The sequence below is a fragment of the Amycolatopsis sp. NPDC004079 genome, from assembly GCF_040610415.1.
Lineage (GTDB): Bacteria > Actinomycetota > Actinomycetes > Mycobacteriales > Pseudonocardiaceae > Amycolatopsis > Amycolatopsis halotolerans.
Genome location: NZ_JBEXMH010000001.1, coordinates 113428 through 219433, shown reverse-complemented (window position 1 = coordinate 219433; position 106006 = coordinate 113428). Strand labels below are relative to the sequence as shown.

124 protein-coding genes, 1 tRNA gene and 1 riboswitch (2 of these 126 running past the window's edge) are annotated in these 106006 nt (G+C 70.3%); of the genes, 78 read left to right on the top strand and 47 right to left on the bottom strand.

Going from position 1 to position 106006, the window contains the following annotated elements; translation table 11 throughout:
• Together ABZX37_RS01120 and ABZX37_RS01115 are read left to right on the top strand one after the other, a co-directional pair.
• Positions 1–190 carry the 3' end of a nitroreductase family protein gene (locus tag ABZX37_RS01120; RefSeq protein WP_354734933.1) on the top strand. 806 nt of this gene lie to the left of the window's left edge, so the window shows 190 of its 996 coding nt (coding positions 807–996); its start codon lies off the left edge, out of view; its stop codon occupies positions 188–190.
• Positions 191–290: 100 nt separating this feature from the next.
• Entirely contained in the window at positions 291–1277 is a 987-nt protein-coding gene (locus tag ABZX37_RS01115; RefSeq protein ID WP_354734932.1) for a hypothetical protein, read from the top strand.
• Positions 1278–1470: 193 nt separating this feature from the next.
• Here ABZX37_RS01115 and ABZX37_RS01110 read toward each other — a convergent pair whose 3' ends face one another.
• Complete coding sequence (locus ABZX37_RS01110) at positions 1471–1878, bottom strand: CBS domain-containing protein (protein WP_354734931.1); 408 nt, start codon at positions 1876–1878, stop codon at positions 1471–1473.
• A gap of 198 nt (positions 1879–2076) precedes the next feature.
• Here ABZX37_RS01110 and ABZX37_RS01105 point away from each other — a divergent pair, with 198 nt between their 5' ends.
• Positions 2077–2676 carry a hypothetical protein gene (locus ABZX37_RS01105; RefSeq protein ID WP_354734930.1) on the top strand — a complete coding sequence of 200 codons (600 nt, stop codon included), beginning with the start codon at positions 2077–2079 and terminating at the stop codon, positions 2674–2676.
• A 9-nt stretch (positions 2677–2685) separates the two neighbouring features.
• Here ABZX37_RS01105 and hypE read toward each other — a convergent pair whose 3' ends face one another.
• From hypE to hypF, 4 genes are read right to left on the bottom strand one after another with little or no spacing between them, the layout of a single operon-like run.
• Positions 2686–3732, bottom strand: coding sequence for a hydrogenase expression/formation protein HypE (hypE, locus tag ABZX37_RS01100; RefSeq protein ID WP_354734929.1), 1047 nt, complete (start codon positions 3730–3732; stop codon positions 2686–2688).
• Entirely contained in the window at positions 3729–4838 is a 1110-nt protein-coding gene (gene hypD, locus ABZX37_RS01095) for a hydrogenase formation protein HypD (protein WP_354734928.1), read from the bottom strand. Before hypD ends, hypE begins: the two co-directional genes overlap by 4 nt.
• Positions 4835–5095 carry a HypC/HybG/HupF family hydrogenase formation chaperone gene (locus tag ABZX37_RS01090; RefSeq protein ID WP_354734927.1) on the bottom strand — a complete coding sequence of 87 codons (261 nt, stop codon included), beginning with the start codon at positions 5093–5095 and terminating at the stop codon, positions 4835–4837. The genes hypD and ABZX37_RS01090 overlap by 4 nt, the downstream gene beginning before the upstream one ends.
• Before the next feature lie 5 nt (positions 5096–5100).
• On the bottom strand, positions 5101–7383 hold the full coding sequence (hypF, locus tag ABZX37_RS01085) for a carbamoyltransferase HypF (RefSeq protein WP_354734926.1): 2283 nt from the start codon (positions 7381–7383) through the stop codon (positions 5101–5103).
• Positions 7384–7546: 163 nt separating this feature from the next.
• On the opposite strand from hypF, the gene ABZX37_RS01080 reads away from it, so the two are divergent.
• The 5 genes from ABZX37_RS01080 to ABZX37_RS01060 are packed head-to-tail and all read left to right on the top strand — an operon-like array spanning position 7547 to position 11982.
• The gene (locus tag ABZX37_RS01080; protein ID WP_354734925.1) at positions 7547–8671 is read left to right on the top strand and encodes a 4Fe-4S dicluster domain-containing protein; all 1125 of its coding nucleotides are present in this window, start codon (positions 7547–7549) and stop codon (positions 8669–8671) included.
• Positions 8668–9480 (top strand): FAD/NAD(P)-binding protein, encoded by an 813-nt coding sequence (locus tag ABZX37_RS01075; RefSeq protein ID WP_354734924.1) that lies wholly within the window; start codon positions 8668–8670, stop codon positions 9478–9480. Before ABZX37_RS01080 ends, ABZX37_RS01075 begins: the two co-directional genes overlap by 4 nt.
• Positions 9480–10238, top strand: a complete 759-nt coding sequence (locus tag ABZX37_RS01070) for an oxidoreductase (protein ID WP_354734923.1) — start codon at positions 9480–9482, stop codon at positions 10236–10238. The genes ABZX37_RS01075 and ABZX37_RS01070 overlap by 1 nt, the downstream gene beginning before the upstream one ends.
• Positions 10235–11527, top strand: coding sequence for a Ni/Fe hydrogenase subunit alpha (locus ABZX37_RS01065; RefSeq protein ID WP_354734922.1), 1293 nt, complete (start codon positions 10235–10237; stop codon positions 11525–11527). Before ABZX37_RS01070 ends, ABZX37_RS01065 begins: the two co-directional genes overlap by 4 nt.
• Entirely contained in the window at positions 11524–11982 is a 459-nt protein-coding gene (locus ABZX37_RS01060; RefSeq protein WP_354734921.1) for a hydrogenase maturation protease, read from the top strand. Before ABZX37_RS01065 ends, ABZX37_RS01060 begins: the two co-directional genes overlap by 4 nt.
• An 11-nt stretch (positions 11983–11993) precedes the next feature.
• Here the strand turns inward: ABZX37_RS01060 and ABZX37_RS01055 are convergent, their stop codons facing one another.
• The 7 genes from ABZX37_RS01055 to ABZX37_RS01025 form a co-directional block, all read right to left on the bottom strand.
• Positions 11994–12473 (bottom strand): universal stress protein, encoded by a 480-nt coding sequence (locus ABZX37_RS01055; protein ID WP_354734920.1) that lies wholly within the window; start codon positions 12471–12473, stop codon positions 11994–11996.
• A gap of 28 nt (positions 12474–12501) precedes the next feature.
• Positions 12502–13746, bottom strand: a complete 1245-nt coding sequence (locus ABZX37_RS01050) for a galactose-1-phosphate uridylyltransferase (protein WP_354734919.1) — start codon at positions 13744–13746, stop codon at positions 12502–12504.
• 174 nt (positions 13747–13920) lie between these two features.
• Positions 13921–14154: an SHOCT domain-containing protein gene (locus ABZX37_RS01045; protein WP_354734918.1), complete on the bottom strand. Its 234-nt coding sequence runs from the start codon at positions 14152–14154 to the stop codon at positions 13921–13923.
• Positions 14151–15167, bottom strand: coding sequence for an NAD(P)H nitroreductase (locus tag ABZX37_RS01040; protein WP_354734917.1), 1017 nt, complete (start codon positions 15165–15167; stop codon positions 14151–14153). The genes ABZX37_RS01045 and ABZX37_RS01040 overlap by 4 nt, the downstream gene beginning before the upstream one ends.
• Positions 15168–15282: 115 nt before the next feature.
• Positions 15283–15642: a CPBP family glutamic-type intramembrane protease gene (locus ABZX37_RS01035; RefSeq protein WP_354734916.1), complete on the bottom strand. Its 360-nt coding sequence runs from the start codon at positions 15640–15642 to the stop codon at positions 15283–15285.
• A gap of 1387 nt (positions 15643–17029) precedes the next feature.
• Entirely contained in the window at positions 17030–18166 is a 1137-nt protein-coding gene (locus ABZX37_RS01030) for a serine hydrolase domain-containing protein (RefSeq protein WP_354735136.1), read from the bottom strand.
• A gap of 45 nt (positions 18167–18211) precedes the next feature.
• A complete protein-coding gene (locus ABZX37_RS01025) occupies positions 18212–18457 on the bottom strand; it encodes a hypothetical protein (RefSeq protein ID WP_354734915.1) in 246 nt (81 codons plus the stop codon).
• A gap of 531 nt (positions 18458–18988) precedes the next feature.
• On the opposite strand from ABZX37_RS01025, the gene ABZX37_RS01020 reads away from it, so the two are divergent.
• A complete protein-coding gene (locus ABZX37_RS01020; RefSeq protein WP_354734914.1) occupies positions 18989–19540 on the top strand; it encodes a hypothetical protein in 552 nt (183 codons plus the stop codon).
• A gap of 434 nt (positions 19541–19974) precedes the next feature.
• Complete coding sequence (locus tag ABZX37_RS01015; RefSeq protein ID WP_101440366.1) at positions 19975–20295, top strand: hypothetical protein; 321 nt, start codon at positions 19975–19977, stop codon at positions 20293–20295.
• Between the two features lie 93 nt (positions 20296–20388).
• On the opposite strand, the gene ABZX37_RS01010 is transcribed toward ABZX37_RS01015, so the two are convergent.
• Together ABZX37_RS01010 and ABZX37_RS01005 are read right to left on the bottom strand one after the other, a co-directional pair.
• Positions 20389–21210: a glycosyltransferase gene (locus ABZX37_RS01010; protein WP_354735135.1), complete on the bottom strand. Its 822-nt coding sequence runs from the start codon at positions 21208–21210 to the stop codon at positions 20389–20391.
• 53 nt (positions 21211–21263) lie between these two features.
• Complete coding sequence (locus tag ABZX37_RS01005; protein WP_101440367.1) at positions 21264–22130, bottom strand: GntR family transcriptional regulator; 867 nt, start codon at positions 22128–22130, stop codon at positions 21264–21266.
• 122 nt (positions 22131–22252) lie between these two features.
• On the opposite strand from ABZX37_RS01005, the gene ABZX37_RS01000 reads away from it, so the two are divergent.
• From ABZX37_RS01000 to ABZX37_RS00910, 19 genes are all read left to right on the top strand, one after another.
• On the top strand, positions 22253–22636 hold the full coding sequence (locus ABZX37_RS01000) for a hypothetical protein (protein WP_101440368.1): 384 nt from the start codon (positions 22253–22255) through the stop codon (positions 22634–22636).
• Positions 22637–22798: 162 nt separating this feature from the next.
• Positions 22799–22978 carry a hypothetical protein gene (locus ABZX37_RS00995; RefSeq protein WP_143271490.1) on the top strand — a complete coding sequence of 60 codons (180 nt, stop codon included), beginning with the start codon at positions 22799–22801 and terminating at the stop codon, positions 22976–22978.
• The gene (locus ABZX37_RS00990; RefSeq protein WP_158242584.1) at positions 22978–23148 is read left to right on the top strand and encodes a hypothetical protein; all 171 of its coding nucleotides are present in this window, start codon (positions 22978–22980) and stop codon (positions 23146–23148) included. The genes ABZX37_RS00995 and ABZX37_RS00990 overlap by 1 nt, the downstream gene beginning before the upstream one ends.
• Before the next feature lie 109 nt (positions 23149–23257).
• On the top strand, positions 23258–23389 hold the full coding sequence (locus tag ABZX37_RS00985; RefSeq protein ID WP_255442901.1) for a hypothetical protein: 132 nt from the start codon (positions 23258–23260) through the stop codon (positions 23387–23389).
• Positions 23386–23550: a hypothetical protein gene (locus ABZX37_RS00980; RefSeq protein WP_354734913.1), complete on the top strand. Its 165-nt coding sequence runs from the start codon at positions 23386–23388 to the stop codon at positions 23548–23550. The genes ABZX37_RS00985 and ABZX37_RS00980 overlap by 4 nt, the downstream gene beginning before the upstream one ends.
• A gap of 1 nt (position 23551) precedes the next feature.
• Positions 23552–23719, top strand: coding sequence for a hypothetical protein (locus ABZX37_RS00975; protein ID WP_158242587.1), 168 nt, complete (start codon positions 23552–23554; stop codon positions 23717–23719).
• 9 nt (positions 23720–23728) lie between these two features.
• Positions 23729–23992, top strand: coding sequence for a hypothetical protein (locus tag ABZX37_RS00970; protein ID WP_101437485.1), 264 nt, complete (start codon positions 23729–23731; stop codon positions 23990–23992).
• Positions 23993–23995: 3 nt separating this feature from the next.
• Positions 23996–24178 (top strand): hypothetical protein, encoded by a 183-nt coding sequence (locus ABZX37_RS00965; RefSeq protein ID WP_354734912.1) that lies wholly within the window; start codon positions 23996–23998, stop codon positions 24176–24178.
• A gap of 99 nt (positions 24179–24277) precedes the next feature.
• Complete coding sequence (locus ABZX37_RS00960; protein ID WP_354734911.1) at positions 24278–25651, top strand: FtsK/SpoIIIE domain-containing protein; 1374 nt, start codon at positions 24278–24280, stop codon at positions 25649–25651.
• Positions 25648–25869, top strand: coding sequence for a hypothetical protein (locus ABZX37_RS00955; protein WP_101440371.1), 222 nt, complete (start codon positions 25648–25650; stop codon positions 25867–25869). The genes ABZX37_RS00960 and ABZX37_RS00955 overlap by 4 nt, the downstream gene beginning before the upstream one ends.
• Before the next feature lie 26 nt (positions 25870–25895).
• The gene (locus ABZX37_RS00950) at positions 25896–26273 is read left to right on the top strand and encodes a hypothetical protein (RefSeq protein WP_354734910.1); all 378 of its coding nucleotides are present in this window, start codon (positions 25896–25898) and stop codon (positions 26271–26273) included.
• A gap of 4 nt (positions 26274–26277) precedes the next feature.
• On the top strand, positions 26278–26499 hold the full coding sequence (locus ABZX37_RS00945; RefSeq protein WP_354734909.1) for a hypothetical protein: 222 nt from the start codon (positions 26278–26280) through the stop codon (positions 26497–26499).
• Positions 26496–26927: a hypothetical protein gene (locus ABZX37_RS00940; RefSeq protein WP_037820870.1), complete on the top strand. Its 432-nt coding sequence runs from the start codon at positions 26496–26498 to the stop codon at positions 26925–26927. Before ABZX37_RS00945 ends, ABZX37_RS00940 begins: the two co-directional genes overlap by 4 nt.
• Positions 26924–27154, top strand: coding sequence for a hypothetical protein (locus ABZX37_RS00935; RefSeq protein WP_134661663.1), 231 nt, complete (start codon positions 26924–26926; stop codon positions 27152–27154). The genes ABZX37_RS00940 and ABZX37_RS00935 overlap by 4 nt, the downstream gene beginning before the upstream one ends.
• 26 nt (positions 27155–27180) lie before the next feature.
• Complete coding sequence (locus ABZX37_RS00930; RefSeq protein WP_354734908.1) at positions 27181–27408, top strand: hypothetical protein; 228 nt, start codon at positions 27181–27183, stop codon at positions 27406–27408.
• 15 nt (positions 27409–27423) lie between these two features.
• Positions 27424–28110: a DUF2637 domain-containing protein gene (locus ABZX37_RS00925; protein WP_354734907.1), complete on the top strand. Its 687-nt coding sequence runs from the start codon at positions 27424–27426 to the stop codon at positions 28108–28110.
• A gap of 93 nt (positions 28111–28203) precedes the next feature.
• On the top strand, positions 28204–29565 hold the full coding sequence (locus ABZX37_RS00920) for a replication initiator (RefSeq protein ID WP_354734906.1): 1362 nt from the start codon (positions 28204–28206) through the stop codon (positions 29563–29565).
• A complete protein-coding gene (locus ABZX37_RS00915) occupies positions 29546–29722 on the top strand; it encodes a helix-turn-helix domain-containing protein (RefSeq protein ID WP_101440377.1) in 177 nt (58 codons plus the stop codon). The genes ABZX37_RS00920 and ABZX37_RS00915 overlap by 20 nt, the downstream gene beginning before the upstream one ends.
• Complete coding sequence (locus tag ABZX37_RS00910; RefSeq protein WP_101440378.1) at positions 29722–30927, top strand: site-specific integrase; 1206 nt, start codon at positions 29722–29724, stop codon at positions 30925–30927. The genes ABZX37_RS00915 and ABZX37_RS00910 overlap by 1 nt, the downstream gene beginning before the upstream one ends.
• 120 nt (positions 30928–31047) lie before the next feature.
• Here ABZX37_RS00910 and ABZX37_RS00905 read toward each other — a convergent pair.
• The 3 genes from ABZX37_RS00905 to ABZX37_RS00895 form a co-directional block, all read right to left on the bottom strand.
• Positions 31048–31121, bottom strand: a tRNA-Pro gene (locus ABZX37_RS00905).
• Positions 31122–31366: 245 nt separating this feature from the next.
• Positions 31367–32137 (bottom strand): enoyl-CoA hydratase/isomerase family protein, encoded by a 771-nt coding sequence (locus ABZX37_RS00900; RefSeq protein ID WP_354734905.1) that lies wholly within the window; start codon positions 32135–32137, stop codon positions 31367–31369.
• Positions 32134–33024: a PaaX family transcriptional regulator C-terminal domain-containing protein gene (locus ABZX37_RS00895; protein WP_354734904.1), complete on the bottom strand. Its 891-nt coding sequence runs from the start codon at positions 33022–33024 to the stop codon at positions 32134–32136. The genes ABZX37_RS00900 and ABZX37_RS00895 overlap by 4 nt, the downstream gene beginning before the upstream one ends.
• Positions 33025–33145: 121 nt before the next feature.
• Here ABZX37_RS00895 and ABZX37_RS00890 point away from each other — a divergent pair, with 121 nt between their 5' ends.
• Entirely contained in the window at positions 33146–34783 is a 1638-nt protein-coding gene (locus ABZX37_RS00890) for an ABC-F family ATP-binding cassette domain-containing protein (RefSeq protein WP_354734903.1), read from the top strand.
• 52 nt (positions 34784–34835) lie between these two features.
• Here the strand turns inward: ABZX37_RS00890 and ABZX37_RS00885 are convergent, their stop codons facing one another.
• Positions 34836–35783, bottom strand: coding sequence for a methionyl-tRNA formyltransferase (locus ABZX37_RS00885; RefSeq protein WP_354734902.1), 948 nt, complete (start codon positions 35781–35783; stop codon positions 34836–34838).
• A gap of 137 nt (positions 35784–35920) precedes the next feature.
• On the opposite strand from ABZX37_RS00885, the gene ABZX37_RS00880 reads away from it, so the two are divergent.
• Both ABZX37_RS00880 and ABZX37_RS00875 read left to right on the top strand, forming a co-directional pair.
• Complete coding sequence (locus tag ABZX37_RS00880; protein WP_354734901.1) at positions 35921–37258, top strand: lysine N(6)-hydroxylase/L-ornithine N(5)-oxygenase family protein; 1338 nt, start codon at positions 35921–35923, stop codon at positions 37256–37258.
• A gap of 23 nt (positions 37259–37281) precedes the next feature.
• Positions 37282–37491, top strand: a complete 210-nt coding sequence (locus ABZX37_RS00875) for an MbtH family protein (RefSeq protein WP_354734900.1) — start codon at positions 37282–37284, stop codon at positions 37489–37491.
• 98 nt (positions 37492–37589) lie between these two features.
• Here ABZX37_RS00875 and ABZX37_RS00870 read toward each other — a convergent pair whose 3' ends face one another.
• Positions 37590–38186 (bottom strand): TetR/AcrR family transcriptional regulator, encoded by a 597-nt coding sequence (locus ABZX37_RS00870; RefSeq protein ID WP_354734899.1) that lies wholly within the window; start codon positions 38184–38186, stop codon positions 37590–37592.
• Positions 38187–38292: 106 nt separating this feature from the next.
• Here ABZX37_RS00870 and ABZX37_RS00865 point away from each other — a divergent pair, with 106 nt between their 5' ends.
• Entirely contained in the window at positions 38293–39039 is a 747-nt protein-coding gene (locus ABZX37_RS00865) for an SDR family oxidoreductase (RefSeq protein ID WP_354734898.1), read from the top strand.
• A gap of 15 nt (positions 39040–39054) precedes the next feature.
• Here the strand turns inward: ABZX37_RS00865 and ABZX37_RS00860 are convergent, their stop codons facing one another.
• The 3 genes from ABZX37_RS00860 to ABZX37_RS00850 form a co-directional block, all read right to left on the bottom strand.
• A complete protein-coding gene (locus ABZX37_RS00860; RefSeq protein ID WP_354734897.1) occupies positions 39055–40815 on the bottom strand; it encodes an ABC transporter ATP-binding protein in 1761 nt (586 codons plus the stop codon).
• Positions 40812–42503, bottom strand: a complete 1692-nt coding sequence (locus tag ABZX37_RS00855) for an ABC transporter ATP-binding protein (protein ID WP_354734896.1) — start codon at positions 42501–42503, stop codon at positions 40812–40814. The genes ABZX37_RS00860 and ABZX37_RS00855 overlap by 4 nt, the downstream gene beginning before the upstream one ends.
• 122 nt (positions 42504–42625) lie before the next feature.
• Complete coding sequence (locus ABZX37_RS00850; RefSeq protein ID WP_354734895.1) at positions 42626–43516, bottom strand: DMT family transporter; 891 nt, start codon at positions 43514–43516, stop codon at positions 42626–42628.
• 43 nt (positions 43517–43559) lie between these two features.
• Between ABZX37_RS00850 and ABZX37_RS00845 the strand changes: the two genes are divergently transcribed.
• The 6 genes from ABZX37_RS00845 to ABZX37_RS00820 all read left to right on the top strand — a co-directional run bounded on the left by ABZX37_RS00845 (position 43560) and on the right by ABZX37_RS00820 (position 49128).
• Entirely contained in the window at positions 43560–44060 is a 501-nt protein-coding gene (locus tag ABZX37_RS00845; protein ID WP_354734894.1) for a DinB family protein, read from the top strand.
• Positions 44061–44084: 24 nt separating this feature from the next.
• The gene (locus tag ABZX37_RS00840) at positions 44085–44795 is read left to right on the top strand and encodes an MBL fold metallo-hydrolase (RefSeq protein WP_354734893.1); all 711 of its coding nucleotides are present in this window, start codon (positions 44085–44087) and stop codon (positions 44793–44795) included.
• A 680-nt stretch (positions 44796–45475) separates the two neighbouring features.
• Positions 45476–46291 (top strand): ABC transporter permease, encoded by an 816-nt coding sequence (locus tag ABZX37_RS00835; protein ID WP_354734892.1) that lies wholly within the window; start codon positions 45476–45478, stop codon positions 46289–46291.
• Positions 46276–46980, top strand: a complete 705-nt coding sequence (locus tag ABZX37_RS00830) for an ABC transporter ATP-binding protein (protein WP_354734891.1) — start codon at positions 46276–46278, stop codon at positions 46978–46980. The genes ABZX37_RS00835 and ABZX37_RS00830 overlap by 16 nt, the downstream gene beginning before the upstream one ends.
• Complete coding sequence (locus ABZX37_RS00825; protein WP_354734890.1) at positions 46967–47977, top strand: ABC transporter substrate-binding protein; 1011 nt, start codon at positions 46967–46969, stop codon at positions 47975–47977. The genes ABZX37_RS00830 and ABZX37_RS00825 overlap by 14 nt, the downstream gene beginning before the upstream one ends.
• Positions 47974–49128, top strand: a complete 1155-nt coding sequence (locus ABZX37_RS00820; RefSeq protein ID WP_354734889.1) for an LLM class flavin-dependent oxidoreductase — start codon at positions 47974–47976, stop codon at positions 49126–49128. The genes ABZX37_RS00825 and ABZX37_RS00820 overlap by 4 nt, the downstream gene beginning before the upstream one ends.
• A gap of 6 nt (positions 49129–49134) precedes the next feature.
• Here ABZX37_RS00820 and ABZX37_RS00815 read toward each other — a convergent pair whose 3' ends face one another.
• The 3 genes from ABZX37_RS00815 to ABZX37_RS00805 all read right to left on the bottom strand — a co-directional run bounded on the left by ABZX37_RS00815 (position 49135) and on the right by ABZX37_RS00805 (position 52215).
• Positions 49135–49800, bottom strand: coding sequence for a GntR family transcriptional regulator (locus ABZX37_RS00815; protein ID WP_354734888.1), 666 nt, complete (start codon positions 49798–49800; stop codon positions 49135–49137).
• Between the two features lie 60 nt (positions 49801–49860).
• On the bottom strand, positions 49861–51123 hold the full coding sequence (locus ABZX37_RS00810; protein ID WP_354734887.1) for an alpha-hydroxy acid oxidase: 1263 nt from the start codon (positions 51121–51123) through the stop codon (positions 49861–49863).
• Between the two features lie 141 nt (positions 51124–51264).
• Positions 51265–52215, bottom strand: a complete 951-nt coding sequence (locus ABZX37_RS00805; protein WP_354734886.1) for a helix-turn-helix transcriptional regulator — start codon at positions 52213–52215, stop codon at positions 51265–51267.
• A 153-nt stretch (positions 52216–52368) separates the two neighbouring features.
• Between ABZX37_RS00805 and ABZX37_RS00800 the strand changes: the two genes are divergently transcribed.
• On the top strand, positions 52369–53799 hold the full coding sequence (locus tag ABZX37_RS00800; protein WP_354734885.1) for an amidase family protein: 1431 nt from the start codon (positions 52369–52371) through the stop codon (positions 53797–53799).
• Position 53800: 1 nt separating this feature from the next.
• On the opposite strand, the gene ABZX37_RS00795 is transcribed toward ABZX37_RS00800, so the two are convergent.
• Together ABZX37_RS00795 and ABZX37_RS00790 are read right to left on the bottom strand one after the other, a co-directional pair.
• Complete coding sequence (locus ABZX37_RS00795) at positions 53801–54655, bottom strand: alpha/beta hydrolase-fold protein (protein WP_354734884.1); 855 nt, start codon at positions 54653–54655, stop codon at positions 53801–53803.
• The gene (locus ABZX37_RS00790) at positions 54652–55869 is read right to left on the bottom strand and encodes an amidohydrolase family protein (RefSeq protein ID WP_354734883.1); all 1218 of its coding nucleotides are present in this window, start codon (positions 55867–55869) and stop codon (positions 54652–54654) included. The genes ABZX37_RS00795 and ABZX37_RS00790 overlap by 4 nt, the downstream gene beginning before the upstream one ends.
• 53 nt (positions 55870–55922) lie before the next feature.
• Between ABZX37_RS00790 and ABZX37_RS00785 the strand changes: the two genes are divergently transcribed.
• Positions 55923–56495, top strand: coding sequence for a TetR/AcrR family transcriptional regulator (locus ABZX37_RS00785; protein ID WP_354734882.1), 573 nt, complete (start codon positions 55923–55925; stop codon positions 56493–56495).
• Here ABZX37_RS00785 and ABZX37_RS00780 read toward each other — a convergent pair whose 3' ends face one another.
• Positions 56496–57251 (bottom strand): IclR family transcriptional regulator, encoded by a 756-nt coding sequence (locus ABZX37_RS00780; protein ID WP_354734881.1) that lies wholly within the window; start codon positions 57249–57251, stop codon positions 56496–56498.
• 39 nt (positions 57252–57290) lie between these two features.
• Between ABZX37_RS00780 and ABZX37_RS00775 the strand changes: the two genes are divergently transcribed.
• Together ABZX37_RS00775 and dmpG are read left to right on the top strand one after the other, a co-directional pair.
• A complete protein-coding gene (locus ABZX37_RS00775) occupies positions 57291–58193 on the top strand; it encodes an acetaldehyde dehydrogenase (acetylating) (protein WP_354734880.1) in 903 nt (300 codons plus the stop codon).
• Complete coding sequence (gene dmpG / locus ABZX37_RS00770; RefSeq protein ID WP_354734879.1) at positions 58190–59215, top strand: 4-hydroxy-2-oxovalerate aldolase; 1026 nt, start codon at positions 58190–58192, stop codon at positions 59213–59215. Before ABZX37_RS00775 ends, dmpG begins: the two co-directional genes overlap by 4 nt.
• Here the strand turns inward: dmpG and ABZX37_RS00765 are convergent.
• Positions 59209–59814, bottom strand: coding sequence for a TetR family transcriptional regulator (locus tag ABZX37_RS00765; RefSeq protein WP_354734878.1), 606 nt, complete (start codon positions 59812–59814; stop codon positions 59209–59211). The two genes, dmpG and ABZX37_RS00765, sit on opposite strands and share 7 nt — an antisense overlap.
• Positions 59815–59905: 91 nt before the next feature.
• Between ABZX37_RS00765 and ABZX37_RS00760 the strand changes: the two genes are divergently transcribed.
• The 6 genes from ABZX37_RS00760 to ABZX37_RS00735 all read left to right on the top strand — a co-directional run bounded on the left by ABZX37_RS00760 (position 59906) and on the right by ABZX37_RS00735 (position 65813).
• Positions 59906–60835, top strand: coding sequence for an oxygenase MpaB family protein (locus ABZX37_RS00760; RefSeq protein WP_354734877.1), 930 nt, complete (start codon positions 59906–59908; stop codon positions 60833–60835).
• Between the two features lie 68 nt (positions 60836–60903).
• A complete protein-coding gene (locus tag ABZX37_RS00755; RefSeq protein WP_354734876.1) occupies positions 60904–61932 on the top strand; it encodes an LLM class F420-dependent oxidoreductase in 1029 nt (342 codons plus the stop codon).
• 90 nt (positions 61933–62022) lie between these two features.
• A complete protein-coding gene (locus tag ABZX37_RS00750; RefSeq protein WP_354734875.1) occupies positions 62023–62313 on the top strand; it encodes a hypothetical protein in 291 nt (96 codons plus the stop codon).
• A 143-nt stretch (positions 62314–62456) separates the two neighbouring features.
• The gene (locus ABZX37_RS00745; RefSeq protein ID WP_354734874.1) at positions 62457–63764 is read left to right on the top strand and encodes an MFS transporter; all 1308 of its coding nucleotides are present in this window, start codon (positions 62457–62459) and stop codon (positions 63762–63764) included.
• The gene (locus ABZX37_RS00740; protein ID WP_354734873.1) at positions 63761–65176 is read left to right on the top strand and encodes an aspartate aminotransferase family protein; all 1416 of its coding nucleotides are present in this window, start codon (positions 63761–63763) and stop codon (positions 65174–65176) included. The genes ABZX37_RS00745 and ABZX37_RS00740 overlap by 4 nt, the downstream gene beginning before the upstream one ends.
• A 34-nt stretch (positions 65177–65210) precedes the next feature.
• Positions 65211–65813, top strand: coding sequence for a hypothetical protein (locus tag ABZX37_RS00735; RefSeq protein WP_354734872.1), 603 nt, complete (start codon positions 65211–65213; stop codon positions 65811–65813).
• Between the two features lie 39 nt (positions 65814–65852).
• On the opposite strand, the gene ABZX37_RS00730 is transcribed toward ABZX37_RS00735, so the two are convergent.
• Positions 65853–66578: a dienelactone hydrolase family protein gene (locus ABZX37_RS00730; protein ID WP_354734871.1), complete on the bottom strand. Its 726-nt coding sequence runs from the start codon at positions 66576–66578 to the stop codon at positions 65853–65855.
• Between the two features lie 237 nt (positions 66579–66815).
• Between ABZX37_RS00730 and ABZX37_RS00725 the strand changes: the two genes are divergently transcribed.
• A complete protein-coding gene (locus tag ABZX37_RS00725; protein WP_354734870.1) occupies positions 66816–67718 on the top strand; it encodes an NADP-dependent oxidoreductase in 903 nt (300 codons plus the stop codon).
• On the opposite strand, the gene ABZX37_RS00720 is transcribed toward ABZX37_RS00725, so the two are convergent.
• The 5 genes from ABZX37_RS00720 to ABZX37_RS00700 form a co-directional block, all read right to left on the bottom strand.
• The gene (locus tag ABZX37_RS00720; protein WP_354734869.1) at positions 67705–69408 is read right to left on the bottom strand and encodes an MFS transporter; all 1704 of its coding nucleotides are present in this window, start codon (positions 69406–69408) and stop codon (positions 67705–67707) included. The genes ABZX37_RS00725 and ABZX37_RS00720 overlap by 14 nt on opposite strands.
• A 118-nt stretch (positions 69409–69526) precedes the next feature.
• Positions 69527–70621, bottom strand: coding sequence for a GTP-binding protein (locus tag ABZX37_RS00715; RefSeq protein WP_354734868.1), 1095 nt, complete (start codon positions 70619–70621; stop codon positions 69527–69529).
• A complete protein-coding gene (gene rpmF / locus ABZX37_RS00710) occupies positions 70618–70776 on the bottom strand; it encodes a 50S ribosomal protein L32 (protein WP_354734867.1) in 159 nt (52 codons plus the stop codon). Before rpmF ends, ABZX37_RS00715 begins: the two co-directional genes overlap by 4 nt.
• Positions 70776–71039: a type B 50S ribosomal protein L31 gene (locus ABZX37_RS00705; protein ID WP_354734866.1), complete on the bottom strand. Its 264-nt coding sequence runs from the start codon at positions 71037–71039 to the stop codon at positions 70776–70778. Before ABZX37_RS00705 ends, rpmF begins: the two co-directional genes overlap by 1 nt.
• Positions 71036–72283, bottom strand: a complete 1248-nt coding sequence (locus ABZX37_RS00700) for a GTP-binding protein (RefSeq protein ID WP_354734865.1) — start codon at positions 72281–72283, stop codon at positions 71036–71038. Before ABZX37_RS00700 ends, ABZX37_RS00705 begins: the two co-directional genes overlap by 4 nt.
• Before the next feature lie 77 nt (positions 72284–72360).
• Between ABZX37_RS00700 and rpmB the strand changes: the two genes are divergently transcribed.
• The 8 genes from rpmB (at position 72361) to ABZX37_RS00660 (ending at position 78173) form a co-directional block, all read left to right on the top strand.
• Positions 72361–72597 carry a 50S ribosomal protein L28 gene (gene rpmB, locus ABZX37_RS00695; protein WP_354734864.1) on the top strand — a complete coding sequence of 79 codons (237 nt, stop codon included), beginning with the start codon at positions 72361–72363 and terminating at the stop codon, positions 72595–72597.
• Positions 72598–72765 carry a 50S ribosomal protein L33 gene (rpmG, locus tag ABZX37_RS00690; RefSeq protein WP_037805699.1) on the top strand — a complete coding sequence of 56 codons (168 nt, stop codon included), beginning with the start codon at positions 72598–72600 and terminating at the stop codon, positions 72763–72765. It begins immediately after the preceding gene.
• Positions 72765–73070 carry a 30S ribosomal protein S14 gene (gene rpsN / locus ABZX37_RS00685; protein WP_354734863.1) on the top strand — a complete coding sequence of 102 codons (306 nt, stop codon included), beginning with the start codon at positions 72765–72767 and terminating at the stop codon, positions 73068–73070. Before rpmG ends, rpsN begins: the two co-directional genes overlap by 1 nt.
• Complete coding sequence (rpsR, locus tag ABZX37_RS00680) at positions 73067–73312, top strand: 30S ribosomal protein S18 (protein WP_354734862.1); 246 nt, start codon at positions 73067–73069, stop codon at positions 73310–73312. Before rpsN ends, rpsR begins: the two co-directional genes overlap by 4 nt.
• A gap of 94 nt (positions 73313–73406) precedes the next feature.
• The gene (locus tag ABZX37_RS00675) at positions 73407–74468 is read left to right on the top strand and encodes a MoxR family ATPase (RefSeq protein ID WP_354734861.1); all 1062 of its coding nucleotides are present in this window, start codon (positions 73407–73409) and stop codon (positions 74466–74468) included.
• Positions 74465–76357, top strand: coding sequence for a hypothetical protein (locus ABZX37_RS00670; protein WP_354734860.1), 1893 nt, complete (start codon positions 74465–74467; stop codon positions 76355–76357). The genes ABZX37_RS00675 and ABZX37_RS00670 overlap by 4 nt, the downstream gene beginning before the upstream one ends.
• A gap of 183 nt (positions 76358–76540) precedes the next feature.
• Entirely contained in the window at positions 76541–77551 is a 1011-nt protein-coding gene (locus ABZX37_RS00665) for an FG-GAP-like repeat-containing protein (RefSeq protein ID WP_354734859.1), read from the top strand.
• Between the two features lie 40 nt (positions 77552–77591).
• Positions 77592–78173 (top strand): hypothetical protein, encoded by a 582-nt coding sequence (locus ABZX37_RS00660; protein WP_354734858.1) that lies wholly within the window; start codon positions 77592–77594, stop codon positions 78171–78173.
• Positions 78174–78235: 62 nt separating this feature from the next.
• Here ABZX37_RS00660 and ABZX37_RS00655 read toward each other — a convergent pair whose 3' ends face one another.
• Positions 78236–79378, bottom strand: coding sequence for an HAF repeat-containing protein (locus ABZX37_RS00655; protein WP_354734857.1), 1143 nt, complete (start codon positions 79376–79378; stop codon positions 78236–78238).
• Between the two features lie 228 nt (positions 79379–79606).
• Between ABZX37_RS00655 and cobA the strand changes: the two genes are divergently transcribed.
• Positions 79607–80833 carry a uroporphyrinogen-III C-methyltransferase gene (gene cobA, locus ABZX37_RS00650; RefSeq protein ID WP_354734856.1) on the top strand — a complete coding sequence of 409 codons (1227 nt, stop codon included), beginning with the start codon at positions 79607–79609 and terminating at the stop codon, positions 80831–80833.
• Positions 80834–80863: 30 nt separating this feature from the next.
• Complete coding sequence (locus ABZX37_RS00645; RefSeq protein ID WP_354734855.1) at positions 80864–81631, top strand: PIG-L deacetylase family protein; 768 nt, start codon at positions 80864–80866, stop codon at positions 81629–81631.
• A 79-nt stretch (positions 81632–81710) separates the two neighbouring features.
• Here ABZX37_RS00645 and ABZX37_RS00640 read toward each other — a convergent pair whose 3' ends face one another.
• The gene (locus ABZX37_RS00640; protein WP_354734854.1) at positions 81711–82586 is read right to left on the bottom strand and encodes an alpha/beta fold hydrolase; all 876 of its coding nucleotides are present in this window, start codon (positions 82584–82586) and stop codon (positions 81711–81713) included.
• A gap of 109 nt (positions 82587–82695) precedes the next feature.
• Here ABZX37_RS00640 and ABZX37_RS00635 point away from each other — a divergent pair, with 109 nt between their 5' ends.
• A complete protein-coding gene (locus ABZX37_RS00635) occupies positions 82696–83538 on the top strand; it encodes a crotonase/enoyl-CoA hydratase family protein (protein WP_354734853.1) in 843 nt (280 codons plus the stop codon).
• Positions 83539–83573: 35 nt separating this feature from the next.
• Positions 83574–85280 carry an AMP-binding protein gene (locus ABZX37_RS00630; protein WP_354734852.1) on the top strand — a complete coding sequence of 569 codons (1707 nt, stop codon included), beginning with the start codon at positions 83574–83576 and terminating at the stop codon, positions 85278–85280.
• A 21-nt stretch (positions 85281–85301) separates the two neighbouring features.
• Here ABZX37_RS00630 and ABZX37_RS00625 read toward each other — a convergent pair whose 3' ends face one another.
• Positions 85302–85532: a hypothetical protein gene (locus ABZX37_RS00625; protein WP_037714276.1), complete on the bottom strand. Its 231-nt coding sequence runs from the start codon at positions 85530–85532 to the stop codon at positions 85302–85304.
• Between ABZX37_RS00625 and ABZX37_RS00620 the strand changes: the two genes are divergently transcribed.
• The 7 genes from ABZX37_RS00620 to ABZX37_RS00590 all read left to right on the top strand — a co-directional run bounded on the left by ABZX37_RS00620 (position 85510) and on the right by ABZX37_RS00590 (position 89735).
• Positions 85510–85740, top strand: coding sequence for a hypothetical protein (locus tag ABZX37_RS00620; RefSeq protein ID WP_354734851.1), 231 nt, complete (start codon positions 85510–85512; stop codon positions 85738–85740). The two genes, ABZX37_RS00625 and ABZX37_RS00620, sit on opposite strands and share 23 nt — an antisense overlap.
• A gap of 350 nt (positions 85741–86090) precedes the next feature.
• Entirely contained in the window at positions 86091–86324 is a 234-nt protein-coding gene (locus ABZX37_RS00615) for a hypothetical protein (RefSeq protein ID WP_354734850.1), read from the top strand.
• 326 nt (positions 86325–86650) lie between these two features.
• Positions 86651–87247: a CDP-alcohol phosphatidyltransferase family protein gene (locus ABZX37_RS00610; protein WP_354734849.1), complete on the top strand. Its 597-nt coding sequence runs from the start codon at positions 86651–86653 to the stop codon at positions 87245–87247.
• Positions 87248–87302: 55 nt separating this feature from the next.
• Positions 87303–87686, top strand: coding sequence for a glycine cleavage system protein GcvH (gene gcvH / locus ABZX37_RS00605; RefSeq protein WP_354734848.1), 384 nt, complete (start codon positions 87303–87305; stop codon positions 87684–87686).
• Between the two features lie 124 nt (positions 87687–87810).
• Positions 87811–88281, top strand: coding sequence for a glycogen accumulation regulator GarA (gene garA / locus ABZX37_RS00600; protein WP_009078859.1), 471 nt, complete (start codon positions 87811–87813; stop codon positions 88279–88281).
• Positions 88278–89048, top strand: coding sequence for a MerR family transcriptional regulator (locus ABZX37_RS00595; RefSeq protein ID WP_354734847.1), 771 nt, complete (start codon positions 88278–88280; stop codon positions 89046–89048). The genes garA and ABZX37_RS00595 overlap by 4 nt, the downstream gene beginning before the upstream one ends.
• 213 nt (positions 89049–89261) lie before the next feature.
• Positions 89262–89735 (top strand): bifunctional nuclease family protein, encoded by a 474-nt coding sequence (locus ABZX37_RS00590; protein ID WP_009078856.1) that lies wholly within the window; start codon positions 89262–89264, stop codon positions 89733–89735.
• Between the two features lie 37 nt (positions 89736–89772).
• Here the strand turns inward: ABZX37_RS00590 and ABZX37_RS00585 are convergent, their stop codons facing one another.
• Complete coding sequence (locus ABZX37_RS00585; RefSeq protein ID WP_354734846.1) at positions 89773–90402, bottom strand: TetR/AcrR family transcriptional regulator; 630 nt, start codon at positions 90400–90402, stop codon at positions 89773–89775.
• Between the two features lie 259 nt (positions 90403–90661).
• Here ABZX37_RS00585 and ABZX37_RS00580 point away from each other — a divergent pair, with 259 nt between their 5' ends.
• Positions 90662–91243 carry a MerR family transcriptional regulator gene (locus ABZX37_RS00580; protein WP_009078853.1) on the top strand — a complete coding sequence of 194 codons (582 nt, stop codon included), beginning with the start codon at positions 90662–90664 and terminating at the stop codon, positions 91241–91243.
• A 33-nt stretch (positions 91244–91276) separates the two neighbouring features.
• Positions 91277–91376, top strand: a riboswitch (glycine riboswitch).
• Positions 91377–91591: 215 nt separating this feature from the next.
• On the opposite strand, the gene ABZX37_RS00575 is transcribed toward ABZX37_RS00580, so the two are convergent.
• Positions 91592–91966, bottom strand: coding sequence for a nuclear transport factor 2 family protein (locus ABZX37_RS00575; RefSeq protein WP_354734845.1), 375 nt, complete (start codon positions 91964–91966; stop codon positions 91592–91594).
• Positions 91967–92076: 110 nt separating this feature from the next.
• Here ABZX37_RS00575 and ABZX37_RS00570 point away from each other — a divergent pair, with 110 nt between their 5' ends.
• The 3 genes from ABZX37_RS00570 to ABZX37_RS00560 all read left to right on the top strand — a co-directional run bounded on the left by ABZX37_RS00570 (position 92077) and on the right by ABZX37_RS00560 (position 94132).
• The gene (locus tag ABZX37_RS00570) at positions 92077–92676 is read left to right on the top strand and encodes a nucleotidyltransferase family protein (protein WP_354734844.1); all 600 of its coding nucleotides are present in this window, start codon (positions 92077–92079) and stop codon (positions 92674–92676) included.
• A 131-nt stretch (positions 92677–92807) separates the two neighbouring features.
• Positions 92808–93317 (top strand): TetR/AcrR family transcriptional regulator, encoded by a 510-nt coding sequence (locus tag ABZX37_RS00565; protein WP_354734843.1) that lies wholly within the window; start codon positions 92808–92810, stop codon positions 93315–93317.
• Positions 93314–94132: an NmrA family NAD(P)-binding protein gene (locus tag ABZX37_RS00560; RefSeq protein WP_354734842.1), complete on the top strand. Its 819-nt coding sequence runs from the start codon at positions 93314–93316 to the stop codon at positions 94130–94132. Before ABZX37_RS00565 ends, ABZX37_RS00560 begins: the two co-directional genes overlap by 4 nt.
• Here the strand turns inward: ABZX37_RS00560 and ABZX37_RS00555 are convergent.
• A complete protein-coding gene (locus tag ABZX37_RS00555; protein ID WP_354734841.1) occupies positions 94122–95024 on the bottom strand; it encodes a LysR family transcriptional regulator in 903 nt (300 codons plus the stop codon). The two genes, ABZX37_RS00560 and ABZX37_RS00555, sit on opposite strands and share 11 nt — an antisense overlap.
• Before the next feature lie 70 nt (positions 95025–95094).
• On the opposite strand from ABZX37_RS00555, the gene ABZX37_RS00550 reads away from it, so the two are divergent.
• Genes ABZX37_RS00550 through ABZX37_RS00535 form a run of 4 tightly spaced genes read left to right on the top strand, consistent with a single transcriptional unit; the run spans position 95095 to position 98159 of the window.
• Positions 95095–95784: a nitroreductase family protein gene (locus ABZX37_RS00550; RefSeq protein ID WP_354734840.1), complete on the top strand. Its 690-nt coding sequence runs from the start codon at positions 95095–95097 to the stop codon at positions 95782–95784.
• 36 nt (positions 95785–95820) lie between these two features.
• Positions 95821–96618 carry a helix-turn-helix transcriptional regulator gene (locus ABZX37_RS00545; protein ID WP_354734839.1) on the top strand — a complete coding sequence of 266 codons (798 nt, stop codon included), beginning with the start codon at positions 95821–95823 and terminating at the stop codon, positions 96616–96618.
• A gap of 19 nt (positions 96619–96637) precedes the next feature.
• The gene (locus ABZX37_RS00540) at positions 96638–97624 is read left to right on the top strand and encodes an alcohol dehydrogenase catalytic domain-containing protein (protein WP_354734838.1); all 987 of its coding nucleotides are present in this window, start codon (positions 96638–96640) and stop codon (positions 97622–97624) included.
• 40 nt (positions 97625–97664) lie between these two features.
• Positions 97665–98159 (top strand): GNAT family N-acetyltransferase, encoded by a 495-nt coding sequence (locus ABZX37_RS00535; protein ID WP_354734837.1) that lies wholly within the window; start codon positions 97665–97667, stop codon positions 98157–98159.
• Between the two features lie 16 nt (positions 98160–98175).
• Here the strand turns inward: ABZX37_RS00535 and ABZX37_RS00530 are convergent, their stop codons facing one another.
• Complete coding sequence (locus tag ABZX37_RS00530; protein WP_354734836.1) at positions 98176–99048, bottom strand: alpha/beta hydrolase; 873 nt, start codon at positions 99046–99048, stop codon at positions 98176–98178.
• A gap of 168 nt (positions 99049–99216) precedes the next feature.
• Positions 99217–99657: an SRPBCC family protein gene (locus tag ABZX37_RS00525; RefSeq protein WP_354734835.1), complete on the bottom strand. Its 441-nt coding sequence runs from the start codon at positions 99655–99657 to the stop codon at positions 99217–99219.
• 312 nt (positions 99658–99969) lie between these two features.
• On the opposite strand from ABZX37_RS00525, the gene ABZX37_RS00520 reads away from it, so the two are divergent.
• Positions 99970–102135 (top strand): ANTAR domain-containing protein, encoded by a 2166-nt coding sequence (locus tag ABZX37_RS00520; protein ID WP_354734834.1) that lies wholly within the window; start codon positions 99970–99972, stop codon positions 102133–102135.
• Between the two features lie 30 nt (positions 102136–102165).
• On the opposite strand, the gene ABZX37_RS00515 is transcribed toward ABZX37_RS00520, so the two are convergent.
• The 4 genes from ABZX37_RS00515 to ABZX37_RS00500 all read right to left on the bottom strand — a co-directional run.
• Positions 102166–102528 carry an STAS domain-containing protein gene (locus ABZX37_RS00515; protein ID WP_354734833.1) on the bottom strand — a complete coding sequence of 121 codons (363 nt, stop codon included), beginning with the start codon at positions 102526–102528 and terminating at the stop codon, positions 102166–102168.
• Positions 102525–103601 carry a cobalamin-dependent protein gene (locus ABZX37_RS00510; RefSeq protein ID WP_354734832.1) on the bottom strand — a complete coding sequence of 359 codons (1077 nt, stop codon included), beginning with the start codon at positions 103599–103601 and terminating at the stop codon, positions 102525–102527. Before ABZX37_RS00510 ends, ABZX37_RS00515 begins: the two co-directional genes overlap by 4 nt.
• Positions 103598–105157, bottom strand: a complete 1560-nt coding sequence (locus ABZX37_RS00505) for a GAF domain-containing SpoIIE family protein phosphatase (protein WP_354734831.1) — start codon at positions 105155–105157, stop codon at positions 103598–103600. Before ABZX37_RS00505 ends, ABZX37_RS00510 begins: the two co-directional genes overlap by 4 nt.
• 312 nt (positions 105158–105469) lie before the next feature.
• On the bottom strand, positions 105470–106006 hold the 3' portion of the coding sequence (locus tag ABZX37_RS00500; protein ID WP_354734830.1) for a GAF and ANTAR domain-containing protein. The gene runs 285 nt beyond the window's last position; 537 of the gene's 822 nt are visible here — the last part of the coding sequence; the start codon falls outside the window, past its right edge — the gene reads right to left on this strand; its stop codon occupies positions 105470–105472.

The following is a 106006-nucleotide window of genomic DNA, read 5'->3' as shown; positions in this document are numbered from 1 at the left end:
GGCCGGATCCGTCCTCACCCAGCCGCTGCACCTGACCGGCTTCCGGGAACACCTCGCGGAGCGGCTCGGCCTTCCCGGGCTGCCGCAGGCGGTCTTTCGGTGCGGGCGCCCGGTTTCGGCGGCCCCGGCGTCGCCTCGGCTGCCGCTGGGCGACCTGCTCTTTCCCGACGGTTCCAGCCGCCCCGAATGAACGCCTGCGATTGGTCCCTCGAATTCGGGACAGGCTCCGGTACTTCGCGGGGCCCCCGGAAGCGACGCTCGGTTCAGTGCCCACTCACGCGGAGACTGCCATGAACGTTCCCCTGCCCCTTGCCGTCGACCAAGCGCTCGCCGCCGCGGTGCGCGCTCCGTCCCCGCAGAACACCCAGCCGTGGCGGTTCGTCGTCGACGGGCCTCGGATCGAGGTGTGGCTGGACCGCGACCGCGTCCTGCCGGTCGCCGACCCGGCCGGGCGCGAGGCTCGGCTGTCCTGCGGCGCGGCGGTGTGCAACCTGGTGCTCACCTTGCGGGTCAACGGCGTGCGCAGCCGCGTGCGGATCGCCCCGGAGGCGGCTGACCGCGATCTGCTGGCGGCGGTTTCGATCGAGGGGAACACCCGTCCGTCCACTGTGGACCTTCGGCTCGCCGGAGCGATCTTCCGGCGGCACACCAACCGGCGTCCGCTGTCCGACCGGCCAGTGCCGGTGTCCGCGCGGTCGCTGCTGCGCTCGGCCGCACTGGGCGAGGGCGGCCAGCTCGAGTTCCTGGACGCTTCGGGCCGCTACGCGCAGGTATCCGCGCTCATCCGGCGGGCGGAAACCGAACAGGCCACAGACGCGGAATTCCGGGCAGAGGCCGCGAAGTGGACGGGCCGCGAACTGGACTGCCCGGACGGCGTGCCCACCGCCGCGTTCGGGCCGCCCGCCGACCTGCCGGGAGCGGTGTCGCTCCGCGCGTCGCACGCGAATCAGTCGATTCCGCCGCGGCCGTTCGAGCAGGATCCGGTGCTGGCCGCGGTGCTGACCCGGGACCAGGGCATGGCCGCCGACGTCCGCGGCGGGATGATCATGGAACGCGTCCTGCTGACCGCGACCGCCGAGGGGCTGGCGACGTCGTTCCTGTCCCAGCCGTTCGAGGCACGGTCGACGCGGGCGCAGCTGCTGGAGGCGTTCCGCGGGCTCGGGCAGGTGCACACACTGCTGCGCGTCGGGTACGGCCTGCCGACGCGGATGACCGCGCGACGTCCCGCCGCGGAAGTGACGACGGTGCGGAGCGCGCCGGAAGTCCCAGTGCTGTGACCAACCCGCTCAGGATCGGCCCCGCAAGGAAGCAGAAGCCCGCTAGTCGTCCGTGAGGGGAACCCTGAGGTACTCAGAGTCCCTCAGGGTTCCCCTCACGGACGTTCGCAGCGCCGGACCGCACCGGAAGCCTGGCGCCGCAACCGATCCGCTGAGGGCGCCCGGCGCCGGAATCCAGCCGTGGCCGCTCCGCTCAGGACGCCCCAGCCGCAGGAAGCACCCGGAGCACGTCCTGGAACGTGACCATGCCGACGAGCACGCCGTCGTCCAGCACCGGGAGCGAGCGGATCCCGGCTTCGGTCATGCGGCGGGCCAGTTCGCCGCACTCCAGATCGGCCGCCGCGCCCAGGCCCGGGGTGCGCATGACCGCCCCGGCGGTGCGGCGCCCGACGATCATCGCGCCGGCGTCCGGGTCCACGTCGCCGGGAATCGCCGCCCGGATCACGTCCTCCTCGGTCAGCAGCCCCAGCAGCCGCCCCCGGGTGTCGACGACCGGCAGGGCGGTGAATCCGTGCCGGGCCATCAGCCTGCCCGCCTCGGGCAGGGGCGCCGAGGAGGTCACCGCGATCACCGGCGTGGTCATGATGTCGCGCGCGTGCATGGGAGTCTCCGTTCGTCTCGGCCCGGTTCGACGCTCCACCCCGGGACCCCCGTGCGCCAAGGGGCTTAGGTCCCCGCCGCAGTGCCCTCCGAAGCAGGCCCGGCGGCCCGCGCTTCCGGGCGGAATTCCTCTTCGGACGGGGTGGGATTCCGGCGATTCTGGTGGCAGAACGGCGAAGCCTCACGGAAGGTGCGGGAGATGATGAAGTCGGCTGACCGCGTCGTGCGGTGGTGGCACATGCTCGTTCCCGGGCGCGGTTCGGTGGCCCGGCCCTCGGACCGGTTCCAGTCCGGTCTTCTCCTCGCGGCGGTTCTCGTCGCGCTGGCCGCTGTCCCGTTCTCGGCGGCCGTCGGATCCGAGCTTTACGGGACGCAGAAACCCGTTTCGGCCGAGCAGGTGGCGCAGCGCAGCCCGGCTACCGCGGTCCTGCTGGCCGACGGCCCGCCGACCACGGTGAGCGGACGCAGTGGCGTCGTCGCGAACTCGGCCCCGACCGAAGCGGTCTGGCAGGCTCCGGACGGCTCGCGCCGCGTCGGCAAGATCGCCGCGGACGAGGGCGCACGGCGCGGCGACCAGCTCTCGATCTGGGTGGACCGAGCGGGAAATCCGGTGCCGCCGCCGCTGACCGCCGCGGCCGTGCTGGTCGACGCGGTGTGCGCGGCAGTGGGGCTGTGGGTGTCGGTGTGCTTGCTGCTGGCCGCGGTGTGCGGCGGCACGGCGTTCGCGCTGAATCGGCACCGGCTGGCCGAATGGCAGCGCGAATGGGATGCCGAGCAGGAGAAGCGCACCCATCCGTGAGGCGGCCGGTCAGCAGATCCGCGGGAGCTGTTCGCCGATGAGCAGGTCGACGACGCGGGTCGAGCCGACGAGGGTGCGGGCGACGACGGGAGCGGGTCCTCCGCCGGGACGGAGGACGCCGATCGCCCGTGCGTCGCGTCCGGCCGGGTGGCCGTGCATCGCGGCGAGCACCGCGTCAGCGGCGTGCGGGGCGACGAAGGCCACGAGACAGCCTTCGTTCGCGACGTGCAAGGGATCGAGCCCGAGCAGTTCGCACGCCGAAGCGACCGGGACGGGCACGGGGACGTCCGCTTCGGAGATCTCGACGGTGACCTCGGAGGCTTCGGCGAGTTCGTTGAGCGCGGAGGCGAGACCGCCCCGGGTCGGGTCGCGCAGCGCGTGCACGTCCGGTCCGCCCGCGGCGATCATGGCGGCGACGAGCCGGTGCAGCGGCCGGCTGTCAGAGCGGATGTCCGAGTCGAACTGGAGTCCCTCGCGGACGCTGAGGATCGCGGTGCCGTGCGCACCGATCGGCCCGGACAGCAGCACGACGTCACCCGGCTTCCCGCCGGACGCGGTGGGCGCGGCGCCGGGAAGCAGTTCGCCGATTCCCGTGGTCGTGAGGTAACAGCCGTCGGCGCTGCCATGGCTGACCACCTTGGTGTCGCCGGTGACCACGCGGATTCCGCAGCCGCTCGCGGCCGCTGCGACCGAAGCGGTGATCGCGCGCAGTTCGGCCAGCGGCAGGCCCTCTTCGAGGATGTACGCGAGAGTGAGCGCGATCGGGCGGGCACCGCGCATCGCGAGGTCGTTGACCGTGCCGTGCACGGCGAGCGAGCCGATGTCGCCGCCCGGGAAAAACCGGGGCGTGACCACGAAACCGTCCGTGCTGACCACGAGATTCGAGCCGACCAGCGCGGCGTCTTCGAGCGGTCCGGGTTCGCCGAGTTCGCAGGTGATCGCGGCGGCCAGCAGGTCGGCTGACATCCGTCCGCCGGAGCCGTGGCCGAGCAGGACGCGTTCGGTCTCGGCGGCGGGCGCGGGGCACGAAAGCCGTTCCGGGTCGATAGTCGTCATCGCGGACCCTCCACAGTGGACCGGCGCCGTCCGGCGTGGTGGAACGCCGCGCACGTGCCCTCCGCGGAGACCATCGGCGCGCCGAGCGGGGCGAGCGGGGTGCAGCGGGTGCCGTAGGCGGAGCAGTCGGTGGGCACGGCGGTGCCGCGAAGGATCTGGCCGGCGATGCAGTCGGGGTGTGCGACGGCGTGGGTTTCGCCACCGGGAAAGCGTTCCTCGGCGTCGTAGGCGGCGTAAGCGGGGGCGAGTGCCAGCCCGCTCGCCGGAATCGGGCCGATCCCGCGCCAGGTTCGTTCGGTCACCCGGAAAACCCGCCGGACGGCGTCCTGGGCGGCGGTGTTGCCGTCGCGGCGGACCGCGCGCGAGTATTGGTTTTCGACGGTCGCACGGCCGGTTTCGAGCTGCCGCACCGCGAGCACGATGCCTTCGAGCAGATCGAGCGGCTCGAATCCGGTCACCACGACCGGCACGCCGTACTTCGCGGCGATCGGTTCGTATTCCGTCCAGCCCATGACCGCGCACACGTGTCCGGCGGCGAGGAAAGCCTGCACCTGGTTGTCCGGCGCGTCGAGGACCGCGGTGATCGCGGGCGGCACCAGGACGTGGCTGACCAGCACGGAAAAATTGGCCACGCCGGTGGCGGCGGCGTGCAGGACGGCCATCGCGTTGGCCGGTGCGGTGGTCTCGAATCCGACGGCGAAGAACACCACCTCCCGGCCCGGGTTCTCCCGTGCGATCGCCACGGCGTCGAGCGGGGTGTACACCACCCGCACGTCGCCGCCCCTGGCCTTGACGCCGAGCAGATCCCCGGCCGTGCCGGGCACCCGCAGCATGTCGCCGTAGCTGGTGAAGATCACGTCCGGGAGCCCGGCGAGAGCGACGGCTTTGTCGACGGTCGCCAGCGGGGTCACGCAGACCGGGCAGCCGGGTCCGTGGATCATCCGCATCCCGGCCGGCAGCAGTTCGTCGATGCCCTGGCGGACGAGGGTGTGCGTCTGCCCGCCGCACACCTCCATGATCGCCCACGGCTTGGTGGCGGTCGCCCGCAGTTCGGCCAGCAGGCGGCGGGCCAGCACCGGGTCGCGGTATTCGTCGAGGTATTTCACCGGGCGGCCTCCGGGCCGAGTTCGCTTTCCAGCGCGTCGGGGATGGCGCGCAGCACCGCGAGGGTCTTGGCGGCCTCCGCCTCGTCGACGCGGCTGATCGCGAACCCGACGTGCACGATCACGTAGTCGCCGACACCGGCGTCCGGGGCGTAGGCCAGGCACACCGGCCGGCGCACGCCGTCGAAGTCGACCGTGCCCATGCGCAGCGCCGGGCCGTCGGCCACCTCGACGATCCGGCCGGGAATCCCGAGGCACATCGGACTCACCTCTCGTTCATCCGGGCGCAGGCGACCGCCGCCTGGCCGTAGCTGATGCCGCCGTCGTTCATCGGGACGCGCTCGCCGGCGAGCGCTCGCAGCCCCGCCCGGGCGAGGCCGTCGAGGACCCGAGCGGTCAGCAGGCTGTTCTGGAACACCCCGCCGCCGAGACAGACGATGTCGGTGCCCCATGCGGCTGCGGCCTTCGAGGCCATGGCGACGACGACCTCTGCCACCGTGCGATGGAACCGGGCGGCAACCTCGCCGACCGGTGAGTCCGATGTGGACCGCAAGGCGTCGCACAAGGTCGGCACGGGGTCGTAGACCCAGAGGCCGTCCTGCTCGTGCAGCTCCCAATCCAGCGCGGCACGGGCGTCGTGGCCGGCCGCGGCCGCTTCGAGCCGGACGGCGGCTTCGCCTTCGTAGCTGGTGTCGTCGCAGAGACCGAGGAACGCGCTCATCGCGTCGAAAAGCCGGCCGGCGCTGGAAGCGCGAGGGCAGTTGAAGGTGCGCGCCACCGCGGTCCGGACGACCGACCGCTCCTGATCGTCCACTCGGGACAGAAGGCCGGCGGCGAGGTGTTCCGGGATCGGCGAACCGAACGATTCGGCTCCGTAGAGGTAGCCCAAGGCCATCCGGGCCGGGCGGCGCACGGCGGCGGCCCCGCCGGGCATCGGCGCGGTCGCGAACCGGCCGAACCGGCTGAAGTCCCGGTGCCGGGCAAGGAGGATTTCGCCGCCCCAGAACGTGCCGTCGGTGCCGAGCCCGAGCCCGTCCAGCGCGACCCCGACGAACGGCTCGGTCACGCCGTGCTCGGCGGCGGTCGCGGCGACGTGCGCGTGGTGGTGCTGCACCGGGATCCTGCGGGTTTCGGGCCAGCGGCGGGCGTATTGCGTGGACAGGTAGCCCGGGTGCAGGTCGTGCGCGCACCAGTCCGGTGCGGTTTGGTGCCAGCGGAGCAGATCCCCGGCGGTGCGCTTGAACGCGGTGAACGTCTCGGCGTTCTCCAGATCGCCGGTGTGCGGCCCGAGATGGGCCAGCTCGTCGCGGGCCAGCGTGCAGGTGTGCTTCAGCTGGGCGCCGAGCGCGAGCACCGGTTCCGGCGCGGGGAACGGGAGGGGCAGTGCGGCCGGGGCATAACCGCGCGCCCGGCGGACGAGGCTGATGCGGCCGTGCCTGGTGCGTGCGACGGAATCGTCGTAGCGGGACCAGATCGGCCGGTCATGGCCGAGGATGCCGTCGCAGATCGGGCCGAGCGTCGTGAGCGCGTCGGCGTCGTCCACGACGATCGGGCCGCCGGAGCAGTTGCCGCTTGTCACCACGAGCGGTCGGGAAAGCGCGGCCAGCAAGAGGTGGTGCAGCGGCGTCGTCGCGAGGAACACGCCGATCTCGGCGAGCCCAGGCGCGATCCCTTCGGCGAGCGAAGCGCCGGGGCGGCGGGGGAGCAGCACGATGGGGGCTTCGGCTGACGTCAGCAATTCCGCCGCCGCGGCGTCCACAAAAGACAGAAGGCGGGCTCCGGCGAGGCCTTCGGCGAGGACTGCGAGCGGCTTGGCCGGGCGTGCTTTGCCCTGGCGCAGCCGCTGGATCGCGGATTCGTCGTCCGCGTCGCACACCAGCTGGTAGCCGCCAAGTCCTTTCACCGCGACGATTCCGCCGTCGGCGAGTACCGCGCACGCCGCGGCGAGGGCGTTCTCGCCGCGGGTCGCCGACCACGACAGCCGAGGCCCGCAGTCCGGGCAGGCGATCGGTTCGGCGTGGAAGCGCCGGTCGGCCGGGTCCCGGTACTCGGCCGCGCAAGCCGGGCACAGCGGGAACGAGCGCATCGAGGTGCTGACCCGGTCGTAGGGCAGCCGCCGGAGGATGGTCGCCCGCGGGCCGCACGCGGTGCAGGACAGGAACGGGTAGCGGTGCCTGCGGTCGGCCGGGTCGAACAGTTCGCGGACGCAGTCCGGGCAGGTCGCCAGGTCCGGCGGCACCTCGCCGCCGCGGCCCGCGGTGCTCGGCGCGATGCGGAACCCGGGGGCGAGCCGGTCGCGGGCGGGAAGTCCGGTCACGTCGACCCCGGTGACGCTGGCGTTCGGCGGCGCGCTGGCCGTCAGCCTCGGGAGGAAGTCGCCGATCCGCTTGCCGGCCAAGCGGATCACGACGCAGCCGCCCGCGTTGCGCACGTCGCCGTCGAGTCCCAGTTCGGTGGCCAGCCGGTGGACGAACGGGCGGAATCCGACGCCCTGCACGGTGCCTCGCACGTCGATCCGCACCCGGCCGCCGATCCTGTTGTCCGTCATGCCGCCCCTCCCGCCGCGTGCTCCGGGCGTCACGGTCTCGCGGGGGCCGCCGCGGCGGACAGGGGCAGGAAGCATCCGGCGAAGTGCCTTTGGTCCCTTGACCGGGTTCACCGGTGACCTTCGGCTCTAGGCCGCCTTCGCGCCGTCCCGGTTCAGTGGCGGGGTGGAGGCTGAGCAGGCAACGGCAGGCGGCGCGGCGACGATCGACCTCGCCGGGCTGGACGCGCTCGTGGGCGCTTTGATCGCGGACGGGTACCGGGTGATCGGCCCGACCGTGCGCGACGACGCGATCGTGCTGGCGGAACTGGACTGCGCCGCGCAACTTCCCGCGGGCTGGGGAGTCACGACCGGACCTGGGCAGTATCGGTTGCACCGCCGCGACGACGCTGCCGTATTCGCCCATTCGGCCGGTCCGCAGGCGTGGAAACGCTACCTGCATCCGCCGCACCGCAAGCTTTTCGAAGCCGCGCCGGACGGCCGGTTCACCGCGGACGAGCCCGAGCACGTCCGCTACGCGTTCCTCGGGGTGCGCGGCTGCGATCTGGCCGCGATCGCGATCCTCGACCGCGTGCTCGGCTCGGGAGCGCATCCGGACGGCGCGTACCGGCGGCGCAGGAGCGAACTGTTCCTGATCGCGGTGAATTGCACCGAACCGGGCGGAGTGTGCTTCTGCGCCTCGATGGGCACCGGGCCCGCCGCGGGACCCGGCTACGACCTCGCGCTCACCGAACGTGCGGGCGAGCGCGAGCACCGCTTCGTGATCGAATCCGGCAGCCCGGCGGGCGAGCGGCTGCTGGACCGGATCCGCACGCGTCCGGCGTCGCCGTCCGAAGCCGGCGAGGCCCGGGCGGAGGTGGCCGCGGCGGCGGGCCGGATGGGCCGGGCGATGCCGGACGCCGACCTGCCCACGGCGATCCGGGAAGCCCGGGAATCGCCGCTGTGGGAGGAAGTCGCCGGCCGCTGTCTCACCTGCGCGAACTGCACCATGGTGTGCCCCACGTGCTTCTGCACCACCACCGAGGACCACACCGACCTCTCCGGCGGGCTCGCCGGGCGCAGCCAGCGCTGGGCGTCCTGTTTCGAACTCGACTTCTCCTACGTGCACGGCGGAAGCGTCCGGACCTCCGGGGCGAGCCGGTACCGGCAGTGGTTCAGCCACAAGCTCGGCACCTGGCACGAACAGTTCGGGTCCTCCGGCTGTGTCGGCTGCGGCCGGTGCATCGCCTGGTGCCCGGCCGGGATCGACATCACCGAGGAAGCCGCGAAGCTGACCGGAGCGGGCGGATGACGGCGGAGCCGATGCTTCCGGTGCCGTACCGGGTTTCCGGACGAGTGGTCGAGACCGCGGACTCGGTCACGCTCCGGCTGGAGCCGGTGCACGAGCCAGTCGGCGAGGCGAAGCTCGGCCAGTTCATGATGCTGTACGCCCACGGAGTCGGCGAGGTCGCGATCTCGGTCAGCGGGCCGGGCCCGACGCATACGATCCGCGCGGTCGGCGCGGTCAGCCGGGCGTTGCACGACCTGACGACCGGCTGCGTCGTCGGCGTGCGCGGGCCGTACGGCACCAGCTGGGACGTCGAGGACGCGGCGGGGTGCGACGTCGTGATCGTCGCGGGCGGTGCGGGGCTGTGCCCGTTGCGGCCGGTGCTCGCGGCGGTGCTGGAGGACCGCGACCGCTACCGGCGGCTCGTCGTGGTGGCGGGCGCGCGTGCCCCGGAGGAGTTCCTGTTCCCGCACGAGCTGGATTCCTGGACGCGGCGGCACGACGTCGAGGTGCTGCGCACGGTCGACCGTCCGGCCGCGGGCTGGTCCGGCCCGGTCGGCTTCGTGACCGGGCCGCTCGCGGCGCTGGCCCTCGATCCCTTGGCGACCCGCGCGTTCCTGTGCGGTCCCGAGCCGATGATGCGCGCGTGCGCGGAAGTGCTGAGGAAGAAACGGGTGCCCGCGTCCGCGATCCGGGTCTCGCTCGAACGGGCCATGAAATGCGGGATCGGACTCTGCGGGCACTGCCAGCTCGGGCCGCTGCTGGTCTGCCGGGACGGCCCGGTCGTCGACTACACGGTCGCGGGCCCGCTGCTCGCGGTGAAGGAGCTGTGATGCCCGCCCCGACGCTCGCGGTCTGGAAGTTCGCCTCCTGCGACGGCTGCCAGCTGACCTTGCTCGACTGCGAGGACGAACTTCTCGAACTGGCCGGGCAGGTGCGGATCGCGCATTTCCTCGAAGCCTCCAGCGCCGTGCTGCCCGGTCCGTACGACGTGTCGCTGGTCGAAGGATCCGTGACCACGCCTGGAGATCTGGAGCGGATCCGGCAGGTCCGGGACATCTCGAAGGTCCTCGTGACGGTCGGGGCCTGTGCCACCGCCGGCGGCGTCCAGGCGCTGCGGAACTTCGCCGACGTCGGGGAGTTCGCGTCCGTTGTGTACGCACACCCGCGGTACGTCGAAACCCTGGCGACCTCGACGCCGATCTCGGCGCACGTGCCGGTGGACTACGAGCTGCACGGCTGCCCGATCGACCGCGGGCAACTGCTCGCCACGATCACCGCGCTGCTGGCCGGACGGGAACCGGACTTGCCGGATACCAGCGTCTGCACCGAATGCAAACGCCGCGGGCTCACCTGCCTGCTCGTCGCGGGCGGGACGCCGTGCCTCGGCCCGGTCACCCGGGCCGGCTGCGGCGCGCTGTGCCCGGGCGTCCGGCGCGGCTGCTTCGGCTGTTTCGGTCCGATGGCGAAGCCGAACACGCCGGTGCTCATTCCGCTGCTGCGTTCGCGGGGGATGAGCGAGGACGACGTGGACCGCGTGTTCAGCACCTTCACCGTCGCGGAGACGCGACGCGAACCGGGGGAGAAATGAGTCATCGCAGCAGACAGCTTCACGTCAGCTCGCTCGCCCGCGTCGAGGGCGAGGGCGCGCTGCGGGTGCGGATCGCCGACGGCCGGGTGGAGCGCGCGGAGCTGAACATCTACGAGCCGCCGCGGTTTTTCGAGGCGTTCCTGCGCGGTCGCGCGCACACCGAACCGCCGGACATCACCGCCCGGATCTGCGGCATCTGCCCGGTGGCGTACCAGACCAGCGCGTGCAACGCGATCGAGGACGCCTGCGGGGTCACGCTCGACCAGCCGCTCGCCGAAATGCGCAGGCTGCTCTACTGCGGCGAGTGGATCTCCAGCCACACCCTGCACATCTACCTCCTGCACGCCCCGGATTTCCTCGGGCTGCCGGACGCGATCGCCCTCGCGGACGCCGACCGGGGCGTCGTCGAGCGGGGCCTGGCGCTGAAGAAGGCCGGGAACACGCTGATGGAGACCGTCGGCGGGCGGGCGATCCATCCGGTGAACGTCCGGGTCGGCGGGTTCTACTCGCTGCCGACGCGAGCCGAATCGCGGCCGCTGGCCGAAAGGCTGCGGCGGGCGCTCGACGACGCGATCGCCACCGTGCGGTGGGCGGCCGGCTTCGAGTTCCCCGACGTCGAACTCGACCACGATCTGCTCGCCGCGGCGGAGCCGGGAAGGTACGCGATCGCCGGCGGGGAGCTGCGGACCGCGTCCGGGCTGGCGTTCCCTCCGGCCGAATTCTCCGCGCACGTAGTGGAAAAGCAGGTCCCGCACTCCACCGCGCTGCACGCGGAACTCGACGGGCATTGCTACCTGACCGGCCCGCTCGCCCGCTACACGCTGAACTCGGACCGGCTTTCCGAGACCGCCCGGCAGGTCGCCGCCGAAGCCGGGCTGGGCCCGGTGTGCCGAAACCCGTTCCGCAGCATTCTCGTACGCGGGGTGGAGGTCGTGTACGCGATCGAGGAAGCGCTGCGGATCCTGGACAGCTACGAACGACCGCCACGCGCGCACGTCGAAGTGCCGCCGCGCGCAGGCATCGGCCACGGCATCAGCGAAGCGCCAAGAGGCACGCTGTACCACCGTTACGAACTCGACGCGGCGGGCCTTGTCCAGACGGCGGACATCGTCCCGCCGACCTCGCAGAACCAGGCCGCGATCGAAGCCGACCTGCGGCACGTGCTCGGCGAACGCCTCGACTCCGACGACGCCGCCCTGACCGCACTGGCCGAACGCACGATCCGGAACTACGACCCGTGCATCTCCTGCTCGGCGCACTTCCTCGAGTTCTCCAGGGAGGAACGGTGAACCGGGCGGTCGTGATCGGAGTCGGCAACGAGTACCGGCGCGACGACGGGGTGGCGCTGGCGGTGCTCGCCGCGCTCGAGGAGGACCCGATTCCGGGCGTCCCGCTCATGCTGTGCGACGGGGAGCCCACCGGCTTGCTCGCCGCCTGGTCCGAGGCCGACACCGCGGTCGTGGTCGACGCGGTGCTCTGCGAACCCAGCACGCCCGGCCGGATCTGGAATTCCACTGTGGACCGATGGCCGCACACCGTGACCGCGGGCGGTTCGCACGCGCTCGGCATCCCGGACGCGGTGCGGCTCGGCGCGGCGCTCGGCCGGATGCCCGGGCGGCTGGTCGTCTACGCGGTCGAGGCGGCGGACCTGGGGCTGGGCACCGGGCTGACGGCCGCGGTCCGCGCCGCCGTTCCCGTGGTGGTGCGGACCGTGCGGCGCCTGCTGAGCGAACCGCGGAACTGACTCGCCGCGGTTCAGCTCCCGGCGATCTCCGCGACTTTCCGGCCGAGCCGGCTTTCCGGGGTCAGGGCATGCGGCGGAACGACGGCGACCGGACACGACGCGCGCCGCAAGCAGGCGGTGCTCACCGACCCGGTGAGAGCTTGCCGGACCAGACCTTTGCCGTGGCTGCCGACGACGAGCAAAGCCGCGTTGCGGGCACAGTCGATCAGCATGCTCGCGGCGTCGCCCTCCGGCGCCGAACACCGCACTGTCTCCGGCGGCGTCTTGACGGTTTCGGCTACGAACGCCTCCAGTTCAGCCCGATGCGCCTTGCCGGCCTCGTCGACGTTCCGGCCGATCGAAAGGTCGTCAAGCAGCGGGTCGTGCAGCCACGCCGCCACGACGCGCAGTTCGGCCCCGCTGGCCGCGGCGGCCTCCGCGGCCCAGAGCAACGCTCCGACGCTCGCGCTGGAGCCGTCCACTCCGACGACGACGAACTGGTGTGCCTTCATGGTCGTTTCTCCTTCGGGCCGTACTGGTTCAAGACACCAGGCTGGGCGCGATCCGCGCGCGGAGCCGGGCCGCGGCCGTTTCCGGGGCCACGGTGACGACCGGGATCCCGGTGGCGAGTTCGAGGCCCGCGGCGATTTCGAGCCGGGGCGCCAGCCGCACCGACCACGCGGCGAACGGGGCGTCCTCGTAACCGGTGGGGGCGGTGTGGACCACGAGGTTGTAGGCGGGGTCGGAGAGTTCGCCGCGCAGTGCGGCCAGCACAGTCCGCAGGGCCCGGGCGAGCGCGTCGACGGTCGAGCGCGGCGCGGCGGCGAAATCCGCGGCCGGCGTCCGCGGCACGAACCACACCTCGTAGTTCGCGGTGCCGGAGAACGGGCTGAAGGCGACGATCTCCTCGTCGGCGGAGACGATCCGGCTCCCGGTGCTCAACTCGACGGCCAGCAGGTCCTCGGCGAGCCTGCGCCCGGTTCTGGCGTGGTGCTCGCGGGTGACCTCGAGGTTCCGGCGCGCCGATTCGGAGAGCACCGGCAGGCCGGCGATCTGCGAGTGCGGATGGGCGAGGGAGATCCCGGCCGCGGGGCCGTGGTTGCGGAAGACCGCGATCTGCGCGGCTCCCGCGCGGAGTTCACGGTGCCGGGTTTGCCACGCGGACAGCACGGCAGCCGCCTCGGCGACAGTCGCGGTCGAAAGATCCCAGTCGTGGCGCGGTGATTCGATGACGATTTCGTGCCGGTCGGACAGCGCGTACCGGTTCGGCACGGTGCGGACGAGCCAGCCGTCGCCGTCCGGCAGCCGCCACGTCTCCGGCGGGGTGTCCTCCCCGGGGCCCGGGCAGAACGGGCAGCCCGCGCGGCCGCTCACGTGCGGCCGGTCCTGCCTGCCGGGCGCCAGGATCGACCAGGCCTGCGATTCGGTGTTCCAGCGGAGCTGGCCGCCGTGCCATCGACGGGTGGTCATGATGGTCCTTTCCTTGCCGTCCCGAGGAAATCGTCTCGGCAGCCGGCGGTCCGGTCGTCCAGCACCGTCGACGAACTTCGCCACGTAGTCCCACGTTTCCGGCTGCGGCTGTGAGGTGTCTAGGTACCACCGCCACACCCGCTTCGCGTTCGCCTTGTCCGCAAAGGACAAAATGGCGGCGGGCTGCGGGTCGTGCACGAAGACGAAGTCCCCGTCGCGGAAGCTCTCCTCGCCCGCGTTGCGCCGCGCGGTCTCTTCGTAGGCGACTGTGCGGTAGGCCGACACCGCCAGTTCGCCGACGTCCACGGTCTGCATGTCACGAGCCTCTCGGTCGGATCCCGCCAACCAACGCGATCCGGGGGCGGGGAAGGGGACAACGACCCCGCGCCGTGGGACCGAGGACGACCGGTGCGCGTTGCAGCTCGCCAGGTTCTTCGGGAGCCAGTGCCCGCCGCGACGCGAGGATGCCTGTCCGGCGAATCGGTCCGGTCAGTGCCGGAGCGCTTCGCGACGCCGGTCGTACTCGTCCTGGTCGATCTCGCCGCGGGCGAACCGCTGGCGCAGAATGGCCGTGGCGGCGTCGTGTTCCGGCCCGGATGCGGCGGTGCGCCGGACGAGAAGCGCGGTGACCACAGTGATCGCCGCGAGCAGCGCGACAGCCACGATGCTCATCACGACCGGGCCGACCCATTCGGCGGCGGTTCCGTAGTGCCAGTACATCATCGTGTTCTCCCGGATTCACGGTTGCCGGCGGCTTCGAGCGGCTGCAGCACTTCGTCGATCCCACGCCGCGGAGTGGCCGGCAACGGGTCCGCGTTGGCCGGAGCCCAGCCCACGCGCAGCACCATCTGCGGGAACGCGCCCGAGGTGACCTTCTCTTCGACGGTGCGGCGGACGTCGGGCAGTTCGAGCGGCTCGGTCAGTGGGCAGCTGGCGAGGCCGAATCGGGTCGCGGTGAGCAGCGCGGCGCTCGTGGCCTCGCCCGCGCGCAGCCGGGACATGCGGTCGTCGGACGCGGTGCTCAGCACTAGCAGCATTGTTTCGTCGTCCTCGCCGGCCGCGCCTTCGGCTTCGGACAACTCCGGGTCCGAGAACTGACGGCCGGGCAACGCACCAGGAGTCTGGTCCGGCACGGGAGCGTTGCGGGAAGGGACTCCGTCCGGGGAGGCGTGCCGCCCGCTCCACGCGGCGAGTTCGATCTGGTAGGCGGGATCGCGGCGATGCCGCAGCGAAGCTTCCTCGATCGCCGTGGCCAAGTAGTACCGCTCGGCGTCCTCGGCGAGGCGCACCACGACGCCTTCGTCGGCCACGGTTTCGGCGATGGCCTCAAGATGCCCGCGCGGAACGCGCCAGGAACTGTGGCGGCGGCGATCGGTGCGGCGACGGGGAATCGCGGCGGCGAGCGCGACCTCGTCGAGGGTCGGTTCGTGCCGGTGGAGCTCAATGGAAGCGAGATGCTCCGGCTCCGCCGGGTTGGGCAGCCGATGCACCTCCGCGCGCCAGCCGAGCGCGGCGAAGGCGATCCGCGCGTGGTGCAGCGCGGCCCCGCAGCTGATCAGCAGATCGCGGCCGTTCGAGTCGGTCTGGGCGAGCTGCCGCGACGGATCGGCATAGAGGTGCAGGGACCGGTGCCCGACCGCGAACCGCCACGGCTGGGAGTTGTGCACCGACGGCGCACGGACGGCCATCCCGACCGCGGTCGTGACGGTGTAGTCGTCGGGAAGTCCGCGTTCCATGACCGACCTGCCTTGTCGTCTCGTCCGATGATGCGTTCGACAGTGGCAGGCGCGGCGGGACCCCGGGCAGGGCCGGAGTTCCCCGGGCACGGGGACTTTCGCCGATCGTGGTCGCTCAGCGGGGGACGAGCGCCCAGCCCAGCACCGATCCGCCCGAATTGGCGCCCCGGCATCGGGGCGAGCAGCCCGCGCTCGGTGTAGCGCCACCAGCACAGGAATACGCCGGTCCCGCCGCAGCGACCGTCGCCAGCACCGAGGCCGTCGCGAGCGGCAGACCGCAGGCCGTCTGGTTCACGGCGGCGTTCTGGGCGAGCGCGAGCGACGGCAACAGATGCCGCAGTCCGAACAGGACGGACGCGCTGAGCACCGGCCGCCACCGCTCGCTGGCTCCGAGCAGCGCCGGGAGCACGCCGCGGAACGCGATCTCTTCGATCAGGACGGTGCCGAGCTGGATCCTTGCCAGCGCGAGCCACATGAGCTGCCCACTCCGTGGGAGCTGATCCGTCCGTCATGGAACGGCATTCGCAGGGGCGGATCGCGCCGGTGAGCCCGAAACCGACCGCCACGGCCCGTCATCCGTTCGTCTTGGGCAACCTGTGCTCACACCCGCGTCCTGGGTCGTCAGCGGAACCCCGGCTTGGAGCCGAATATGTGCTCGCTGGCAGCGCCAGGCCGTGCAGTGTGCGGCGCGACTGGATGCGGCCAAAGATCGGGCTCAGCAAGGGAGACCCCGGTCGTCCGGAGAGCCGCCCAAGTAGCCGTGAGCTGCCGTCTCGACGGCGGGTGGAAGCTACGGTCCTCTGGCGGAAGAGGGCCGCAGCTTTTTTTGCGGGAAGTTCTGATCAGACGCGTTCGGCAGCTTTGTACTGCTCGACTTTGAGGAAATTATTACGTGGGACCATGGCCCGGACGCCCGTTGTCGTCCCAGACGGTTTCGATTAGCCTGAAACGTATCGATGCCGACAATGGGCCGCAAGAGTGAGAGCAAGAAGGGAACTGCGATCACCGCGTGGCGCGGAAAACTCGCCGGCCGAGCGGCGGCCGACTCTGTCCGCCTATTTTTCTCCTGGCGGGAAGTGGCGAAGTTGCCTGCCGTTGATTACGGTCGATGTGAGCGGAATGCCGAAAGCTGGCCACTCCGCGGTGAAATCGAAAGTTTCCGCAGGAGGCGCGGGCCACAACCATAGATTCTCTTCGGCGCGGATGTTCATGCCGTCGATGTGGTATCCGGGTCCGCCCAGCGTCAGAAGGACGGGCGGTTCCGGTTCGCTTGTCGGAGTGAGGCGGAAAAGCCGGGTGCGCGTGCACGCCCGCGGCCGCGACATCGCTCCCACGCCGACACCCCCGACGAGCACTACCTGATCTCCGTGTGGCTGGCACCGGAAACACCGCCGACTGTCCACAAACAGACCAACAGGTACGGGCACGAAGTCCGAGCCCGGAAGGCGGAGCAGTGACCTCTCGCCACGCATGCTGAACCAACGAGGCACCGCAGCGGGTGACAATCAGCGCCTGTTTTTCGTGACAGGTACAAGCTGCGCCCGTTGTCAGGCAGCTCGTTGCACCACCTGTGCCTCTGCCGTCACGATCGCGGGCCCGTCCGGTTCAGCTCATTCTTCTGCTTGTGTTTCGAGGAGTTTGGTCGCCCGAGCGGTTTTCACCTGGTGGTGTGCGGGCCAACGGCTGTGCGGCGGCCGGATCGCGGATTCCATTGGCCGCTGGGTGCTTCGGCAGCGTGGGGTGTCGGCGGACTTGGCACGATGGCGGCCTGGACCTGATCCAGGGTGCGGTCGGTCGGCCGTTGTGCGTCCGGCCGCAGGCGCGGGACCACCATGTGCTCGCCGTGGGTCCTGTGTGGATTGTCAGTTCAGGAATGCTGTCATGAGCAGTCGAATGGTCACCGGGGGAGGGGAACCGGAACGGTCTTGGTTGCTTGTGGCCACCACGACGGACCGGGAGAAGTCTCGGGTGGCGAAGACGGCGCCGGTGTAGCCGAGGTTGCTGCCGCTCTTGCCCCATATTGTGGGGCCGCCGGGCAGGTCCGCACGCATCAGACCAGCTGAAAAGCAGGCCCTGCCGGGGCGCGCCACCATAATGCAGTTGCGTTTGTCGCGGTAGGGAACGTCCGGGGTGGCGAACAGTTCGGCCTGTTGCGCGGGGGCGAGTAGCTGGCTGCGGAACAATGCGGCGAAGAAGCGCTGGACGTCGCTGGGGGTGGAGGTGATGAAGTTCGGTTCTCCGCGTTGGGCGCTCACATCGACCAGGTCGCCGCGGCTGTCGCGCGCGTAGCCCACCAGATGCGGCTGCGGCATCCGCGGATCGCGCTCAGGCAGGAAGGTGTGGTCCAGACGCAGCGGACGCAGTATCCGGGATCGGACTTCTCGGGCGAAGGAATGTCCTGAGACTCGCTCGATGAGGTCTCCGAGTACGCGGTAGTTGAGCGTGTTGTACTCCTGCTGGGTGCCTGTCGGGAACACCTCGCCCGGCCACGGCCGGTCCCGCGGGCGCAGGGTGTCGTCGACGATGCGGGTGAAATCCCGGTAGGCGAAGCGTTCGCGGATGATTTCGTCCGGCGTGGCGGGCGGTGATCCCGCGTCGATGTCCGGCAGTCCGCTGGTCATGGTCAGCAGTTGGCGAATGGTGACGGGACCGAACCCGGAGCTGCCGTCGGCGGATCGGGGCGGCAGTGCGCCCGGCAGGTAGTCCTGCACGGGACGGTCCAGGTCGATGCGGTGCTCGCCGGCCAGTTGGAGGGCCACCACGGCTGTGAAGGTCTTGTCGACGCTGCCGGTCCGGTAGGCGGAATCCGGCCGGATCGGCCTGCCGCTGTGCCGGTCGCCGTCACTGCCCCACCAGTCCAGTCCCGGTCCGGCCACATGGGCGATCACCCCGGCCTGCGGTTCGTCCGGCCGGAGCCTGACCGCCTCGGCTAACGCCTTCTCGCCCGGCTCGGCGGCCTGGGCCTGCGCGATACCTGTCGTGCCTGTCAATGCGGCCATGCCCAATACCATCGCCGCAGTCCATTTCCGCATGCTGGCCCCCGTTCACTCGGCTGCTGCCGATCTTCTTGGGGGAGAGGGCTGGCCGCATCGGGGAGAACCCGGAACTCGCCCCGGGTTCTCGGCGACGTTGTCGTGGTGCGGCTCCTGGGTGACGGCGAGTTCGTAGTTGTAGCGGGTGGTGTGGGGTTTGTTGTCGGCGCGGAGGCTGCGGCCCCACTCCCCGACGTAGGAGCGCCACACGTCGTTGGCAGGGCGGGGCAGACCCTGTTTAGCCAAAATGGTCGGCATGCGGAGAGCCGCCAGTCAAGGTGTCACCGAGCGCTGTGCTAGACCGGAAGGACACCTGCGACCACATGAAAAACGGGCTCCCGCTGCTCTGAGCTGCGGAAACCCGTCGTCCGGTCGGGCTGACAGGATTTGAACCTGCGACCCCTTGACCTCGTTCGCTGCGATGGCGACCTGGCGCACTGGACCGAGGGGTGCTTCTGATCTGCGGGAACTTGGCGGTCATTGATCGACGTTGGCTGACGTCGACTGGTGCCGTGTTGGACGAATGTTGTACGCACGGTCCTGGGCGAACCTGCGATACCGGCTTTTGTGGATCATGTTGGGCGACGTTGGCTGTTGATGATCCATATCAGCCAGTGCCAGCACTGTTCGCAAACGCAATCGAGCGTCGTCGGGCACCCTTGACGGTAATCGGCTGTCGTTTGGCGAGGGTAAAACGTGGGCAGGTGCCGGACCAGCGCGCGAGCTTGCTTCCGGCGGGAACAAGCCTGCCACCTGGATCGGACGCGCAAACCTCCATAGGCTTACTCTGTGAACGATACTCCGTGGTGGTTCGCCGTGATCACGGCAGTCGTGGCTGGCAGCGCAGCCATAGCGGCTCAGTGGATCTCAGCCTGGCGCACAGGCAGGCACGCGAACGAACGGCTCCGGCAGGAGCACGAGGTTGCGCGCCAATCCCGTCTTTATAATCGGAGAGTTGAAGTCTACGACGACCTAGTTCGACTGGCGTTCGAGTTTACGCCCGCAATCGCCGCCAGACGTGAAGCCAAAGGCGATGCTCTCCGCGAAACACAGCGCCTTCTCACCGAGAAGTGGGAGCTGCTGTATACCATGCGCGCACGGCTATTCATGATCGCATCCGCCGAGGTAATCGCCGAGTTCCACAGATTTGCTTATTCTCTCCACAAGATTGCGGGTGACCTGCGAAAGAGTGAGCAGGAAACAAGCACGTCTTCGATGGAAGATATCCGATTAGGCATGTTGCGGGCGATGCGAAGGGACCTAGGAGCTATAGAGCCGCTCCCATCGCCCTTGCTGGACAGTGGACAGTTTGACTACATAGCACCGCTCTTTGCCGAGTAACTACAAGTGGGTGGCCTCTCCGCCATCTCGTCGACCTGGCGCAGCCCGATCACGTCGGGTCAAGGGGGCACCTTTCCGCGGTCCGCAGCGTGCCGGCCGAACTGCCCCCTTGACGCGGCGTGATAGCCCTTGGGGAGGTCGTCGGGATGGCGGCAGGTCACTCACGGACGCAACGTGCGCGCGGTCCCGGCCATCTCGGAGACCTGCCCGTCCGGCGAGGACATTCTTTCTTCTTGAGACGTGGCCCTAGGTGCAGCCGCCGGGCCGGGTGCGTGGGTGCCGGAGGCGGGCCCCGCGTGCCCGGCCCGATAGCGGCGCGGCCCCGCAGGGGCCGCCTTGAACAAGAAAAGAAACTCTGAACACAGGCATCGCACCGGACCATGCAGGAGGGACTCGGTAGCATGGTCACCGGACGGTCGCGGAGAGGAGCAGCGGTGGCAGACCTGGAGGAGCTGGAGGGCCGGGTTGCTCGCCTGGAGCGTGCGGTCGCGGAGGTTCAGCAGGACGCTGCAGCGGCTCGTGTGCTGGCGGGTGCGGCTGATCGTGATGTCTCGGGTTTCCGGGAGGAGCTTCGGGCGCACACGAGGACGTTGAATGCTCTGCGCGAGACTCAGATTGAGCAGGGTCGCCAGCTCTCCGATCAGGGCAGGCAGCTTGACGAGCTTCAGCAGCAGGTCCAGGAGGGTTTCAGCACGCTGAATACCGGTATGGCGCAGATTGTGGCGCTCCTTCGTCCCGAGCAGGATGGGGATTAGGGGGTACCGCAGACATAGGAACGCCCCGGCAGTGAGGTTGCACCAATGGCCGCCGGGGCGTTCGATTGTGGGGCTAAGATCTGCTCGCGGTGATCACTCGCGGAAGTCCCGTAGTACTCGTCGCTGAAGCTCGCGGTGTGCCGTCTCGAAGAGGTTGCGTTCGTAGCCCATCGGGTCTGGGTGTGCCTCGTCGTAGCTGTTGATGAGGGCATTGATGTGCTGAAACCAGGACTCCAATTCCGGGGTCGCCGCAGCGGAAATTCGGCCACGACTGACCGCGTGGTCGACGAGGAGCCGGAAGTCCTGCTGAAGAAGCTCAGGCTTAGGCCGGATGGGATTGAACCAGTCGTCGGTGAGGACGGGGCGCAACTGGGTGGCGTGCTGATTCCAGTGGAGCGTGATAGCGAGGTCTGAGGTGAAGCCAGACGGGAGCGTGTCCGGCCAGAGACTCCGACGTGCGGCGCGTTGACCGGACCATGGTGTGGAACCAACCTTCGGCAGGATTTCGGGAAGCAACAGACCGGCGAGCGGGGCAAAGAACCCATTGAGCCACTGGTCGGGGTACATGGGTCGCCAGTAGAGGTTCGAGATCGTTGCGTCGGCGATCCCTTGGATCAGGGGCTCGACGAGTAACGCGACAAGTGGGGTTTCGCCGTAGTAATCGAGGTCAGCATCCATCAGGCAGACGATCTCTCCCCGCGCGGACTTCACACCCGAGAGGATCGCTTCACCTTTCCCTTTAGGAGCAACGACGACCTTCGCACCTGCATCCTCTGCGAACTTGGCGGTCTTGTCGGTGCACCCGCTCGCGCTGACGATCACTTCGCCGTCGACTGACAGTTCAGAGAGTCCTGCCCTCGCGGCGGTAACCGCGGCTTCGATGGTCGATTCCTCGTTGTGCGCTGGCAGGACTATGGATACGTACCCGGCGTCCGTGGTCAAAGTACGATTGCGCGGTTTGCTCAGTGTCACTTTCCGTGCTCCTGTTCGTGGTTGTACTTCGGGTAACCGGCGGGCCACGGCGTTAGTTGCTCGCTGACCTCGATCTTGGTGCGATCGGCCGGGTAGACGGCGTCCGAAAGCTCAACGACACGATCTTGGACATCGATGGAGCGTGAGCGCACTTTCAGTAGCGGGGTCCCGACGTCCATGCCCCACTTCTCGCGATCGATCGAGCTGGGCTCCGCGGCAGTGACAGTCCGTTCGATTCGCCCTAGCTCAATCCCGACGGTGTAGAGCTGGTGCTGGTGCCCTCCTGGCCACGGCTCGTTTGCGTCGTCGAGTAGTTCGGGGTTGCTGCTGATGAGATCGAGAGGGATGTACGACACACTGAAGGCGATCCGATGGCCCGACTTGGGGTCCTTCATCTCGTAGGTTCGCTGCTGGAGTACATCCGTGTCCTGAATGCTGAATTCTGCGGCAAGCTCGGCCCCTGCGGGGATGTCCTTGTACACGTGCGTAGAGATGATCTCGTCGATCGGGATACCGGCGATCATCTCTATGGCTCCGCGCTTGGCCCGCTCGTCACGAGGGCGTAAGACCAGAGCCTTCTGCTCGTTGGTCCAGCGTGCGGACAGGTGGATGGGGTGTTTCTGAACCTGCGGGCGGACCACGGGCGGTTTCCCTCGACCGCTTGCGGTGATGAGACCTTCCTGGCGCAGCTCGGTGAGCGCAGAGCGGACAGTGATGCTTGCGCAGTTCCACTGGCCCTGAAGCTCGCGGACAGGCGGGAGTGGCTCTCCGGCCTGTAGCGCTCCTGAGTTGATGCGTTCGCGAAGGTCGTCGGCGATCTGAAGGTGCATCGGGACGACGCCGCTGGTGCGTTCTGCCTGCATGCGGGCATCTTCGCACACGCTCGAAAAGTTAGCTAGCGAACCCCTTGCGTCTTGGTCAACGTCGGTGATAGCCTACGGTCAGTTCGCTAGCGAACTAGCAAACTGAACTTAAGGAGGCAGGCATGCAGGACATCCCGTTCTACAGCGGCGGTTACAAGTTCATGGTCACCGAAGCGCCCGTGATGAAGATGCGGGAGGTCAAGGGCGAGATGGTCCCTGCGGTGGACAAGCAGAGCGGCGAGGCGTCGTTCGTGGTGATGCTGTTCGCGAAGCCGCGCCAGCCGGGGAAGAACGGCCGGATCGGCAAGGGCGAGGAAATCAAGGTGACGCTGGCGACGGACCCGGGCGAGGGGTTCGACGAGGGCACCTACGTGGAGCTGATCGACCCGGTGCTGAACACGTGGCAGACGACGAACGACGAGGGGCGGATCACCGGGTCGGGCCTGTGGTTCAAGGCAGAAGGTCTCAAGCCTGCCGGTGCTGGCGCGGTCCGCGACGCTGCCTAGCCCGGTTTCCTGACCGGCGGGTGCCCGGTCCCTCGGCGGCTTCCTCCCCGGCCGTGCGCGGATAACACCACCCTGGAGCCCTTCCCAAGTCGGTTGGCTGCCCGTTTTCGAGTCGGGCGAGGGCGCTTTCCGTTGATTGACAAATACAGAGTGGGCCGATCCATGCCTAAAACGCGCCTGTTTGTGGTGGCGCGCCTCGATTCCCGGGTGCTTTTCGTCCGGGAGTCCTGGGGTTTCACCACGGATTCGCATTGCGGAAGGGAGAACGGCATGCACACGGTTTTCACGGGGCGGGACGGGCTGTCGACGTTCGACCCGTACGGCCCGAAGCGGGGCTTGTGATGTCTGAGGACATGGTGCACATCGAGGCGGAGCACCAGTGGTTGAAGGGTGTTCGCACGAGTTTGTGCGGGCTGGTGTTCGGGCCGGGGCAGCACGAGCGGGTGTGGTTCTTCGCGTGGGGCGTGCCCCGCTGCAAGGACTGCGAACGGATCGACGAGCGGGGCTTCTGATGGCCGCGCACGCGTGCACGGCGAATTTTTTCTTGTCGGCGACGGGAATCGCGACCTGTCAGGTCTGTTCCCGGCAGTGGCATTACTTCGGAGACTAGGAGGTTTGGCGATGGTGGCGAATTTCAGTCCGTTTCTGTTCTGGCTGGTGCTGGTGGTCTGTCTGGGTTTCGCGTCGCCGCTGATGGCGGGGATGGCGATGTTCGCGGGCATCGTGGTGATGGTGCGGGAGGCCCGGCGATGAGCCGCCCGGTGCGCGTCGGCGCGGTGATCCGGATGCTCGCGGCACGGCTGGAAGCGCAGCGGTTGCAGGCGCTGGCCGAACCGGCCGAGGACATGGCGTGGCAGGCGGGCTACTGCGAGGGCCTGCGGGACGCGCAGCACGTGATCCGGAAGGACTCCTGACATGCCGGAGATCGTCGCCATCATCGAGGCCGCGCAGACCGCTTACCGGCGGTTCGTCGCGGCGAACCCCGACCGGGACATCCGGGTCGCGGTCGGCAACGCGGTCGGGTTCCTGACCGCTGATCTCAGGACGGCGGCCGAACTGACCGCCGCGACACGGGAAGGGTGACGGGCAGCCATGCAGGTGGGTTACCTGAATCGCCGGGCGCAGGAGCGCTACGGCACGTTCACCGCGGCGCTGGACCTCGTGGCCGAGGTGCTGGCGGAGGTGGACAAGCTGATCGATTCCTACGACGACGGGCACGCCTCGGAGTCGTGGACGATCTCGACCCGGGACGAGCTGAAAGCGTTCCGGACGAAGGCGTTCGACGAGCTGGACCGGTTGCGGACGCTGGGCAAGAAGCACGAGGCCGAACTCGTTTCGCGGGATTGGAGGCTCTGAGCCATGGCGCATCAGGTTGACCGGGTCGTGGACGACCTGCACTCGGCGATGAACACGCTCAAGGACGCGATGCGCGGGATGCCGGTGCACCGCAACGGTTTCAAGGCCGCGCACGACAAGGCGGCCCGCGCGATGGGCACGCTGTCCACGGAACTGCTGGACGCGCGCCCCGCGCTGGAGCACTAGACCGAACACGCAATATCGCACGCGACCGGCCCCGCCCTCCGTCCTTGCCGGACGAGGTGTGCGGGGCCGCTTTCGTGCTGCCGGAAGGGAGTTTCTGCGATGAAGAACCGCGTTCCGAAGTCGGACCGCCGGGCGGGGATGGAGTTCCGGGGTCTCAAGTGGACCGCGCGGCACCCGGGCTCGGTGCTGATGCCGGCCGGACTGGCCGCCTCGGGGCTGGAGCTGGGCTGGAGTGCGACCGGCGGGATCGTCGGCGGCACGGCGCTGGGGCTGTGCACCTGGTACCGGGCGCACCCGGACACGTTCGACCACTACGCCGCTCCGCGGATCCGGGCGTGGCGTCGCCGCTGGTCGAAGTACTGCGGGCCGAAGCTGAACAAGGCGTTGCAGGCGTGCGACCTGTACGTCACCAACCGCCGCACCGGCAAGGCCGAGTTCCCGCGCGTGGTGCGGGTGCAGTCGTTCTCGCCGTCGGTGGACACGGTGACGCTGCTGCTGCCCCCGGGCATGGGACGGCGGGCGTTCAACGACAAGCTCGAAGACCTCGCCGACACGCTGCGGGTGGAGCGGATCGCGCTGGAGCGGGTCAAGCCCGGACAGGTGTCGCTGGTCATCGAACGCCGGGAGCCGTTCACCGAGACCATCCCGGCCCCGGACATGCCCGAGGAATCCGGCGCGGTCGACCCGGGCGACATCTACGTCGGCGACACCGAGTACGGCACCGACTGGCGGCTCTCGGTCCTGGGCAAGCACACCTTCATCGCCGGGGCGACGGGGGCGGGCAAGAACTCGATCCCGCTGTCGCTGCTGCGCGGCCTGGCACCGCTGATCCGGGACGGGCTGGTGCGGCTGTGGATCTGCGACCCGAAGCAGATGGAGTTCCGCAAACTGCAAGGGGTCGCGCACCGCTACGAGCACGACGAGGCCGCCTGTGCGGAGCTGGTGCGGGAGTTCATCGAGGACCTGCGCCGGGTGCAGCGTGACTTCGCCGCGACCGGCAAGCGCAAGATCACGATGTCGCGGGAGACGCCGCTGAACCTGCTGATCGTGGACGAGATCGGCGCTCTGCTGGCCTACGGCGACGGCACGATCGCCCGCACGCTGCGCAAGGATCTGGCGATCGCGGTGTCCCAGGGCCGGGCGACCGGGCATTCCACGATGGCGCTCGTGCAGGAACCGACCAAGGACACCGTCCCGGTGCGCGACCTGTTCCCGGTCCGGGTCTGCCTGCGGGTGACCTCGCAATCGCATGTGGACATGGTGCTCGGCGACGGGGCCCGGCTGCGCGGCGCGCTCGCCGACGAGATCCCCGAAAGCGAGGACACCGCCGGGATCGGGTTCGTCATCCGGCCGCGTTCGCGGGTCCCGCAACGGGTCCGTGCCGCGTACGTGTCGGATCGGGAGCTGGACGAGCTGGTCGCGTTCATCCTCCGCGGCTACCACGCCGGTCCGGCCCTGTCGGTGGTCGCATGAGCTACCGCGAAGACCGGCACCAGGACTTCCTGTCCTGCCTGTCGGTCGCCTCGGACCGCGCCGGGACCTGGTGCGACGCCGTGCGCCAGGAACGCGAACGCCACCTCGGGGCCATCGACACCGACACGCTCGTCGACGACCCGGAGTACTCCGCCGCGCTGGACGTGTTCGGCGCGCTCGCCGACGTGCTGGCCCTCGCCCGCCGGGTCGGCGCATGACTGTCCCCATCGGACAAGGAGAAGCGATGCAGCAGATCGTCTACTACCCGTGCCTGGTGCGCGAAACGTATTGGGTGGTCGGCTACGAACGCTTCGGTGGCTCCGGCCCCGTGCGGCGCAGCGTCACGCAGATCGCGGCGTGCACCACGGACGACGGCAAAGCGCTGGCCGCATGGCGGAAGCTGGCCGACGAGGGGCACGCCCCGGGCCTGCGCCGCTACGACGAGGTGTTCTTCCCGCGCTGCGGGGTGTGCGGCGAGCGTCCCTACGGGGCCTCGGCGACGCGGCCGGAACTCTCCTGGGACGCGGTCCTCCAGGTGATCTATTTCGAGCCCGCCTGGCTGGCCACGTCCGAACAGTTCGTGTTCTGCCCGTACCACCGACCCGAAGACGCAGAGGAGTAAACCCATGTGGCGCATCGGTTTTTACGTGTGGCGGGCGTGGCTGTGGCTCAAGCTCGGCGCACCCGCGCTGCTCGTCCTGATCCTGATCTACATGGCGCAAGGCCCGTCGGCGCTGTTCTGGAGCGCGACGGTGGTGTTCGGGTGCATCGGGCTCGGCGTGGGGATCGCGGTCGCGGACTTCCGCAACCGGGAGTTCGGGCCGGTCGGCCGGGAGCGTGTCCGGTGACCCGCCGCGACCCGGCGCAGCTCGGGCTCTTCGGCACCGTCCCCGCGGCTTCGGCTCCGCAGTCCGGCCGACAGTGCCCGCCCGCCCGGGTCTCCCGCCGCAAGGACACCGGGCAGGGCGCGAATCCGCTGGTGGCCAAGGACGTGCTGGCCGAGGTCCGCGACGGGAGGTTCGCGCTGCTGGACGACACGGACCGGGTGCTGGTGTTCGAGGACACCGACCGCGTCCGGACCGCGCTGGACGAGGACGTCGTGCATCACCTGATCTCCGTCGGCTACGTCGCCCCGGGCGGCAGCCGGGACACGGTGTCGGCGATGCACGGCGCGATCCGGCGGCCGGTCACGCCGCTGAAGCTCACCGCGCGCGGCCGCACGATGCTCCAGCGCTGGAGCAACCTTTCCGACTACCCGGGCGGTGCGCGGCCGTGAACGAGGACGTGAGCGGCATCGTCTGGCCGCTGGTCGCGCTGGTCGACGAATACGAGGACGCCGTCGCCCGCGGCCTGGAACACCGGTCCGGCGACGCTTCGTCGACCGTGCTGGAGCTGATCGACCTGGACGTGCGGATCGTCCGCGAGTGCGAACGCCTCATCGACGTCTTCCGCACCGACCTCGCAGAGAACGAGGACGCCCTGCACCTGCCGGGCTCGTCCTGACCACCCTCACGGAAGGAACCCCACCGATGGAACACCACTTCGGCGAGAACTTCGCCGACGCGTTCCGCCAGGCACTGCCGGTCGTCGACGAGTTCCAGGAGCTCTACACGCTCGAACTCGGCGTGCACGACGGCGAACCGTGGTTCGTCCAGCCCCGCCTGGCGGAGCTGTCCGACGACCTCGCCCGCTGGCTGGACACCTACGCCGGGGTGTTCCGCCGCTGCGCGCAACGCTTCCGCACCGGCCACGAATAAAAGGGAGGAAACCTCATGTCCACTGCGGACAGTGCGAACGCGACTCGTCGGCTGGTGGACATCGTCCGTCTGCTGGTCGCCTCGACGCTCGGCCTGATCGGCGCGGCGGCCGGGTTCACCCACACCCACGACTGGGCCGTCCACCACGGACAGACCGGCTGGATCGCCTGGGCCGACGCCGTCGTCATCGAAGGGATCGTGATCGTGGCCGGGTTCGAGGTCCAGCGCGACCACCGCACCGGCCGACACCGCCGGTTCAGCTTCCCCCTCGGGGTGCTGGTGGCCGGGTTCGGTGTGCAGATGACCGCACAAGTCGCGCTCGCCGAACCCACCCCGGCCGGATGGCTCGTCGCCGCGATGCCCGCCCTCGGGTTCCTCGTGGTCGTCAAGCTCCTCATGCGCCGCGCCTCCGCCGAACCCGCACCGGCTGCCACACCGGCCCCGGCACCGGCCGAACCCGCCGGTCCCGCTGAACCGGAGACCGCGCCCGCACCGCAAGGCCCGCCTGCGCGACCGGCCACCCGGCTGAAACTCCCGCCGGAGATCGCCAGCCGCGTCCACGCCGCCGCCGACGCGGCCCGCGACGAAGGCCGCGACCTCACCGCCGACGACATCCGCCGCGCCGCCCGCGTCCCCGATGCCATGGCCGCCCGCATCGTCGCCGACCTGACCGGCCACAACGGACACCCCGTCATCGCCTGAACCACCCCGCACCGACCGACGGCGCGGGAGCTGGCCTACACCGGCTGGTTCCCGCGCCGTTTTCCATGCCCGCGAACGAAAGGGCCAACCGACATGCACACGTTGGACGACCGCATCGCCTACCGGGTCCGGATGCGCGACTACGACGAATGGCGCGCCAAAGTGCACGCCGTCAACGGCTGCGCCCGCCCGATCCGCCTCGGCGGCGCACACCAGCTCCAGGACGCTGCCAGCGGACAGGTGCTGCACCACCACGGCGGCGACATCTTCGTCCCGTGCGGCAACCGCCGCGAATCGGTCTGCCCGTCCTGCTCCGACCGCTACGCCGCCGACGCCTTCCACCTTGTCCGCGCCGGACTCGTCGGCGGCCACAAAGGCGTTCCCGAGCACGTCACCGACCGGCCCCGCGCGTTCGTCACCCTCACCGCGCCCTCCTTCGGGCCGGTGCACCACGCCCGCACCAGTCCGCGCGGCAAACGCATCCCCTGCGGCTGCGGGGAATACCACCTCGACGCCGACCCGCGCGTCGGCACCCCGCTCGACCCCGACGCCTACGACTACACCGGCTCCGTGCTCTGGCAAGCGCACGCCGGGGTGCTGTGGCAGCGGTTCACCACCCGGCTGCGCCGCGAGATCGCCAAACGCGCCGGGCTCAAAGCCCGCGAGTTCGCCGAACAAGCCCGCCTCTCCTACGGGAAAGTCGCGGAATACCAGCGGCGCGGACTCGTGCACTTCCACGCCGTGGTCCGCCTCGACGGCCCCGACGGCGCGGCCGACCCCGCCCCGCCCTGGGCGCACCCGGACCTGCTGGAAGACGCCGTCTACGCCGCCGCCGGAGCCGCCTACGCCACCAGCGCACTGCCCGACGGCACGCCGCTCGTGCTGACCTGGGGCGACCAGGTCGACGTCCGCCGCATCGAACCCATGGGCTCCGCGGAGCTGGAGGACAATGCCGGCCGGATCAGCGAAGCCCGCCTCGCCGCCTACATCGCGAAGTACGCCACCAAAGGCACCGGTAAGAGCGAAGCCGCGGACCGGCCGATCCGCTCCGAACGCGACATCGCGCACCTGCGGGTCTCCGACCACCACCGCCGCATCATCCAGACCGCCTGGGACCTCGGCGCGCTCGAACCCTACGAAGAGCTGAACCTGCGCCGCTGGGCGCACATGCTCGCCTTCCGGGGCCACTTCCTCACCAAGTCCCGCGCCTACTCCACCACGTTCAAGGACATCCGCGGCGACCGCCGCCGCTTCCGGCTCGAGGAAACCCTCGAACGCCTCGGCCTCGCCGACCGCGCCGACACCGTCGCCGTGGTCAACAACTGGACCTTCGACGGCGCGGGCTACAGCGACGACGCCGAACGCGAACTCGCCGCCGCCATCGCCTGCCGCATCCGAGACGACCGCAAACACAAATACAGCAAGGAAAACGACCATGGACAACAAGCTGCTTAGCGTCGACGAGCTCGCCGACTACCTCGGCGTTCCGTCGAACACCGTGTATCAGTGGCGCAAGACCGGCAAAGGGCCGAGGGGTTACCGGATCGGCAAGTACGTCCGATTCCGGCCCGACGAGGTTGACGCCTGGATCGATGGGCAGGTGACCGCCTGATGGCCCGCGCGTGGATCTACGACCGCTCCGGGCAGCCTGACTTCGCTGCGCGTGTCCGGAAGGCGAAATCGGCCGGACGCAAGCCGCCCGCTCGATGGATGGTCATGTACTACGACCGGGCGAACAAGCTGCGCTCGGAGGTCGCGCCGAACAAGACGGCGGCTGAGGATCGCCGCGACAAGATCGCGGAATCGCTCGCGGGCGGGACCTATGTGGACCCGAATCTGTCCAAAGTGGCCGTAGGGGAGATGGCAGAGAAGTGGCTCGCCTCGCGGCATGACCTCAAGCCGAGTACGTGGTGGAAGTACCGGGGGTTGCTGGACAACCACGTGATTCCGAGGTGGGGCGAGACGCCGCTGAACGCGGTTCTGGGCGAGGACATTGCCGTCTGGGTCGCCGAACTCGTGAAGAGCACGAAGGACAAAGGCTCGGGGTTGGGACCCTCGCAGGCGCGCCATGCTTACCGCGTGCTGGCGATGGTGCTGGAGTGGTGCGTCCCGACGCGGATACCCCGGAACCCGGCTCGCGGGGTGAAGCCTCCGATACCGCTGGAGGCCGAGCACGTGTACCTGAGCTATGACCAGGTGGAAAAGCTCGCGGCGGCGGCCGGGGAGCTGCGGACGAAGTACGACAAGCCCACCGCGTGTGCAGCGGTCAACCGGGCGTTCATTCTGCTGCTCGCGTACACCGGGATGCGCTGGGGCGAGGCTGCCGCGTTGCGCGTGGGGCGTGTCGACCTCGACAAGCGCCGGATTCGGATCGCAGTGACCTTCACTGAGGTCGGCGGGGTGCAGCACGAAGTCCTGCCGAAGACCGGAAAGAAGCGGACCGTGTCGATCCCCGCGTCGCTGGTGCCGCTGCTGAAGCCGCTGAAGGAGGACAGGGCGGACACCGAGTTGCTGTTCACCACGAAGCGCGGCGATTCGCTGCGGTCGCACAACTGGCGTACCCGTGAGTTCAACGCCGCCGTGCACGCTGCCGGGCTGGAGGTCGACGGGCTGACGCCGCACAAGCTCCGGCACACCGCAGCTTCGCTCGCCATCGCGGCAGGCGCGGACGTCAAGGTCGTGCAACAGATGCTCGGGCACGCTGACGCGTCCATGACGCTGAACATCTACGGGCACCTGTGGCCGGACCGCCTCGACGAGGTGGCTGACGTGCTCGACTTTCGCCGTGGGCAAGCACTCGAACGCATGGCGGCCTGACCGGGAAGCCCCGGGCGCGTGTTGTACGAATGTTGCACGGCCCGGGGTTTCTGTCGTTCCGGGCCGATCGCGGGCAACAAAAAAAGCCACGTGCACCTGCGTGAACGTGGCTCTGTCCGGTCGGGCTGACAGGATTTGAACCTGCGACCCCTTGACCCCCAGTCAAGTGCGCTACCAAACTGCGCCACAGCCCGGACTCCTCACTCCTCGAGGAACCCCTCGTGGAGTGCGATGTGACTACTCTAGCGGGTCCCCAAACCGGCCCTGCAGCGAGGTCTTCATTAGTCCCTGACCTGCGCAAACCCAGGCAAACGAGGTTCCCCGCGCGAGAGGCGGCACGACACCGTCATGATCAACCCGGAGCTGCCGACCGCAGCACCACGCGGGCACCAAAAAGCCCTGGCCCGCGCCAGGGGGCCAGGGCTGGCGAGCAAGCCGCTCATTGACCGCTGAACCGAGCCTTCCCTGGCCCATCCGCCAGGAACGACTTCACCGCACCCCGCAGGTCCTCCGTGTTGTACAGATCCGCGGCAATCTCCGTCACGTGCGCGTTCGCTTCTGGCACCCCGCCGTGCTCGAAGTGCGCCAGGATCTGCTTCGTCGCGGCGTGTGCTTGGGTGGGGCCTTCAGCAAGCTGACGGGTGAACTCCCGTGCAGCGTCATCGAAACCCTCATCCGGAAGCACCCGGTTGACGACGTTCCACCGTTCCAAGGTCGCCGCGTCGAACGGCTCCCCGGTGAACACGAACTCCTTGGCCCGCGCCACCCCAGCGCGGGCAGCGAGGCGTTGGGTTCCACCCATCGTGGGCGTCAGGCCGACGACCTTCTCCACTAGACCGAACTTCGCGCGGGAAGCGGCCAGCAACAGATCGCAAGCCATGGCGACCTCGAAAGCCCAGGTCAGGCAGAGGCCGTGCGCGGCGAAAACCGTCGGGAACGGCAGTGCGGCAAGGCGATCCGGGACAGTGAGCAGCTCGTCGAAGAGCACCTTCGCCTCAGCGGGAGAAGACTGCGCGTCGAACAGCGCGACATCGACACCCCCGCTCACGACGCGGCCTTCGGCGCGGATCAGGAGGGCTCGGGCGGGGGTTTCCTCCAGCGAGCTGATCGCGTCCAGAAGCGCGTCCTGGAGCGGCTTCGTGTAGAGGTTGAGCGGCGGCTCGTCGATGGTGAGCACGGCGAGCCCGCCGTCGCGTTCCAGCCTCGTCATGCTTGCTCCTCGTTCGCGGTGAGTTGGTCCCAGTACGCCTGCGCGGCGGGGCGCCATTCCACGTGTTTGCGGTGGAACAGCTCTGCCGCCTTGGCACCGCTCCAGCTTGCGGGCAGCAGTTCCGCGGGCAGTTGCGGGTCGAGGAACGGGAAACGCCGCCACTCGTGCACCAGTTCCGTTTGCGCGCGCAGGACTGCTTGCGAGCCGGAGGGGGACACACCGGTGAAGCGGTCGATGAAGTCCTCGTACCGGTCGGTCAGCTCGGAGAGGTCCCAGGACCGCGCGACCATGCTTTCCTGGTCGCCGATCGCGCCGTACTCCGCGGTGAACGACATCGCCTGCGCTTCGAGGCCCAGTTCGGCGACGATTTTCTGCGCTTCGGGCTCGCGGCTCGGATCGGGGCTGACCCAGACGCCTGCCACGGGCGAACCGAAGCCGGCCCAGGTGAGGCGGGTGCGCAGGCGGTGGCGCAGGTCGCGCTTCGCCTCCGGCACCGAGACGATCAGCATCAGCCAGCGGTTCTCCCAGGCGTGCGCGTCGCGGCCGAAGGCGTATATGCGGTCGGCGCCCTCGGTGAGCAGGCGCCGTCCGGGCGGGGTCAGCGACCAGCGGACGCGGCGGCCGATGCGTTCGGACACCAGCCAGCCCTCGCCGGCGGAACGGGCCAGCGCCTGGCGCGCGGACTTCTCCTCGATGTCGAGCATGCCGAGGGATTCGACCAGCATCGACGTCCACACCGGACGGTCGCGCGGCAGCACGTACTCGCCCAGCACGGTCATCAGCAGCGACCGCGCACTCGCGTGGCTCACCTCGCGCCGTCTGCTGACGGTCGGCCGGGGAGCCCGCTGCTTCCCCCGGCCGAACGGGACCGGGGCGGGTTCCGCCATCGCTTTTCACCGACCTCACTGCTCTCGTTGGACCCGGCAACCCGCCCAGAGTACCCACTCGGAGTGACGGAGCCGACACGCGGCACGCGGCGCGAGGGGCACCCGTAAACTCGGCTGCGATATGAGCGCCACACTCGTCGCGAAGGACCTGGCCGCCGGCCACGGTGACCGCGTTCTCTTCTCCGGCCTTGATCTCGTCGTCGCCCCGGGGGAGGTGATCGGCCTGGTCGGCGTCAACGGCGCCGGCAAGTCCACCTTGCTGCGCACGCTGGCCGGGCTGACCCGCCCGGAATCCGGCGAGGTCCGGCTGAATCCGCCGACGGCCACCGTCGGGCACCTCCCGCAGGAGCCGGAGCGGCGCGAGGGCGAGTCGGTGCGCGCGTTCCTCGCGCGACGCACCGGTGTCGCGACAGCGCAAACCGCACTCGACGCCGCGACCGATGCGCTTACCGCGGGCATCGACGGCGCCGACGACGCATACGGCACCGCGCTGGACCGCTGGCTCGCGCTCGGCGGAGCGGACCTGGACGACCGTGCCGGCGAGGTCGCCGCGGACCTCGGGCTGGCCGTCGACCTCGACCAGCCGATGCTCTCGCTCTCCGGCGGGCAGGCCGCGCGCGCCGGGCTGGCGTCGCTGCTGCTCAGCCGGTACGACATCTTCCTGCTCGACGAGCCGACGAACGACCTCGACCTCGACGGGCTCGCCCGGCTGGAGCGCTTCGTCACCGGGCTGCGCGCGGGGACCGTGCTGGTGAGCCACGACCGCGAGTTCCTGGCCCGCACCGTCGACCGCGTGGTGGAGCTGGACCTGGCGCAGCGCCAGGTGAAGGCGTACGGCGGCGGGTACGAGTCCTATTTGGAGGAACGGGCGGTCGCGCGGCGGCACGCGCGCGAGGACTACGACGAGTACGCCAACACCCGCGCGGCGCTGGAGGCGCGGGCGGGCATGCAGCGCTCGTGGATGGAGAAGGGCGTCAAGAACGCCCGCCGCAAGGCGACCGACAACGACAAGATCGGCCGCAAGTTCCGCAGCGAGGCCACCGAGAAGCAGGCCTCGAAGGCGCGCCAGACGGACCGGATGATCGAGCGGCTCGAGGTCGTCGAGGAGCCGCGCAAGGAGTGGGAGCTGCGGATGGAGATCGCGGCCGCTCCGCGCGCGGGCGCGGTGGTCGCGACGCTGCGGGGCGCGGTCGTGCGGCGCGGCGAGTTCACGCTCGGGCCGGTGGACCTGCAGATCGACTGGGCGGACAAGGTCGCCATCACCGGCGCGAACGGCGCGGGCAAGTCCACGCTGCTGGCGGCGTTGCTCGGCCGGGTGCCGCTGGACGAGGGCAATGCCGCGCTCGGGCCGGGCGTCGTGGTCGGCGAGGTCGACCAGGCTCGGCGGCTGTTCCTCGGCGACCTTCCGCTGGCGGACGCGTTCGCGCAGGAGGTCCCGTCGCTCGCCGACGCGGAAGTCCGTACCCTGCTGGCGAAATTCGGGCTCAAGGCCGCGCACGTGCTGCGTCCGGCGGCGACGCTTTCGCCCGGCGAGCGCACCCGCGCGGCGCTGGCGCTGCTGCAGGCGCGCGGGGTGAACCTGCTGGTGCTGGACGAGCCGACCAACCACCTGGACCTGCCCGCGATCGAACAGCTCGAGTCCGCTTTGGACGATTACCCCGGGACGCTGCTGCTGGTGACGCACGACCGGCGGATGCTGGACGCGGTGTCGGTGACGCGGCGGCTGGAAGTCGACGGGGGCAAGGTTTCCGAGCGCTGACCAGGCCTCGTGAGTGCCTGCGCCGGAGAACGGAACAGGCACTCACGAGCTGTCAAGGACGGTCGGTGAGATACCCGCCCATGGTCGTGAAGTACTCCGCCGCCGAAAGCTCCCGGTCGTCAGCCGTCCGGACGCGTTCGATCCGCAGCCCCGGCGACTGACCCCGCCGCGCCTCCCGCCCGGCGACGATCACCACGCCCTCGCCTTCGCGGATGAAGACGCGTCCCGGCGTCCCGCCGTAGTGACCGTCCGAAACCGACGCGCGCACGATGCGCAGTTGCTCGCCGCGGTGGTAGGTGAAGGCGTTGGGGTACGGGTCGGATTGGGCGCGTACCAAGCGGTCCAGCTCCTCCGCCGACCACGTCCAGTCGATGAGGCTGTCGCGCGGCGCTCGCTTGTGGAAGAAGCTCGCCTTCGTCCGGTCCTGCGCGATCGGGACGACCGTGCCGGATCCGATCAGGCCCAGCGCTTCCGTCACGAGCGGTTCGATGAGGTCGACGGTGCGGTGGAACAGATCCGTGGCGGTGTCGCGCGGGCCGACCGGCACGGCGCGCTGGGCCACGATGTCGCCCGCGTCGAGTTCGTCGTTCATCATGTGCGCGGTGACGCCCACTTCCGGCTCGCCGTTGATCAGCGCCCAGATGATGGGGGAGAAGCCGGCGTAGGCGGGCAGCAGCGAATCGTGCACGTTGAGCGTGCCGTTGCGCGGCAGGGCGAAGATCTCCGGCGGCAGCCAGGTGCGCCAGTTGTTCGCGACGATCAGGTCCAGGTCCGCGGCCTTCAGCTCGTCGAGCAGTTCGGCGTCGTCCGGGCGGGTGCGCAGCAGGGTGCGGATTCCGTGCTGCTCGGCCAGCTCGGCGACCGAATCGCTCCAGATCCGTTCGTAGGCGTGGTCGCTCGGCGGGTGGGTGACCACCAGCCGCACGTCCTGGCCTGCGTCGAGGAGGGCCTTCAGGGTGCGGTGTCCCCAGGTCTGGTAGCCGAACATGGCCACGCGCATCGGCGGTGCACCTTTCGTGGTCGGGACGAACATCACCCAGACAGTACTAGTTGAGGCTTACCTAAGTTAGGTTAGGGTTTCTTGAGCATTGGTCAGTCGGGAACGGTGATGCGGCAGTGCCGCGCTAGGGGACTTTCATGTCACGAGCAGGGGCCGAGGACAGCCAGGTGCCGGTGTACGACGTGGTCGGAGTCGGGTTCGGGCCGTCCAACCTCGCGCTCGCGATCGCCCTCGCCGAGCACAACGCGGGCTCGGGGGAGACGGTCACGGCGCACTTCCTGGAGCGCCAGCCCCGGTTCGGCTGGCATCGCGGGATGCTGATCGACACCGCGACGATGCAGGTGTCGTTCCTCAAGGACCTGGTGACGATGCGGAACCCGGCGAGCGCGTTCACCTTCCTGAACTACCTGCACGAGAAGGGGCGGCTGGTCGATTTCATCAACCACAAGACCCTGTTCCCGCTGCGCGTCGAGTTCCACGACTACTTCGAATGGGCCGCGGCGAAGGTCGACGACCTGGTGTCCTACGGCAGCGAGGTCGTCTCGGTCGAACCGGTGCGCGACGGGGACGAGATCGCGTTCTTCGACGTACGCGCCGAGGTGGACGGCGAAATCACCGAGCTGCGGGCACGGAACCTGGTGCTGGGAACCGGATTGCGGGCGAAGCTGCCGGACGGTGTCGTCGCCGGGGAACGGATCTGGCACAACAGCGAACTGCTGCACCGCGTCGAGTCGTTGCGCGGCACGGACGCGCGCCGGTTCGTGGTGATCGGCGCCGGTCAGAGCGCGGCCGAGGTCGCTGCCTTGCTGCACGACGAATTCCCGCGCGCCGAGGTGTGCGCGGTGTTCGCCCGCTACGGCTACAGCCCCGCCGACGACAGTGCGTTCGCCAACCGGATTTTCGACCCCGAGGCGGTCGATTCCTTCTACGCGGCAAGCGAACCGGTCAAGGAACGCTTGATGGGCTACCACGGCGCGACGAACTACTCCGCGGTCGACCTGGACCTCATCGACGAGCTGTACCGGCGGCGGTACCAGGAAAAGGTGCTCGGCGTGGAACGGTTGCGGCTGTTCAACATCTCGCGCCCGGTCGAGGTCGCCGACCAGGGCACGCACGTGCGCGCGACAGTCGAATCGCTGGCTACCGGCGAACGTTCGGTGCTGGACGCCGACGCTGTCATCTACGCGACCGGCTATCTGCCCGCGGATCCGACGTCGCTGCTCGGCGGACTGGCCGGGCAATGCCGCAGGGACGACGAGGGGCGGTTGAAGGTCGAACGGGACTACCGGATCACCACCGATCCCGTTGTACGCGGCGGTCTCTATCTGCAAGGCGGAACTGAACACACGCACGGGATCACGTCGTCGCTGCTGTCGAACACGGCCGTGCGGGTGGGCGAGATTCTGCAGTCCATTGTGGATCGACGGGCCGCCGGAGCTGACCCGGTCGAGTACGCGGTGAGCGGGATTCGCTGAGCGAGCTGGGAGAGGACTGAGCTATGACGAATCCGTTCGAAAGCCCCGACGGCGTTTACCGGGTTCTCGTGAACGACGAAGGCCAGCACAGCCTGTGGCCGGACTTCGCGACCGTGCCGGACGGCTGGCGGACCACGTTCGGCCCGGACGCGCGGCAAGCCTGTCTGGACCACATCGAGCAGAACTGGACTGACCTGCGTCCGCTGTCGCTGATCAGGTCGCGGGAATCCTGAAGCCCCGGCGGGGGACCCGGTGCGAATCCAGGGTTCCCCGCTCCGGTCTGCGGTTAGCTGGACTTTGCCTGCCGGAATCGGGCACCGGCGCTGGTTCCTCAACGTGCGTCGGTGCGGTCCGGCAGGAGTTGAGCCGCGAGCGACTGTGCGGTCGCGGTGAGCGTGGCTGTGTCCAGTCCGGTCCGGCTCATGAACACGAGCCCTTGTTGCGCGGCCAGGAGGGCTCGCGCCAGTGCGATCGGATCCGCGCTGGAAGGCAGGTCGCCCTCGTGTTGGGCACGCGCGACGCAGTCGCCGATCAGCGCCGTGGACGTCTCGTAGGTGCGGTGGGCGTGGGCGAGGACTTCCGGATCGGCGTTGCCGAGTTCGCACGTGCTGTTGGCCATCAGGCAGCCGCGTCGCGTGCCGGTCGGGTCGTCGATCGGTGCCTCGAGGAGCAGGCGCAGTGCGTCCAGGGCTCGCGGCGGCTCGGAGAGGGCTTTCCGGAGAGCGTCGTGGCTGTCGTCGGTGTAGCTGCGCAGCGCCCGGAGGAAGAGCTGGCGCTTGTCGCCGAACGCCGCGTACAGGCTGCCTTTGCCTAAGCCGCTGACCCGCATCAGGTCTTCCAGCGAGGTCGCGGCGTAGCCGGCGTCCCAGAACTGATCGCGGACGGCGGTGAGCACCTGTTTCTCGTCGAACGTGCGCGGACGTGCCATGCGGACCAGGGTAAAGGTTCTTGACCGTGCGGTCCACCATCCTTATGGTGGACCGCACGGTCAAGAACTCCGCGGCACGTCGCGGCCAGGGGAAAGCGGGAAGCGCATGGGAAAGCTGGACAACAAGGTGGCGATCGTGACCGGCGGGTCGCGGGGGATCGGGGCGGCGTCGGCGCTGGCGCTGGCCGACGAGGGAGCCGACGTCGCGATCAGCTACTCGTCCTCGGCGGATCGGGCCGAGGACGTGGTCGCCGACCTGGAGGCGAAGGGGGTGCGCGCGGCGGCTTTCCTGGCCGACCAGGCGGACGCGACGCAGGCGGCGGGCTTGATCGGGCGGGTGGTCGAGCGGTTCGGGAAGCTGGACATCCTGGTCAACAACGCGGCCGTGGGCGGCGGCGATCTCGTCGGCAGCGAGCTTGTCGACGAGGCCGCTGTCGAACGGCAGCTTGCCGTCAACTACACCAGCGTGGTGGCCGGAATCCAGGCGGCGGTGCCGTTGCTGCCTGAGGGCGGGCGGATCGTCAGCATCAGCTCCGGGGTGGCCGCCCGGGCGGGTTTCCAGGGGATGGCGTACTACACGGGCACGAAGTCGGCTCTCGAGGGCTTCAGCCGGGGCGCGGCCCGCGATCTGGCGCAGCGGGGCATCACGGTCAACGTCGTCCAGCCCGGATTCATTGACACCGAAGGAAATCCCGCCGACGGTCCAGCCGCGTCGATGTTCCTTCCGACCGCGGCGATGGGGCGGTACGGCAGGCCGGAGGAGATCGCCGCGGGCGTCGTCTTCCTTGCCAGCCCGCAGGCCTCCTACGTCACCGGTGCGGTGCTGAGGATCGACGGCGGATACGCCGCATAGCCCGGCCGCGCGGGATCACTCCGTCCTGCGGAGGCCGGACCAGGCGGTCCAGAGCGTGGCGTACCGTCCGCCAGCCGCGACCAGTTCGTCGTGCGTGCCGGATTCGACCACCGCACCGGCGTCCAGGACGACAATGCGGTCCGAAGCGGCCGCCTGGGTCAGGCGGTGCGCCACGATCAAGCCGGTACGACCTTCGAGCGCGGCGGCTGCGGCGGATTCCAGCGTTTTCGCTCCCGCGCTGCCTGCTTCGGCCGTCGCCTCGTCGAGGATCGCCACCGGCGGGTCGGCGAGCACCAGGCGGACCAGCGCGAGTTGCTGAGCCTGCGTGACGGTCAGCCGATGCCCGCCCTCGCCGACGACCGTCGCGAGCCCCTCCGGCAAGGCCTCGACCCACTCGGCCGCGCCGACTTTCGCCAGCGCGGCCCGCAGTTCGCCGTCGCTGGCCTCGGGGGCGGCGAGGCGGAGATCATCGGCCAGCGGGCCGCTGAAGACGTGCACCTCCTGGCTGATCAACGCCACCGCGCGACGGGTGGCGGCCGGGCCGAGCTGGTCGAGCGGAACGCCGCCGATCGATACTGTGCCCTTGCTGGCCTGGTGGATTCCGGCGAGCAGTTTCGCCAGCGTTGTCTTTCCCGCGCCGCTGGCCCCGACCAACGCGACTCGCTCGCCCGGCGCGACTTCCAGATCGACGTCCCGGAGCACCGGATGGTCGTCCACATAGGAGTGTCCAATGTCGACGGCCTTCACCGACGCGTCGACCGGACGGCTCACCTGGGCCGGTTCGGCCGGTGAAGGGAGATCTGCCACCCCGATGAGCCGCGAGAGGCTCGCGGTTGCCGCCTGCGCGTCGTCTACGAGCGCGAGCGCGGTGTTGATCGGCCCGAAGAGGCTGTGGAAGTACAGCGCGGCCGCCGTCGCGACGCCGACTGTCGCGAGATTCGCGCCCACCAAAAGAAAACCGGCTGCGAGTACGGCGGAAAGACCGACGAACTCGGCGAGATTCAGCCGTCCGTAGAACCGGGTGCCGAGGCGAACCCCGCGCAACGCCAGCTTCACGGCGCCATTGGACCGTTCGCGGACCCTGTCGACGTGTGCGTCCGCGAGACGGAACGCGCGGACCGTCTTGGCGCCGCCGATGGTGTCGAGAAGCTGTTGCTGCTGCGCGCCGACGGCGGCTCGCTGGGCGGCATACAGCGGGGTCGCGCGGCGGACGTACCAGCGGACGGTGTGCAGCTGGATCGGGACCGCCAGCAGGGCCGCGGCGAGGAAACGCCAGTCGAGGATCGCCATCGCGACCAGGGTGAGCACGATCGTCAGCACCGAACGGGCCAGCGCGGGCAGTGCTTGCCGGACGGCTTCGGCGACGACCGAGACGTCGTTGGTGACGCGGGTGGTCAGGTCGCCGGAACCGGCCTTTTCGACCTGTTCCAGCGGCAGGCCGAGCGCGCGGTCGATGAACCGTTCGCGCAGGTCGGCGAGCATGGTTTCGCCGAGCCGGGCGAGCATCGAGACGCCGATGGCGGTGGCGATCGCGGACGTCACGGCGACCAGGACCAGCCCGGCGACCGGGTACGCGAGCGCGGACGCGGGCTGCCGGGTGGCGACGAGGTCCACGACCCGGCCGAGCAGCGGAGCGGTGAGCAGGCCGATCGCGGTCGCGCCGACCACGAAGGCGAAGGACCCGGCGGCGCGGCCTTTCGCCTGGCGCAGCAGATCGAGCAGGACGGCCCGGATGCGCGGCCCGGCGGCGACGGGCAGGAGTTCGCGTTCGGTCACGACAGCACCGCCGCTCGGTAGGCCGCCTCGGCGCGGACCAGTTCGGCGTGGCTGCCTTCCGCGACGACCTGGCCGTCTTCGATCAGCACGACCCGGTCGGTCTCGGAGAGCAGGGCTGGGCTGGTGGTGACCACGATCGTCGTCCGGTTCCGGCGCAGCTGCGCGACTCCGGTGGCGATGCGGGCTTCGGTGACGGTGTCGACGGCGGTAGTCGGATCGTGCAGCACCAAAACCGTCGCTTCCGTGGCGAGAGCGCGCGCGAGGGCGACGCGTTGTCGTTGCCCGCCGGACAGCGATCGCCCGCGTTCGGTGACCGTCGTGGCCGTGCCGGAGGGGAGAGTGGCGGCAACCTCGTCGGCGGCTGAGGCGGTGAGCACTCCGTCGGGGACGGCGGGCATTCCGCCGCGGACGTTGTCTTCCACGGTGCCCTCGAACAGATCGGTGTCGTGCGCGGCGACGAGGACGACGTCACGGACTCGTTCGGGATCCACAGTGGACAGATTCACGGCATCGATGCGGACGGCTCCGTCGCTGGGGTCGGCGAACCGGCCTAGGCAGTCGAGGAGATCGGTGGCCGTGGCGGGGTCGGTGGTCACGACACCGAGCAGTTCGCCAGGCGGGACGGTGAGGTCGAGCTCGCGGAGTTTTCCGTGCGACACGGAGGAAAACGTCACGCTGCCGCGAGCCGAGATGGGCAGCTCGCCGGTTCCGTCCGGGACAGCCGGGGGCGCGCTGAGCACAGCGGCGACTCGCCCGGCGGAGGCACGGCCCTGGGCGAGTTGACCGTTGACCCAGGCGAAGATGGTGAACGGTGTCTGGAGGAACTGGGCCAGTCCGACCGCGGCGACCAGGTCGCCGACGGAAATCTCGCCGTTCGCCGCGAGCGAGCCGCCGACGAGTGCGACGATCGCGATGAAGATCCCGGTGAGGGCGAGCAGCGCGCCGTTGTGCCAAGCCTGCGCGCGGGCGGCGCGGATGGTCGCCTGGAGGGAATCGCGACTGGTGCGGCGATACCGTGCCGTCGCCGCCGGTTCCGCGCCGATGCCCTTCAGGACGCGCAGCCCGCTGACGAGATCGGCGGCGACGCCCGAGGCGTGCGCGGCGCGTTCCTGTTCGAGTTCGCTGCGTTTCTCGAGCGGTTTGCCGATGAGGTGGGCGAGGAAGAGCAGCGGCGGGGTGCCGAGGAGGACGAGCAGCCCGAGCGGTACGGACATCCGGAGGAGCACGACCGCGCTCACGACCAGTCCCACGAGTGCCGCGATGCCGAACGGAAGCACCGCGTTGACCATCCCGACGCGGCGGGCGTCCGAGGTACCGACGCTCACCAATTCCCCGGCGAGGGAGCCGTTCTCCGCGCCGCCGCGCGGATGCAGGACCCGACGGCTGACCGCGAGCCGGATCTCGTGCGCGGCCCGTTCGGACGCCCGCTCGGCGGCTCGTGCGCCGAAGCGGTAGCTGTAGGAGAGCACGAGGAAGACGACGGCGAGCACGGTGAGCCAGCCGAGAAGGGTGAGTGTCGAACTGTCGCCTACGGCCCGGTCCAGTACGACGCCGACCACTACCGGGACGAGTGCCTCGCCGCCTTGGTGACCTGCGGCGAGGACGGAGGCGGCGAGAACGGACTTCCGTTGGCCAGTGACGGCGCCGCGGAGGACCCCACGGCCGGTCGTGGGTGCGGTCGTGCTCACCAGCGCCTCCCTTCGTGCGGGCGAGGCTGGTCCCGTTCGCCGATTGCTCCCGTTCGTCCCGCCAGTTTCGAAGGCTAGCCTAACCTTCAGTGGGTGACGGCGGGGCGGTGGGAGGTGCGGGCCTACCGGCGGGCGTCGTGTCCGGCGGGCTCTGCCTCCGGCGGCTGCTCTCCGGACGGGGCGGAGGCCGGTTCGGGTTCGCCGAACCGGGCCAGTGCCAGAGCGGCGGCGACGGCCAGGACGAAACCGATCAGGGCGACGACGGCGAAGCCGGGTCGGGTCCGGTCGCCGAGCAGGACGACGCCGATCAGCGACGGCATGACCGTCTCGCCGAGCACCATCATCGCCGTGGCCGTTGTGACGCTGCCGCGTTGCAGGGCGGTGGCGAAGAACAGCATGGCCAGCGCACCTGCGACGGCGACGACGTACAGGGCAGGATCGCGTAGCAGGTCCAGAGGCGCGAGGCTGGGGATCACCCGTCCGGCGACCGCGACGAGGCCGAAGCACAGTCCCGCGACCAGGCCTAAGCCTGCGGTGCGTACACGGTCGCTGGCGCGGCCGACCAGGAGTCCGGCGATTCCGAGTGCGACGGCGGCGCCGGCCAGCGTCAGGCGGAAGCCTAGGCCGACCTCGCTGGAGCCCTCGCTTTCCGCCGACGAACCGAGAAGGGCGAGCCCGGCGCACACGACGCCTACCGCGGTCCATTCCCGTGCGCCGAGTCGGACGCCGAAGACCCGCACCGCGACTGCCGTTACCGCGAGGCTCGCGGCTTGGGTTGCCTGCACGAGAAACAACGGCAGGACGTGCAGGGCGGCGATCTGCGCGACGAAGCCGACACCGTCGAGCAGCAGGCCGACGACGAACTTCCACTGCCGCAGCACGCGCAGCAGCAGGCGCGGGTCGACGCCGGAACCGCCCTCGTCGGGGGCGGCCTTCGCGGCCACCGCCTGCATGACCGAAGCGACGCCGTAGGCCACCGCGGACAGCAACGCGCACAGAAATCCCCACACCATGACGCCGAGGGTATTCCTGCCCGGCGACGGTAGGATCGGGGCCATGGCGGAGGTAGAACGCGTCTGGCCGGATCCGCTCGACGGCGACGAGTTGACCGTGCAGACGCGGTTCCTCGACTTTCTTCGGGCGACCGCGGTGCGGAAGGTCACCGGGCTGACCCGGGAGCAGGCGGCCGCGACGCCGTTGCCGAGTTCGCCGCGGACCAGCGCGCTGGGCGTGCTCAAGCACCTGACCGCGGTCGAGCGGTGGTGGCTGGTGATCGAGGCGGGCGGGTCCGATGAGCCGTCGCTCTGGCAAGGGTCGCCGGATCCGAGCTGGGATTTGACGGCCGAGGACGACGTCGCCGGGGTCGTCGCGGCTTATCGCGCGGAGCGGGAACGGGTGGCGGCGGCGCTGGCCGGGCTCACGCCGGAGGACCGGACGCGGCGGTCCGGGGACTACACCGTCCGCTGGGTGCTGGCGCATGTCGTGCAGGAGACCGCGCGGCACGTCGGGCACCTCGACGCGCTGCGGGAACTCGCCGACGGCTCCGTGGGGGAGTGAGCGGCGACCGTTAGGCTGCGGGGCATGGCAGACCAGCTTTACTTCCGCCAACTGCTCGCCGGCCGCGATTTCGCCGTCGGGGATCCCGTCGCGACCCAGATGGTGAATTTCGCTTACCTCATCGGGGACCGCGAATCGGGCGAGGCGGTGCTGGTCGACCCGGCGTACGCGGTGGGCGACCTGATCGAGACGCTGGAATCCGACGGAATGCGGCTGACCGGCGTGCTCGCCACCCACCACCACCCCGACCACGTCGGCGGCGACATGATGGGCTTCTCGCTGCCGGGCATCGCGGAACTGCTCGCGCTGCGGCCGGTGCCGATCCACGTCAACGCGCAAGAAAGCGAGTGGGTGCGCCGGGTGAGCGGCGTGTCGGACACCGATCTGCGCGCCCACGAGCACGACGACGTCGTGACGGTCGGCTCGATCGACATCCGGCTGCTCCACACGCCGGGGCACACGCCGGGAAGCCAGTGCTTCCTGGTCGGCGACCGCCTGGTTTCCGGGGACACGCTGTTCCTGGAGGGCTGCGGCCGGACCGACTTCCCCGGCGGCGACGCGGACGCGATTTTCCGCAGCCTGCAATGGCTGGCGACGCTTCCGGGCGATCCGGTGGTGTATCCAGGACACCAGTATTCGCCGGAGTCTTCGGCGTCGCTGTCGCGGGTGAAGGGGACGAACTTCGTCTTCCGGCCCCGGTCGCTGGAGGAATGGCGGCTGATGTTCGGCGGCTGAGCCGGGTCTCGGTTCGGGCCGCTGACAGTTCGGCTCGGCGCGCGGTGCCGGGGGCGGGCGGCGGGATCGGCTGGTTGGCTGTGCGGTCGCCGCAGCGGTGGTGCCGCAACTTGCCCGCGGGGCAGGCTGGTTGCGCCGACGGGGTGCGCTGTGCGGGGCCGGGGCGAAGAACGCTTGCTGTGCCGTGGAAATAACCATAGTGATCTTGTACCGCACAGCACCGACAATTTTCGCGATGGCTCCGGGCGTCCGATGGTTCGGCGAGGTGGGCGTTGCCAGGGGCGGCGAGCAGCCGCCGCGATGACAGCCCGGATCTCGGACTGAGCGCGCCGGATGTGCGGAGCTGACCGGGAAACCCCTGTGCGGACGCCATTCCGCAGCGCGGCACGCCCCGTCCCATGTTCGGCAACAGCCCGGGAAACCCGTCCCGCATCCCGGGCATCCGCGTACCCGCCGGGTGAACAAACCCCGTACACCGGCGCGCGGGTTCCAGTGCGTGAGAGCCGTCCGGCGCGACATTGACTTCACCCGTCCGGGGATCGAAGCTCGGGGGCATGAAGCGCGGCGTCCTCCTCGTGTGCCGCCTGCACGTCGACCTCCGGCAGCAGGCGAGCGCGGTCTGTCTGCCCCGCCGCTGAATCCCTTTCCCTGAAACGAAAACCCCCACCCGGGAGAAATCCGTGTCGATTTCCACCACGGGCGTGCTGCCGCGCGCCGAAACGGCCGCGCCGAAGCGTGCGCCGCGGCGGCGGTTGCCGTCGCCGCGACGCTGGATCAGCCCGGTCGTGCTGGTCGCGGCGTGGCAGATCGCCAGCTCGACCGGCGCGTTGCCGCCCGACAAACTCAGTTCGCCGTGGACTGTCCTGCAAGCCGGCGTCGACGTCGCCCGCAGCGGCGAACTCGGCAGTGCCTTCGTTGTTTCGCTGGGCCGCGTCGGCGCGGGGTTCGCGCTCGGGGCGCTGGCCGGGCTCCTGCTCGGGGCCGTCGCGGGGTTGTCCCGGTGGGGCGAGGCGCTGGTCGACCCGCCGGTGCAGATGTTGCGCACCTTGCCGTTCCTCGGGTTGATCCCGTTGTTCATCCTGTGGTTCGGGATCGGCGAAGAGACCAAAATCGTGCTGGTGGCGCTGGGCGTGGCGTTCCCGTTGTACCTGAATGTCCACTCGGGAATCCGCACCGCCGACCCGCAGCTCGTGGAAGCGGCGCGGGCACTGGGATTCACCCGCGGCGAAAGGTTGTGGCACGTTGTTCTGCCGGGTGCGCTGCCGCAGGCGCTGGTCGGGCTGCGGCAGTCGCTCGGGGTCGCGTGGCTGGCGCTGATCGTCGGCGAAACGGTCAACGCGGACGCCGGGATCGGTTACCTCATCAACAATGCCCGCGAGTTCCTGCGCACCGACGTCGTGGTGGTCGGGCTCGTGGTCTACGCCGTGCTGGGCCTCGTCACCGACGCGCTCGTCCGGCTGCTCGAAAGGAGGGCCCTGCGATGGCGAGCCCGGTAGTGGAGGTCCGTGACCTCGCGAAGAAATTCGGCGACCGTACTGTCCTCAATAGACTCAATCTGGAGATCGGCCGCGGCGAGTTCGTCGCGCTGCTCGGGCGAAGCGGGTCCGGGAAGTCGACGCTGCTGAAGGTGCTGGCCGGGCTGGATCGGGAGATCGAGGGCACTGCCAGCGTCGACGGGACGGTATCTGTCGCGTTCCAGCAGCCCCGGTTGCTGCCGTGGCGCAAGGTCTGGCGCAACATCGTGCTCGGTCTGCATCAGGACAACGGCCGTGCTGTCGCGGAGAAAGCGCTGGCGGAAGTGCAGCTGTCGGAGCACGCCGACAAATGGCCGCTCACCCTGTCCGGTGGTGAGGCGCAACGGGTTTCGCTCGCGCGGGCCCTGGTCCGCGAGCCGGATCTGCTGCTCCTGGACGAGCCGTTCGGCGCGCTCGACGCGTTGACCCGGCTGGCGATGCACCGTCTTGTCGAGGATCTGTGGCGCACGCATAAACCCGCGGTACTGCTGGTGACCCACGACGTCGACGAAGCGCTCGTGCTCGCCGACCGGATCCTCGTCCTGGGCGAAGGCCACATCGTCGCCGAACACGTTCTCGGCCAGCCGCGTCCGCGGAAGGCCGCCGACCACGCCGAGGTGCGCAGCCGCGTCCTGGCCGATCTGGGAGTGACCGAAGGTGCACCTGCGTAACGTCCTGGCCGCGGCGCTGCTGCTGACCGGGCTCGCCGCCTGCTCGTCGTCCGCTTCGGGCGGTCGCGCGCCGGTGCCCGCCGCGGTGTCGCCCGCCGAACTGAAGAACGTGACGCTTCGCGTCGGCGACCAGAAAGGCGGGGTGAAATCCCTGCTCACGGCGGCGAATCAGCTGAGCGGAACGCCGTATCGGGTCGAATGGTCGACCTTTACCTCCGGGCCGCCGTTGCTGGAGGCGGCGTCGGCGGGCGCGATCGACGTCGGCCGGGTCGGCAACACGCCGCCGATTTTCGCGGCGGCGTCGAAGGCGAAGATCTCCGTGGTGAGCGTCGCGAAGAGCAATGTGGAACGGGAAACCATTCTGGTTCCGCCGGATTCGCCGCTGACCGATGTCGCGTCTTTGCGGGGCAAGACGGTCGGCGTCGCGAAGGGGAGTTCGGCGCACGGCCAGCTGCTGAATACCTTGAAGAAGGCCGGTTTGTCCACAAAGGACATCAAGATCTCGTTCCTGCAGCCGTCCGAGGCGTTCGCCGCGTTCACCCAGCACCAGATCGACGCGTGGGCGATCTGGGACCCGTACACCGCGCAGGCCCAGCTCGAGGCGCACGCCCGGGTGCTCGCCGACGGTCGCGGCGCGTCCAACGGGCTCGCCTTCGAGACCGCCAGCACCACCGCGCTCGCTGATCCCGGAAAGAACTCGGCGATCAAGGATTTCGTGCAGCGCGTGGTGAAGGCCCAGCTGTGGGCCAATTCGCATCCGGACGAATGGGCGCGCGCGTGGGCGACGGAAACCGGGCTGAAGCCGGAGGTGGCGAAGAAGGCCGTTTCCGCCGGACGGGACCGGCCGATTCCGCTGGACGATTCCGTCGTCGCGTCCGAGCAGCAGCTCGCCGACGCGTTCACGAACGAGGGCACGCTGCCCGGGAAGGTCGACTTCGCGGCGTTCGTCGACCGCCGTTACGGGCCCGACATCGAGGCCGCGAGGAGGAACGGATGAGCGTCAAACTGCACTGGTTCCTGCCGACCACCGGGGACGGCCGGACGATCGTGGAACGCTTCCACGCCAACAAATCCCAGGGCCCGAGCGCACAGCGGCCGGCGGATCTGGACTACCTCGCGCAGGTCGCCCGCGCGGCCGAGCGGCTCGGGTTCGAGGGCGTGCTCACGCCGACCGGCACCTGGTGCGAGGACGCCTGGCTGACCACCGCCGCGCTGATCCGCGAGACGAACCGGCTGAAGTTCCTGGTCGCGTTCCGCCCGGGCGTCATCTCGCCGACGCTCGCCTCGCAGATGGCCGGCACGTTCCAGCGGCTGTCCGGCGGCCGGGTGCTGCTGAACATCGTGACCGGCGGCGACGCGATCGAACAGCGCCGCTTCGGCGACTGGCACGACCACGACGCCCGCTACGCCCGGACCGACGAATTCCTGTCGATCGTGCGCGGCGTGTGGTCGGGCAAGCCGTTCGACTTCGCTGGCGACCACCTGCGCGTCGAAGGGGCCACGACGCTCGCCGCTCCGGATCCGGTGCCGCCACTGTACTTCGGCGGGTCCTCGGCGGCGGCGCTCCCGGTCGCCGCGAGGCACGCCGATGTGTACCTGACCTGGGGCGAGCCGCCCGCGCAGGTCGCGGAGAAGATCGGCAAAGTGCGGGAGCTGGCGGAACAGGAGGGACGCACGGTGCGGTTCGGTGTCCGGCTGCACACGATCGCGCGCGACACCTCGGCCGAGGCTTGGGCGGAGGCGCAGAAGCTGCTCGACGCGTTGAATCCGGAGCAGATCGCGAAGGCGCAGGCGCAGCTGGCGGCGAGCGAGTCGGTGGGGCAGCAGCGGATGGTCGCGCTGCACGGTGGCAAGGCGGGGACGACTGCGCGGGATTTGGAGATCCATCCGCATCTGTGGGCGGGGATCGGGTTGGTTCGCGGCGGGGCGGGGACTGCGCTCGTGGGCAGTTACGCGGAGATCGCGGATTTGATCGAGGAGTACCACGACGCCGGGGTGTCGGAGTTCGTGCTGTCCGGGTATCCGCATTTGGAGGAGGCGTACTGGTTCGGCGAGGGAGTGCGGCCGGAGCTGGGGCGGCGTGGATTGCTGGACGAGGTTCCGGTGTTGCGGGCGGTGCCGGGGGAGAGGGCGGTGGCTGCGCAGTAGGGATGGTCACGAGAGCAGGTGGGGGACCTCGCTCCGGCGGCGCAATGCGAGGTGCATCATCGCGCGGCCGCCGAGTTCGAGGTCGTCATCGAGCGCCTTCAGCGCCGGCTCGCCGCCGACGCGGAGCTGGCCGACGAGATGCCGGTGCGTCGCCGCCAGGTGCTCCGCCGAGGACTCGGCCCGGATGGTCGCGAGCATGCAGTTCAGTTCGTTCGCGCAGGCCCGGTGCGCGGCGACCACACGAGGGTTTCCGCTGGCCGCCACGATTTCCGCGTGCACCGCGCTGTGCGCCTCGATCACGTGCCGCCACGGCGTTTCGGCGGTCATCGATTCGAGGTGCCGCACGGCCTCGTCGACGGCGTCGAAGTTCGCGTTCTGGAGGAGCGCCAGGCGCAGCGCGCCCAGTTCCAGGATCGACCGGTACGAGCACATCGCGTCGATGCGTTCGGCGGTCACCGCGGGCACGACGATTCCCTTGTTGCGCTGGTGTTCGAGAAGCCCCTCGGACACCAGCGTCTGCAGCCCGGACCGCACCGAATGCCGTCCGGCGCCGAACCTCGCGCTCAGCGATTCCTCGGTGAGCCGCGTCCCGGGTTCGAGGACGCCGTCCAGGAGGTCGTCGCGGAGGGCTTGCGCGATGCCGCCTGGCGTACTGCTCGCCTGATCGCGCACTTCGCCACTCGTTTCAGCAGAACTTCCCACAGCCACTGCCGATCTTAGCCGAGCCCACCGTCAAATCCGGGCGGGCAGGCGAAGGGAGGCGTGTTCCGAGCGGATCTCGTCGGTGCGCACGACGCCGAGAAGCCGCAGCGTTCGCGTGTACTCCGCGCGGAGGATCTCGATCGCGCGCTCGACGCCTTGCTCGCCCGCCGCCATCAGGCCGTACAGGTAAGCCCGGCCCACCATCGCCGCCGACGCGCCCAGTGCCCGCGCGGCGACCAGGTCGGCACCGGTCCGGACGCCGGTGTCGAGGATGATCTCGCAGTCGTCCCCGACCGCATCGACGACGCGCGGCAGCAGCTCCAGCGGGGTCGGCGCGCGGTCGAGCTGGCGGCCGCCGTGGTTCGAGAGCACGAGCGCGTCGACGCCGGAACCGGCCATCTCCTTGGCGTCCGCGACGCTCTGGATTCCCTTGACGATCAGCTTTCCCGGCCACAATTCGCGCAGCCACCGCAGGTCTTCGACGGTCAGGGACGGGTCGAACATCGTGCCGATCAGCTCTTCGACCGTGCCGTCGAAGTTGCTGAGCGCGGCGAACCGCAGCGGTTCTGTCGTCAGCAGGTTCATCCACCAGGACGGCCGCACGGCGATCCCGGCGAGCGTGCGGACGGTCAGCGTGGGCGGGATGGTCAGTCCATTGCGGACGTCGCGCATCCGCGCCCCGCCGATCGGGGTGTCGACGGTCAGGACGAGCGCTTCGTACCCGGCCCGCGCCGCGCGGTCGATCAGCGCTTCGCTCGCGGCGCGGTCTTTCCAGAGGTAGAGCTGGAACCACTGCCGCGCGGACGGCGCGCACGCCCGGACGTCTTCGAGATCGGTGGTGCCCATCGTCGAGAGCACGTAAGGGATTCCGGCGCGAGCGGCCGCGCGGGCGACGGCGATCTCGCCCTCGTGGTGCATCATGCGCGTGAAACCGGTGGGCGCGAGCACGAGCGGCAGAGCCGACTGTCCACCGAGGACGGACGTCGACGCGTCTACCTCGGTGACGTCCTGCAGCACGCGCGGATGCAACTCGACGTTCTCGAAGGCCCGCCGCGCCCGGCCGATGCTGATCTCCTGCTCCGCCGCGCCGTCGACGTAGTCGAAAACCGGCCGGGGAGTGCGGCGGCGCGCGATCGTGCGCAGGTCGTCGATGGTGTGCGCGGCGGCGAGGCGGCGCTCGCGGACGTCGAACCTCGGCTGCCGGAACTTGAGCAGCGGGCGGATCTCCGACGGCCGGGGCAGCCGCCGCTTGATCGGCCGCCGGGGCAGGTGCTCGGGTTCGAACGTGGTCATCCGCTGCCTCCTGGCCGCCGAGAGATCGGTACACAATGTGCGAGACGAAAAAGACTTGCTGCGCCGCCATTTCCGGAACTTGTGGGCACGGCGAGTCAAGCACGGTCCCGTCATGATCGCAAGGATTGTGACACAATCTGCTCAGCGGTGCGCGGCCTCCAGCGCGCCGAGAGTGTCCAGATCGTGCTCGAGCGCGTGCCGGGCCAGTGCGGTCCGGTTCGGACAGTCGAGCTTCACCAGCGACGACTCGACGTGGCTGCGCACCGTCCGGATCGCGATCCCGAGCCCCGTCGAGATCCGCTCGTTCGACCATCCGCGCGCGACCAGCCCGACCACGTCCAGCTCCCGGCCGGTCAACGGCTCGGGCTCGGGCACGCGGGAGATCCGCAGCAGCACGCCGTCCGGCCGACGCACCCGCGCCAGCACTCGCCACCAGACACCGTCCGCGTCCCGGTGGCGGAATCCGGTCCGCTCGGTCAGCACACACTGCGCGGCGAGCCGGAACTCGCGCTCGCTGAGCGGCAGCTGATCCACGGCGGCAGCGCGCACTTCGATCTGATTCCGCGAGACGAGCAGTACGACGTCGGCCGCGGACTCGCCCGGTTCGGCGCCGGGGTCGGCCAGCGCGGCGAAATCGTGCGACAACATCGTGAGCGCGAGGACGGATCCGTCGTCCAGCGGGCGGTCGTGCGTCGAACTCAGCGCTACGAAACTCCGCTCCGGACCAGTGCCCGGCGCGAGCGGCAGCGTGACGCCCTCGCGGAAACCGTAGGGCTGAATGCCTTCCCGGTACGTCCTTGTCTCGTGGACCTCCGGGATGTCAACGAAACGCAGCGGCAGACCCAATCGGGCCGCGCGCGAGTGGATCGGGCATTTCCACCGGTAGGTCGTGGTCAGGTAGCCGAGCATGTCCGCCGGGTAGCCGAGGTTGACCGTCGCGGTGCGCTGTTTGCTGCCGCTCACCAACGCGACGCAGGCGAAACCGAGTTTGTCCCGCACCGCGCGGAACGGAGTTTCGACGGGCAGTTCGCCGCGCCCCGCCGCGCGCACTTCCCGCGCGAGCCGAGCCCACCACTGCACATCCGCGGCCATGTTCCGAACCTCCGCTGCCGGACGGAGCATGAACGCCCGCCGTCCGGAATGTCAACGGGGCGCACATCCGAGGCGCGGGCGGAACGGCTTTTAAGCCGATGCGACGACCAACGCCCGCTCGTAGCGTTCCGGATCCCGGCTGAAGGAGACTCGATGAACCTCGACGAATACGCCGCCTTCGACGCCACCGCGCTCGCCGCGGTCATCGCCTCCGGCGAGGTGACTGCCGAGGAGGTCGCCGCGCTGGCGGTCGAGGCCGTCGGCAAGGTGAACCCGGAGCTGAACGCGGTCGCCGACGGCCCGTTCGAGCGTCCGCTCGACTACTCGCCGGACGGCCGGTTCGCCGGGGTTCCCTTCGCGATCAAGGATCTCGTCCTGCACGCCGCCGGAGTGCCGACCCGGATGGGCACGCGGCTGCTCGGCAAGGGCGTCGTGCCGTCGGAGGACACGCACCTGATGGAGCGGTTCCGCGCGGCGGGCCTGGCGACGCTGGCCGTCACGACCACTCCGGAGCTGGGATTCAACGGCAACTCCGAAGCGCTGGCCTACGGTTCGACGCGCAATCCGTGGAACACCGGGCACAGCGCCGGCGGATCCAGCGGCGGTTCGGCGGCGCTCGTCGCGGCCGGGGCGCTCCCGATCGCGCACGCCAACGACGGCGGCGGGTCGATCCGCGTGCCCGCCGCCTGCAACGGCCTGGTCGGGCTGAAACCGTCGCGCGGCCGGGTGCCCGCCGGGCCGGATTTCGCCGATCCGCTCTACGGAATGGGCGTCGAACTCGCGGTCTCCCGGACCGTCCGCGACACCGCGGCGCTGCTCGACGAGGTGGCGGTGAGCTATCCGGGCGACCCGTACGTTCTGGCACCGCCCGCGCGCCCGTGGCTGGACGAAGTCGGCTCCGATCTGGGTCGGCTCAGGATCGCGGTGCACACCGAATCCTGGGCGGGCAGCTACGTCGACCCGGAGGTGGCGCGCGCCGTCGAGGCAGCCGCTGAGGTGCTCGAAGCAGCGGGCCACCACGTCGAACGCGCGACGCCGGTCTTCGAGTGGGAGCCGTTCCTGCATGCGAATCACGTGCTGTGGTGCGGATTCCTGGCCGGTGCGGTCGCCGGGATCGAAGAAATGACCGGGGTCGCTGCCAGCCCGGAGAACCTCGAACGCACCTCTTGGGCGTGCGTCGAGTACGGCCGCTCGGTCAGCGGAATGGAACTGACGGCGGCGCTGGGTGCGATGAACGTCGTTTCCCGTGCGGCAGGACGGTTCTTCACCGGATACGACCTGCTGCTGACCCCGACGATGAACACCCCGGCGCTGCCGCTGGGCCGCCTCGACGCGAACGCCGATCTGGCTGCGGCAGACTGGACCAGGCAGCTGTTCGACGCCTGCACGTTCACGCCGTTGTTCAACCAGACCGGCGCGCCCGCGATCAGCCTTCCGCTCGGGCAGTCCTCGCAGGGGCTGCCGATCGGCGTCCAGCTGGGCGGTCCGGTCTGTTCGGAATCGCTGCTGCTGCGGGTCGCGGCGTTCCTGGAAGAGGCGATGCCGTGGGCGGACCGGCGGCCCGCGGTGCACGCCGCCGGGTGACTCACTGGGCCCGGCAGGTCCGGAGGTAGCTGAGGAACGAGGACTGCAGGCCAGTCACGTGCGTTTCGCGCAGGACCGCGGTGGTGACGTTTCCGCCGCGAGCCTTGAGGCGGTGCAGGAAGGTCGCCGTGTGCTTCGCGAGGCTTTGGTACACGGCGAGGTCTCCGAACAGCTCCTGGTCGTTGACCGTCACGTGCAGCTTGGCGGCAGGCAAACTGTCGCCGAGCTCGGCAAGCTGGGCGAAAACCTGACTGTCCTCGCCGATGACGCCAGGGCTGCCCGCTCCGATGCTTTCGAAGAGCGGGCAGCCGCTGAGCCAGGCGTAGAGGCTGAAGAGCCCGCCGTAGGAATAGCCGAAGAGGCCGTGGCCGCTCGGGGCGGCGTGGTAGGCGCGTTCGATCCGCGGGTGCAGTTCGTCGGCGAGGAAGGCCAGGAACGCGTCGGCGCGGCTGTCGCGCAGTTCGGCGAGGTAGGCGTCGGCTTCCTCGCGGGTCATCCTGCACGTTTGGACTCCCATCTCCACGGCGTCGACGAACTCCGGGGCGATGGGTTCGCCGGGCGGAACGAGATCCCGGTTGCGCAGCCGCGTCCAGTCCTGCGCCTCCTCGCCCGCGTAGCCGACGCTGACCTGGAGATAAGGCTGGATCTGCTGCATCGGATCCGCCTGGGTGACGATGAGCGGAGCCGTCATGCCGACGGCCCAGTTGCCGTCGAGCACGTACACGACCGGCACCCGCGTCTTGGTGTGGTCGTAGCCCGGCGGCGTGGTGACCCAGATGCCGTAGGTGTGCCCGCTGCGGGAACGCATTTCGAAGTAGTCGGTGTCGGCGAGGCAGCCTTGCCACAGAGTGCTCATCGGAGGTCCTTTACGACGCGTCCGGCTTGGACGACGACAACGGCGTTCGCGGGGTCGGCGAACAGCTTCGGATTTTCGAGCGGGTTTCCGTTCCACAACACGAGATCTGCCTGCAGGCCGGGCGCGATGACCCCCGCCTCGCCGGACAGGCCCAGGATCTCGGCATTGGTCTTCGTGGCCGCGACGAGAGCTTCCATCGGCGTTTCCAGGTCTGCGCGCAACGTGAGCTCTTCCCCTCGGCGGTCCTGAGCCGGACCGATGAGATCAGATCCGAGCCCGATCCGCACCTCGGCTTCCTTGGCGGCGGCGAGCGCCCCGGCCATCCGCTCGCGAACACCCAGCGCCCGATCGCGGATCGACTCGCCGAGACCGGTTTCGGCGGTGTCGCGCAGCAGGTGCTCGACGACGGCGAAAGTGGGCACCAGGGCAACGTCGTGGGCGGCCATCAGGGCGGCCGTGGACTCGTCGATGTCGGTGCCGTGCTCGACGCAGCGCACCCCGGCCTCGACCGCGTTCCGGATGCCTTCGTTGTTGTGGGCGTGCACCGTGACGTAAGTGCCCCGGGCCGCGGCTTCCTGGACGGCGACGGCGATTTCTTCCACGGTGAACTGGGTGTCGGTCAGCTTGTCGTGCGCGCTGACCACGCCGCCGGTCACGCAGAGCTTCAGGAAGGATGCCCCGCGACGGAAGGCCTCGCGCACGTTGCCGCGCAGCTCGTCCGCGTTGCCCGACATCATCGACAGGGCGGCCAGACCGGGGATGTGATGGCCGCTCCACAGCTCGGTGGGCTCCCATTCGGCTCCGTAGTAGCCGTGCCCGCCGGTCTGGCACTGGACCGGTCCGCACGACAGCACGCGCGGACCCCGGACCTTGCCCTTGGCGATCGTGGTGACGACGCCGCCGTCGATCCCGCCCGTGTCGCGGACGGTCGTGAAGCCCGCGTCGAGGGTGGCGCCGGCGGTGGCGAAGATGTCCGCCGCGATCTCGGCGGCGCTGAGCTGGAACGAGAACTGCGGCTGGATCGGGCTCGACAGGCCCAGGTGAACGTGGGCGTCGATCAGGCCGGGCGTCATGGTCAGCCCGGTGGCGTCGAGGCGTTCGCCGGAGCCGCCGGGCTCGGTGATCAGCCCGTCCTCGACGGCGACGGCGACGTCCTCGGGATCACGACCCGATCCGTCGAGGACTGTTGCGCCGACTATCTGAAAACGTCCCACGAGCCGTTCCCTCCGCCGTTGCCGCGTTCTTTTCCAATGGATAAACTGTGCGAGTGAGCCTGTCAAGCACGGAAGGCAGAGGCGACGCCCGCGAACGTCTCCTGGCCCGGCTTCTCGATGCCTTCGACGGGACACTTCCGTCGCCGGAGGTGTCGCTTCGCGAGGTCGCCGCCAGGGCCGAGACCAGCCACGCCCTGCTGCGCTACCACTTCGGGTCGCTCCCGGGCGTCTTGGCGGCCATGCTCGGGGCGCAGCGGTCCCGGGACAACGAGGAGCTTTTCAAGACTGCCCGGCAGGGCACATTCGAGGATCTCGTCGTGGCGATCTGGCGGACCTACACGCGCCCGGAGCAGCTGTCGCGGGTTCGCGGGTTCTTTCACGTCACCGGGCTGGCCGCGTACCGGCCGGAAGACTTCCGCGAGTTCATCGATTCGCTCGATGACCTGACCAAGATGCTGGCCTCGCTCGCGGAACGCGAAGGGCTCGCCGCCGAGGAGGCGCTGACCAGGGCCGCTGTCACCGTCGCCGCGATGCGCGGGCTGCTCTTGCAGGAAGTCCTGACTCCAGGGGCTTATTCGGAGGAGGCCCTTGCCCTGATCCTGCGCCTGGGCAACGGGAAGTCCTGATCAGGTTTCGGAGACGGTCCGGGACAACGCCAGCGCCACCGTCCGGACCGCGGGCGCGACCCGTTCGGTCCGCATCCGGGTCGCCCATCCGGAGATCGACACCGCGGCCACGGCGAGCCCGTTCGCGTCGACGAGCGGGCTCGCCGCGCACACCACGCCCACCCCGGATTCCTCGCGCTCGAAAGCAATTCCTTCTTCGCGAATCCGCGCCAGCTGCCGCCGCAGCAGCCCGGGCGCGGTGATCGTTCGAGGGCTGACCCGGGGGAGTCCGGCATCGATCACCCGGGTCACGACGTCGTCGGGGGAGCAGGACAGAATCGCCTTCCCGACGCCAGTCGCGTGCGCGGGAAACCGTCCGCCGGTCCGCGAAGGCAGATCCGGCGCGTCCGGCCCGCGCAGCACATCGAGGTAGACCACCTCGGTGCCTTCCAGTACCGCGAGATGCACCGTGTTCCGCGTGGCCTCCCGCAGATCCGCCAGGTACGGCCGAGCCGCTTCCACCAGACCGCGGCGGCGCACCGCGAGCTGGCCGATCTCGAACAGCCGCAGCCCGAGCCGGACCGAGGTGCCCTCGCGTTCCAGCAGGCCGGTGTCGGCCAGATGCCCGGCCAGCCGGTGCACGGTCGTCTTCGCGAGGCTGGTCCGGCGGGCCAGTTCGGAGACGCCCAGCGCGTCGTCGCCGGGGCGGAAGGCTTCCAGCACGGCGGCGACGCGCGCGGTCACGAGCCCGTCGCCGTTCCGTCCAGTGGTACGCATGGGTTGAGTGTGCCCCATCCCGGCGAGCACCGTGGCGGCATGGCGGAACGCAAGGTGACGGCCGCGATCGTCGGCCCGGGCAACATCGGTACGGATTTGCTGGCAAAACTCCAGCGCAGCGAGCACGTGGAAGTGCGCTACATGGTGGGCGTCGACCCGGCGTCGGACGGGCTCGCCCGCGCCGCGAAGCTCGGGCTCGAGACGTCCGCCGAGGGCGTCGGCTGGCTGCTGTCGCGCGCGGAACTGCCGGAGCTGGTGTTCGAGTCGACGTCGGCGAAGGCCCACAAAGCGAACGCGCCGCGGTACGCCGAGGCCGGCATCCGCGCGATCGACCTGACGCCCGCCGCGATCGGCCCGCTCACGTGCCCGGCGGTGAACCCGCCCGACCAGCTGACCGACCGCAACGTCAACATGATCACCTGCGGCGGCCAGGCGACCATCCCGATCGTGCACGCGGTTTCGCGGGTGACGCCGGTGTCGTACGCGGAGATCGTCGCGTCGGTGTCCTCGCGGTCGGCGGGACCCGGCACGCGCGCGAACATCGACGAGTTCACCGAGACCACGTCGCACGCGATCGAGAAGGTCGGCGGCGCGGACAAGGGCCGCGCGATCATCATCATCAACCCGATGGACCCGCCGATGATCATGCGCGACACGGTGTTCTGCGCGGTCGACCCGGACGCCGACTTCGACGCGATCAGCGAATCCGTGCACCGCATGGTGAAAGACGTCCAGCAGTACGTGCCGGGCTACACGCTCAAGGCCGACCCGCAGTTCGACCCGCCGCGGCCGGACTGGAGCGGCAAGGCCCGCGTGGGCGTCTTCCTCGAGGTCGCGGGCAACGGCGACTACCTGCCCAAGTACGCGGGCAACCTCGACATCATGACCGCCGCCGCCGCGCGCGTCGGCGATCTCTTCGCCGCTCAGGAGGTGGCCGCGTGAACAACACCGACGTCCGGCTGGTCGACACCACTCTGCGCGACGGCAGCCACGCCATGGCGCACCAGTTCACCGAAAAGCAGGTCCGCGACACCGTCCGCGCGCTCGACGACGCGGGCGTCTCGCTGATCGAGGTGACCCACGGCGACGGCCTCGGCGGCTCCACCTTCAACTACGGCTTTTCCTTGGTGGACGAGCGAAAGCTCATCGCCGCCGCGGTCGACGAGGCGAAGCAGGCGAAGATCGCCGTGCTCCTGCTGCCCGGTCTCGGCACGGTCACCGACCTGCGCGCGGCGGCCGATCTCGGCGCGGGCGCGGTGCGGATCGCGACCCACTGCACCGAGGCCGACGTGTCCATCCAGCACTTCGGCGCGGCCCGCGATCTCGGTCTCGAGACCGTCGGATTCCTGATGCTGTCGCACATGTCGACGCCCGACGACCTGGCGAAGCAGGCCCGGATCATGGTCGACGCGGGCTGTCAGTGCGTGTACGTCGTGGACTCCGCGGGCGCGCTGATCCTGGACGACGCCTCCGAACGCGTCGCCGCGCTCGTGGCGGAACTCGGCGACGATGCCCAGGTCGGGTACCACGGGCACCAGAACCTGAGCTTCGGCGTCGCCAACTCGGTGCTCGCTTATCGTGCGGGGGCCCGGCAGATCGACGGTTCGCTCGCCGCGCTCGGCGCGGGTGCGGGCAACTCGCCGACGGAGGTCCTGGCGGCCACGTTCGAGCGGCTCGGCATCAAAACCGGGGTGGACAAAGACGTTCTGATGGAAGCCGCGGAGAACGTCGTGAAGAAGTACCTGACCCGGCTGCCGGTGATGGACCGGTCGTCGATCATCCAGGGCTACGCCGGCGTGTACTCCAGCTTCCTGCTGCACGCCGAACGCGCGGCCGAGCGCTACGGCGTCCCGGCGCACGAAATCCTGTACAAGGTCGGCGAAGAACGCTACGTCGGCGGCCAGGAGGACATGATCATCGACATCGCGCTGCGGCTGCGCGACGAGCGGGCAGCCGCTCAGTGAGTCCCCGAGTCGAAAGCGTCCGCGCCGAGCACGAGCTTCACGCAGTGCTCGACGAGACGCTCGCGGCTCACCTTCAGCGTGCCGTCGAGGTAAGCGATGAACACGTTGCTGAGCGCGCCGACGAGACCGATCGCCACGAGCTGGCGGCCGGTTTCGTCGCCGTGCGACAGCTGTTCGCCGACGAGCGTGGCGAACGCCGGGAGGAGGTGCAGGCCGCGGCTGGTCAGCGCGGGATCGGTCAGCGGCGCGAGCAGCAGCACCCGGCCCTTGCGCGGGTCGTCCAGCACGAGTTCCACGAACGCCGTGACCGCGCGTCCGGCACGGCGGCCCGGATCGGCTTCGCCGGAAACGGCGTCGGCGAGCGCTTGCCGGGCTTGGTCCCCGACGTCCTCGTAAACAGCGGCGACCAGGCTTTCCCGGTCGGCGAAGCTTTCGTAGAAGTACCGCTCGGTCAGCTTCGCGGACCGGCACACCGCGCGGACGCTCACCGCCGCGCTGCCGTGGCTGCCGAGCAGGTCGAGCCCGGCGGCCAGCAGCTGCGCGCGACGCTGGGCCTTGCGGTCGTCCAGCGTCGTGCCCGCCCACGTGCGGCCCGGCATACCCGCTCCCGTCCCGAGTTGACCACAGATGTTGTCACATCCTAACCTGACAACAGCTGTAGTCACTTCGCCGACCCGCCGAGGAGCCGCGATGAGCAGGGAAGCACCTGAGCCGCTGGGGCCGGACTCGCTGACCTGGAAGTACTTCGGCGACTGGCGCGGGCTGCTGATCGCGCTGTGGGCCGGGTCGATGCAGAACATGCACCCGGGGCTCGGCGCGGGCGTCGAGGAGCATTCGCGGTTTTTCGAGGAACGGTGGCAGCGGCTCTTCCGCTCGCTGTACCCGATCGGCGGGGTGGTCTACGACGGCCCGCTCGCGTACCGCACGGCGCTGGAAGTGCGCGGCTACCACGACCGCATCAAGGGCGTGGACAAGAAGGGCCGCCGCTACCACGCGCTCGACCCGGACACGTATTACTGGGCGCATTCGACGTTCTTCGTCAGCACGATCCTGATCGCCGACAATTTCATGGGCGGGATCGGCGAAGAGGAAAAGCGCACGCTGTTCGACGAGCACGTGCGCTGGTGGCGGATGTACGACATGACGATGCGGCCGGTGCCGGAATCGTGGGAGGACTTCCAGCGGTACTGGAAGCACATGTGCACCGAGGTGCTGGAAGACAACAAGGCCACCCGCGACGTCCTCGACCTCGACGGCATCGCGAAACCGCCGTTCCTGCCTTGGCTGCCGGATCCACTGTGGACGCCGGTCTCGAAGATCATCGCCAAACAGTTCGTGTGGCTGACTGTCGGCCTGTACGACCCGGAAGTGCGCGATCTGCTCGGCTTTCGCTGGACCGTGCGGGACGCCCGGCGGCACCGGCGCGTCGGCAAGCTGATCAACGCGGCGTTCGCGCTGCTTCCGCACGATCGCCGCTACCATCCGCGGGCACGGGCGGGCTGGCGGCGCGCCCGCGGCGCACTGGCCCCGGGGACGCCGCCGGTCGAAACCCCGCGCCGCAATCTTCCCCCGCTCGCCGAGCGCGGGAAACCGGAGCACTACTCGCCGGACGTGCCGTGAGGGGAACCCTGAGGGAATCAGAGTCCCTCAGGGTTCCCCTCACGGACTTCGGAGATCAGGAGGGCTTGATGAAGCTGGGCTTTCACCTCGGGTACTGGGGGAGCGGCCCGATCCCGGGCGCGCGGGAGACCGTGCTCGAAGCGGAACGGCTCGGGTTCGACTCGGTGTGGTCGGCCGAGGCGTACGGGTCGGACGCGTTCACGCCGCTCGCCTGGATCGGCGCGGCGACCAGCCGGATCAAGCTCGGCACCAACATCGTGCAGATGTCCGCGCGCACCCCGACCGCGACGGCGATGACCGCGCTGACCATGGACCACCTCTCCGGCGGCCGGTTCGTGCTCGGGCTGGGCGCGTCCGGGCCGCAGGTGGTGGAGGGCTGGTACGGCCAGCCGTATCCGAAGCCGCTGGCGCGCACGCGCGAGTACGTCGAGATCGTGCGCAAGGTGCTGGCCCGCGAGGAGCCGGTGACGCTCGACGGGCAGTTTTTCCAGCTGCCGCTGCAGGGCGGGACCGGGCTGGGCAAACCGCTCAAGCCGACCGTGCACCCGCTGCGCGCCGACCTGCCGATCTACCTCGCCGCCGAAGGCCCGAAGAACGTCGCGCTGGCCGCGGAAATCTGCGACGGCTGGCTGCCGCTGTTCTTCTCGCCCAAGTCGGACGCGTTCTACCGGACCGCGCTGGAGGAGGGTTTCGCCCGCCCGGGCGCGCGGCGGAGCGGCCTGGACGGTTTCGAGGTGGCCGCGTCGGTGCCGGTGATCGTGCACGACGACGTCGAGGAGGCGGCGGGCTTCATCAAGCCCGCGCTGGCGCTGTACATCGGCGGCATGGGCGCGAAGAGCGTGAACTTCCACCACGACGTCTTCGCCCGGCTCGGGTACGCGGACGTGGCAGCCAAGGTGCAGGAGCTTTACCTGGCCGGGCGCAAGGAAGAGGCGGTCAAGGCGATTCCGACTTCGCTGGTCGAGGACACCTCGCTGATCGGGCCCGCGGAGAAGATCCGGGAGGAACTGTCCGCTTGGGAAGCCACCGTGGTCACCACGCTGCTGCTGCGCGGGGACGCGGGATCCTTGGCGAAGGCGGCGAAAGCGCTGTCCTGACCCCTCGACCCCTCGGGGCGACCCCGCGTATTTCGTCGGCACCGCGAGCACCCGGCGTGCGTCAAAGCGGTGGTCGCGACGCTGCCGCACGTGGTCAGCGTCGAGAGCAACTACCGGACGCATGTCGGCATGGGCCGGACCGGCAACGTGGTCATCGATGCCGACACCGATGACGAGGGGGTGCGGAGGACCGTGCTCGCGGCGGCGTTCCCGGCGATCGTCAAGGCCGCCGACGGGGACCCCGAGGTCAGTCTCGGCATCCAGGTCGTCTCGGCGTCGGGCGGCACCGCGGTCACGCCGGGGGACCTCGGCTACTCCGGGACCGGAACGCTCGGCAGCTACCGGGCCTTCCTCGCCGGACACCCTGAGCTGCACCCGTGAAAGGCCTGTCCGGAAAGCAAGGCGGTAGTCGGCCCGGTACGGCCGGTGCATCACGACGGTGGCACGATTCCTCCCGACCACTACCGGGAACCGGCGAAGATCCATTAGGCATGCGTTCGTCGTTCCGCCTTCGAGGAGGACCTTTGGCGTCGCTGTCCCGCCGCACGAGATTCCGCTACTCGCTCGGCTCCTTCGTCACCGGCGGGTTCGGCACGGTGCCGGGGCTGCTCCTGCTGCCGTACCTCACCGACACGATGGCCGTGCCCGCGGCGGCGGCCGGGGTGATCGTGTTCGTGCCCAAGGCGTGGGACGTGGTCTTCAACCCGATCGCCGGACGGCTGTCCGACGCCGACCTCGCGCGCACCGGCAGCAGGCGGCGGTTCTTGCTGCGTGGCGGGATCGGCGTCGCGATCCTGTTCGCCGCTCTGTTCGCGCATCCCGGCTTCGGCGCGCCGGCGTGGGACGCGGCGTACGTCGTGGCGATGTTCTTCCTGTGCGCCACCGCGTACGCGTTCTTCCAGGTGCCGTTCAACGCGCTTCCGGCCGAGCTGACCGATTCCGCCGAGGAACGCACGAAACTCACCAGCGTCCGGATCGGCGTGCTCGCGGTCGCGGTGCTGGTGTCCGGCGGCGGCGCCCCGGCGATCACCGACCTCCTGCCCGGCGTCGCGGGCTACCGGGTGATGGGCCTGGTGATGGCGGTGATCATCCTGGCCGCCACGCTCGGCGTCTACTTCGGCCTGAAGGGCGCGCCGGTCGGCTCGCTGCGGCCCAACACGGTGCGGCTCAAGGAATTGGCGCGCACCATCGCGCAGTGGCGGTCGTTCCGGTGGCTGCTGGGCGTCTACTTCATCCAGGCGCTCGGCATCGGCACGGTGCTCGCCGCGATCCCGTACTTCGCGCAGCACGTGCTCGGCGACCCGAGCTACCGCACCTACCTGTTCGTCGGATTCGTCGGGCCCGCGCTCGTCACGATGCCGGTGTGGCCGCGGCTCGGCGCGCGCTGGGGCAAGCTCGTCGGATTCCGCATCGCGACCACGTCGTTCTTCGTCGGCCTGGTGGCGATGTACTTCGCCGACCAGCTCCCGTTCGCCGCGACGCTGGTGTTCGTCGCGCTCGCCGGCGTCGGCTACGCGGGCATTTCGGTGTTCCCGCTGGCGATCCTGCCGGACCTGATCAGCGCCGAGGAGGAGCGGACCGGCGAGACCCGGGCGGGCGTCACGGCCGGCGTGTGGACCGCGTCCGAGACGCTCGGGCTCGCGCTCGGACCGGGACTGCTCGGCATCGTGCTGCAGGCGGGGAGCTACGTGTCGAGCACCGGTTCCACCGCGGTCCCGCAGCCGCCGTCGGCGATCACCGCGATCGTGATCGGCGCGTCGGTGCTGCCTGCGGTGCTGATCGCGCTCGGCATCCCGCTGCTGCGCCGTTCGGTGCTGGAGAAGCGGCCGTGAACGACGTCCTCGCGCGGCTGCGCGAACTCCGCTCCGGCGACCTGCCGACGCACGGCGGCCGCACCCTGGCCTACGTGTACGACAGCGGACTGTCCGAAGTGGACGAAATCGCCGCCGCCGCGCACGCGCTGGCCAGTTCGGCCAACGGACTCGACCCGACCGCGTTCCCCAGCCTCCTGCGCATGGAGAACGACCTGGTCGCCCGCGCGGCCGGACTGCTCGGCGGCACCCCGGACACGGTCGGCGCGGTGACGTCCGGCGGCACCGAATCGTGCCTGCTGGCGGTCCTCGCCGCCCGCGACTCCCGGCCGGACATCGAGGCGCCTTCGATCGTGCTGCCGGAAACCGCGCACGCCGCGTTCCACAAGGCGGCGCACCTGTTCGGCGTCCGGAAGGTCGTCGTGCCGGTCGATCCGGAGACCTTCCGCGCGGACCCGGCGGCGATGGCCGAGGCGATAGACGACTCCACCGTGCTCGTCGTGGCGAGCGCGCCTTCGTACGCACACGGCGTCGTCGACCCGATCCCGGAAATCGCCGCCGCGGCTTCGGCTCGCGGAGTGCGCATGCACGTCGACGCGTGCATCGGCGGCTGGGTGCTGCCCTACTTCGCGAAGCTCGGCGCGGACCTGCCGCCGTTCGACTTCCGCGTCCCGGGCGTCACCAGCATTTCGGTGGACCTGCACAAATACGCCTACTGCGCCAAGGGCGTCTCGGTGCTGCTGCACGCTTCCGCGGAACTCCGCCGGACGCATTTCTTCGCGAGCGCGGCGTGGCCCGGCTACACGATGCTCAACCCGACGCTGCAAAGCACCCGCTCCGGCGGTCCGCTCGCCGCCGCGTGGGCCGTCGTGCACCACCTCGGCGAGGACGGCTACCTGAAGCTGGCCTCGCGCACGCGGGAAGCGGTGGACCGGATTCGCGCCGGCGTGGCTTCGATTCCGGGTCTGCGCGTGCTGGGCGACCCGGTGTCGACGCTGGTGGCGTTCACCGGCTCGGACGGCTTCGACCTGTTCACCGTCGCCGACGAGATGAAGGCGCGCGGCTGGTACGTGCAGCCGCAGTTCGCGCACGGGACTTCTCCGTTGAACCTGCACCTCACCGTCACCGCCGCCAACCACGGCAGCGAACCGGAATTCCTCGCTGATCTGGCGGCTTCCGTCGAGGCGGCGCGCGCGGACGGACCGGTGCGGGTCGATCCGGACGTCGCCGCGTTCGTGGCCGCGCTGGACCCGGGGACGCTGACGTCCGAGCAGTTCGGCGGGCTGCTCGCCGCGGCGGGCCTGACCGGTGCGGCCGGGCTGCCGGAGCGGATGGCGCCGGTCAACGCGCTGCTGGCGGTCGCGCCGGAACCGTTGCGGGAGCGGCTGCTGGTGGAGTTTTTGGGCGCGCTGTACACGCCGTCGCGGGACTAGCACAACCGAACGGCCGCTCGCCCGTCCAGTGATCATGGGGAGTGCTGAGGAAAACCGAAGACCGGACCTGGTGCTGGCCGCGGTCGTGTTCCTGCTCGGCTGGCTGCTGGCCGCCGCCGTGAGCTACTTCGTCGTGCCGATCAGCGGCGTGATCCCGGTGCCGGTCATCGTGCTCACGGCGGGAGCGTGGCTGACCGCGGCGACGGCGACGGGCATCAGCGCGTGGCTGGTGTGGCGCGGGCTGCGCTGGCCGGGTCTCGCCGGATACGCGGTGCTCACCGCGGCGTGCGCGGTGCTGATGGCCAGCACCAACTGGGTGCACTTCTACGCCGCTACCTGGTACTCGATGCACCGGGCGGACTATGCCGACGTGCTGCGCTCCCTGAACGGGCTCAAGAGGGGCGAAAAGCCGCCGCCGGCGATTTCGCGGATCAACAACGACCCGGACCGGCCGGTGTGGTTCGTCCGCGCCTGGGCGGGGATTCCCGACTGCGCCGCCGGGTTCGCCCACTTCAGCGGTTCCCCGGAGAAGTACCTTCCCGGCCGTCCCGTCGACTCGTACGACTACCTCGACGGCCTGGGCTGTGCCGTCCGCCCGACGGTCGACCTGGGCGACGGCTGGTGGTGGGTCGAGTAGCCGTTTCGCAACCGGACTGGCTGCGAAACGGCCCCGGCCTCAGAGGGCCCGGCGGAGGAGCGGCAGCAGCCGTTCCCAATGCCGTCGCAGGCCATCGGCGTCGAAAGAATCGGTGTCGGCCATGGTGAATCCGTGGATGGTGCTGGGGTAGATCTCGGACGTGTAGCTGACCCCTGCCGCATCAAGGGCTTGGTTGAGTTCGCCGAGAGTGTCCGGCGTCAGGTCGGAAGCGGCGTGTCCGAAGTGCGCCTGCGCGGTGAGCTGAGCGAAGCTCTCCGGCCCGGCAGCGCCGACGGGCGCGTGGAATCCGGCGACAGCCGCCACCTGATCCGGGTGGGCCGCCGCGGTGCGGACTGCGTGGAGGCCGCCGATGCAATAGCCGGTGACCCCGACCGGTCCGGCGCTGACTTCCGGCTGAGCGGCGAGGAAGTCGAGGTACGCGCTGGCGTCGCGCAGCACCAGTTCGGGGGTGTGCGCTTCGATCAACGGCATCACCTGAGCGAAGACCCCGGGGCGCTCGTCCGCTCCGATGAATTCCGGAAGTTCGAGCACGGGCGCGGGGCCCTGCCGATAGAAATAGTTGGGTACGAGCACGTAGTAGCCGTGCGAGGCCAGTTGGAGGGCCAGGTCGCGCAGTACGGGCCGGATGCCGAAACCGTCGGCGTACATCAGCACGCCTGGGTGCCGCTCGCCGTCGTCGGGGAACGCGGCGAAGGCGTCGGCTTGGCCGTCAGGGGTGGGGATCAGCAGAGTCTTGCCGGGCATGAATGTCTCCTGTCGTCGTTGAGGTGCCTGTGGTCACGACGAAGGAGGCGGGGCCCGCGCGGCGCTCAGAAGAGTGCCGGGTAGCCGATCCGTGAGTGGCGTGAAGCCGTCCCGGTAGTCATCGCTGATCAACCTAGCCCACCGGGCGGCGCCGGTCGAACCGGTATCCGGCGCTTGACGTCAAGTCCGCTTGATGTCGAACACTGGCGGTGATCGACACGAACGCTGGAGGCAGGCATGAGCAAGGCGATGGGGTTCCGCGAGCTGGGCGGGCCGGAAGTGCTGCGGCTGGAGGAGGTGCCGGAGCCGCATGCCGGACCGGGGGAGGTGCGGATCCGGATGAAGGCCGCGGGGCTGCAGGCGTTCGACGTCGCGGTGCTCGCCGGGCTCATCCCGGTGCCGGAACCGGGCGCGTTCACCGTGCCGGGCAACGAGTTCGCCGGGGTGATCGACGAAATCGAGGAAGGCGTCGAAGGGTTCGCGGCGGGCGACGAGGTGCTCGGGTTCGGCAGGCTGGGCGCGTATCAGGAACTGGTCGTCGCCGGGCGGGACCAGGTGGTGCCCAAGCCGCCGGAGATGCCGTGGGAGGTCGCGGGCGCGTTCACCGCGGCGGCGCAGACCGCGGACATCGCGGTCGAGGTGATCAACGTCGGCCCCGGCGACACGGTGCTGGTGCACGGCGCGGCAGGCTCTGTCGGGGCGATGGCGGTGCAACTGTCGCGGCTGCGCGGTGCGAAGGCGCTTGGGGTCGCGCGTCCGGCGTGGCACGAGCAGGTGCGGGCACTCGGCGCGATTCCCCTTGCCTACAGCGAGGATTTCGTCGAACGGGTGGCTCCGCACGGCGTCACGGCGTCGATCGACGGGGTCGGCGGCGCCGCACTGGAGTACACCTTGGAGCTGATCAAGGACCGGTCCCGGATTCTCACCCTGGTCGAGCACGACCGCGCCGACGAACTCGGCGTCCGGCTCACGGTGAACGACCGCTCGGCAGCCCGCCTCGGGCGGCTGGCGGGCCTGTACGCGAAAGGCGAGCTGACGCACCGCATCATGGCGACCTTCCCGCTCGCCGAAGCCGCCGAAGCGATGCGGACCTACCAGGCGGGCGACATCCACGGCAAGATCGCGCTCACGATGGACTGACCTGGTCCTGGTGGAAGTACCGCTTCCCCCGTGACGCCGACGCCAGCGCGGCGACCAGCGCCATCGCCGCGGCCGCGACGAACACCGTGACCAGTCCGTCGTGGAACGGCCCGGAAATCAGGGTCGGAAAGAACTCCTTGCCGGTCAGCGCGGCGGAATCGGCGGGGGAGAGCTGGCTGAGCACCCCGGGGCCGACCAGGTGCGCCACCGGGTTGCTGCCCAGGAAAGCGGCGAAGAGGGTGCTCACCGGCGGCAGCTGGGCGATGTTCGCGGCGACGTCCGCGGGGACGCCGTGCGCCTGGAGCCCGCCGGTGAGCGTCGACGGCAGCGAGCCGGCCAGCCCGGCGATCATCAGCGAGAAGAACACGCCGATGGACAGCGACGTCCCGGAATTCTGGAACGTCGAGCGCATGCCGGACGCGACGCCGCGCTGGTTGTCCGGCACGCTGCTCATGATCGCGGAGGTGTTGGGCGCGGAGAACATGCCCTGCCCGATGCCGCTCAGCACGAGCAGCGCCGCGAACGCCGGGTAGCTGAAGTCCACCGGCAGCGCGAGCAGGCCGAGGAAGGATCCGGCGACCAGCAGCAGCCCGCCGGTGGAGAACAGCCGCGCGCCGAAACGGTCGGAGAGGAATCCGGAGACCGGACCGGCGATCAGGAACCCGGCGGTGAGCGGCAGCAGGTAGATCCCGGCCCACAGCGGGGTCTGCTCGTAGTCGTAGCCGTGCAAGGGAAGCCAGATCCCCTGCAGCCAGATGATGAGCATGAACTGCATCCCGCCGCGCGCGATCGCGGTGAGCAGCGCGGCGAGGTTCCCGGCGGTGAACGCGCGGATGCGGAACAGCGACAGCTGGAACATCGGCGCCGGCACCCTGGTCTCGATCACGCAGAACGCCGCGAGCAGCGCGATCCCGGCGCCGAGCCCGCCGAGCACCCACGGGTTGCCCCAGCCGGTCGCCGCGCCGCCGTAGGGCTGGATGCCGTAGGTGATCGAGGCGAGGACGACCGCGGTGCCGAGCGCGAAGGTGACGTTGCCGCCCCAGTCGATCCGCGACCGTTGCGGACGGCTGATCTCGCGGAGGCTGCGGATCGACCAGACGGTGCCGAAAACGCCGAACGGCACGCTCACCCAGAACACCGCGCGCCAGTCGAGTTCGGCCAGCAGGCCGCCCGCGACGAGACCGAGGAACTGCCCGGCCAGCGCGGTGATCTGGTTGACGCCCAGCGCCATTCCCCGCTGTTCGCGCGGGAACGCGTCGGTGAGGATCGCCGCGGAGTTCGCGGTGAGCATCGCGCCGCCGACGGCCTGCACCACCCGCCAGCCGATCAGCCAGAGCGCGCCGCCGCCCGCGTGGAACGGGTCGAACGACAGCGCCACCGAGGCGGCGCTGAAGATCACGAACCCGACGTTGTACATCCGGACGCGGCCGAACATGTCGCCGAGCCGCCCGAGCGTGACCACCAGGACCGCGGACACCAGCAGGTAGCCGAGGATCATCCACAGCAGGTAGCCGATGTTGGCCGGGGCCAGCGGGTCCAGGCCGATGCCGCGGAAGATCGCGGGCAGCGAGATGATCACGATCGAGCCGTCGAGCGCCGACATCAGCACGCCGAGGGTGGTGTTGGAGAGCGCCACCCACTTGTACCGCCCGCTGTGCCGCGTCTGGGTTTCGCTCGTCCGGTCCGCCACAATCGACAGCCTAGACTGATAAACCTAGCCTGTTCAACTGGTGCGAAACGGGTATCCCGGACGAACGGACCCGTGAGTGGCGATGCCGGTTCTCGCCGGGATCGCCACTCACGAGTCCCTAGTGGACGTGCACCGGTTCCCAAGCGGGGAACGGGTCGGCAGCGGCCGCCGTGTCAGTCAGGCAGCTCTCGAGCGCGTCGAGCAGCGCGGCGTGCTGAAGCCCGACGCCGATGAACACCAGTTCCTGCCGGGGTTCGTCGGCGACGCCCTGCGGTTCGAACCGTGCGACGCTGCCTGCCTGTGACCACAGCCCGAGCGTGCCCGGCCGGGTGCTGAGGCTGAAGAACCCCTTCGACCGCAGCACCGTGCCGAACTCGCCGGAGTCGAGCCGCGAGGTCACGAACTCCCACAACCGCGCCGGATCGAACGCCCGCGCGGAGCGGAACACGACGCTGGAAATGCCGTACTCCTCGGTCTCCGGCACGTGGTCGCCGTTCAGCTCCGCCACCCAGCCCGGCGCCTGCTGCGCGCGTTCAGCGTCGTACCGTCCGGTGCCGAAGACCCGCGCCAGCGGCACCCGGCCGAACTCCGCGGACACGACGTCGGCTGCGGGGTTGAGCCGTCGCAGCGAGGCGAGCAGGCGGTCCCTTTCGGACGGCGTGACCAGGTCGGTCTTGTTCAGCAGCAGCACATCCGCGAACTCGACCTGGTCCATCAGCAGGTCGCTGACCGTCCGCTCGTCGCCGTCGTACTGGTCCAGCCGACGCTCGGCCAGGCTGTCCCCCCGGGCCAGTTCGCGGGCGAAGTTCGCCGCGTCCACCACGGTGACCATCGTGTCCAGCCGCGCCGACGACAGCACCGGAGTGCCGTCGCCGGCGGGGAAGGAGAACGTCGCGGCCACCGGCATCGGCTCGGAGATCCCGCTGGACTCGATGAGCAGATGGTCGAACCGCCCGTCGTCGCACAGCCGCGCGACCTCCTCGAGCAGATCCTCGCGCAGGGTGCAGCAAATGCACCCGTTGGTCATCTCGACCAGCCGCTCGTCGGTCCGCGACACGCTGTCCCGCACGAGCGCGGCGTCGATGTTGACCTCGCTCATGTCGTTCACGATCACCGCGACGCGCAGGCCGTCGCGGTTGGCCAGGATCTGGTTGAGCAGCGTGGTTTTCCCGGCGCCCAGGAATCCGGAAAGGACAGTGACCGGGACGCTCACCGCTCAAGCCGCTGGAAGTGCTTGATCAGCTTGCGCGGCACCAGCTTCCGCTCGCCGTCGACGACGATCGGCACCAGGTCCGGCACGGCCGCCTTCCACTGCGAGCGCCGGGAACGGGTGTTGCTGCGCGACGTTTTCCGCTTCGGGACGGCCATCAGTGCGCGCCCCCGCTCCGGCGCTGCCCGTAGCGGCGGTGGAACTTCTCGACCTGGCCCGCCGAGTCGAGGATCCGCTGGGTGCCGGTCCAGAACGGATGCGACCACGCGCTGATGTCGACCACCACGAGCGGGTAGGTGTTCCCGTCGGACCAGTCGATCGTGCGGTCGGAGGTGGCGGTGGAGCGGGTCAGGAACGCGTCGCCGGTCGACGAGTCCTTGAAGACCACCGGGTGGTAGTCGGGGTGGATGCCGGGTTTCACAGGGTTTCGTCCTTCTGGTTGGCGGCGTTGGCGCGCCGGTCGGGTTCTTCGGTTTCTTCGCAGGGGTCTTCGTGCCAGTCCCCGAACGGGTCGGGGTACGCGCGCCAGGCCGCTTCGCCCTCGGCCAGTTCGGCGTCGGTGAGCAGGGCTGCCCGCAGCGCGCTTTCGATCTCCGCCGGCGCGGCCTGATCGGCGACGATCACCAGTTCCTGCGCGCGGTCGCCGTGCATCGGGTCCCAGCGCAGCGAGGCGAGCGTGCGGCGTTCGGGGGAGACGTCGGCCCAGTCCGGTCCGTCCGGCGAGGCGAGCCACGGCCCGGCGTGCCCGATGCCGAGTCCGCCGCCCGCCGATTCGATCCAGAACGCGACGTCCGGCTGGCTCGCGACCCAGGCCCGGCCGCGGGTGCGGACCACGCCGTCGAGCAGCACGTCGATCGCCTCGTGCAGCCGCTCCGGATGGAATGGGCGCCGCGCGGTGAACCGCAGCAGTTCGATGCCGCAGTCCGGGTGCAGCGGGGGCGCACCGCGCAACAACGCGCCGTGCAGGTCGGTGACCTCGCCGCGCCGGGCGTCGGCGGGGATCGCGGCGAACAGCCCGGCGGCGTCGGTGCGGGCCAGCTCGACACGGGGCACGGACGGCGCGACCCGGTCCAGCACCGCAGAGGATTTGGCCGCACACCAGGCATCCGGGGCGGCTCCGGCGAGCACGAGCACGTCCGCGGATTCCACTTGGGACAGTGCGACCTGGGCGACCGTCCGCTCGTCCTCGGGGCTGCCGTGCAGGCCACGCTCGGCGAGCAGGTCGTCGCCGGTGACGTGGGCGAGCCAGGTTGCGCAGTCGAGCACGGTGAAGACCGCTTCGAGCTCGACGTCGTCGCTCACCGGGCGGTCGCCGACCAGGACGTTGCGGATCGCCCAGCTCACCGGTTCCGGCTCCATCGCCTCGTCGAGCCGCACCACGATGCGGTCGACCTGAGGCATCCGAGCCAGCCGACGCAGCAGCGGCAGCAGGTCCTCGCGCAGCGTGCAGTTGACGCAGCCGTGCGCGAGTTCGAGCGGCGTCAGCTCGTCGCGGCCGCGCAGCCGGATCCGGCGGCGGACGACGCCGGATCCGATGTCGCGCAGGTCGTGGTGGACGACGGCGGTGCCGGGGCTGGCGCGGAGCAGGAGGGCGGCGAGCGCATCGTTCGGGGCCGGGGCGATCCCGCTGCAGAGCACGAGCGGGACACGCGGACGTGGGGGCACTGGATCTCCAGACGACGGGGCGGGTACGGTGACGAGCGTAGTTGAACATGAATGTCACTATCAACTTGGGAGGGTCCGTGTCAGCCGTGTGCCAGGTCACCGGCCGCAAGCCGGGCTACGGCAAGCAGGTCTCGCATTCGCACCGCCGCACCTCGCGGCGCTGGGAGCCGAACCTGCAGACGCGCCGCTACTACGTGCCGAGCCTCGGCCGCTCGGTGCGGCTCAAGGTGTCGGCGAAGGGCATGAAGACGATCGACAAGCGCGGCATCGACGCCGTCGTCGCCGATCTCGTGGCGAAGGGAGTGAAGCTCTAGATGGCGAAAAGCACCGACATCCGGCCGATCGTCAAACTGCGGTCGACCGCGGGGACCGGCTACACGTACGTGACGAAGAAGAACCGCCGCAACAATCCGGACCGGATGGTGCTGCGCAAGTACGACCCGGTGGCGCGCAAGCACGTCGAATTCAAGGAAGAGCGCTGATGGCGAAGAAGTCGAAAATCGCGAAGAACGAGCAGCGGAAAGTGATCGCCGCGCGGTATGTCGAACGCCGGCGCGCGCTCAAGGCGGTGATTGCGTCGCCGTCCGCGTCGCCGGAGGAGAAGGCCGACGCAGTCGTTGCGCTGCAACGCATGCCGCGTGACGCCAGCCGCACGCGCATCCGCAACCGCGACACCGCCGACGGCCGCCCGCGCGGCTACCTGCGGAAATTCGGGCTGTCCCGGGTGCGCATGCGGCAGATGGCGCACAACGGGGAGTTGCCCGGCGTCTCGAAGTCGAGCTGGTGAGCGCCGTGCCTAAACCAGACCGGACGCCGCGCCGCCGCCCGAACCCCTTCCACGCGGCCGGAATCACCAGGGTGGACTGGAAAGACGTCGACCTGTTGCGGAAGTTCATCTCCGACCGCGGCAAGATCCGGGCCCGCCGGGTCACCGGATTGACGCCGCAGCAACAGAAACAGGTGGCGACCGCGATCAAGAACGCGCGGGAGATGGCGCTGCTGCCGTACCCGACGGCGGCGCGGAGCTGAAAAACCGGATGCGGGCAGCGGGCACGGCGCGCGACCATAGCGGTACGAAACGGGCGTCGCACGAGGATGTCCCGGCACCGGAGAGGTGCCCGTCTTGCACGCCCAGCTCACTGTCACGCCTGCCCAGCTGCCCGACATCCTGCTCACGACCGCCGTCGTCCGGCTGGTCTTCCTCTGGGGCGCACCCGGAATCGGGAAGTCGTCGCTGGTCCGGGAATTCGCCGCGGCGCTCGGCCTCGAATGCGTCTCGCTGCTCGGCACCCAGCTCGCGCCGGAGGACCTGATCGGCGTGCCGCAGATCGCCGACGGCCGCAGCCGGTTCTGCCCGCCCGAGCAGATCGCCCGCGACGAGCCGTACTGCCTGTTTCTCGACGAGCTGAACGCCGCGTCGCCGGACGTGCAGAAGGCGTTCTATTCGCTGATCCTCGACCGCCGGATCGGCTCCTACGAGCTGCCGCCCGGTTCGGTGGTGATCGGCGCCGGCAACCGCGCCACCGACCAGGCGCTCGCCCGGCCGATGGCCTCGGCGCTGGTGAACCGGCTGGTCCACCTGCACCTGCGCGCGTCGTCGGGCGACTGGCTCGCCTGGGCGGCGGGCAACGGCATCCACCCGGCGGTGGTCGAGTACCTGACCCAGCGCCCGGACCACCTCTGGAGCCAGCCGCCGAAGACCGAGGAACCGTTCTCCACGCCGCGGTCCTGGCACATGCTGTCCGACCTGCTGCACTCGGCGGGCGATCCGCTCGACGACGAGACCGTCGGGCTGCTCGCGTACGCCACGCTCACCCCGCAGCACGCCGGCGCGTTCCGGTCCTACCTGAAGGTCGCCCGGCACGCCTTCGACCTGGAAGCCATCCTCAAGGGCGACGCGCGCTGGCCCGCCGAGCCGGGCGAGCGCGACCTGCTCTACTTCCTGGCCGAGACGTTCCGCGTCCGGCTGGCCCGCGACCTGCCCGCGGACAAGCGGCACGCGTCGGCGGCGGTGCGGCAGTTCGCGTTCCGGGCGAAGAGCCTGCTGGTCGAACTGGCGGAGATCTCGCTGGAGATGGCGCAGCTGGTCATCTCGGACGACGAGGCGGGCAATCCGCGCCTGCCGTCCTGGTTCCTGGTCGAAGCCGCGCGCGACCTGCCGCGCCTGGTGGCGGCTCGGGCATGAGCGGCGTCCGTCCCGACGGGCGCCTTCGCGAACGCCGGAACAAGGCGATCGACGCGGGCTGGGCGCTGGTCCGCGCGAACACCGTCCTGAAGCGGCTCGCGGAGGGCGCGAGCCTGGACCGCACCAGCCTGACCGGCACCGAGTCCTGGGCAATCGTCGCCGACAACGGCCAGATCACCGCGAACCGTGCCCGCGACGCCGAGCCCGCCGAGTGGGCGTGGGTGTTCGCGCATCTCCTGCTGCACCTCGGCCTCGGCCACCTGGACGAGGAGCAGCTCGCCGAGGCGGACGCGATCACCGCCGACCGGGGCGTGGACGCGGCCTACAGCGCGGCGGGTTGCGTCGCGGTGCACCGGTTCGCGGAGGCGGTGCGGGTCGGCACTCCGTTGCTGCTGCTGCCCGAACTTCCGGGTACCGACGAGCTTTCCCTTGCCCGCGCTTGGCGCGAGACCGGCGTTCCGGAGGCCTTCCGCGCACTGGGCACCGGCGGCGACCGGCCGTGTCTCGCGCTCGCGGAGCCACCGAGCCGGTGGCACGTGCAGTACTACGGGAAATCCGAGCCGTGGACCGAACGGTTCGCGCGCGGCCTGATCGCGTCGGCCACCGAGGCGATGGAGCAGGCCGCCGACGCGCGCGGCCAGACCCGGCACCGGCGGAGCCTGGGCGAGTGGGATCGCGCGCTAGGGTGGTTCGCGTCGTCGTTTCCGCTGCTCGGCGCGGTGGCCGCCGGGTTCACCCTGGTCGTCGATCCCGAAGTGGTCCGCGCCTGGGACATCTCGGTCGCGGCGGTCGACGCCGAACAAGGCGAGATCTATGTCAACCCGCACGCCGCGCTGACCGCCGAGGAATGGCGGTTCGTGCTCGCCCACGAGATGCTGCACGCCGCGCTCCGGCACGACCGCCGGGCGCTCGGCCGCGACCCGTACCTGTGGAACGTCGCTTGCTACTACGTGATCAACGGCTGGCTGGTCGCCCTCGGCGTCGGCGAACTGCCCAGCGACGGACTGCACGATCCGCAGCTCGCGGATCTGTCCGCGGAATCGGTGTACGACACGCTGACCACCGACCTCCGCCGCGCTCGCAAACTGCGCACGCTGGGCGGCCGCGAGGCCGGTGACGTCCTGGGCGACTGGCTGTCCGAGCCGGACGCCGCCGCCCGCCGCTCCTCGCGCCGGGCGGAACCCAAGCCGCTCCCGTGGCGCGAGGGCGACCGGGCCGGCGGCGTCGACCTGGACGAGTTCTATCGCCGCGCGCTCAGCCAAGGGCTGGTCTACCACCACGCGCAGGGCCGCGGCCTGCTGCCGCTCGGGCTGGAGCAGGAGATCCGCGCGCTGGACCATCCGCCGCTGCCGTGGGACGCCCAGCTCGCCCGGTGGTTCGACGAGCACGTCCAGACGGAGCAGCCGGTGCGCAGCTACGCGCGGGCGTCGCGCCGTCAGTCGGCGACGCCGGACATCCCGCGCCCGGGCCGGGTCTTCCCGGAACGGGTCGAGCGCCGCGCGACCTTCGGCGTCGTGCTGGACACGTCCGGCTCGATGAACGCGGAACTGCTCGGCAAAGCACTCGGCGCGATCGCGTCGTACGCGCTGGCCCGCGACGTCCCGGCCGCCCGGGTGGTCTTCTGCGACGCGGCCGCCTACGACGCCGGATACCTTGCGGTGGAGGACATCGCGGGCCGGGTGAAGGTCCGCGGCCGCGGCGGCACCCGGCTGCAACCCGGCGTCGACCTGCTGCGCCGCGCCCCGGACTTCCCGGCGGACGGCCCGGTCCTGATCATCACCGACGCACAGTGCGACCACGTCCGGCCGCTCCGCGAACACGCGTACCTGGTCCCGCGCGGCGCCCGGCTGCCGTTCGTGCCGCGCGGCCCGGTCTTCCGCGTCGAATGAGCCCGAGTCGCGGCAAAGCCTTGCGCGCTAACGGCTGAAACCACTGCGGGAGGTGGCCGCTTGCGTGCCCGAGTGCGGCGGGTCGAGGATGGATCCAGGCCTTCGAAGGCAGTTCTCTGGTTCGGTGCACGTCCCTGTGTCCTATGACGATCTCCTCGGCGATTTCGAGACAAGGGAGTGGAGATGCCGCTCAACGGGAAAAACGCAGCTCTGGTGAATGCTTTGTCCCGCCGCCGTTTTCTGCGAACGGCGGCCGGGGCGGGCCTGCTGGCGGTGAGCGCCGAAATGGTCGGCGCCGTTGTCGCGCGGGCGGCCCCGAGGATTGGCGCCACCCGATTCGGTCCGAACGAGGATTGGACCTCCGGCGCGTATTACGGCTCGCTGGGCACGTTCTTCGCCGACGTGACCGGCGATGGCCGGGCTGATGCGATCGTCGTCAACTTCGACACGCTTACGGTCCGGCGTTCGAATGGTTCGTCCTTTACCCCGAACGAGGATTGGACTGGCGGCCCGTATTACGGTTCCCGTGGCACGTTCTTCGCTGACGTGACGGGTGATGGGCGAGCGGACGCCATCGTCGTCAACAACGACACGGTCACGGTCCGGCGTTCGAATGGTTCGTCGTTTACTCCGAATGAAGATTGGACTGGCGGAGCTTATTACGGCTCGCGCGGCACTTTCTTCGCCGATGTAACTGGCGACGGCCGGGCGGATGCGATCGTGGTGAACGACGACACGGTCACGGTGCGGCGTTCGACCGGTTCCTCGTTCGGTCCGAACGAGGATTGGACCGGTGGCCCTTATTACGGCTCGCGGGGCACCTTCTTCGCGGACGTGACCGGCGACGGCCGGGCCGACGCGATCGTGGTCAACGACGACACCGTGACAGTCCGGCGTTCGACCGGATCGTCGTTCAGCCCCAACGAAGACTGGACCTTCGGCGCGTATTACGGTTCGCGCGGCACGTTCTTCGCCGATGTAACTGGCGACGGCCGAGCGGACGCGATCGTGGTGAACGACGACACGGTCACGGTCCGGCGTTCGACCGGATCCTCCTTCAGCCCCAACGAGGATTGGACTGGCGGCCCCTATTACGGCTCGCGGGGCACTTTCTTCGCCGACGTGACCGGCGATGGCCGGGCCGACGCGATCGTGGTGAACGACGACACGGTGACCGTCCGGCGCTCGGTGTAATCACCTTCTCAACGGGCAACTAGCCCGAAAAGGAGTTCGCATGACAGGCAACCTGCGTCGCCCGGCACTGCTCGCCATGGCTGTTTTCATTGCCGGACTGTCCGCCGCCACACCCAACGCTTTCGCGGCGCCCGGCCGCGCGCCGAGCACCACCGACAGTCAGGCAAACGCGCTCGCCGCCGCTGTCAGACGTCAGGCGGCGGCGCATCCCGCTGCCGCCCGCCATATTTGCTACGCGGCGCACGTCGAGAACATCGGCTGGCAGCAACCGGTGTGCGACGGCGCGGTCGCGGGCACCACCGGGCAGGGCCTTCGGCTGGAAGCCCTGGACATCGTCGTCTCCCAGGTCGGCGGCGTCTGCGCCGCGGCGCATGTGGAGGGCCTGGGATGGGGACCGGTGACGTGCGCCGGGGAGAACACCACTGTCGCCGTCGGCACGGTCGGCCGCGGTCTTCGGCTGGAAGCGCTGCACATCAACGTCAATTCCGGAACGGTGTGCGCCAACGCGCACGTGGAGAACATCGGCTGGCAGGGTGTTTCCTGCGCGTCCGCGCCCTCGTTCGCCTTGGCGGGCACGACCGGCCGGGGCCTGCGCATGGAAGCGATCCAACTGACCGTCTAGGGAACCCGGCAGTTCCCAGCGGCCGAGGCGCCGCACCCGCGCCGCTGGGAACAAACCAGCCCTTACCCGAGTTTCCAAGCCACCGCGTGCGTCTTGTACCCAGTGGTGTCCGCGCTCCCGACCACATACCCGCTGTCGGTGATCCACTCGCCCTTGCTGTGACTGCCGCCCGGCAGAATCCCGAACCGCACGGTGTTCCCGTTGTCGTACCAAACAGTCGCGCGGTTCTGCGAAGCCCCCACCGCGTTCCCGTTCGAGTCGACCCCGGCGACGTCCCCGTCGATGAGATACACATTCCCGTCCGGATCCCACAGCACCGAATCGCGGTCCGGCGGATAGAGATAGCCGCTCCCGGTCACGTATCCGGCGGGGCTGACCTGATTGAGCCAGACCGGATGCGGGCTCGGCCATTGCAGGCGCCGCACGACCCCGTCGCGGTCCCAGGTCACCGGCGCGGAGTTCCCGTGCTCGACGTCGGTCAGGTGCCCGGCGATGGTCCCGTTCCGGTTCATGACGTTGTTCGCGCTGGACCACGCCGTCGGGGCCAGGTCGGTGATCGGACCGCCGTTCACCCATCGCACGGAGTGCGCCTTCGCGGGGTTGGAATCCTGGCCCGAGACGATGGCGCCGTCGGCCGAGATGCCGGTGGCGATGGCCCACGTGTCGCCGGGCAGCGTGCCGAGGTCGGTGACCTGGCCGTTCGGGTCCCAGCGGAACGGGTGCTGCAGGCCGTCCGGCGTCTGCCATTCCCCGACGACCACGCCGGTGTCGCTGATCTTCTCGCCCATCGCGTTGTGGTAACCCGGCGGAAGCGACATCAAGGTCACCTGGCCTGCGGCGTCCCAGCGCGCGGGGATGGCGATGGTCGGCGTCAGCACGTACCCGGCGGCGACGCCCTGGCTGTTGATGGCGCGTGCCTGTCCTTGAGCGGCACCCGGCGTCGGCAGCGCGGTCGGATGCCCGGCGGTGTCCCAGCGGACCGGGTGGTCGAGGCGCGGGTCGCGGCCCACCGACGACGTGCCGACTGCCGTCCCCGCCTCGTTGACCGCCAGCGCCAAGCTTTGGTCGTCCCCGGGCAGCGGAGCGAGGTCCGTCGGCGCGAGCGGATCGGCCTGCGCGGTCCCGGTCGTCGCGCCCGCGAAAACGAGCAGGGCGGCGGCGAGCGAGCACGCGCGTCTTCGTCTGGTCGCACTGTTCCTGGTCATCATGACTCCCCATCTGATCCGGCAGTGTTTGATCCGGCACCGTGCGACAAGCAGTCGTTTCCCGATGCGGCAGTGGTACGACCCGCGCGCGGAATTACTCCCGTAACGCTGGATTTGCCTGCGGACAGCCGACGTATTTTTGCCGTCGTGTTAACCCTGGCGGCCTAGCGGCGTGGCATGACCCACGCCCGGCGTGCGAACCGGTGCCCCGCCCATAAACTTCCGCGCATGGACGACCCGCACTACCTTTCCGGACTGAATCTGACCGGCCGCCGCGTCGTGGTCTTCGGCGGCGGTTCAGTCGCTCAGCGCCGGCTGCCCCGGCTGATCAGCGCGGGCGCCCGCGTCGAACTGGTGTCGCCGCACACGACGCCGTCGGTGCAGGGGATGGCGGACGCGGGGGAGCTGGTCTGGCATCAGCGCCGCTACACCGAGGGCGACCTGCGGGACGCCTGGTACGCGCTGGCGTGCACGAACAGCCCGGAGACCAACGCCGAGATCTGCGCCGAGGCGGAGCGGGAACGCGTCTTCTGCGTCCGCGCCGACGAGGGCGAGTCCGGTTCGGCGGTGACCCCGGCGACCGGACGGCACGGCGGCCTCCTGTTCGGCGTCCTGTCCGGCGGTGAGCCGCTCCGCTCGGCCGCGGTCCGCGATTCGATGCTGGACGGCCTGCACGCGGGCACGATCGAGGACGGCCGCCAGCCGCGTCCGGAAGGCACGCTGCCCGGCGTCGCGCTGGTCGGCGGCGGGCCCGGCGACCCGGACCTGATCACCGTCCGCGCCCGGCGGCTGCTGTCGCGCGCCGACGTCGTGGTCGTCGACCGGCTCGGCCCGCGCGATCTGCTGGACGAGCTCGCGCCGGAGGTCGAGGTCGTCGACGCGGCGAAGATCCCGTACGGCCGCGCGGCGAGCCAGGACGTGATCAACCGGACGCTCGTCGAGAAAGCCAAGGAAGGCAAGTTCGTCGTCCGGCTCAAGGGCGGCGACCCGTACCTGTTCGGCCGCGGCTTCGAAGAGGTCCAGGCGTGCGCCGAAGCGGGCGTTCCGGTGACCATGGTCCCGGGCATCACCTCGGCGTTCGCGGTGCCCGCGGTGGCCGACGTCCCGGTGACCCACCGCGGCGTCGCGCACGAGGTGGTCGTCGTGTCCGGGCACGTCGCGCCGGGCGACGAGCGGTCGCTCGTGGACTGGTCGCTGCTGGCCCGGATGCGCGGCACGATCGTGCTGATGATGGGCGTCGAACGGCTGCCGAAGTTCGCCGCCGCCCTGCTCGAAGGCGGCCGTCCGGGCGACACGCCGGTCGCGGTGATCGAAGACGGGACGATGCGGACCCAGCGAGTCCTGCGGTCGACGCTCGCTTCGGTGGCGGACGAAGCGGCGGCCGCGGGCGTGCGCCCGCCCGCGGTGATCGTGTTCGGCCCGGTCGCCGGACTTGACCGGAATGAGGCCGGATAACGCCAGGCAGCGTGCCATTCGCGCGCGAAGATGTCCGGCATGACCCTGCCTGCCTTGCCCGAGGAGTCCTTCCAGCGCGTGCTCTGCGTCGTGGCGCACCCCGACGACATGGAGTACGGCACGTCCGCGGCGGTCGCACGTTGGACAGCGCGCGGCATCGAGGTCGGGTACCTCCTGCTCACCCGCGGCGAGGCAGGCATGCCGAACCCGCCTGAAGAAACGGCCCGGCTGCGCGTCGCCGAGCAGCGCAACGCCTGCGCGGCCGTCGGCGTCGAGCGGCTGACCGTCCTCGAACATCCGGACGGCGTGCTCGTCTACGGCCTCGACCTGCGCCGCGACATCAGCCGCGAGATCCGCCGGTTCAAGCCCGACGTCGTGCTCGGCTGCGGGTTCGACGTCGAAACGCCCTACGGCTTCGACCAGGCCGACCATCGCGCCGCCGGGCTCGCGACGCTCGACGCGATCCGCGACGCGGGCAACCGGTGGGTCTTCCCGGAGCAGATCGACGACGAGGGCCTGGCTCCGCATTCAGCGCGCTGGTACCTCGTCCCGGGGCTCTCCGGTTCGGGCGCGACGCACGGCGTCGACGTCACCGGCGAGCCGTTGCGGCGCGGCATCGCTTCCCTGGAAGCGCACGCCGCGTACCTGGCCGCGCTGCCGGACCACCCCGCGCCCGCGGACTTCATCCCGCAGTTCGCGGCGATGAGCGGCAAGGACCTGGGCGTCGCGCACGCGGTCCTGTTCCGCGCCCACGACCTGCAGGCACCGCCCGCGTTCCCCGACGCCGACCAGCAGTGACCCGCGACGTTCCGTGAAGGACTCCTTGAGGGAATCAGATTCCCCCAAGGAGTCCTTCACGGAACTTCGGGCTACGGGGCTAGGCGGGGTAGCGGCGGAAGGCGAAGTCCCGGATCGCCGCGCTGAGCCGCTTCGGGTCGAATCGCAGCTCGACCGGGCTGCGGGCCCGCACGAACTCGGCGTTCGGCAGGTCCTCGGCGAGGCTGCCCGCGTCGCCGAACGGGTGGATCGGGTCGCCCTCGTGGCCGATCACCAGCGTCGGCGTCGTGATCGTGCCGCGGATCGACTTGGGCGGCGCGATCCGGCCGAACAGCACGCCGTGCAGCAGCGCGGCCATCGGCGCCGGGTCCTGGCTCAGCGTGTCCGTGATGACGTCGACCCACTGGTTCCCGTGCGGCACCAGGTGCGCGGCCAGCGACACCCCGCGCACCGTCGCGGGCAGGAAGCGCGCGGCGAACAGCAGCGGCGCGAAAGTCAGCAGCCCGGCGACGATCGCGTTGTCCAGCACCGGCATCTCGACCACCAGTCCGCGCGCTCGCGACGGCGCGGCGACGGCCACTTCCAGCGCCACGTTCGCGCCCAGCGAGGTCCCGCCGACCACCGCGTCCTCGATCTCGAGATGGTCGAGGAGCGCGACGGCCTGCTCGCCGAACGCGGGCATCGAATAGCGCCACGACTGCGTCGGCCGGTCGGAATCGCCGTGGCCGAGCAGGTCGAGCGTCACCACGCGAAAACCGGCGCGCGCGAGCCGCCGGGCCAGCGGCGCGTGCATCCGCCGGGTGAACATGATCCCGTGCATCAGCACCACGACGCGGTCGCCGCTGCCGTATTCGGTGTAGCACAGGCGCTGGCCGTCGTGCCGGAACGAACCGGACAGCTCGATCGGCCGGGCCTTGCGGGCCGCCGCGGGTTCCGCCGGCGGGGCGTCGGCGACGGGCACGGGTGCCGGATCCATACGGGCGCCTCCCTCTCCACCTCGGGTCTCCAGGAAAGCATCCCGCAGCCGCGTTGGCACAGTGTCAACCGGATGAGCTGGGGTCGGCCCGATGAGTCAAGATGACCGCATGACCGAACCAGTAGCCGCCCTTCCCGAACTCGCCTCGCTCCGCGTCGACCTCGACGGCCCGGTCGCCGAGGTGACCCTGCTCGGCCCGGGCAAGGGCAACGCGATGGGCCCCGACTTCTGGCGCGAGCTGCCGCAGGTGTTCGCCGCCCTCGACGCCGACCCGCGCGTGCGCGCTGTGGTCCTGACCGGCAGCGGCAAGCACTTCTCCTACGGCCTCGACCTGCCCGCGATGATGGGCAGCTGGGCTCCGCTGCTGGCCGGCGACGCGCTGGCCGGGCCGCGCACCGAGTTCCACCGCGAGGTCCAGCGGCTGCAGCAGGCGGTCAGCTCGATCGCCGAATGCCGCAAGCCGGTGGTCGCCGCCGTGTCCGGCTGGTGCATCGGCGGCGGCGTGGACGTCATCACCGCCGCCGACATCCGCCTGGCCAGCGAGGACGCCAAGTTCAGCGTCCGCGAGGTGAAGGTCGCGATCGTCGCCGACATCGGCAGCCTGCAGCGCCTCGCGCCGATCGTCGGCGAGGGCCACGTCCGCGAACTCGCCCTGACCGGCAAGGACATCGACGCCGCCCGCGCGGAGAAGATCGGCCTGGTCAACGACGTGTACCCGGACCAGGAGACGTTGCTGGCCAAGGCCCGCGAGCTGGCCGCCGAGATCGCCGCGAACCCGCCGCTGGTCGTCCAGGGCACCAAGCAGGTGCTCTCGACGAACACCGAACGCCAGGTCGCCGAAGGCCTGCGCTACGTCGCCGCGTGGAACTCCGCGTTCCTGCCGAGCAAGGACCTCCAGGAAGCCGTCCAGGCCTTTATGGAGCGACGGGCGCCGGAGTTCAAGGGCGAGTAAAACAGGCACGGGAAAGCGAGCACGAGGAGTACGACGTGAGCAACGGCGCTGAGGTCACCGGCTACCAGGCATTCCGCGCGGCGCGGGACTATCTGCAGGCCCATCGCGAGGACTACGAAACTGCCTATCGCGAGTTCGCGTGGCCGCGGCTGGACGAGTTCAACTGGGCGACGGACTGGTTCGACGCCGTCGCGGCGGATCCGGCGAACGCGCAGCGGTACGCGCTGTGGATCGTGGAAGAAGACGGCACCGAGAACCGCTGGACGTTCCCGGAGATGGCGGCCCGGTCCAACCAGGTCGCGAACTGGCTGCGCGGCCTCGGCGTCTCGCGCGGCGACCGGGTGATCGTCATGCTCGGCAACCAGGGCGAGCTGTGGGAGACCATCCTCGCGGCGATCAAGCTGGGCGCCGTCGTGATCCCGGCGTCCACGCTGCTCGGCCCGGCCGACCTGGTGGACCGCGTCGAGCGCGGCAACGCGAAGCACGTCGTCGTGCGCGACGTCGACGCGGAGAAGTTCGCCGACGTCGCTGGCGACTACACGCGGATCGCGGTCGGCGAACCCGTTTCCGGTTGGCACGCCTTCGAAACCGCGTACGCCGAGCCGGCCGAATTCACCCCGGACGGGGTCACCCGCGCCGAGGACCCGCTGCTGCTGTATTTCACCTCGGGCACCACCGCGAAGCCGAAACTCGTGCAGCACACGCACGTTTCGTACCCGGTCGGCCATCTGTCCACAATGTACTGGATCGGGCTGGAACCGGGCGACGTCCACCTCAACATCTCGTCCCCGGGCTGGGCCAAGCACGCGTGGAGCAACTTCTTCGCGCCGTGGAACGCCGAAGCGACCGTGTTCCTGTACAACTACGCGCGGTTCGACGCGGCCGCGCTGATGGCGCAGATGGACCGGTGCGCCGTCACCAGCTTCTGCGCGCCGCCGACGGTGTGGCGGATGCTGATCCAGGCCGACCTCACCGCGCTGCGGACGCCGCCGAAGAAGGTCGTCGGCGCGGGGGAGCCGCTCAACCCCGAGGTGATCGAGCAGGTCGAGAAGGCGTGGGGCGTCACCATCCGGGACGGCTTCGGGCAGACCGAAACCAGCGTCCAGGTCGCGAACACGCCGGGCCAGGACGTCGTGGCCGGTTCGATGGGCCGCCCGCTGCCCGGGTTCGCGGTCGCTCTGGTCGACCCGGTCACCGGCGAGCGCGCGACCGAGGGCGAGATCTGCCTCGACCTCGCGCACCGGCCGGTCGGCCTGATGGCGGGCTACGCGGACGACGACGAGCGCACGTCGGCCGCCTTCGCGGGCGGCTACTACCACACCGGCGACGTCGGTTCGGTCGACGAACGCGGCTACATCACCTACGTCGGCCGCACCGACGACGTCTTCAAGGCGTCGGACTACCGGATCTCGCCGTTCGAGCTGGAGAGCGTCCTGCTGGAGCACGAAGCGGTCGCCGAGGCGGCCGTGGTGCCCGCGCCGGACCCGATCCGGCTGGCCGTGCCGAAGGCGTACGTGGTGCTCACCTCCGGGCACGAGCCGGACGCCGAAACCGCGCGGGCGATCCTCGCGTACGCGCGCGAACACCTCGCGCCGTACAAGCGGATCCGGCGGCTGGAATTCGGGGAGCTGCCGAAGACCATCTCGGGCAAGATCCGCCGGGTCGAACTGCGCGGCCGGGAAGGCGGCGAGCGGCCCGAGGGCGAGTTCCGCGAGGACGACTTCCCGGATCTCAAGTCCTGAGCCGCGGCGGTGGCGCCGGTCCTATTCGGCCGGCACCACCGCCGCCAGCACGGTCTGCTCGCCCTTGCTGCACGTCGTGCCGCCCTGCGCGGCGGGCGGGCCGGAAACGCACAGCCAGCCGTCGACGGTCGCGTTGACCGGGTTGTTCGAGCCCGCGGCCTGCCGGCCGTTGATCGCCTGGTGGAACTTCTTGACCAGCGCCATCGCGTCCGCGCACGGGATGGCTTTGTTGTCGTACACGTACAACGTCATCCCGCTCGCCGCGGTGACGGTGCCGCAGGTGCCCGGATTGACCGGCGGAGCCTGTTTCGACGGCTTCGGCGCGGCCGCGGTGCTGCTGGGGGCGGCCGGCGGGCTGCTCGCGCCCCCGGTCGCCGGCAGCGGCGGGGGAGCGTGCGTGCTCGGCGCTGCCGAGGCGATCGCGGAGGGCGCCGACGGGGCGGCCGCCGGTGGCGCTTGATCCCCCGAACAGGCGGTGAGCGCGGGCAAAACCACCACAGCCGCGCACAGCGGCCCGTACACGGTTTTCGACGGGAGCACCGCGATCCTTTCGCCGGGGTCGCGCCCATTCTGGCCCCTCGCGCCTCGCTGAGCGGCACCGACACACCGGAGCGGGCGTCGTCCAGTCTACTGTGGACGGTTGTTTTCCGGTTCCGGACCGGGAAATCCGCATCGCCGGGGCGCATCGTTCGGAGGAATCCGGCCCGCGGCGGTTAACGCTCGGCGGTCCCGCGCCGACGTAGAGGGCAGGCGCCCCGCGCGTTCCAGGTCCCCGAAGCCCGACGCCAGAGAGCACGAGTCACCGAAAGCATGAGCACCGAAGCCGCCCCCGCAGCCGAGACCGACCTCCCGACCGATCCGCCGACCGAACCCTGCAGCGTGGTGTGGTGCGGCGGCCGCCCCTACGTCCTCGAGGCCGGGGCCGTGCGCCCGCGCTGGGTGGGCACCGACGGCCGCGGCCGTCCGGAAACGCTGAGCACCGCGCAATTGCGGCGCCGCGGCTGGAGCCACCGCCGCGCGGCCGGCCGCCGCCGCTCCCGCTGAGACTTCCGCCGGGGTCGCGTCCGGAACCGGGGAGGAGTCCCGGACGCGACCCGGCGGATCCGCCGGATTCCCCGTCACCGCACCGATTCGCCCGCGCCGTGAGCGGAATCGTTCCAGCCGCGCACCGGCTCCGCCGGATCCCCGCACAGAGTCCCGCACGAGGTCTCGCGGCGGAACATGGCGTTCCGTATAGCGGAACAGTTCGCGCCGGCCTCCCCTCCGGCGGCTGTCCTCGCAGCTTCGACGGCCGCCGCGGCACAACCCCGGCCCCGCCGTTCACCCCGCCGGGACGAACGCCGCGGCTCCGCCCGCTCTAGGCTGGCCGCGTGACCACGGTCCCCGACGAGCCCAAGACCGAGCCCTCCCTGTGGCGGCAGGCGCTCACCATCCCCAACCTGCTGTCGCTGCTGCGGCTGGCGGGCGTCCCGGTGTTCCTCTGGCTGCTGCTCGGCCCGAAAGAGGACGGCTGGGCGCTCGCCCTGCTGATCTTCTCCGCGCTCACCGACTGGCTCGACGGCAAGCTCGCCCGCTGGCTGGACCAGATGTCGCGGCTCGGCCAGCTGCTCGACCCCGCCGCGGACCGGCTCTACATCCTCGCCACGCTCGTCGCCTTCCTGATCCGCGACATCATCCCGTGGTGGGTCGTCGTCCCGCTGGTGCTGCGCGAGCTGGTGCTGGGCGTCTGCGTGATGCTGCTGCGCCGCGGCGGGTTCGCGCCGCCCGAGGTCACCTACATCGGCAAGGGCGCGACCTTCGTCCTCATGTACGCCTTCCCGTTCCTGCTGCTCACGCAAGGCGGCTCGGACGTCGCCGCGGTCGCGCGGCCGATCGCGTACGCGTTCATGGTGTGGGGCGGCGTCCTGTATGTCTGGTCCGGCGCGCTCTACGTCGTGCAGGCGGCTCGCGCGCTGCGCACCCGGTGATGGAAGATTGCCGTCAGCATCGCGAGCACAGCCGGCACCAGGAAGGGGAGCGGCGTTGACCACTCCGGAAGAACTGCGCTACACCGAGGAGCACGAGTGGGTCGCGACCCGCGAGGGTTCGCTCGTGCGGGTGGGGATCACCGAATACGCGCAGGACCAGCTCGGCGACGTCGTGTTCGTCGACCTGCCCGAGGTCGGCAGGCAGGTCGGGGCGGGCGACGCCTTCGGCGAGGTCGAGTCCACGAAGAGCGTCTCCGAGCTGTTCGCGCCGGTCGGCGGCGAGATCGTCGCGGTGAACTCCGCGGTCGCCGAGTCGCCCGAGCTCGTCAACTCCGACCCCTACGGCGAGGGCTGGCTCGTGGAGATCCGGCTCGACGACCCGGCCGGTCTCGAGGCGCTGCTCGAGGCCGAGGCGTACGAGGCTCTGATCAAGGGCTGAGCCGCTCGGCCCGGCGCCGGAGCCTCAAGGGGAGCCCGAGGGTTCCGGGCCGGTCGGGCACGGTACGTTGACAGCTACACGTTCTTGGTCGATGGCAACACTTCATGCGTAGAGGAGAGCTCAGGTGAGCACGAACGACGGGCCCGGCGTTCCCCCGGAGCAGTCTCCGGAGCGGACCTCTGTCTTCCGGGCCGATTTCCTGGCCGACATGGAAGGCCAGCAGGAGTCCGCGCCGGCCGCCGAGGCACCGGTGCAGGGCGTCGACGCCCTGCCGCCGGGTTCCGCCCTCCTGGTCGTGAAGCGCGGGCCCAACGCGGGCTCCCGCTTCCTGCTCGACCGCGACACCACCAGCGCGGGACGGCACCCCGACAGCGACATCTTCCTCGACGACGTCACGGTTTCCCGCCGCCACGCGGAATTCCGGCGCGAGGGCGGGGAGTTCGTCGTGATCGACGTCGGCAGCCTCAACGGCACCTACGTCAACCGCGAGCCGGTCGACCAGGCCGTCCTCGCCGGCGGCGACGAGGTGCAGATCGGCAAGTTCCGCCTGGTCTTCCTGACCGGCCCGGGGCACGGGGGCCAGGGGGCGCAGTGACGGCGGCCGGGCAGCCCGGTCGTCAGGAGGCCCGGCGGGACGGGTTGAGCATCGGGGCGGTGCTCGCGCAGCTGCGCGGGGACTTCCCCGATGTCACGATTTCCAAGATCCGCTTCCTCGAGGCGGAGGGCCTGGTCCGCCCGGGCCGCACGCCCTCGGGGTACCGGCAGTTCGCGCCGGCGGACGTGGAACGCCTGCGGTACGTGCTGTCCGCGCAGCGCGACCACTACCTCCCGCTGAAGGTCATCAAGGAGCAGCTCGACGCGGCCGACGCGGGCGCGCAACCGCCCGCGCCGGTCCCGTCGGCTCCCCAGCTGCCGCGCCGGCTCGTGCCGCTCGGCGACGGGAGCGATCCCGCCGGACTGCCCGCGGCGGCGGACTTCGAGACCGGGCCGGAGCTCCGGCTCACCCAGGAAGACCTGCTGGAGCAGGCGGGAATCGACGACGCGACGCTGGCCGAGCTGTGCCAGTACGGCCTGCTGCGCCCCGGCGCGGCGGGTTTTTTCGGCCCGGAATCGGTGCTGATCGCCCGCACGGTCAAGGCGATGACCGAGTTCGGGCTCGAGCCGCGGCACCTGCGCGCGTTCCGCGCCGCGGCCGACCGCGAGGTCGGCCTGCTGGAGCAGATCGTGACCCCCGCGTACCGGCATCGTGACGCGGACGCGAAAGCCCGCGCGGACGAGGTGGTGCGCGAACTGGCCGCGCTGTCGGTCACGCTGCACACGCTGCTCGTCAAAGCCGGCATCCGCGGCGTCGCCGGCGACTGACCCTGTATGCCCGAGACGCGTTTTCCGTCACTTGTCAATGACTGAACCTCAGCGCCGGGATGCCGTACCGTGAGAGACGGTTCGCGAGACCACGAACCGAGAATGTCCGCTGCGAGCGAGCACAGCGCCCGGATGACGGGTAGCGTCGGAGACAACGGTCGTCAGCCGTCGCCAGCGCTGCGGCCCGTGTGCACGAGAGGGAGGCGAAGCCCGATGAGCGAGATGCGCGTCGTCGGAGTGCGGGTCGAGTTGCCCGCCAATCAGCCGATCTTGTTGCTGCGGGAGACCGAGGGCGAGCGGTACCTGCCGATCTGGATCGGCTCGGTCGAAGCCACCGCGATCGCCCTGGAACAGCAAGGCGTCCGGCCCGCCCGGCCGCTCACCCACGATCTGCTCAAAGAGGTCATCGGCGCGCTCGGCCGCGAGCTCGAGCAGGTCGTCATCACCGACCTCAAAGAAGGCACCTTCTTCGCCGAACTCGTCTTCGACGGCGACATCCGCGTTTCGGCCCGCCCGAGCGATTCGGTCGCGCTGGCGCTGCGGATCGGCGTCCCGATCCACGCGGTCGACGCGGTGCTCGAAGAGGCCGGCCTGATCATCCCGGACGAGCAGGAGGACGAGGTCGAGAAGTTCCGCGAGTTCCTCGACTCCGTCTCCCCGGAAGACTTCCGCGGCGCCGACACCTGAGGCGCCCCCGCCCGGCGGTTTCCCGCCGGGCGCGAGCTCATCGCGCGGTGGCGCGGGCGAACAGGTCGGCCAGCTCCCGGCCGTAGCGGTCCAGGTCCACCTCCGGATTCGCGGCGTAAGCGGCCGCGACCCCGTCGATGGCCTGCGCGATCGACAGCGCCACGATCTCCGGCGAAATGTCGCCGAACGCCCCCTCCTTGCGGCCCTGGTCCAGCTGCCGCTGCAGCGCGCCGGTGCGCAATTGCCCGACCATGACGCCGGTCATCGCCCAGCCGTCTCGGTCGTCGGCGTGCGCGGCCATCTCGACCAGCACCCGCTCGCATTGCGGGTAGTCGCGCAGGAACGCGACCGAGGTTTCGATGTACGCGCGCAGGTTCGCCGGCCGGTCCGCCGGGTCGACGCCCTCGCTGCGCTGGCGCAGGTATTCCGATTTGGTCTCGGACACCGTGCTCAGCACCGCCTGCATGAGGCCGGCCTTGTTGGTGAAGTGGTACGAGATCAGCCGGGTGCTGCTGAGCCCGGCCCGCTCCTTGATGCGCGCGAAGGTGGTGCGCGCGTACCCGTGGTCGGCGATCGTCGCGATGGTCGCGCCGATGATCTGCGCCCGGGTGGTGGCCTCGGTGACGCTGAGGCCGAGTTCGGCTTGCGTGTCGATGTTTACTTGCATGAGTAACAAGTTATCCGGCTGAGTAAAAAATGTCAATCCCGTACGGCGAACGGGCCAAAGCCTCGACACGGCCTTGAGGTCCGCCGCGCGTCGCGTTGACCGGCTCGCGGCGCAGCCTTACCGTCAAAGGCGGTAAATCGCCACGATGTGATTCGCCGACCCGGCGCGCTCGTGGCAGTTTTCCCCGGCCGATCCCGATCCTGGGCTCGACCGGCCTGTCGAACGCCCTGCCGCGAGGCCGGGCGAGGGGAGGCTTGCGGTGGTCGAGGCTGGTCGTCCGGAGATACCTGCCGGACCTGTCGCCGACGGCGAGCAGGGCGAGCTGTTCCCCGACGCCTCGCTGCCCGACGAGCTGGTCGGCTACCGCGGTCCCGCGGCCTGCCAGATCGCCGGGATCACCTACCGTCAGCTGGACTACTGGGCGCGCACGAAGCTGGTCGCGCCCAGCATCCGGACGGCGCACGGTTCGGGGTCGCAGCGGCTGTACTCGTTCAAGGACATCCTGGTCCTCAAGGTCGTGAAACGCCTGCTGGACACCGGGGTCTCGCTGCAGAACATCCGCGTCGCGGTGGACCACCTGCGCGTGCGCGGGGTGCGGGACCTGGCGAAGGTCACGCTGTTCTCCGACGGCACCACGGTGTACGAATGCACCTCGCCGGAGGAGATCGTGGATCTGCTCCAGGGCGGCCAGGGCGTGTTCGGCATCGCGGTCAGCGGGGCGATGCAGGAGATCAGCGGCACGATCCACGAGTTCCCGGCCGAGCGCGCCGACGGCGGTCTCGTCGAGGCCGTCGTGCCGGACGAGCTGACCCAGCGCCGCAACGCCCGCCGCACCGGCTGATCTTCCCCCGCGCTAGACTGGGCGCGCGATCGACGATCCCGCGCGGGAGAGACCGGACCGGCATCCCCGGACCGGCGCCGAAGGAGCAAGTCCTCCCCGGAACCTCTCAGGCACCCTGGACCGCGCGGACGAGACGCCTCTGGAAAGCGCATCGGCAGGAGACCACCAGCCGGTGCCGCCGACGGTGCAAGCCCGGGTATCCACGCGGGTGAAACTCTCAGGCGCCCCTCGGGGTACGGACAGAGTGGGGAGGGCCTTCTTCGCGTGCTCGCCGGTGAGGTTCAGACCTCACGGGTGGTCTGAACCTCGTGCATGTGGTCAAGACCACATCCCGGCGTTTTCCTCGGGTCAGCCCGGAATCTTGTCCAGGAAGCCGTGCACCTTGGCGATCCGGCCGTCGGCGATCTCCACGACGTCGAACCCGATCGCGATCGGCTCGGGGTTGCCCGGGGCCGACAGGTGCCACTGGAACCGCGCGAGATCGTGGTGCGCGTCCGGCTCCGCGGGCAGGCTGAAGACCAGTCCGGCGAACTGCGCCTGCGCGCCGCCGATGAACCCGTCGATCTCGTCCTGTCCGGCGACCGCGCCGAGCGGATCGGTGTAGGTCGCGCCCGGCGCGAAGACCTCCGAGACGAGCTGGCGCCGCCGCTGCGGGTCGGTCTCGTTCCAGACGTCGAGGTAGCGGCGGGCGATGGCGGCGGCGGTCGGGGCGGTGGTGGTCATTTCGAGGTTCTCCTTGCGTCGTACCGTTTTCGGTAGGGCCAAGCCTGTCGGAGGAACGGCGGCTGGTCGATTACGCGGGAGGTAATCGGTTCGCCGTGCTAAACCGGGGCATGGACTACGGCCGCCTGCCGATCGACCGGCAATTGGGGAAATTCCGCGAGATCGTGACGCGCAACGAGATGGTGCCGGAGGTGCTCGCCCGCGCGGCGGAGCTGGCTCTTCCCGGCTGGTACCTGACGGCGGGCTGCCTGTGCCAGACCGTGTGGAACGTGGTGACCGGACGCCCGCCCGCCGAGGGCATCAAGGACTACGACCTGTTCTACTTCGACGACTCGGATCTCAGCTGGGAAGCGGAGAACTCGGTCATCGAGGAGGGCGTCCGGAGGTTCGGGGATCTCCCGGTCACGGTGGAAATCCGGAACGAGGCGCGGGTGCATCTCTGGTACGAGGACCGCTTCGGCGTGCCCTGCGCGCCCTACCCGTCTACCGAGGCGGCCATCGACTCCTTTCCGTCCACGACGCCGTGTCTCGGGATTCGGCTGGACAGCGAAGGGGCGTGGCAGGTCTACGCGCCGCACGGGTTCGCTGACATGTTCAACCTCGTCGTGCGGCCCAATCCCGGGCACGCGCCGCGGAGCAGTTACGAGGCGAAAGCCCGGCGGTGGCAAGAACAATGGCCGACGTTGACCGTCCTGCCGTGGCCCAGTTGACGCGTGCCTCGGGTGCGGCGTACTTTCGATACGAAACGGTAGCGTATCGAAAGTAGGTTCGGGTGTCGGACTCGCCAGTCGTGGGCAGACCTCGCGATGCCCGTCGGGGCCTCGCGATTCAGGAAGCAGCCTTGGCGGTGCTGGCTGAGGTCGGCTACGACCAGTTGTCCATCGAGGCGATCGCGGCGCGGGCGGGCGTGGCGAAGACGACGATTTACCGCCGGTACCGCGACAAAGCGGCCCTCGTCGCGGCGGCGGTGGAGCAGCGGCAAGGTTCTGCTCCGCCCGAACCCGTCGCCGGGGGATTGCGGGAGAACCTGCTGGCCGTCGTGGGTTGGCTGGCGCGCGAGATCGAAGAGCAGGAGATCGGACTGCTGGGCGCGCTGTTCGCGGGCATGCGCGGCGATGCCCGGCTCGCCGACGAGATGCGCCGGATCCTGCGCCGGGACCAAGCCGCGATGACGGATCGGCTGCCGGGCGAGGAGCTGGCGCCGGGCGCGGCCGAGTTGTTCGCCGAGGTCGCGCCCGCGGTGATCGTGCACCGGATCGTCTTCGCCGGAGAGCGGTGCGACGAGCGGTTCGTGCGACACCTCGTCGACGACATCCTGCTTCCCTTGCTGCGGAAAGGAATCCAGTCATGATCGTGATCACGGGGGCGACCGGTGCGCTCAACGGGGCGACCGTGGAGCATCTCCTCAAGCGCGTCCCGGCGGAGCGGATCGGCGTGTCCGTCCGGGATGTCGCGAAGGCGCAGCACTTCGCCGAGCGGGGCGTGCGGGTGCGGCAGGGTTCCTACGAGGATCCGGCGGCGCTGCGGAATTCCTTTGCGGGAGCCGAAAAAGTGCTTCTCGTTTCCTCAAATGACCCGCACACGGACGGGGCGAGCTTGCATCGCGCGGGCATCGAGGCGGCGGTAGCGGCTGGGGCGCAACGGATTCTGTATACCAGTCACCAGAATTCCCGGATGGACACTCCTTTCCCGCCGGGGCCGGAGCATGCCGCGACCGAACAGATTCTCGCCGAGTCGGGCGTCGCGTGGACGGCGCTGCGCAACGGGTTTTATGCGCACAGCCTAGGTTGGCTGCTCGGGAACTGGCGGGAGACCGGGATGATCTCGGCACCGGCGGACGGGCCGGTTTCCTGGACCGATCGTGCCGACGTCGCCGAAGCGGCGGCGGTCGTTCTGGCCGGGGACAGGGCGTTCGACGGTCCGGTGACTTTGACCGCGCGACAGGCGGTGACGTTCGACGACGTTGCCGAGATCGCCTCGCGGGTCAACGGACGCGAGGTGAAGCGCGTGGTCGTGGACGACGAGCAGTGGATCGCGGGCGAGCCAGGGGAGATGGCGCGCCTGAAGCTCACGATGTTCCAGGCGGCCCGTCAAGGTCACTTCGCCGAGACAAGCCCGGTGCTGGCCGAGCTTCTCGGACGCGAACCGAGCGCCATCACGCTGTAGACCCGAAAAACTCCCGGCAGAAGGTCCGGAACGTTTCCGCGCGCCGCGTCAGCCGCGCACCCTCCGCGCGGGCCAGCACGACCGGCGTCGTCGGAACCCGCTCGCGCAACGGACGCACGGCGAATGGCGTGCCTTCGACGGAAAGCTCCAACGGCGGTCGCTGCACGGAGAGCGTGTAGCCGAGCCCTCGCGCGACCAATGCCCGCGCGAGTTCGAAGCTCGTCGTGCGGTGTGCGACCGGCATCGGAAGTCCGACGGAGGCGAACACGTCGCGGAAATAGCGTTCCGACGGCGGTACGTCCAGCAGGACGAACGGCTCGTCGGCCAAGGCGCGCAACGAAACCGTCTTGCGGCGCGCCAGGGGATGGTCCGGCGGGAGGAGCACGCTCGGCGGCTGGTCGTACAGTTGGTCCACCGCGATTCCCGGCACGAGGTCTTGCCGGTACAGCACGGCCAGGTCGCAGCGGCCCTCCAGCAGGAGATGCTGCAGGTCGGGCAGGGTGCCTTCGACGAACGTGACGTCGACTTCCGGGTGCCGGGTGCGGAAGGTCGCCAGCGCGGCGGGCACGTGCAGCGGTGCGAGGGGGGTGTAGCAGCCGAAACTCAGGCGTCCGGCGAGGTCTTGGCCGTAGTCGCGGGCCGTGGTGCCGAGTTCGGCGACGGAGGTGAGCACCGCGCGGGCCTCGCCGACGACCTGGCGGCCGGCGTCGGTCAGCGCGGTCGTCCGGCCGGGGCCGCGAAGGATGAGCTGCACGCCCAAAGTCCGTTCCAGCGAAGCGATCGCCAGCGACACCGCCGACTGCGATACGTGGCAGCTGTCCGCCGCGGCGGTGAGACCGCCGGTGTCCGCGACCGCGACCAGATACTCGAGCTGGCGCAACGAGGGAGACATGAGCTCACCTTATGTCCTTCACCAGAAATGTGAACTGGACCGATGACCGCCGACGCGGCAGGGTCGGAGCATGACCCGGCACCAGCACCCGTTCGTCCCGTACGCGCCGCCCCGGCTGTCCCCGAAGGAAAGCCTCGCGCGCGGGCAGGAGCTGTACCGGCTGCTCGACCAGCGCCGGTCGGTCCGCTGGTTCTCGCCGGACCCGGTGCCGCTCGAAGCGATCGAGACCGCGGTGCGGATCGCGAACACCGCGCCGAGCGGCGCGCACCACCAGCCGTGGACGTTCGTCGCGACGGCTGACCCGGACGTGAAACGCGCGGTGCGCGAGGCGGCCGAGATCGAGGAACGGAAGTTCTATCGGGAGCGCGACGCGCCGGACTGGCACGCGGCGCTCGCCCGGCTCGAAACCGACGAGCACAAGGAGTTCCTCGAGGTCGCGCCGTGGCTGGTGGTCGCGTTCGCGCAGAAGAGCACGCCGCTGCCGGACGGTTCGCTGCGGAAGAACTACTACGTCAACGAGAGCGTCGGCATCGCGTGCGGCATGTTCATCACCGCGCTGCACACGATGGGCCTCGCGACGCTCACCCACACCCCGAACCCGATGGGCTTCCTCAACGAGGTCTTCGAGCGCCCGGCCACCGAACGGCCGTACATCCTGTTCCCGGTCGGCTATCCCGCGCCGGACTGCGAGGTGCCCGACCTCGACCGCAAACCGCTCGGCGAGGCGCTGGTGGTGCACGCGCCGTTACCTCGGGGGTAATGGTCCCCCGGCCGGCGACGCCGTAGCGTCGGACGGGTGACGACTACGGTGAAGGCCCCGGTCGGCGAACTGCTCCGGGAATGGCGCGACCGCCGCCGCATCAGCCAGCTCGACCTCGCGATCTCGGCGGACATCTCGACGCGCCACCTGAGCTTCGTGGAGACCGGAAGGTCCAAGCCGAGCCGGGACATGGTGCTGCGGCTGGGCGAGCACCTCGACATCCCGCTGCGGGAACGGAACCGCCTGCTGCTCGCCGCGGGCTACGCACCGGCCTACGGCGAGTCCGACATCGGAGCGCCGGAGATGACCGTGGTCCGCGAAGCCGTCCGGCGCCTCCTCGCCGGACACGACCCGTACCCGGCGGCAGTGGTCGACCGCGGCTGGAACCTGGTCGACGCCAACCTGAGTCTTGGCGTGCTCACCGAAGGCATCGCACCGGACCTGCTGACCGGGCCGGTGAACGTCCTGCGCGCGACGCTGCACCCGGACGGGATGGCCCCGCGGGTGCTCAACCTGGGGGAGTGGCGGGCGCATCTGCTGGGGCGGTTGCGGCGTCAGGTCGAGCAGACCGCGGATGCCGGGCTCGCGGAGCTGCTGGAGGAGCTGCGGGGCTATCCGTGCGAGGACGAGGTTCCGGAGGTCGAGGTTCCCGGGCCGGGCGACATTTTCGTGCCGCTGCGGTACCGGCAGGGGGATCTGGAGCTGACGTTCTTCAGCACGGTGGCGACTTTCGGGACTCCGTTGGACGTCACGGTCGCGGAGCTGGTGATCGAGTCGTTCTATCCGGCCGATCCGGCTACGGCGGCTTTCTTGCGCGAGCGCGTGACCGGCTGAGCGCCGTTACGATCGGGGCATGCGGGCGTTCGTGGTGACCGGACCGGGGGAGGCTGGTCCGGCCGAGGTGCCGGAGCCGGTCGCCAGGGTCGGCGAGGTGGTCGTCGACGTGGAACGGGCCGGAGTCTGCGGCACGGACGTCGAATTCTTCACCGGCGACATGCAGTACCTCGCCGACGGCCACGCCCGGTACCCGATGCGGCTCGGCCACGAATGGTGCGGCACGGTGTCCGAGGCCGGACCCGGCGTGCACCCGGCGTGGGTCGGCCGCCGCGTCACCGGCGACACGATGCTCGGCTGCGGGGACTGCCGACGCTGCCGGGGCGGCCACCAGCACGTCTGCGAGAACCGGCAGGAGGTCGGCATCCGCGGCGGCCGGGCCGGGGCGCTGGCCGAACGTCTCGCCGTGCCGGTGCGCTCGCTGCACGAACTGCCGGACGCGCTGGATCCCGTCGCCGGCGCGCTGGTCGAACCGGGCGGCAACGCGTGTCGCGCGGCGCGGGCGGCGGCGGGGGAGCGCGTGCTGGTTCTCGGGCCGGGGACGATCGGGTTGCTCACCGCGCTGTTCCTCCAGGCCGCGGGCAGCGAGGTGCATCTCGTGGGCGCGACGCCGTGGTCGGTGGAATTCGCGCGTGGCTTGGGTTTCTCGGCTGGCACCAGCGTTCCGGAGCCGCCCTTCGACGCGGTCGTGGACGCCACCGGCGATCCCGCGGCACCGGCACTCGCCGCCGAGGTGGTCGAACCGGCGGGGCGGGTCGTCTACATCGGACTCGCGGGGCGGCCGAGCCTGCTCGACACGCGGGCGTTGGCGCTCAAGGACGTTACGGCGATCGGCGTGCTGAGCGGATCGCCCGGATTGGCGCAGGCGATCGACGCTTACGCTTCCGGCGAAGTCGATCCGCGGCCGTTGGTGGCGGCGACGGTCGGGCTGGCCGAGGTCGCGGCGGTGCTGGGCGGGGAACGGCCGCCGGGCGCGCCGAAGATCCACGTCGACCCGCGCCGGTAACCAGGTTGCTTGGCGGGCGCGGAAACGAGAGGGTCGGGGCATGAGCGCCGACCTGACTTTCCGCCAGCCGACCGAAGCCGACCACGCCCGCGTGCTTGCCGCGCTGGGCCCGTGGTGGGGCGGGCTGAAGGGCGAAGCCGGTGCGCGGGAGCGGGCGTCGCTGGTGCCGCGCCTGTACTTCCAGCACTTCACCACGTACAGCCGCCTGGCCGAGCGTCCGGACGGGACGCTCGCGGCGTTCCTGATCGGCTTCGTCTCGCAGACCGACCCGTCCGTCGCGTACATCCACTTCGTCGGCGTCGACCCGCAGTTGCACGGGCAGGGGATCGGCCGGTCGTTGTACGAATGGTTCTTCGGCCAGGTGCGGGAATCGGGAGTACTGAAGGTCAAGTGCATCACGAGCCCGCAGAACACCGGCTCCCGCGCCTACCACGCCCGGCTCGGGTTCGAGGTGTCCGAGGTGCTGCCGGACTACGACGGGCCTGGGCTGGACCGGGTCGCGTTCACTCGCAGCCTGGCCGCGGAACCAGCCTGACGGTGCTGCCGGGCTCTCACTCCGCTTTGAGCGGTTCGAGGAAGCCCGCGACGGCGGCGGAGACCTCCGCGGGCGCGAGTTCGGCCATGTGGTGCCCGGAGTCGATGCCGTGCCCGCGGACGTCCTCGGCCCAGTCCCGCCAGATGCGCAGGGGATCGCCGTAGAGGTCTTCCAAGTCGTCGCGCAGGGACCACAGGACGAGCGCCGACTGCTTGAGCATGCGGCCGACGGCGCGGTCGGCGAGTTCGTCGCGGTAGTCCGCGGTGAGACCGGCGCGGTAGTCCTCGAGCATGCCGCGGACGACTTCCGGGTCCCGCATCGCCGCGCGCCATTCGGCGTGGTTCTCGCTGCCCATCTTTTCCGGATCGCCTCGATACCACGAGTCGGGGTCGGCGTTGATCACGCGCTCCGGGGTTTCGGGCTGGGCGAAGAAGAACCAGTGCCACCACGCGGTCGCGAACCGCGGGGTGATCCGGCCGAGGTGCTCGCTGATCGGCAGGCAGTCGGCCAGCACCGCCCGGAGCACCCGGTCCGGATGGTCGAGCGCCATGCGGAGGGCGAGATAGCTGCCCCGGTCGTGCCCGACCACGGCGAACTGTTCGTGGCCGAGCGTGCGCATCACCGCGAGCAGCCGATGCGCGTTCGCCCGTTTGGAATGCGGCTCGTGGTCGTCGGCGGGTTCCGGCTTCCCGGACCGGCCGTATCCGGGAAGGTCGGCGCACACGACCGTGAACCCGCGCTCCGCCAACCGGGGCGCGACCCAATGCCAGGTCGCCGAGGTGCGGGGATGTCCGTGCAACAGCAACACCGGCGGGCCGCTTCCCCCGTGCCGCACGAAAACGGGGCAACCGGCGCCGTCCACCGTCTCGGTCGTAAAACCATCGAACATGAATTCACTTTCCCCGGGTTCCCCTGCGGCGCGCCGTGACCGCGTCGGCGACCGGTCTTGTTCCGCTGTGCGGCAAACGGTTCCGGCGGTGCTCAAGAGCCCGGGGCAGCCCGTGTTCTCGGCCGCCGGATGAGGATGTCGTGCCCCGCAGGGGCAATCGCGCCGTGGTCAGCGGGCTTCGATGACGGTCCGGAACTGCTCGGCGGCCCGCTCGACCTTCTTCTGCGGGTCGGCCAGCAGCGACGCGACCGCTTCGCCCAGTTTGCCCGCCGGGGGTTCGTACTCGAGGGAGATCTCGACGCCGGTGCGGCCGTCGCCCTTGTCGTCGAACCGGACGACGCCGGAGTTGCGCACGTCCGGGTCCGCGTCGTCCACAGTGGTCCACGCGATTTTGCGCGGCGGCGAGTCCTCGGCGATCCGGGCCTCCCATTCCACTGTGGACGACGCCGGGCCGTCGACCTTCCAGCGGGTGCGCGTCTCGTCGCCGTCCACCGGCTCGACTGACCGGACGTCGGAGAACAGTTCCGGCAGCCGCGTCAGGGGCCGCCACCAGTCGTAGCAGGACTGGGCGGGGGCGTTGACTTCGAGGTAATGCGCTGCGGCAGCCATGGGGCCTTTCCTTGGAGATTTCGCGGAGTCTTGCCGAGCTCTCCGGCTACCCGGCCGGGCGGGGGAGCAAACGCGCCGGGCGAGTGCCCAGCGTGCCGCGCTTCCGCGGAACGCCGTGCCGGGTAGGCTTTTTCTTCGGTCGTTAAACAGGCAGCGTCCACCACCCGCTGGTCGCGGCGTGCCCTGCGCCCGGTCCAGCCCGCTCCGAGGAGTGCGTGTGGCTGCCGCCGAGTGCCGAACACGTTGTACAGACCAGTCCGACCCGGGCATCGCGGGCTCCGGCTCCGCGGGAAACGCGGGCGTGCGGCAGCCGTGACCGACCTGAAGATCATCCCTCGGCAGGTCGGGGACGCAGTGGTGCTGACCTTGCCGGGCCGGCTGGCGGCGACCAGTCCCGCCCAGATCGCCGAGGCACTGCACAGCGCGGGCGGCGGCGTCGCGCCCGGAACGCGCCTCGTGATCGATCTGCGGAGCGTCGGCTCGTTGCCCGGCTGGCTGGCGCGGACGCTGGTCTCGTTCGCTCGCGCTCGCGATTGCGTGCTGGTGGCGGACCCGGAGCAGGCCGAGTCCGTTGTAGACGGTCCTGGTCCCGCCGTCCGGCAGGCAGCCTCGCTGGGGGAGGCGCTCGCCGAGCCCGGCGGCGTGCGGCAGCCGTTCCCGGCGAGCGGCGCGGTGAGTTCGCTGGCGTTCGACAGCGACGATCTCGGCCGCACCGAGGCGTTCCTGAGCAGCGCGTACGCGCCGATGCGGATCGGCAGCGACACCGGGCACGCGGGCACGCGCATCAGCAGGCACTCAGTGGACGGGCTGAGTGCCGACCGGCTCGATCTGTCGTTCGAGATGAGCTACGACGTCGAGCCGCTGGGAACCATCTGCCTGTGCGACGTCGAATCGGGCACGATCGAGGACCATCGGGTGGACGGCTGGGCGGAAACGGAAGCGTTCGGCCCGGGGGATCTGGTGTCCTTTTCGCCGCCGGATCGGCCGTACACCGGACGGGTCGCGCGCGCCAAGTACAGCATCACGATGTTCGATCCGGCTCTGCTGAGCCAGGCGGCGGGTGTCGACGGGCCGGTGCGGTTGCTCGGCCACCGGCCGGTCGAGGCCGGCGCCGCCCAGCATCTGCGGTCTGCCATCGCGCACCTGCGCGACGACGTCCTCGGAGTGCCCGGTGTCGGGGAGAATCCGCTTGTCGTGGCGGCGGTGTCGCGCTACCTCGCCGTGGCCGTGCTGAACGCGTTCCCGCACACGGCGTCCGGCGAGCGGGCCGGAGACGGGCTCGACGCCCATTCGCGGACGCTCCGCCGCGCGATCGCGTTCATCGAAGCCAACCTCGACCGGCCCGTCGACATCGCGGAGATCGCCGCAGCGGCGCGGGTCTCAGCCCGGGCGGTGCAGCTGGCCTTCCGAAGACACCTCGGCACCACTCCGATGGCCTACCTGCGCCGAGCCCGTCTCGACCGCGCCCGGGCAGAACTGCGCACCGCGATGCCAGAGCAGGACACCGTCGCCAGGATCGCCGCCCGATGGGGCTACACCTCCAGCGTGTTCGCCGCGCACTACCGGGCTGCCTACGGCGAGCCGCCGTCAGCGACGCTGCACCGGGAAGCAGGCCCGCGACTTCGTTCTTCCGGCAGCCGGAGTTTCGTCCGGACGGGGAGCGAGCAGAGAAGCGAAAACGGTGCGGCGAAAACGAACACGCCAGCTCCCGGCCGGGAGAGCGCCGCGCCGGACGCCGGGTCTGCCCCGCCGTCGAGCGAGCCGGACCTGGCTGCCCTGGGCGAGTTGGCATCGCTGACGAGGATGTCCGTGAGGTCCGTGACCGACGCGGTGCAAAAGGTCGTCGACGTGGCCGCGGCGGTGGTCGAGGACGCGGACCTGGTCAGCGTCACGGTGCTCGCGCCCGACGGCCGGTTCAGCACCGCGGCGCGGACCGGCAAGGCCGCCGCCGAACTCGACCGGATTCAACATCGCCGCGGAGAAGGCCCCTGCGTGGAAGCGGCCCGCGCGGACGGTCCGGGCTGGGTCGTCAGCTCGGACTTGACCGCTGAGACCCGGTGGCCCCGGTTCACCGCCGCCGCGACCGCACTCGGCTGCCGCTCCGTGTTTTCCGCGCCGCTCCCGCCTGGAGCCGGCCCAGACCGGCTGGCGGGAGCGCTGACCGTTTACTCCCGCAGCCCGGACAGCCTGACCGAGTCCGATCGCCGCGCCGTGCTGCTGCTGGCGACGCACGCGTCGCTGGCACTGGCGAACACGCAGCTGAGGAGGACGGCCGAGGTGCGCCGCGCCCAGTTCGCGCGTGCCGTCGACACTCGGGACGTCATCGGACAGGCCAAGGGCATCCTGATGAACCGGGAGGGCCTCACCGCCGACGAAGCGTTCGACCTGTTGCGCCGGATGTCCCAGGAGCTGAACGTGAAGCTGGTCGATTTGGCGCGCACTCTCACCGGGCGGCACGGGGAACTCGACGAGAGGTGACCGGCGCCCGCTGCGGCAAGGCGAACGTGGTCAGGAATCTCGGTTCTGCTGTGCGTTCTCGGCCGCCGACCCGGTGAAATGGGCCAGGAGGTTCGTGCGCCTGAGCAGCCGGTCGAGTTCCGGCGACCGGTTGTCCAGCTGCAGCGCGGCACCGGCTGAGCGGACCAGCCGGTCGACCATCAGCAGGGCGGCCAGACCCGACGAGTCGCAAAAGGACAGTCCGCCGCAGTCGAGGCGGACGGAGCGGCAATCCGGTTGCGCGGCCAGCATTTCCCGGGCGGCGCGGACGAGTGCGGGCTGGCTGTCGTAGTCGAGTTCGCCGGTCACGGTCAAGCGCGCGACCCCCGGGTACGGCATGCTCCACGTGCAGGCGAGCGGGTGCGGCGGCATCATGCCCGGCTTTCGGGATCGAGGTCGCCGGCCGCGCGGACGAGGGTGGCGCGGGCCCGGGGGAAGTCCCGCAGCTCCTCGCCGAGGACGTCCAGCGCGGGCGTCAGGTATCCGGCCGGGACGCCGCGGGCGGCGAGGATGTCGGCGGTCCAGCGCAGGAAACCCGTGAACAGCCCGGGATCGTCGACGTAGACCGACGTCTTGAGGTAGTCGACGATGCTCGCCAGGTCCTCGACGGTGTGCTGCAGCTGGAGTTCGTCGTAGCGGGCCACCGCGGGGACCCGTTCGCGCAGCCCGGCGAGCGCGGCCTTCACGAGCTGGGGCGAGGTCCGCGAGATCATGGTGTATTCCTGGTCGAGCAGGTGCGGCAGATCGTCCACGGCCTGGTGTGCGCCGCGAGGTGCGCCTAGCGGATTCCCGGCCAGCAGGTCCGCGGCGGCGCGAGCGTCGGGCGCCCAGGCGTCGGCGCCGAACAGTCGGGCGTAGCGGCCGTCCGTTCCGAACGCGGCACCGCCCGCGATGACCGGGACGCCGGCGGCTTGGCACGCGGTGATCGTCGCGTGCGCCGCGGGCAGCCGCGTCGGGATCGAGCCGGACAGCGCGACGGCGTCCGGGCCGGTGCGGTGCACGTCGGCGATGAGGTGCGACGCCGGGACTTGCGCCCCGAGGTAGTCGACCCGGAACCCGCGCGACCGCAGCACCTCGGCCAGCAGCCGTGCGGGCAGCGCGTGCCATTCCCCGTCCACGCAGGCGACGGTCACCCGGGCGAGCGGGGGACGGGACGCCGGGCCGGAGGCGAGGCTCACGGCAGCGACCACCCGGTCGTTGATCGCGGTGACGGCATGTTCCCTGGTCACGGTCAGCCGGTTGGCCGCCCACTCCTCGCCGACTCTCCGCTGTACCGCGCCGATCACGTCGAGCAGGACGGTTTCGGTGTCCATCCCGGACTCGAGAGCCCGGAGCGCGATGCCGCCCGCCGCGTGCTCGTCGCCGTCGGCGGCCGCGGTCCAGAGCTGGTCGGCGACGTCCGCGACGGACAGCGACGGGTCGGTGCGAGGCTTGCTCGAGGCGGTCATGCGGCGGTGTACCTGCCTCGGCCCGAGCCGCCGACCGCCGACAGGTGCTGACCGCGAGGCGCGGCGATCACGACGACAGCCATGTCGTCGTGCTCGCGTTCGCGAGCCCATTCGGCCGCGAGCATGTGGACGTGCTCGGCGATCGCCTCCGCGGGCATGCCGGCGCACCGGGTCAGTGCCTCGTGCAGGCGCTCCTCGCCGAACATCTGATCGCCCAGCGGACCTCCGCGCGCCTCGGTGATGCCGTCGGTGTAGAGCAGGCACGCCTCGCCGGGCTCCAGCGTGACTTCGACCGTTGTCGTGTCGATCTCGGGCAGCACGCCGACCACGGTGCCGACCGTCTCCACGACCTCGACCGCCCCGCTCGCGCGGACGATCAGCGGCGGCAGGTGACCCGCGCAGGTCAGCCGCAACCGCAGGCCAGCGGCCAGCTGCGACACCGACGCGAGCGCGAGGGTGACGAAACGGGTGTGGTGGGAACTGAGCAGTGCGTCGTTGAGCATGCTGAGCACGCGATGGTGGTCCGAGGCCAGCGGCAGCAGGGCGTGCAGCGTGTTGCGGACCTTCCCGGTGAGCACCGCGGCCTCGACGCCTTTGCCGCACACATCGCCCAGCACCACGAGCGATTCCGGGCTGTCGCCCGCCGCCGGGTAGACGTCGTAGAAGTCGCCGCCGACCCGTTCCGAATCGAGCGCGGCGCGATACCGTCCCGCGAGCTCCGCGCCCGCGACCTCGTGCAGCACGGGCGGAAGCAGTTCGCGCATCAGCGTTTCGGTGATCGACGACTGCTGGGCGAACATCCGCGCGGCGGACATCGCCACCCCGGACCGGGCCGCGAACAACCGGGCGAAGATCTCCTCGTCCTCGCTGAACGCCGCGCGCTCGGCCTTCCGCAGGAGAACGAGCGCCCCGGCCGGGACGCCGTGGCCGGGCAAGGGCGTCACCACGATCGAGCCCACGTCGCCGAATCCCGGGGGGATCAGCCACGCCGGCGCGGACGCCGGGTCGATCCAGCGCGACGGGACTGGCGGAAACCCTTGCAGCGCCTCGGCGAGCCCGGGAACCTCGGCCAGGTCGGCGGCCAGTTCGATCTGCTCGGGTTCGCGGCCGCGCACGCAGAGCACCGCCGGAACGCGGCGCTCTGCGGCCGGAGTGATCAGGAGCGCGGCGTCGGCGAGGTGCTGCACGGCCAGCTTTCCGGCGACCTGCATGCACCGCTGCAGGTTCAGCGACCCCAGCAACGCGGTCGACGCCTCGGCCAGGAACTGCGCCCGCCGCCGCTCGGTGCGCAAAGCAGTCTCGGCGAGGCGCGCTTCGGTGTTTTCCGTCAGCCACCAAGTGACCGTTCCGTCATCGTGCGTTACCGGGTGCACCGCATAGCTGCGCTCCCAGCTGTCGTCGGCACCGCGTACGCCTTCGATGACGCCGTCGTGGAGGCCGACCGGCCAGCCGGTTATCGCCCCAGCGAGCACTACGCCCGGCGCAGCTTCCGGAAGCAGTTGCTCGGCCACGGCATTGCGCGCGACGACCCTGCCGCCGGCGTCAGTGACCAGCACGGGGCAGGGCGCTGAACTCCACCGCGATACGACGTCCGCGGAAAGGTCCGCCCGTTTCAGATCCGCCACGAGCGGTCATTCACCCCGTTTTCGTCCAAGAGGGCGGTCAGCGTCGCCGGCCGTCCTGAGAGCCAAGGCCCCGGATACCCGCCCGCGGCGGTCTCAAACCTCGTTTTCCGGGCAGCGGCCCAGGCGGCTCCGCCGGCTTCGGGTCTTGACCGGCGGAGCCTGGAGCCGGGTCTCCTGCGCGCCGAAGACCCACTCTGCTCACGGGCTACCCGTTCGTCGGGAATTCACGCGACCCGTCCGGGTTCAGACGTCGAGCTCCCGGTGCCGCTCGGCCACGGTGTGGGCGAGGTCGACCAGTTTGACGTTGAGGTCCTGGGACGTGCGGCGCAGGATGTCGAACGCCGCGTCGGCCGAGATCCCGCGGCGGTTCATCAGGATGCCCTTGGCCTGGCCGATCAGGTCCCGGCTGTCGACGGCGCGCTTGAGGTGGATTTCCTTGAGCGCGGCGGCGGTGTGCGCGGCCGATCCGGCGAGGGCGAGCGACGCGTGGGACGCCAGCACGAGCGCGTTGTCGACGGCGTCCTCGTCGAAAGCCCCGGCCCGGCGGCTGTAGAGGTTGATCGCGCCGGGCGGCAGGTCGGACGCGAGATCCGGCAGCAGGGTCGAGGCCAGCAGGGAGCCGAACCCGAACACCCCGGCGCGCCTCCCGAATTCGGGGAACGCCTCCGAGTCCGGGAGGTTGTTGGCCAGCGCGTACCCGGGCCGGCCCTGCAGCGCGGCCTCCAGGCACGGTCCTTCCCCGGTCTGGTACTGGACGCGGTCCAGTTCCTCGGCGGTCGC

Excerpts from the sequence above, each read along its gene's own strand:
- ABZX37_RS00920 (WP_354734906.1), top strand. The coding sequence starts at position 28,204 with ATGCACACGTTGGACGACCGCATCGCCTACCGGGTCCGGATGCGCGAC.
- ABZX37_RS00965 (WP_354734912.1), top strand. The coding sequence starts at position 23,996 with ATGGCGCATCAGGTTGACCGGGTCGTGGACGACCTGCACTCGGCGATG.
- ABZX37_RS01070 (WP_354734923.1), top strand. The coding sequence starts at position 9,480 with ATGCCCGCCCCGACGCTCGCGGTCTGGAAGTTCGCCTCCTGCGACGGC.
- ABZX37_RS00800 (WP_354734885.1), top strand. The coding sequence starts at position 52,369 with ATGAACCTCGACGAATACGCCGCCTTCGACGCCACCGCGCTCGCCGCG.
- ABZX37_RS00635 (WP_354734853.1), top strand. The coding sequence starts at position 82,696 with ATGACCGAACCAGTAGCCGCCCTTCCCGAACTCGCCTCGCTCCGCGTC.
- ABZX37_RS01045 (WP_354734918.1), bottom strand. The coding sequence starts at position 14,154 with ATGATGTACTGGCACTACGGAACCGCCGCCGAATGGGTCGGCCCGGTC.
- ABZX37_RS01110 (WP_354734931.1), bottom strand. The coding sequence starts at position 1,878 with ATGCACGCGCGCGACATCATGACCACGCCGGTGATCGCGGTGACCTCC.
- rpmF (WP_354734867.1), bottom strand. The coding sequence starts at position 70,776 with ATGGCCGTCCCGAAGCGGAAAACGTCGCGCAGCAACACCCGTTCCCGG.
- ABZX37_RS00560 (WP_354734842.1), top strand. The coding sequence starts at position 93,314 with ATGATCGTGATCACGGGGGCGACCGGTGCGCTCAACGGGGCGACCGTG.
- ABZX37_RS00865 (WP_354734898.1), top strand. The coding sequence starts at position 38,293 with ATGGGAAAGCTGGACAACAAGGTGGCGATCGTGACCGGCGGGTCGCGG.
- rpsN (WP_354734863.1), top strand. The coding sequence starts at position 72,765 with ATGGCGAAGAAGTCGAAAATCGCGAAGAACGAGCAGCGGAAAGTGATC.
- ABZX37_RS00845 (WP_354734894.1), top strand. The coding sequence starts at position 43,560 with ATGGCGGAGGTAGAACGCGTCTGGCCGGATCCGCTCGACGGCGACGAG.
- ABZX37_RS00850 (WP_354734895.1), bottom strand. The coding sequence starts at position 43,516 with ATGGTGTGGGGATTTCTGTGCGCGTTGCTGTCCGCGGTGGCCTACGGC.
- ABZX37_RS00645 (WP_354734855.1), top strand. The coding sequence starts at position 80,864 with ATGTCCGGCATGACCCTGCCTGCCTTGCCCGAGGAGTCCTTCCAGCGC.
- rpmG (WP_037805699.1), top strand. The coding sequence starts at position 72,598 with ATGGCGAAAAGCACCGACATCCGGCCGATCGTCAAACTGCGGTCGACC.
- ABZX37_RS00975 (WP_158242587.1), top strand. The coding sequence starts at position 23,552 with ATGCCGGAGATCGTCGCCATCATCGAGGCCGCGCAGACCGCTTACCGG.
- ABZX37_RS00820 (WP_354734889.1), top strand. The coding sequence starts at position 47,974 with ATGAGCGTCAAACTGCACTGGTTCCTGCCGACCACCGGGGACGGCCGG.
- ABZX37_RS01030 (WP_354735136.1), bottom strand. The coding sequence starts at position 18,166 with ATGGCCGCATTGACAGGCACGACAGGTATCGCGCAGGCCCAGGCCGCC.
- ABZX37_RS00655 (WP_354734857.1), bottom strand. The coding sequence starts at position 79,378 with ATGACCAGGAACAGTGCGACCAGACGAAGACGCGCGTGCTCGCTCGCC.
- ABZX37_RS00945 (WP_354734909.1), top strand. The coding sequence starts at position 26,278 with ATGTGGCGCATCGGTTTTTACGTGTGGCGGGCGTGGCTGTGGCTCAAG.
- ABZX37_RS00930 (WP_354734908.1), top strand. The coding sequence starts at position 27,181 with ATGGAACACCACTTCGGCGAGAACTTCGCCGACGCGTTCCGCCAGGCA.
- ABZX37_RS01025 (WP_354734915.1), bottom strand. The coding sequence starts at position 18,457 with ATGCCGACCATTTTGGCTAAACAGGGTCTGCCCCGCCCTGCCAACGAC.
- ABZX37_RS00830 (WP_354734891.1), top strand. The coding sequence starts at position 46,276 with ATGGCGAGCCCGGTAGTGGAGGTCCGTGACCTCGCGAAGAAATTCGGC.
- ABZX37_RS00670 (WP_354734860.1), top strand. The coding sequence starts at position 74,465 with ATGAGCGGCGTCCGTCCCGACGGGCGCCTTCGCGAACGCCGGAACAAG.
- ABZX37_RS00805 (WP_354734886.1), bottom strand. The coding sequence starts at position 52,215 with ATGGCCGCGGATGTGCAGTGGTGGGCTCGGCTCGCGCGGGAAGTGCGC.
- ABZX37_RS01055 (WP_354734920.1), bottom strand. The coding sequence starts at position 12,473 with ATGAAGGCACACCAGTTCGTCGTCGTCGGAGTGGACGGCTCCAGCGCG.
- ABZX37_RS01000 (WP_101440368.1), top strand. The coding sequence starts at position 22,253 with ATGCAGGACATCCCGTTCTACAGCGGCGGTTACAAGTTCATGGTCACC.
- ABZX37_RS00755 (WP_354734876.1), top strand. The coding sequence starts at position 60,904 with ATGAAGCTGGGCTTTCACCTCGGGTACTGGGGGAGCGGCCCGATCCCG.
- ABZX37_RS00910 (WP_101440378.1), top strand. The coding sequence starts at position 29,722 with ATGGCCCGCGCGTGGATCTACGACCGCTCCGGGCAGCCTGACTTCGCT.
- ABZX37_RS00795 (WP_354734884.1), bottom strand. The coding sequence starts at position 54,655 with ATGAGCACTCTGTGGCAAGGCTGCCTCGCCGACACCGACTACTTCGAA.
- ABZX37_RS00615 (WP_354734850.1), top strand. The coding sequence starts at position 86,091 with ATGAGCACCGAAGCCGCCCCCGCAGCCGAGACCGACCTCCCGACCGAT.
- ABZX37_RS00665 (WP_354734859.1), top strand. The coding sequence starts at position 76,541 with ATGCCGCTCAACGGGAAAAACGCAGCTCTGGTGAATGCTTTGTCCCGC.
- ABZX37_RS00840 (WP_354734893.1), top strand. The coding sequence starts at position 44,085 with ATGGCAGACCAGCTTTACTTCCGCCAACTGCTCGCCGGCCGCGATTTC.
- cobA (WP_354734856.1), top strand. The coding sequence starts at position 79,607 with ATGGACGACCCGCACTACCTTTCCGGACTGAATCTGACCGGCCGCCGC.
- ABZX37_RS00980 (WP_354734913.1), top strand. The coding sequence starts at position 23,386 with ATGAGCCGCCCGGTGCGCGTCGGCGCGGTGATCCGGATGCTCGCGGCA.
- ABZX37_RS00880 (WP_354734901.1), top strand. The coding sequence starts at position 35,921 with ATGTCACGAGCAGGGGCCGAGGACAGCCAGGTGCCGGTGTACGACGTG.
- ABZX37_RS00810 (WP_354734887.1), bottom strand. The coding sequence starts at position 51,123 with ATGACCACGTTCGAACCCGAGCACCTGCCCCGGCGGCCGATCAAGCGG.
- ABZX37_RS01005 (WP_101440367.1), bottom strand. The coding sequence starts at position 22,130 with ATGCAGGCAGAACGCACCAGCGGCGTCGTCCCGATGCACCTTCAGATC.
- ABZX37_RS01035 (WP_354734916.1), bottom strand. The coding sequence starts at position 15,642 with ATGTGGCTCGCGCTGGCAAGGATCCAGCTCGGCACCGTCCTGATCGAA.
- ABZX37_RS00730 (WP_354734871.1), bottom strand. The coding sequence starts at position 66,578 with ATGCCCGGCAAGACTCTGCTGATCCCCACCCCTGACGGCCAAGCCGAC.
- ABZX37_RS00895 (WP_354734904.1), bottom strand. The coding sequence starts at position 33,024 with ATGGCGGAACCCGCCCCGGTCCCGTTCGGCCGGGGGAAGCAGCGGGCT.
- ABZX37_RS00765 (WP_354734878.1), bottom strand. The coding sequence starts at position 59,814 with ATGCCGGGCCGCACGTGGGCGGGCACGACGCTGGACGACCGCAAGGCC.
- ABZX37_RS01050 (WP_354734919.1), bottom strand. The coding sequence starts at position 13,746 with ATGCAGACCGTGGACGTCGGCGAACTGGCGGTGTCGGCCTACCGCACA.
- ABZX37_RS00950 (WP_354734910.1), top strand. The coding sequence starts at position 25,896 with ATGCAGCAGATCGTCTACTACCCGTGCCTGGTGCGCGAAACGTATTGG.
- ABZX37_RS00925 (WP_354734907.1), top strand. The coding sequence starts at position 27,424 with ATGTCCACTGCGGACAGTGCGAACGCGACTCGTCGGCTGGTGGACATC.
- ABZX37_RS00525 (WP_354734835.1), bottom strand. The coding sequence starts at position 99,657 with ATGGCTGCCGCAGCGCATTACCTCGAAGTCAACGCCCCCGCCCAGTCC.
- ABZX37_RS00955 (WP_101440371.1), top strand. The coding sequence starts at position 25,648 with ATGAGCTACCGCGAAGACCGGCACCAGGACTTCCTGTCCTGCCTGTCG.
- ABZX37_RS01075 (WP_354734924.1), top strand. The coding sequence starts at position 8,668 with ATGACGGCGGAGCCGATGCTTCCGGTGCCGTACCGGGTTTCCGGACGA.
- ABZX37_RS00575 (WP_354734845.1), bottom strand. The coding sequence starts at position 91,966 with ATGACCACCACCGCCCCGACCGCCGCCGCCATCGCCCGCCGCTACCTC.
- ABZX37_RS00995 (WP_143271490.1), top strand. The coding sequence starts at position 22,799 with ATGCCTAAAACGCGCCTGTTTGTGGTGGCGCGCCTCGATTCCCGGGTG.
- ABZX37_RS00625 (WP_037714276.1), bottom strand. The coding sequence starts at position 85,532 with ATGACGTTGTACGTGTACGACAACAAAGCCATCCCGTGCGCGGACGCG.
- ABZX37_RS00960 (WP_354734911.1), top strand. The coding sequence starts at position 24,278 with ATGAAGAACCGCGTTCCGAAGTCGGACCGCCGGGCGGGGATGGAGTTC.
- ABZX37_RS00900 (WP_354734905.1), bottom strand. The coding sequence starts at position 32,137 with ATGACGAGGCTGGAACGCGACGGCGGGCTCGCCGTGCTCACCATCGAC.
- ABZX37_RS01090 (WP_354734927.1), bottom strand. The coding sequence starts at position 5,095 with ATGTGCCTCGGGATTCCCGGCCGGATCGTCGAGGTGGCCGACGGCCCG.
- ABZX37_RS00760 (WP_354734877.1), top strand. The coding sequence starts at position 59,906 with ATGAGCAGGGAAGCACCTGAGCCGCTGGGGCCGGACTCGCTGACCTGG.
- ABZX37_RS00870 (WP_354734899.1), bottom strand. The coding sequence starts at position 38,186 with ATGGCACGTCCGCGCACGTTCGACGAGAAACAGGTGCTCACCGCCGTC.
- ABZX37_RS00915 (WP_101440377.1), top strand. The coding sequence starts at position 29,546 with ATGGACAACAAGCTGCTTAGCGTCGACGAGCTCGCCGACTACCTCGGC.
- ABZX37_RS00530 (WP_354734836.1), bottom strand. The coding sequence starts at position 99,048 with ATGTTCGATGGTTTTACGACCGAGACGGTGGACGGCGCCGGTTGCCCC.
- ABZX37_RS01065 (WP_354734922.1), top strand. The coding sequence starts at position 10,235 with ATGAGTCATCGCAGCAGACAGCTTCACGTCAGCTCGCTCGCCCGCGTC.
- ABZX37_RS01105 (WP_354734930.1), top strand. The coding sequence starts at position 2,077 with ATGATGAAGTCGGCTGACCGCGTCGTGCGGTGGTGGCACATGCTCGTT.
- ABZX37_RS00550 (WP_354734840.1), top strand. The coding sequence starts at position 95,095 with ATGACCCGGCACCAGCACCCGTTCGTCCCGTACGCGCCGCCCCGGCTG.
- ABZX37_RS00775 (WP_354734880.1), top strand. The coding sequence starts at position 57,291 with ATGGCGGAACGCAAGGTGACGGCCGCGATCGTCGGCCCGGGCAACATC.
- ABZX37_RS00970 (WP_101437485.1), top strand. The coding sequence starts at position 23,729 with ATGCAGGTGGGTTACCTGAATCGCCGGGCGCAGGAGCGCTACGGCACG.
- ABZX37_RS00510 (WP_354734832.1), bottom strand. The coding sequence starts at position 103,601 with ATGACCGCCTCGAGCAAGCCTCGCACCGACCCGTCGCTGTCCGTCGCG.
- ABZX37_RS00640 (WP_354734854.1), bottom strand. The coding sequence starts at position 82,586 with ATGGATCCGGCACCCGTGCCCGTCGCCGACGCCCCGCCGGCGGAACCC.
- ABZX37_RS00735 (WP_354734872.1), top strand. The coding sequence starts at position 65,211 with ATGGGGAGTGCTGAGGAAAACCGAAGACCGGACCTGGTGCTGGCCGCG.
- ABZX37_RS00540 (WP_354734838.1), top strand. The coding sequence starts at position 96,638 with ATGCGGGCGTTCGTGGTGACCGGACCGGGGGAGGCTGGTCCGGCCGAG.
- ABZX37_RS00515 (WP_354734833.1), bottom strand. The coding sequence starts at position 102,528 with ATGATGCCGCCGCACCCGCTCGCCTGCACGTGGAGCATGCCGTACCCG.
- ABZX37_RS00885 (WP_354734902.1), bottom strand. The coding sequence starts at position 35,783 with ATGCGCGTGGCCATGTTCGGCTACCAGACCTGGGGACACCGCACCCTG.
- ABZX37_RS01115 (WP_354734932.1), top strand. The coding sequence starts at position 291 with ATGAACGTTCCCCTGCCCCTTGCCGTCGACCAAGCGCTCGCCGCCGCG.
- ABZX37_RS00590 (WP_009078856.1), top strand. The coding sequence starts at position 89,262 with ATGAGCGAGATGCGCGTCGTCGGAGTGCGGGTCGAGTTGCCCGCCAAT.
- ABZX37_RS00570 (WP_354734844.1), top strand. The coding sequence starts at position 92,077 with ATGGACTACGGCCGCCTGCCGATCGACCGGCAATTGGGGAAATTCCGC.
- ABZX37_RS00725 (WP_354734870.1), top strand. The coding sequence starts at position 66,816 with ATGAGCAAGGCGATGGGGTTCCGCGAGCTGGGCGGGCCGGAAGTGCTG.
- hypE (WP_354734929.1), bottom strand. The coding sequence starts at position 3,732 with ATGACGACTATCGACCCGGAACGGCTTTCGTGCCCCGCGCCCGCCGCC.
- ABZX37_RS01040 (WP_354734917.1), bottom strand. The coding sequence starts at position 15,167 with ATGGAACGCGGACTTCCCGACGACTACACCGTCACGACCGCGGTCGGG.
- ABZX37_RS00890 (WP_354734903.1), top strand. The coding sequence starts at position 33,146 with ATGAGCGCCACACTCGTCGCGAAGGACCTGGCCGCCGGCCACGGTGAC.
- ABZX37_RS00660 (WP_354734858.1), top strand. The coding sequence starts at position 77,592 with ATGACAGGCAACCTGCGTCGCCCGGCACTGCTCGCCATGGCTGTTTTC.
- hypF (WP_354734926.1), bottom strand. The coding sequence starts at position 7,383 with ATGACGGACAACAGGATCGGCGGCCGGGTGCGGATCGACGTGCGAGGC.
- ABZX37_RS00780 (WP_354734881.1), bottom strand. The coding sequence starts at position 57,251 with ATGCGTACCACTGGACGGAACGGCGACGGGCTCGTGACCGCGCGCGTC.
- ABZX37_RS00535 (WP_354734837.1), top strand. The coding sequence starts at position 97,665 with ATGAGCGCCGACCTGACTTTCCGCCAGCCGACCGAAGCCGACCACGCC.
- ABZX37_RS00875 (WP_354734900.1), top strand. The coding sequence starts at position 37,282 with ATGACGAATCCGTTCGAAAGCCCCGACGGCGTTTACCGGGTTCTCGTG.
- ABZX37_RS00585 (WP_354734846.1), bottom strand. The coding sequence starts at position 90,402 with ATGCAAGTAAACATCGACACGCAAGCCGAACTCGGCCTCAGCGTCACC.
- ABZX37_RS00990 (WP_158242584.1), top strand. The coding sequence starts at position 22,978 with ATGTCTGAGGACATGGTGCACATCGAGGCGGAGCACCAGTGGTTGAAG.
- ABZX37_RS00555 (WP_354734841.1), bottom strand. The coding sequence starts at position 95,024 with ATGTCTCCCTCGTTGCGCCAGCTCGAGTATCTGGTCGCGGTCGCGGAC.
- ABZX37_RS00985 (WP_255442901.1), top strand. The coding sequence starts at position 23,258 with ATGGTGGCGAATTTCAGTCCGTTTCTGTTCTGGCTGGTGCTGGTGGTC.